This window comes from Pseudomonadales bacterium, assembly GCA_041395665.1.
Taxonomy (GTDB): domain Bacteria; phylum Pseudomonadota; class Gammaproteobacteria; order Pseudomonadales; family UBA7239; genus UBA7239.
Genome location: JAWLAB010000001.1, coordinates 1 through 113,147, shown reverse-complemented (window position 1 = coordinate 113,147; position 113,147 = coordinate 1). Strand labels below are relative to the sequence as shown.

Annotated in this window: 119 protein-coding genes, 8 tRNA genes, 3 rRNA genes and 4 pseudogenes (1 of these 134 running past the window's edge); 98 read left to right on the top strand and 36 right to left on the bottom strand. The window is 48.8% G+C overall.

Features of this window, described 5'->3' with window-relative positions; genetic code table 11:
• From dnaG to R3E63_00660, 3 genes are all read left to right on the top strand, one after another.
• Window positions 1-180, top strand: partial view of a DNA primase gene (gene dnaG / locus R3E63_00670; protein ID MEZ5538476.1) — the 3' end only. The gene continues 1,668 nt to the left of window position 1, outside the view; 180 of the gene's 1,848 nt are visible here — the last part of the coding sequence; its start codon lies beyond the left edge, outside the window; its stop codon occupies window positions 178-180.
• A 94-nt stretch (window positions 181-274) separates the two neighbouring features.
• On the top strand, window positions 275-2,158 hold the full coding sequence (gene rpoD, locus R3E63_00665; protein ID MEZ5538475.1) for an RNA polymerase sigma factor RpoD: 1,884 nt from the start codon (window positions 275-277) through the stop codon (window positions 2,156-2,158).
• Window positions 2,159-2,172: 14 nt separating this feature from the next.
• A tRNA-Ile gene (locus tag R3E63_00660) sits at window positions 2,173-2,249 on the top strand.
• A 53-nt stretch (window positions 2,250-2,302) separates the two neighbouring features.
• On the opposite strand, the gene R3E63_00655 is transcribed toward R3E63_00660, so the two are convergent.
• A complete protein-coding gene (locus tag R3E63_00655; GenBank protein MEZ5538474.1) occupies window positions 2,303-3,574 on the bottom strand; it encodes an aminotransferase class I/II-fold pyridoxal phosphate-dependent enzyme in 1,272 nt (423 codons plus the stop codon).
• 66 nt (window positions 3,575-3,640) lie between these two features.
• Window positions 3,641-4,066 (bottom strand): protoporphyrinogen oxidase HemJ, encoded by a 426-nt coding sequence (gene hemJ, locus R3E63_00650; GenBank protein ID MEZ5538473.1) that lies wholly within the window; start codon window positions 4,064-4,066, stop codon window positions 3,641-3,643.
• A 69-nt stretch (window positions 4,067-4,135) separates the two neighbouring features.
• Here hemJ and argC point away from each other — a divergent pair, with 69 nt between their 5' ends.
• From argC to R3E63_00635, 3 genes and pseudogenes are all read left to right on the top strand, one after another.
• On the top strand, window positions 4,136-5,176 hold the full coding sequence (argC, locus tag R3E63_00645; GenBank protein ID MEZ5538472.1) for an N-acetyl-gamma-glutamyl-phosphate reductase: 1,041 nt from the start codon (window positions 4,136-4,138) through the stop codon (window positions 5,174-5,176).
• 38 nt (window positions 5,177-5,214) lie between these two features.
• Window positions 5,215-5,565 (top strand): iron-sulfur cluster insertion protein ErpA, encoded by a 351-nt coding sequence (gene erpA, locus R3E63_00640; GenBank protein ID MEZ5538471.1) that lies wholly within the window; start codon window positions 5,215-5,217, stop codon window positions 5,563-5,565.
• 105 nt (window positions 5,566-5,670) lie between these two features.
• Window positions 5,671-7,495: pseudogene (locus tag R3E63_00635) on the top strand (sodium:proton antiporter).
• Here the strand turns inward: R3E63_00635 and R3E63_00630 are convergent.
• Entirely contained in the window at window positions 7,492-8,613 is a 1,122-nt protein-coding gene (locus R3E63_00630) for an anhydro-N-acetylmuramic acid kinase (GenBank protein MEZ5538470.1), read from the bottom strand. The pseudogene R3E63_00635 and the gene R3E63_00630 sit on opposite strands and share 4 nt — an antisense overlap.
• Window positions 8,610-10,001, bottom strand: a complete 1,392-nt coding sequence (locus R3E63_00625) for a peptidoglycan DD-metalloendopeptidase family protein (GenBank protein MEZ5538469.1) — start codon at window positions 9,999-10,001, stop codon at window positions 8,610-8,612. The genes R3E63_00630 and R3E63_00625 overlap by 4 nt, the downstream gene beginning before the upstream one ends.
• Before the next feature lie 174 nt (window positions 10,002-10,175).
• Here R3E63_00625 and tyrS point away from each other — a divergent pair, with 174 nt between their 5' ends.
• From tyrS to rpoC, 21 genes are all read left to right on the top strand, one after another.
• Window positions 10,176-11,468, top strand: coding sequence for a tyrosine--tRNA ligase (gene tyrS / locus R3E63_00620; protein ID MEZ5538468.1), 1,293 nt, complete (start codon window positions 10,176-10,178; stop codon window positions 11,466-11,468).
• Between the two features lie 256 nt (window positions 11,469-11,724).
• Window positions 11,725-13,227, top strand: a 16S ribosomal RNA gene (locus R3E63_00615).
• A gap of 115 nt (window positions 13,228-13,342) precedes the next feature.
• Window positions 13,343-13,419: transfer RNA gene (locus tag R3E63_00610), tRNA-Ile, on the top strand.
• Between the two features lie 310 nt (window positions 13,420-13,729).
• A 23S ribosomal RNA gene (locus tag R3E63_00605) occupies window positions 13,730-16,564 on the top strand.
• 132 nt (window positions 16,565-16,696) lie between these two features.
• Window positions 16,697-16,812: ribosomal RNA gene (gene rrf, locus R3E63_00600) — 5S ribosomal RNA — on the top strand.
• The 16S, 23S and 5S rRNA genes sit together here with 1 tRNA gene alongside, the layout of an rRNA operon.
• Before the next feature lie 63 nt (window positions 16,813-16,875).
• Window positions 16,876-17,856 carry a biotin--[acetyl-CoA-carboxylase] ligase gene (locus R3E63_00595; GenBank protein MEZ5538467.1) on the top strand — a complete coding sequence of 327 codons (981 nt, stop codon included), beginning with the start codon at window positions 16,876-16,878 and terminating at the stop codon, window positions 17,854-17,856.
• A 69-nt stretch (window positions 17,857-17,925) separates the two neighbouring features.
• On the top strand, window positions 17,926-18,663 hold the full coding sequence (locus R3E63_00590) for an SPOR domain-containing protein (GenBank protein ID MEZ5538466.1): 738 nt from the start codon (window positions 17,926-17,928) through the stop codon (window positions 18,661-18,663).
• 45 nt (window positions 18,664-18,708) lie between these two features.
• Window positions 18,709-18,784: transfer RNA gene (locus R3E63_00585), tRNA-Thr, on the top strand.
• Window positions 18,785-18,854: 70 nt separating this feature from the next.
• Window positions 18,855-18,938 (top strand) — tRNA-Tyr (locus tag R3E63_00580).
• 39 nt (window positions 18,939-18,977) lie between these two features.
• Window positions 18,978-19,051, top strand: a tRNA-Gly gene (locus R3E63_00575).
• 29 nt (window positions 19,052-19,080) lie between these two features.
• Window positions 19,081-19,156 (top strand) — tRNA-Thr (locus tag R3E63_00570).
• A gap of 61 nt (window positions 19,157-19,217) precedes the next feature.
• The gene (gene tuf / locus R3E63_00565) at window positions 19,218-20,411 is read left to right on the top strand and encodes an elongation factor Tu (protein MEZ5538465.1); all 1,194 of its coding nucleotides are present in this window, start codon (window positions 19,218-19,220) and stop codon (window positions 20,409-20,411) included.
• A gap of 70 nt (window positions 20,412-20,481) precedes the next feature.
• Window positions 20,482-20,557, top strand: a tRNA-Trp gene (locus R3E63_00560).
• 37 nt (window positions 20,558-20,594) lie between these two features.
• Entirely contained in the window at window positions 20,595-20,981 is a 387-nt protein-coding gene (gene secE / locus R3E63_00555; protein ID MEZ5538464.1) for a preprotein translocase subunit SecE, read from the top strand.
• A gap of 17 nt (window positions 20,982-20,998) precedes the next feature.
• Entirely contained in the window at window positions 20,999-21,532 is a 534-nt protein-coding gene (gene nusG / locus R3E63_00550) for a transcription termination/antitermination protein NusG (GenBank protein MEZ5538463.1), read from the top strand.
• A gap of 129 nt (window positions 21,533-21,661) precedes the next feature.
• The gene (rplK, locus tag R3E63_00545) at window positions 21,662-22,093 is read left to right on the top strand and encodes a 50S ribosomal protein L11 (GenBank protein MEZ5538462.1); all 432 of its coding nucleotides are present in this window, start codon (window positions 21,662-21,664) and stop codon (window positions 22,091-22,093) included.
• A gap of 1 nt (window position 22,094) precedes the next feature.
• Window positions 22,095-22,790, top strand: a complete 696-nt coding sequence (rplA, locus tag R3E63_00540) for a 50S ribosomal protein L1 (protein MEZ5538461.1) — start codon at window positions 22,095-22,097, stop codon at window positions 22,788-22,790.
• Between the two features lie 271 nt (window positions 22,791-23,061).
• Window positions 23,062-23,556, top strand: coding sequence for a 50S ribosomal protein L10 (gene rplJ / locus R3E63_00535; GenBank protein MEZ5538460.1), 495 nt, complete (start codon window positions 23,062-23,064; stop codon window positions 23,554-23,556).
• A 61-nt stretch (window positions 23,557-23,617) separates the two neighbouring features.
• Window positions 23,618-23,986: a 50S ribosomal protein L7/L12 gene (gene rplL / locus R3E63_00530; protein ID MEZ5538459.1), complete on the top strand. Its 369-nt coding sequence runs from the start codon at window positions 23,618-23,620 to the stop codon at window positions 23,984-23,986.
• 179 nt (window positions 23,987-24,165) lie between these two features.
• Window positions 24,166-28,242 carry a DNA-directed RNA polymerase subunit beta gene (rpoB, locus tag R3E63_00525; protein ID MEZ5538458.1) on the top strand — a complete coding sequence of 1,359 codons (4,077 nt, stop codon included), beginning with the start codon at window positions 24,166-24,168 and terminating at the stop codon, window positions 28,240-28,242.
• A gap of 17 nt (window positions 28,243-28,259) precedes the next feature.
• Entirely contained in the window at window positions 28,260-32,480 is a 4,221-nt protein-coding gene (gene rpoC / locus R3E63_00520; GenBank protein ID MEZ5538457.1) for a DNA-directed RNA polymerase subunit beta', read from the top strand.
• 104 nt (window positions 32,481-32,584) lie between these two features.
• On the opposite strand, the gene lptB is transcribed toward rpoC, so the two are convergent.
• The 5 genes from lptB to R3E63_00495 are packed head-to-tail and all read right to left on the bottom strand — an operon-like array spanning window position 32,585 to window position 36,000.
• Complete coding sequence (gene lptB, locus R3E63_00515; protein ID MEZ5538456.1) at window positions 32,585-33,319, bottom strand: LPS export ABC transporter ATP-binding protein; 735 nt, start codon at window positions 33,317-33,319, stop codon at window positions 32,585-32,587.
• A 7-nt stretch (window positions 33,320-33,326) separates the two neighbouring features.
• Window positions 33,327-33,860 carry a lipopolysaccharide transport periplasmic protein LptA gene (gene lptA / locus R3E63_00510; protein MEZ5538455.1) on the bottom strand — a complete coding sequence of 178 codons (534 nt, stop codon included), beginning with the start codon at window positions 33,858-33,860 and terminating at the stop codon, window positions 33,327-33,329.
• Window positions 33,844-34,467 carry an LPS export ABC transporter periplasmic protein LptC gene (gene lptC / locus R3E63_00505; GenBank protein MEZ5538454.1) on the bottom strand — a complete coding sequence of 208 codons (624 nt, stop codon included), beginning with the start codon at window positions 34,465-34,467 and terminating at the stop codon, window positions 33,844-33,846. The genes lptA and lptC overlap by 17 nt, the downstream gene beginning before the upstream one ends.
• Before the next feature lie 4 nt (window positions 34,468-34,471).
• Window positions 34,472-34,999, bottom strand: coding sequence for an HAD-IIIA family hydrolase (locus R3E63_00500; protein MEZ5538453.1), 528 nt, complete (start codon window positions 34,997-34,999; stop codon window positions 34,472-34,474).
• Window positions 35,000-35,013: 14 nt separating this feature from the next.
• Window positions 35,014-36,000, bottom strand: coding sequence for a KpsF/GutQ family sugar-phosphate isomerase (locus tag R3E63_00495; GenBank protein ID MEZ5538452.1), 987 nt, complete (start codon window positions 35,998-36,000; stop codon window positions 35,014-35,016).
• Window positions 36,001-36,093: 93 nt separating this feature from the next.
• Here R3E63_00495 and R3E63_00490 point away from each other — a divergent pair, with 93 nt between their 5' ends.
• Genes R3E63_00490 through hisC form a run of 5 tightly spaced genes read left to right on the top strand, consistent with a single transcriptional unit; the run spans window position 36,094 to window position 40,673 of the window.
• Entirely contained in the window at window positions 36,094-36,339 is a 246-nt protein-coding gene (locus R3E63_00490) for a BolA family protein (protein MEZ5538451.1), read from the top strand.
• Between the two features lie 43 nt (window positions 36,340-36,382).
• Window positions 36,383-37,645 carry a UDP-N-acetylglucosamine 1-carboxyvinyltransferase gene (gene murA, locus R3E63_00485; GenBank protein MEZ5538450.1) on the top strand — a complete coding sequence of 421 codons (1,263 nt, stop codon included), beginning with the start codon at window positions 36,383-36,385 and terminating at the stop codon, window positions 37,643-37,645.
• 3 nt (window positions 37,646-37,648) lie between these two features.
• Window positions 37,649-38,308, top strand: coding sequence for an ATP phosphoribosyltransferase (gene hisG / locus R3E63_00480; protein ID MEZ5538449.1), 660 nt, complete (start codon window positions 37,649-37,651; stop codon window positions 38,306-38,308).
• Window positions 38,309-38,349: 41 nt separating this feature from the next.
• Window positions 38,350-39,603 carry a histidinol dehydrogenase gene (gene hisD / locus R3E63_00475; GenBank protein MEZ5538448.1) on the top strand — a complete coding sequence of 418 codons (1,254 nt, stop codon included), beginning with the start codon at window positions 38,350-38,352 and terminating at the stop codon, window positions 39,601-39,603.
• 11 nt (window positions 39,604-39,614) lie between these two features.
• Window positions 39,615-40,673 carry a histidinol-phosphate transaminase gene (gene hisC, locus R3E63_00470; GenBank protein MEZ5538447.1) on the top strand — a complete coding sequence of 353 codons (1,059 nt, stop codon included), beginning with the start codon at window positions 39,615-39,617 and terminating at the stop codon, window positions 40,671-40,673.
• Between the two features lie 61 nt (window positions 40,674-40,734).
• Here hisC and R3E63_00465 read toward each other — a convergent pair whose 3' ends face one another.
• The 3 genes from R3E63_00465 to R3E63_00455 form a co-directional block, all read right to left on the bottom strand.
• On the bottom strand, window positions 40,735-41,859 hold the full coding sequence (locus R3E63_00465; protein MEZ5538446.1) for an acyl-CoA dehydrogenase: 1,125 nt from the start codon (window positions 41,857-41,859) through the stop codon (window positions 40,735-40,737).
• Between the two features lie 19 nt (window positions 41,860-41,878).
• Window positions 41,879-43,075: an acyl-CoA dehydrogenase family protein gene (locus R3E63_00460; GenBank protein MEZ5538445.1), complete on the bottom strand. Its 1,197-nt coding sequence runs from the start codon at window positions 43,073-43,075 to the stop codon at window positions 41,879-41,881.
• A gap of 158 nt (window positions 43,076-43,233) precedes the next feature.
• Window positions 43,234-44,766: a wax ester/triacylglycerol synthase family O-acyltransferase gene (locus R3E63_00455; GenBank protein ID MEZ5538444.1), complete on the bottom strand. Its 1,533-nt coding sequence runs from the start codon at window positions 44,764-44,766 to the stop codon at window positions 43,234-43,236.
• Between the two features lie 146 nt (window positions 44,767-44,912).
• Here R3E63_00455 and R3E63_00450 point away from each other — a divergent pair, with 146 nt between their 5' ends.
• Window positions 44,913-45,848, top strand: coding sequence for a GDSL-type esterase/lipase family protein (locus tag R3E63_00450; GenBank protein MEZ5538443.1), 936 nt, complete (start codon window positions 44,913-44,915; stop codon window positions 45,846-45,848).
• On the opposite strand, the gene R3E63_00445 is transcribed toward R3E63_00450, so the two are convergent.
• The 3 genes from R3E63_00445 to R3E63_00435 are packed head-to-tail and all read right to left on the bottom strand — an operon-like array spanning window position 45,845 to window position 48,184.
• Complete coding sequence (locus R3E63_00445) at window positions 45,845-46,270, bottom strand: hypothetical protein (GenBank protein MEZ5538442.1); 426 nt, start codon at window positions 46,268-46,270, stop codon at window positions 45,845-45,847. The two genes, R3E63_00450 and R3E63_00445, sit on opposite strands and share 4 nt — an antisense overlap.
• On the bottom strand, window positions 46,267-46,698 hold the full coding sequence (locus tag R3E63_00440) for a DNA polymerase III subunit chi (protein MEZ5538441.1): 432 nt from the start codon (window positions 46,696-46,698) through the stop codon (window positions 46,267-46,269). Before R3E63_00440 ends, R3E63_00445 begins: the two co-directional genes overlap by 4 nt.
• A gap of 10 nt (window positions 46,699-46,708) precedes the next feature.
• The gene (locus R3E63_00435; GenBank protein MEZ5538440.1) at window positions 46,709-48,184 is read right to left on the bottom strand and encodes a leucyl aminopeptidase; all 1,476 of its coding nucleotides are present in this window, start codon (window positions 48,182-48,184) and stop codon (window positions 46,709-46,711) included.
• Between the two features lie 76 nt (window positions 48,185-48,260).
• Between R3E63_00435 and lptF the strand changes: the two genes are divergently transcribed.
• Window positions 48,261-49,451 carry an LPS export ABC transporter permease LptF gene (gene lptF, locus R3E63_00430; protein MEZ5538439.1) on the top strand — a complete coding sequence of 397 codons (1,191 nt, stop codon included), beginning with the start codon at window positions 48,261-48,263 and terminating at the stop codon, window positions 49,449-49,451.
• Window positions 49,448-50,527, top strand: coding sequence for an LPS export ABC transporter permease LptG (gene lptG / locus R3E63_00425; GenBank protein ID MEZ5538438.1), 1,080 nt, complete (start codon window positions 49,448-49,450; stop codon window positions 50,525-50,527). The genes lptF and lptG overlap by 4 nt, the downstream gene beginning before the upstream one ends.
• Before the next feature lie 17 nt (window positions 50,528-50,544).
• Here the strand turns inward: lptG and R3E63_00420 are convergent, their stop codons facing one another.
• Window positions 50,545-50,988 carry an RDD family protein gene (locus tag R3E63_00420; GenBank protein ID MEZ5538437.1) on the bottom strand — a complete coding sequence of 148 codons (444 nt, stop codon included), beginning with the start codon at window positions 50,986-50,988 and terminating at the stop codon, window positions 50,545-50,547.
• 82 nt (window positions 50,989-51,070) lie between these two features.
• On the opposite strand from R3E63_00420, the gene uvrA reads away from it, so the two are divergent.
• From uvrA to R3E63_00395, 5 genes are read left to right on the top strand one after another with little or no spacing between them, the layout of a single operon-like run.
• Complete coding sequence (gene uvrA / locus R3E63_00415; GenBank protein ID MEZ5538436.1) at window positions 51,071-53,908, top strand: excinuclease ABC subunit UvrA; 2,838 nt, start codon at window positions 51,071-51,073, stop codon at window positions 53,906-53,908.
• 28 nt (window positions 53,909-53,936) lie between these two features.
• On the top strand, window positions 53,937-54,530 hold the full coding sequence (gene hisB, locus R3E63_00410) for an imidazoleglycerol-phosphate dehydratase HisB (protein MEZ5538435.1): 594 nt from the start codon (window positions 53,937-53,939) through the stop codon (window positions 54,528-54,530).
• A 2-nt stretch (window positions 54,531-54,532) separates the two neighbouring features.
• Window positions 54,533-55,183, top strand: coding sequence for an imidazole glycerol phosphate synthase subunit HisH (hisH, locus tag R3E63_00405; GenBank protein MEZ5538434.1), 651 nt, complete (start codon window positions 54,533-54,535; stop codon window positions 55,181-55,183).
• Window positions 55,183-55,911, top strand: coding sequence for a 1-(5-phosphoribosyl)-5-[(5-phosphoribosylamino)methylideneamino]imidazole-4-carboxamide isomerase (gene hisA / locus R3E63_00400; GenBank protein ID MEZ5538433.1), 729 nt, complete (start codon window positions 55,183-55,185; stop codon window positions 55,909-55,911). Before hisH ends, hisA begins: the two co-directional genes overlap by 1 nt.
• A gap of 39 nt (window positions 55,912-55,950) precedes the next feature.
• Complete coding sequence (locus R3E63_00395) at window positions 55,951-57,369, top strand: malonyl-CoA decarboxylase (protein ID MEZ5538432.1); 1,419 nt, start codon at window positions 55,951-55,953, stop codon at window positions 57,367-57,369.
• 15 nt (window positions 57,370-57,384) lie between these two features.
• Here R3E63_00395 and R3E63_00390 read toward each other — a convergent pair whose 3' ends face one another.
• Window positions 57,385-58,176, bottom strand: coding sequence for an inositol monophosphatase family protein (locus tag R3E63_00390; GenBank protein MEZ5538431.1), 792 nt, complete (start codon window positions 58,174-58,176; stop codon window positions 57,385-57,387).
• Between the two features lie 137 nt (window positions 58,177-58,313).
• On the opposite strand from R3E63_00390, the gene folD reads away from it, so the two are divergent.
• The 31 genes and pseudogenes from folD to R3E63_00235 all read left to right on the top strand — a co-directional run bounded on the left by folD (window position 58,314) and on the right by R3E63_00235 (window position 74,977).
• Window positions 58,314-59,183 (top strand): bifunctional methylenetetrahydrofolate dehydrogenase/methenyltetrahydrofolate cyclohydrolase FolD, encoded by an 870-nt coding sequence (gene folD, locus R3E63_00385; GenBank protein ID MEZ5538430.1) that lies wholly within the window; start codon window positions 58,314-58,316, stop codon window positions 59,181-59,183.
• Window positions 59,180-59,839, top strand: coding sequence for an acyltransferase (locus R3E63_00380; protein ID MEZ5538429.1), 660 nt, complete (start codon window positions 59,180-59,182; stop codon window positions 59,837-59,839). Before folD ends, R3E63_00380 begins: the two co-directional genes overlap by 4 nt.
• Before the next feature lie 146 nt (window positions 59,840-59,985).
• Window positions 59,986-60,297 carry a 30S ribosomal protein S10 gene (gene rpsJ, locus R3E63_00375; GenBank protein MEZ5538428.1) on the top strand — a complete coding sequence of 104 codons (312 nt, stop codon included), beginning with the start codon at window positions 59,986-59,988 and terminating at the stop codon, window positions 60,295-60,297.
• A 157-nt stretch (window positions 60,298-60,454) separates the two neighbouring features.
• On the top strand, window positions 60,455-61,090 hold the full coding sequence (gene rplC, locus R3E63_00370; protein ID MEZ5538427.1) for a 50S ribosomal protein L3: 636 nt from the start codon (window positions 60,455-60,457) through the stop codon (window positions 61,088-61,090).
• A 24-nt stretch (window positions 61,091-61,114) separates the two neighbouring features.
• Window positions 61,115-61,720, top strand: coding sequence for a 50S ribosomal protein L4 (gene rplD, locus R3E63_00365; protein MEZ5538426.1), 606 nt, complete (start codon window positions 61,115-61,117; stop codon window positions 61,718-61,720).
• The gene (gene rplW, locus R3E63_00360; GenBank protein ID MEZ5538425.1) at window positions 61,717-62,010 is read left to right on the top strand and encodes a 50S ribosomal protein L23; all 294 of its coding nucleotides are present in this window, start codon (window positions 61,717-61,719) and stop codon (window positions 62,008-62,010) included. Before rplD ends, rplW begins: the two co-directional genes overlap by 4 nt.
• Window positions 62,011-62,029: 19 nt before the next feature.
• The gene (rplB, locus tag R3E63_00355) at window positions 62,030-62,857 is read left to right on the top strand and encodes a 50S ribosomal protein L2 (GenBank protein MEZ5538424.1); all 828 of its coding nucleotides are present in this window, start codon (window positions 62,030-62,032) and stop codon (window positions 62,855-62,857) included.
• A gap of 19 nt (window positions 62,858-62,876) precedes the next feature.
• On the top strand, window positions 62,877-63,161 hold the full coding sequence (gene rpsS, locus R3E63_00350; protein MEZ5538423.1) for a 30S ribosomal protein S19: 285 nt from the start codon (window positions 62,877-62,879) through the stop codon (window positions 63,159-63,161).
• Window positions 63,162-63,166: 5 nt separating this feature from the next.
• Window positions 63,167-63,500, top strand: a pseudogene (gene rplV, locus R3E63_00345) (50S ribosomal protein L22).
• Window positions 63,501-63,522: 22 nt separating this feature from the next.
• A complete protein-coding gene (rpsC, locus tag R3E63_00340; GenBank protein MEZ5538422.1) occupies window positions 63,523-64,206 on the top strand; it encodes a 30S ribosomal protein S3 in 684 nt (227 codons plus the stop codon).
• An 8-nt stretch (window positions 64,207-64,214) separates the two neighbouring features.
• A complete protein-coding gene (gene rplP, locus R3E63_00335) occupies window positions 64,215-64,628 on the top strand; it encodes a 50S ribosomal protein L16 (protein ID MEZ5538421.1) in 414 nt (137 codons plus the stop codon).
• Window positions 64,628-64,819 (top strand): 50S ribosomal protein L29, encoded by a 192-nt coding sequence (gene rpmC, locus R3E63_00330; GenBank protein ID MEZ5538420.1) that lies wholly within the window; start codon window positions 64,628-64,630, stop codon window positions 64,817-64,819. Before rplP ends, rpmC begins: the two co-directional genes overlap by 1 nt.
• Before the next feature lies 1 nt (window position 64,820).
• On the top strand, window positions 64,821-65,087 hold the full coding sequence (gene rpsQ, locus R3E63_00325; protein ID MEZ5538419.1) for a 30S ribosomal protein S17: 267 nt from the start codon (window positions 64,821-64,823) through the stop codon (window positions 65,085-65,087).
• Between the two features lie 38 nt (window positions 65,088-65,125).
• Window positions 65,126-65,494, top strand: a complete 369-nt coding sequence (gene rplN / locus R3E63_00320; protein MEZ5538418.1) for a 50S ribosomal protein L14 — start codon at window positions 65,126-65,128, stop codon at window positions 65,492-65,494.
• Window positions 65,495-65,518: 24 nt separating this feature from the next.
• Window positions 65,519-65,833, top strand: a complete 315-nt coding sequence (gene rplX, locus R3E63_00315) for a 50S ribosomal protein L24 (GenBank protein ID MEZ5538417.1) — start codon at window positions 65,519-65,521, stop codon at window positions 65,831-65,833.
• Window positions 65,834-65,851: 18 nt separating this feature from the next.
• On the top strand, window positions 65,852-66,391 hold the full coding sequence (gene rplE / locus R3E63_00310; GenBank protein MEZ5538416.1) for a 50S ribosomal protein L5: 540 nt from the start codon (window positions 65,852-65,854) through the stop codon (window positions 66,389-66,391).
• Between the two features lie 26 nt (window positions 66,392-66,417).
• A complete protein-coding gene (gene rpsN / locus R3E63_00305; GenBank protein ID MEZ5538415.1) occupies window positions 66,418-66,726 on the top strand; it encodes a 30S ribosomal protein S14 in 309 nt (102 codons plus the stop codon).
• A gap of 17 nt (window positions 66,727-66,743) precedes the next feature.
• Window positions 66,744-67,137: pseudogene (gene rpsH, locus R3E63_00300) on the top strand (30S ribosomal protein S8).
• Between the two features lie 10 nt (window positions 67,138-67,147).
• A complete protein-coding gene (rplF, locus tag R3E63_00295; protein ID MEZ5538414.1) occupies window positions 67,148-67,681 on the top strand; it encodes a 50S ribosomal protein L6 in 534 nt (177 codons plus the stop codon).
• A 10-nt stretch (window positions 67,682-67,691) separates the two neighbouring features.
• Window positions 67,692-68,042: a 50S ribosomal protein L18 gene (gene rplR / locus R3E63_00290; protein ID MEZ5538413.1), complete on the top strand. Its 351-nt coding sequence runs from the start codon at window positions 67,692-67,694 to the stop codon at window positions 68,040-68,042.
• An 11-nt stretch (window positions 68,043-68,053) separates the two neighbouring features.
• Entirely contained in the window at window positions 68,054-68,569 is a 516-nt protein-coding gene (rpsE, locus tag R3E63_00285; GenBank protein MEZ5538412.1) for a 30S ribosomal protein S5, read from the top strand.
• 42 nt (window positions 68,570-68,611) lie between these two features.
• Window positions 68,612-68,791, top strand: coding sequence for a 50S ribosomal protein L30 (gene rpmD / locus R3E63_00280; GenBank protein ID MEZ5538411.1), 180 nt, complete (start codon window positions 68,612-68,614; stop codon window positions 68,789-68,791).
• 1 nt (window position 68,792) lies between these two features.
• Entirely contained in the window at window positions 68,793-69,227 is a 435-nt protein-coding gene (rplO, locus tag R3E63_00275; protein ID MEZ5538410.1) for a 50S ribosomal protein L15, read from the top strand.
• A gap of 6 nt (window positions 69,228-69,233) precedes the next feature.
• A complete protein-coding gene (gene secY, locus R3E63_00270; GenBank protein ID MEZ5538409.1) occupies window positions 69,234-70,550 on the top strand; it encodes a preprotein translocase subunit SecY in 1,317 nt (438 codons plus the stop codon).
• 41 nt (window positions 70,551-70,591) lie between these two features.
• Complete coding sequence (rpmJ, locus tag R3E63_00265) at window positions 70,592-70,708, top strand: 50S ribosomal protein L36 (GenBank protein MEZ5538408.1); 117 nt, start codon at window positions 70,592-70,594, stop codon at window positions 70,706-70,708.
• A 107-nt stretch (window positions 70,709-70,815) separates the two neighbouring features.
• Window positions 70,816-71,172, top strand: a complete 357-nt coding sequence (gene rpsM, locus R3E63_00260; GenBank protein MEZ5538407.1) for a 30S ribosomal protein S13 — start codon at window positions 70,816-70,818, stop codon at window positions 71,170-71,172.
• A 43-nt stretch (window positions 71,173-71,215) separates the two neighbouring features.
• Entirely contained in the window at window positions 71,216-71,611 is a 396-nt protein-coding gene (gene rpsK, locus R3E63_00255; GenBank protein MEZ5538406.1) for a 30S ribosomal protein S11, read from the top strand.
• Window positions 71,612-71,647: 36 nt separating this feature from the next.
• Entirely contained in the window at window positions 71,648-72,268 is a 621-nt protein-coding gene (gene rpsD / locus R3E63_00250) for a 30S ribosomal protein S4 (protein ID MEZ5538405.1), read from the top strand.
• Between the two features lie 16 nt (window positions 72,269-72,284).
• Window positions 72,285-73,292, top strand: coding sequence for a DNA-directed RNA polymerase subunit alpha (gene rpoA / locus R3E63_00245; GenBank protein ID MEZ5538404.1), 1,008 nt, complete (start codon window positions 72,285-72,287; stop codon window positions 73,290-73,292).
• A 39-nt stretch (window positions 73,293-73,331) separates the two neighbouring features.
• Entirely contained in the window at window positions 73,332-73,739 is a 408-nt protein-coding gene (gene rplQ, locus R3E63_00240) for a 50S ribosomal protein L17 (GenBank protein ID MEZ5538403.1), read from the top strand.
• Window positions 73,740-73,801: 62 nt separating this feature from the next.
• Window positions 73,802-74,977: an alanine--glyoxylate aminotransferase family protein gene (locus tag R3E63_00235; GenBank protein MEZ5538402.1), complete on the top strand. Its 1,176-nt coding sequence runs from the start codon at window positions 73,802-73,804 to the stop codon at window positions 74,975-74,977.
• Between the two features lie 69 nt (window positions 74,978-75,046).
• Here the strand turns inward: R3E63_00235 and R3E63_00230 are convergent, their stop codons facing one another.
• The 3 genes from R3E63_00230 to R3E63_00220 all read right to left on the bottom strand — a co-directional run bounded on the left by R3E63_00230 (window position 75,047) and on the right by R3E63_00220 (window position 78,812).
• Window positions 75,047-75,499 carry a YhcB family protein gene (locus R3E63_00230; GenBank protein ID MEZ5538401.1) on the bottom strand — a complete coding sequence of 151 codons (453 nt, stop codon included), beginning with the start codon at window positions 75,497-75,499 and terminating at the stop codon, window positions 75,047-75,049.
• Between the two features lie 107 nt (window positions 75,500-75,606).
• On the bottom strand, window positions 75,607-78,120 hold the full coding sequence (locus R3E63_00225; GenBank protein ID MEZ5538400.1) for an FtsX-like permease family protein: 2,514 nt from the start codon (window positions 78,118-78,120) through the stop codon (window positions 75,607-75,609).
• The gene (locus R3E63_00220) at window positions 78,117-78,812 is read right to left on the bottom strand and encodes an ABC transporter ATP-binding protein (GenBank protein MEZ5538399.1); all 696 of its coding nucleotides are present in this window, start codon (window positions 78,810-78,812) and stop codon (window positions 78,117-78,119) included. The genes R3E63_00225 and R3E63_00220 overlap by 4 nt, the downstream gene beginning before the upstream one ends.
• Window positions 78,813-78,952: 140 nt before the next feature.
• Here R3E63_00220 and R3E63_00215 point away from each other — a divergent pair, with 140 nt between their 5' ends.
• The 14 genes from R3E63_00215 (at window position 78,953) to R3E63_00150 (ending at window position 93,589) form a co-directional block, all read left to right on the top strand.
• A complete protein-coding gene (locus R3E63_00215) occupies window positions 78,953-79,516 on the top strand; it encodes an arylesterase (protein ID MEZ5538398.1) in 564 nt (187 codons plus the stop codon).
• On the top strand, window positions 79,513-80,793 hold the full coding sequence (gene bioA / locus R3E63_00210; protein ID MEZ5538397.1) for an adenosylmethionine--8-amino-7-oxononanoate transaminase: 1,281 nt from the start codon (window positions 79,513-79,515) through the stop codon (window positions 80,791-80,793). The genes R3E63_00215 and bioA overlap by 4 nt, the downstream gene beginning before the upstream one ends.
• Window positions 80,786-81,160 (top strand): SirB2 family protein, encoded by a 375-nt coding sequence (locus R3E63_00205; GenBank protein ID MEZ5538396.1) that lies wholly within the window; start codon window positions 80,786-80,788, stop codon window positions 81,158-81,160. Before bioA ends, R3E63_00205 begins: the two co-directional genes overlap by 8 nt.
• A gap of 10 nt (window positions 81,161-81,170) precedes the next feature.
• Window positions 81,171-81,488, top strand: a complete 318-nt coding sequence (locus R3E63_00200) for a BolA/IbaG family iron-sulfur metabolism protein (protein ID MEZ5538395.1) — start codon at window positions 81,171-81,173, stop codon at window positions 81,486-81,488.
• Between the two features lie 5 nt (window positions 81,489-81,493).
• A complete protein-coding gene (locus R3E63_00195; protein MEZ5538394.1) occupies window positions 81,494-83,266 on the top strand; it encodes a hypothetical protein in 1,773 nt (590 codons plus the stop codon).
• Between the two features lie 123 nt (window positions 83,267-83,389).
• A complete protein-coding gene (locus R3E63_00190; GenBank protein MEZ5538393.1) occupies window positions 83,390-84,070 on the top strand; it encodes a hypothetical protein in 681 nt (226 codons plus the stop codon).
• 66 nt (window positions 84,071-84,136) lie between these two features.
• A complete protein-coding gene (locus R3E63_00185; protein MEZ5538392.1) occupies window positions 84,137-84,730 on the top strand; it encodes a nitroreductase in 594 nt (197 codons plus the stop codon).
• A 74-nt stretch (window positions 84,731-84,804) separates the two neighbouring features.
• A complete protein-coding gene (gene murJ / locus R3E63_00180) occupies window positions 84,805-86,355 on the top strand; it encodes a murein biosynthesis integral membrane protein MurJ (GenBank protein ID MEZ5538391.1) in 1,551 nt (516 codons plus the stop codon).
• An 18-nt stretch (window positions 86,356-86,373) separates the two neighbouring features.
• Window positions 86,374-87,507 carry a hypothetical protein gene (locus tag R3E63_00175; protein MEZ5538390.1) on the top strand — a complete coding sequence of 378 codons (1,134 nt, stop codon included), beginning with the start codon at window positions 86,374-86,376 and terminating at the stop codon, window positions 87,505-87,507.
• Entirely contained in the window at window positions 87,468-88,103 is a 636-nt protein-coding gene (locus R3E63_00170; GenBank protein ID MEZ5538389.1) for a hypothetical protein, read from the top strand. Before R3E63_00175 ends, R3E63_00170 begins: the two co-directional genes overlap by 40 nt.
• A gap of 68 nt (window positions 88,104-88,171) precedes the next feature.
• Window positions 88,172-90,880: a preprotein translocase subunit SecA gene (gene secA / locus R3E63_00165; protein MEZ5538388.1), complete on the top strand. Its 2,709-nt coding sequence runs from the start codon at window positions 88,172-88,174 to the stop codon at window positions 90,878-90,880.
• A gap of 21 nt (window positions 90,881-90,901) precedes the next feature.
• Window positions 90,902-92,116, top strand: a complete 1,215-nt coding sequence (gene argJ / locus R3E63_00160) for a bifunctional glutamate N-acetyltransferase/amino-acid acetyltransferase ArgJ (GenBank protein MEZ5538387.1) — start codon at window positions 90,902-90,904, stop codon at window positions 92,114-92,116.
• A gap of 18 nt (window positions 92,117-92,134) precedes the next feature.
• On the top strand, window positions 92,135-93,076 hold the full coding sequence (locus tag R3E63_00155; GenBank protein MEZ5538386.1) for a Nudix family hydrolase: 942 nt from the start codon (window positions 92,135-92,137) through the stop codon (window positions 93,074-93,076).
• A 3-nt stretch (window positions 93,077-93,079) separates the two neighbouring features.
• Window positions 93,080-93,589: a nuclear transport factor 2 family protein gene (locus R3E63_00150; protein MEZ5538385.1), complete on the top strand. Its 510-nt coding sequence runs from the start codon at window positions 93,080-93,082 to the stop codon at window positions 93,587-93,589.
• A 25-nt stretch (window positions 93,590-93,614) separates the two neighbouring features.
• Here the strand turns inward: R3E63_00150 and argF are convergent, their stop codons facing one another.
• Both argF and R3E63_00140 read right to left on the bottom strand, forming a co-directional pair.
• Window positions 93,615-94,529 (bottom strand): ornithine carbamoyltransferase, encoded by a 915-nt coding sequence (argF, locus tag R3E63_00145; GenBank protein ID MEZ5538384.1) that lies wholly within the window; start codon window positions 94,527-94,529, stop codon window positions 93,615-93,617.
• Window positions 94,530-94,541: 12 nt separating this feature from the next.
• Entirely contained in the window at window positions 94,542-95,711 is a 1,170-nt protein-coding gene (locus tag R3E63_00140) for an aspartate aminotransferase family protein (protein MEZ5538383.1), read from the bottom strand.
• A 208-nt stretch (window positions 95,712-95,919) separates the two neighbouring features.
• Between R3E63_00140 and R3E63_00135 the strand changes: the two genes are divergently transcribed.
• Together R3E63_00135 and R3E63_00130 are read left to right on the top strand one after the other, a co-directional pair.
• Window positions 95,920-97,119, top strand: coding sequence for an MFS transporter (locus tag R3E63_00135; protein ID MEZ5538382.1), 1,200 nt, complete (start codon window positions 95,920-95,922; stop codon window positions 97,117-97,119).
• A 30-nt stretch (window positions 97,120-97,149) separates the two neighbouring features.
• Window positions 97,150-97,722, top strand: coding sequence for a cytochrome b (locus R3E63_00130; protein MEZ5538381.1), 573 nt, complete (start codon window positions 97,150-97,152; stop codon window positions 97,720-97,722).
• Window positions 97,723-97,728: 6 nt separating this feature from the next.
• Here the strand turns inward: R3E63_00130 and R3E63_00125 are convergent, their stop codons facing one another.
• Together R3E63_00125 and R3E63_00120 are read right to left on the bottom strand one after the other, a co-directional pair.
• A complete protein-coding gene (locus R3E63_00125; GenBank protein ID MEZ5538380.1) occupies window positions 97,729-98,172 on the bottom strand; it encodes a hypothetical protein in 444 nt (147 codons plus the stop codon).
• Between the two features lie 14 nt (window positions 98,173-98,186).
• On the bottom strand, window positions 98,187-99,377 hold the full coding sequence (locus R3E63_00120; GenBank protein MEZ5538379.1) for an NnrS family protein: 1,191 nt from the start codon (window positions 99,375-99,377) through the stop codon (window positions 98,187-98,189).
• Window positions 99,378-99,494: 117 nt separating this feature from the next.
• Between R3E63_00120 and R3E63_00115 the strand changes: the two genes are divergently transcribed.
• On the top strand, window positions 99,495-100,133 hold the full coding sequence (locus tag R3E63_00115) for a glutathione S-transferase family protein (protein MEZ5538378.1): 639 nt from the start codon (window positions 99,495-99,497) through the stop codon (window positions 100,131-100,133).
• Here R3E63_00115 and R3E63_00110 read toward each other — a convergent pair whose 3' ends face one another.
• The 3 genes from R3E63_00110 to R3E63_00100 form a co-directional block, all read right to left on the bottom strand.
• Complete coding sequence (locus tag R3E63_00110) at window positions 100,134-100,865, bottom strand: RNA polymerase sigma factor (GenBank protein MEZ5538377.1); 732 nt, start codon at window positions 100,863-100,865, stop codon at window positions 100,134-100,136.
• A 72-nt stretch (window positions 100,866-100,937) separates the two neighbouring features.
• Window positions 100,938-101,300 carry a DUF2231 domain-containing protein gene (locus R3E63_00105; GenBank protein ID MEZ5538376.1) on the bottom strand — a complete coding sequence of 121 codons (363 nt, stop codon included), beginning with the start codon at window positions 101,298-101,300 and terminating at the stop codon, window positions 100,938-100,940.
• Between the two features lie 2 nt (window positions 101,301-101,302).
• Window positions 101,303-101,641, bottom strand: coding sequence for a hypothetical protein (locus tag R3E63_00100; protein MEZ5538375.1), 339 nt, complete (start codon window positions 101,639-101,641; stop codon window positions 101,303-101,305).
• A gap of 195 nt (window positions 101,642-101,836) precedes the next feature.
• On the opposite strand from R3E63_00100, the gene R3E63_00095 reads away from it, so the two are divergent.
• Both R3E63_00095 and R3E63_00090 read left to right on the top strand, forming a co-directional pair.
• Window positions 101,837-102,106, top strand: a complete 270-nt coding sequence (locus R3E63_00095; protein MEZ5538374.1) for a metal-sensing transcriptional repressor — start codon at window positions 101,837-101,839, stop codon at window positions 102,104-102,106.
• An 8-nt stretch (window positions 102,107-102,114) separates the two neighbouring features.
• Window positions 102,115-102,936, top strand: coding sequence for a nickel/cobalt efflux transporter (locus tag R3E63_00090; GenBank protein MEZ5538373.1), 822 nt, complete (start codon window positions 102,115-102,117; stop codon window positions 102,934-102,936).
• A gap of 51 nt (window positions 102,937-102,987) precedes the next feature.
• On the opposite strand, the gene R3E63_00085 is transcribed toward R3E63_00090, so the two are convergent.
• The 9 genes from R3E63_00085 to rpsP all read right to left on the bottom strand — a co-directional run bounded on the left by R3E63_00085 (window position 102,988) and on the right by rpsP (window position 108,210).
• A tRNA-Phe gene (locus R3E63_00085) sits at window positions 102,988-103,063 on the bottom strand.
• A gap of 55 nt (window positions 103,064-103,118) precedes the next feature.
• Window positions 103,119-103,391, bottom strand: coding sequence for an oxidative damage protection protein (locus R3E63_00080; protein ID MEZ5538372.1), 273 nt, complete (start codon window positions 103,389-103,391; stop codon window positions 103,119-103,121).
• 31 nt (window positions 103,392-103,422) lie between these two features.
• On the bottom strand, window positions 103,423-104,475 hold the full coding sequence (gene mutY, locus R3E63_00075; protein ID MEZ5538371.1) for an A/G-specific adenine glycosylase: 1,053 nt from the start codon (window positions 104,473-104,475) through the stop codon (window positions 103,423-103,425).
• Window positions 104,476-104,502: 27 nt separating this feature from the next.
• A complete protein-coding gene (locus tag R3E63_00070) occupies window positions 104,503-105,249 on the bottom strand; it encodes a DsbC family protein (protein MEZ5538370.1) in 747 nt (248 codons plus the stop codon).
• A gap of 71 nt (window positions 105,250-105,320) precedes the next feature.
• Window positions 105,321-106,220, bottom strand: coding sequence for a site-specific tyrosine recombinase XerD (xerD, locus tag R3E63_00065; protein ID MEZ5538369.1), 900 nt, complete (start codon window positions 106,218-106,220; stop codon window positions 105,321-105,323).
• Between the two features lie 64 nt (window positions 106,221-106,284).
• Entirely contained in the window at window positions 106,285-106,638 is a 354-nt protein-coding gene (rplS, locus tag R3E63_00060; GenBank protein ID MEZ5538368.1) for a 50S ribosomal protein L19, read from the bottom strand.
• Between the two features lie 25 nt (window positions 106,639-106,663).
• Window positions 106,664-107,395: a tRNA (guanosine(37)-N1)-methyltransferase TrmD gene (gene trmD, locus R3E63_00055; protein MEZ5538367.1), complete on the bottom strand. Its 732-nt coding sequence runs from the start codon at window positions 107,393-107,395 to the stop codon at window positions 106,664-106,666.
• Between the two features lie 15 nt (window positions 107,396-107,410).
• A complete protein-coding gene (rimM, locus tag R3E63_00050) occupies window positions 107,411-107,956 on the bottom strand; it encodes a ribosome maturation factor RimM (protein ID MEZ5538366.1) in 546 nt (181 codons plus the stop codon).
• 11 nt (window positions 107,957-107,967) lie between these two features.
• Entirely contained in the window at window positions 107,968-108,210 is a 243-nt protein-coding gene (rpsP, locus tag R3E63_00045; protein ID MEZ5538365.1) for a 30S ribosomal protein S16, read from the bottom strand.
• Between the two features lie 191 nt (window positions 108,211-108,401).
• Here rpsP and R3E63_00040 point away from each other — a divergent pair, with 191 nt between their 5' ends.
• The 8 genes and pseudogenes from R3E63_00040 to rpsG form a co-directional block, all read left to right on the top strand.
• Complete coding sequence (locus tag R3E63_00040; GenBank protein ID MEZ5538364.1) at window positions 108,402-109,358, top strand: SPFH domain-containing protein; 957 nt, start codon at window positions 108,402-108,404, stop codon at window positions 109,356-109,358.
• 2 nt (window positions 109,359-109,360) lie between these two features.
• A complete protein-coding gene (locus R3E63_00035) occupies window positions 109,361-109,816 on the top strand; it encodes an NfeD family protein (GenBank protein MEZ5538363.1) in 456 nt (151 codons plus the stop codon).
• Between the two features lie 17 nt (window positions 109,817-109,833).
• Window positions 109,834-110,709: a lysophospholipid acyltransferase family protein gene (locus tag R3E63_00030; GenBank protein MEZ5538362.1), complete on the top strand. Its 876-nt coding sequence runs from the start codon at window positions 109,834-109,836 to the stop codon at window positions 110,707-110,709.
• Between the two features lie 32 nt (window positions 110,710-110,741).
• Window positions 110,742-111,053, top strand: coding sequence for a signal recognition particle receptor subunit alpha (locus tag R3E63_00025; GenBank protein ID MEZ5538361.1), 312 nt, complete (start codon window positions 110,742-110,744; stop codon window positions 111,051-111,053).
• Window positions 111,053-111,328: pseudogene (locus R3E63_00020) on the top strand (hypothetical protein). Before R3E63_00025 ends, R3E63_00020 begins: the two are co-directional and overlap by 1 nt.
• Window positions 111,216-112,148: a hypothetical protein gene (locus R3E63_00015; protein MEZ5538360.1), complete on the top strand. Its 933-nt coding sequence runs from the start codon at window positions 111,216-111,218 to the stop codon at window positions 112,146-112,148. The pseudogene R3E63_00020 and the gene R3E63_00015 overlap by 113 nt, the downstream one beginning before the upstream one ends.
• A gap of 141 nt (window positions 112,149-112,289) precedes the next feature.
• Complete coding sequence (rpsL, locus tag R3E63_00010; protein MEZ5538359.1) at window positions 112,290-112,661, top strand: 30S ribosomal protein S12; 372 nt, start codon at window positions 112,290-112,292, stop codon at window positions 112,659-112,661.
• A gap of 79 nt (window positions 112,662-112,740) precedes the next feature.
• Window positions 112,741-113,147: 30S ribosomal protein S7 (gene rpsG, locus R3E63_00005; GenBank protein ID MEZ5538358.1), on the top strand; the 407-nt coding region annotated here is incomplete at its 3' end.

The following is a 113,147-nucleotide window of genomic DNA, read 5'->3' as shown; positions in this document are numbered from 1 at the left end:
CTGGTGGATAACGAATTGCTGGCGGCAGAGCAACTGCAGGCTGCGTTAGAGCGCTTGCTGCTACGCATTGAGCAAGAGAATCCATTGCTGCATTTGATCGAGCAATCGCGCGTGCGCGAGCTGACGGAACTGGAAAAGCACGATTTACAGCGCTTACTGCGGGAAAAGCACAGCCGTTGAATACGGGAATCGTCTTGCAATCTAGAGATATGCCCCCACCATCCGGTATAATCCGCGCCCTTTAACGCCTTGAAAACACAGATTGGATCGCCTCATGTCCGAGATCGTCAAACAGCAACAGTCCCGCCTGAAAGACCTGATTGCCCGTGGTAAAGAGCAGGGCTACCTGACTTATGCCGAAGTCAATGACCACTTGCCAGAAGATCTTGCGGATGAGGAGCAGGTCGAAAATATAGTTCAAATGATCAACGATATGGGCATTCGTGTTTTTGAAAATGTGCCCGATGCAGAAGCGTTGTTGATGGCAGACGGTGAAGCAGCAATCGATGAAGCCGCTGCCGCAGAGGCCGCTGCTGCATTAGCTGCCGTAGAAAGTGAAGTGGGTCGCACCACCGATCCTGTGCGTATGTACATGCGCGAAATGGGCACGGTGGATTTGCTGACGCGTGAAGGTGAAATTGTTATCGCCAAACGCATTGAGGAAGGTATTCGCGAAATGATGGCGGCACTGTCTTATGTGCCGGGTTCTGTCGAAGCGATCTTGCAAGAATACGCGATGGTCGCAACAGAAGAGCGAAAACTCAGCGACATCATTACTGGCTATTTGGATCCGATGGAAACAATGCCTGTTGCGCCGGGCGCAGCGGTGAATAACGATCAAGAATTACCTGAGCCGGGCGCAAAAAAAGCAAAAGCCAATGGCAAAGATGAAGAAGATGATGATGATGATAGTGGTGATGATGAAGCTGAAGTTGATACAGGTCCTGACCCAGAAGAAGCAAAAATTCGTTTTGGTAAATTGAAAAAGCAGTTTGATAAAGCACAAAAGGCTTTGAGTAAACACGGTCGCGATAGCAAGCAAGCTGGCAAAGAAATGGAAGCGCTGGCAGAAGTGTTTAAATTTCTTAAACTGACGCCGCGTCAGTTTGATCCTATTTTGAAAAACTCTCGTGATGTGTTGGCGCAAATTCGTGCAGAAGAGCGCGCAATTATGACGCTGTGTGTTCGTCGCGGCGGCATGGATCGTAAACATTTTATTGAAGCGTTTCCTGGCAACGAAACCAATGAGAAATGGCTCACTGCGCAAATGCGCCTCAAGAAAAATCAAAGCAATGCTGATCGTTTAGAAAATATCAAACCAGATGTACAACGCAGCCAGAGAAAACTGCTGCAAATCGAAACGCGCATGGATATGCCGTTGGCAACATTGAAAGAAATCAATCGCCGCCTGTCGCTCGGTGAAGCGCGTATGCGTCGTGCCAAACGCGAAATGGTGGAAGCTAACTTGCGTTTGGTAATTTCTATCGCCAAAAAATACACCAACCGTGGTTTGCAATTCTTGGATTTGATTCAAGAGGGCAATATCGGTCTGATGAAAGCGGTGGATAAGTTTGAGTACCGTCGCGGTTATAAATTTTCCACTTACGCAACATGGTGGATTCGTCAGGCGATTACGCGTTCGATTGCTGATCAGGCGCGCACCATTCGCATCCCCGTACACATGATTGAAACCATCAACAAACTGAACCGCATTTCGCGTCAAATGGTGCAAGAAATGGGTCGCGAACCCACGCCGGAAGAACTGGGCGAACGCATGGAAATGCCAGAAGACAAAGTGCGTAAAGTGTTAAAAATTGCCAAAGAACCGATCTCCATGGAAACCCCTGTGGGTGACGATGAAGATTCACATTTGGGTGATTTTATTGAAGACACGACGATTCAATCGCCGATTGAAGCAGCAACAACGGAAGGTTTGAGCGAAGCAACGCGTGAAGTGTTGTCCTCACTCACCGCGCGCGAAGCGAAAGTGTTGCGTATGCGTTTTGGTATCGACATGAATACCGATCACACGCTGGAAGAAGTGGGCAAACAATTTGATGTCACGCGTGAGCGCATTCGTCAAATCGAAGCGAAAGCTTTGCGTAAATTGCGTCACCCCACACGCTCCGATTATCTGCGCGGTTTTCTCGACGAATAATTCGCACACTCTTTGGGCCTATAGCTCAGTTGGTCAGAGCAGTCGACTCATAATCGATTGGTCGTAGGTTCAAGTCCTACTGGGCCCACCAAAAATAAAAAATCCAGCATTGCTGGATTTTTTATTTTTTGCTATGAAAAAAGATCAGCTTGCTAATGCTTGCTCCACCGAAGCCAGCTTCACGCAAGTGGTGAAAATCGCCATGCACAAATCTACTTCGTCCAATTTAGGGAAGCTGGGTGCAAGGCGGATGTTGCGGTTTTCTGGATCTTTGCCGTAAGGGAAAGTGGCACCTGCAGGTGTGAGTTTTACACCTGCTTCGGCAGCGAGTTTTACTACGGTGGTCGCAAGTCCAGCACGAGTATTGAACGACACAAAATAGCCGCCGACAGGTGCTGTCCATTCGCCGAGATCACTGCCAGCAAACGCGGTTTGCAAATGTTGCAGTACGCAATCAAAGCGCGGCTTCAAAATCGCGGCGTGTTTTTTCATGTGTTGTTGCACAGCGGGTGCGTCCGCTAAAAACGCAAGATGGCGCGCTTGATTGACTTTGTCGGGGCCGATGGTGGCGATGCCGAGCTGTTTGCAGAACACCGCCAAGTTTTCTTTGGATGCGCCCATAAACGCCACGCCAGCGCCGGCATGGGTGATTTTTGAGGTGGAAGTAAATTGCAACACACTGTGTTCGGTGCCGTGTGCGCGGCAGCGTTCCATGATGTTGGCGAGTGCGGGTGCATTGTCAGCTAAATCGTGCACCACATAGGCGTTATCCCAGAACACGCGGAAATTAGCGGCGGCAATTTTGCCGAGCGCGGCGATGCGATCGACCGTTTCCGCGCTGTAAACACAGCCGGTCGGGTTGCTGTATTTTGGTACGCACCACATACCTTTGATGGAGGCATCGGCTTTGATCAAAGCTTCCACTTGATCCATGTCGGGGCCATTGTCGGTCAAGCGCACGGAGATCATTTCGATGCCGAGCTGCTCGCAAATCGCAAAGTGACGGTCGTAGCCGGGCGATGGGCAGAGAAACTTCACGCTGGCTTCGTTGCGCCATGCGCTTTTGCCATCAGGGCCCAGCATCCACGCGTACTGCATGGCTTGGTACATCATGGTGAGGCTGCTGTTGCCGCCCGCGATTACTTCGGCAGGATCGAGGCCGAGCAGCGCTGCGCCCAATTTGCGCGCCGAAGGTAAGCCTTCTAAGCCGCCGTAATTGCGCAGGTCGGTGTTGTCGAGTGTGTAGTTGCTGTGCAGGTTGCCGTCCAGTGCATCAGACAGCGCCAATTGTTCGGCAGAGGGTTTGCCGCGCGTCAAATCCAGTGACAGCTTGCGTTGCTGATAATCGGCATACTGCGCACGCAGTTCCTTGTGCCAGTTTTCCAATTGTTCACGGGAAGCTTGTTGGATTTGCACGGAATCACCCTCGAGAAAAAGCGCGCAATTATAGGCATAAGCGCGCGTTAACCGAAGAGTTTCAAATCAAAAAGGTTTTAAGACGGCGAGCAAAATGATGGCAATGAGAGCGATGACCGGCAACTCGTTGAACACGCGAAAAAACACATGGCTGCGGGTATTGGTATCCGCAGCAAATTGGCGCAAAAAATGCCCACAAGCCCAGTGGTACGCAATCAACAACAGCACCAAAGCCAGCTTTACTTTGATCCAACCCATGCTGAGCAGCGCGGGGTTCAGATGCAGCATCCATAGCCCCAAAATAACCGTGGCAATTGCTGCCGGCGTCATGATGCCGCGATACAGTTTGCGCTCCATGATTTTGAAGCGCTCGCGGCTGATCGCGTCATCGCTCATCGCGTGATAGACAAATAAGCGCGGCAGATAAAACAGCGCAGCAAACCAGCAGATCACAGCAATCAGATGGAAGGCTTTTAGCCATAAAAACAGCATGATATTTCTGCATCCTGAAGTGGGAATCGTTAAAATGATAACGGATTCAAAAGCAGTGCAGGTGTCATCGTGATTAAAGTCGGCATAGTGGGCGGCACGGGTTATACCGGTGCGGAGTTGTTGCGTTTGTTGGCGCAGCACCCGCAGACGGTCGTGCAGGTAATTACTTCGCGTGGCGAAGCGGGTATGCCGGTGTCGCAGTTGTTTCCCAATTTGCGCGGTCGTTTTGATCTGGCGTTTTCTGCGCCGGACATTAAGCAGCTCGCTGCCTGCGATGTGGTGTTTTTTGCCACCCCGCACGGCGTAGCGCAGGCCATGATGGCTGAACTGATGCAGACCGGCACGCGCGTGATCGACCTCTCAGCGGATTTTCGGATTCGCGATATTGCAGTGTGGGAAAAATGGTACGGTCAAAAGCACGCTTGTCCTGAGCTGGTGCAAGAGGCGGTGTACGGTTTGGCGGAAGTGAATCGCGAGGCGATACGCAACGCGCGTTTAGTGGCTTGTGCGGGCTGCTATCCCACCGTGATCCAACTGGGTTTGCTGCCGCTGTTGGAAGCCAAACTCGTGAAGCCGGATAGCTTGATCGCCAATGCAGTGTCGGGTGTGTCGGGCGCAGGACGGCAAGCCAAGGTGGATATGTTGTTCTCGGAGCTAAGCGGTAGTTTCAAAGCTTACGCCAGCGCGGGGCATAGGCATCTGCCAGAAATTGAGCAGGGTATCCACGCGCTGCAATCGGCGGGTGAACAGCCTTTCGAGCTGACTTTCGTACCGCATTTGGTACCGATGGTGCGCGGCATGCACGCGACGATTTACGCGGATTTGCTCGACGATTCGGTCGATCTGCAACAGCTTTATGAGCAGCGTTATGCAGACGAGTATTTTGTCGATGTGCTGCCCGCCGGTTCGCATCCAGAAACGCGCACGGTGAAAGGCGCGAACACTTGCCGCATTGCGGTTACCAAGCCGCAAGGGCGTAAACGCGCTGTGATCATGGCGGTGATCGACAATTTGACCAAGGGCGCGTCCGGTCAGGGCGTGCAAATCATGAATATCATGCACGGTCTGCCGGAGCAGACGGGCTTGGAAAATCTGGCGTTGATTCCCTAAGGGTTGACCCCATAAACAGGGTATTGAGGAGCTAAACCATGAGTGCCGAAGCATTAGCTGCAGAAGAAATCAGTGTCACTGCTAGCGCCGCCAATAAAGTGCGCCGTTTGGTGGATGAAGAAGCCAATCCCGATTTGAAGTTGCGCGTGTTCGTGACGGGCGGTGGCTGTTCCGGCTTTCAGTACGGTTTCACTTTCGATGAGATCGCTGCCGAGGATGATGCTTTTATCGAGAAAGATGGCATCACCGTGTTGGTTGATCCGCTAAGTTATCAGTATTTGGCCGGCGCAGAAGTGGATTACGAGGAGGGTTTGCAGGGATCGAAGTTTGTGATTCGCAATCCAAACGCACAAACCACCTGTGGCTGCGGCTCGTCCTTTTCCATTTAGCAGGCGCTTTGCACCCACCAGCGGTCATTTTCTTACGGTGGGGTAGCTTGCCCTGACAGGGAGGCTATGCCAAGGTTTCCTTCTCCCTCACAATTTGGAATACCCATGCCCTTGTCCTTGGCATCGCAATTGATGTTGATTGCTGTGATCGGCTTTCTCTGCCAATGGCTGTCATGGCGTATCAAGATTCCCGCTATTTTGCCGTTACTGCTGTGTGGCATTGCTCTAGGCCCCGTTTTTCATGTGATCGATCCCAAAGTGGTTTTTGGTGACATGCTCTTGCCTGGTGTTTCCATTGCCGTTGCCATTGTGCTGTTCGAAGGCTCGATGACATTGAAGTTGAGCGAGTTGCGCGGGCTTGCCGGTCCGGTGAGGCGACTGGTAACCATTGGAGCCCTTGTGACTTGGTCAACCATGACGGCGGTCACTTACTGGTTAACGGACCTGTCACTGGAGCTGGCGCTATTGTTCGGAGCGTTGGTTACGGTGACAGGCCCCACCGTCATTGTGCCGCTGTTGCGTAGTGTCAGGCCGATCGCCAGTGTGGCTCGCATATTGCGTTGGGAGGGTATCGTTATTGATCCCTTGGGTGCGCTATTTGCGGTACTGGCTTATGAACTGGTGGTTGCCACGGGTTCAGATACGGTGTTGTCGCATGTGGCGTGGCTATTTGCCTATACCAGTGGTTTTGGTGCTCTGCTCGGTTTCGTTATGGCCCACTTTATGGGTCAAGTGCTAAAGCGTCACTGGCTACCTGAGTATTTGCGCAGTTTCATGGTGCTGTCGGTTGTGGTAGGGCAGTTTGTGTTGGCCAATAATCTGATCGAAGAATCTGGGCTGATGGCGGTTACTGTCTGCGGTATCACGCTAACCAATCTTAAGCAGGTAGACACCAGCGATATTCTGCATTTCAAGGAAAACCTCACCATTTTATTGATTTCAGCGCTTTTTTTGATATTGGCTTCCCAGTTGCAGTTGGAGCAGCTCAGCCAGTTGGGCGCTACGGCCTTGCTGATTCTGCTAGCGGCACAGTTTGTTGCTCGCCCCTTGTGTGTACTTGCCAGCACTTGGAAGAGCAATTTGAATTGGCGAGAAAGCATTACTGTCTTGGGTCGCGCCGCGCGGCATCGTGGCCGCTTCTGTGTCAGCGCTCTTTGCTGACCGCCTTGCCAGCCATCATGTGGCGGGTGGTGACCAGATGGTACCGCTGACATTCATGATCATCATCGGCACGGTTGCGCTGCAAAGTCTCACGGCCCGTCCGATGGCGCGTCTATTGAAGGTGGCGGAGCCTGATCCCAATGAGCTGTTGATCATTGGCGCTAACCCCATTGCACGAGCATTGGGAGAAATACTGCTCAAGAATGGCTTTTCTCCTACGCTGGTGGACTCCGATTGGGACAACATCAAAGCGGCGCGCATGGTCGGACTGAACACTTTTTACGGTCATCCGGTTTCTAAGTATGCCGACCAAGAGCTGGATCTGGTGGGCATTGGCCGCATGCTCGGCCTGAGTCGCCATCGCGAATTAAACACCGTGGCCGCCATGCGTTATCGTATGGAATTTGGCGAGCAGAACATCTACACCTTGGCCGATCCCGAAGGTACCAAGGAAAAGCATACTGCCGCCTCTCGCCACAAAGGGCAATTTCTGTTTGCTGATGACATGACTTTCGCTCGCCTGTCCGCCCTTGTAGCGCAAGGCGCTGAGTTTCGCACGACTAAGCTAACCGAAGAATTTAGTTTTGATGCGTACCTACATACACCAGAGCGTTGTGTTTGGCCCTTGTTTGCCATGGATACCAATAATCGCCTGCACATTTTTAGCAGCCACAGTCAGCTTTTGCCTCAAGCAGGCTGGTCGATTATCGGCTTAGTCAAAGAAGCATCGATCAAAGAAGCACAAACCAATACGGGGCAAGCTGCCTAGCTGGCCAAGTACACACCGCCCAAGATACATGGGCGACTGGCACCGGTAACGGAGGGCGCATTGCCTGCTTTGCGCTCCAATCTTTGCTTCGCCAACCAGGCAAAGGCCATCGCCTCGAGCCAGTCGGCCGAGATACCGAAGTCGCTCGTGCTGCCAATAATCGATTGTGGCAACAGCGAGGCGATGCGCTCGCGCAGATAAGTGTTGTGGCTGCCGCCGCCGCAGAGCAGCACGCGATCAATCGGGGCAGGAAGCTGAGCGATGGCATCGCCAATACTGCGAGCAGTGAATTCCAGCAGCGTGCGCTGAACATCTTCTGCTTTGATTTCACCGATCTCCGTTAGCTGCGCTTCCAGCCAAGCGAGATGGAACATTTCGCGCCCCGTGCTTTTGGGTGCGGGCAAAGAAAAATAGGGGTGGCTGAGCAATTGCTGGAGCAGCGCCTCGAGGCATTGGCCGGATCGCGCCCAGCTGCCCTCGGCATCGTGTGCAAGACTTTTGTGTTTTTGTATCCAGCTATCCATCAACACATTGCCTGGGCCGGTATCAAATCCACTGACAGAAAAGTTTTGTGCAAGCAGCGTAATATTCGCCATACCGCCGATATTTACAATCACGCGATTTTCATTTTCGCTGCGCAAAACAGCATCGTGAAAAGCCGGAACCAGTGGCGCACCTTGGCCGCCTGCCGCAATATCCATGCGCCGAAAATCAGCAACGGTTGTGATGCCTGTACGAAAGGCAATGGTGTTGGGATCGCCAATTTGTAAACTAAAAGGTGATGAGTGATAAGGATGATGGCGCACGGTCTGACCGTGGCTGCCAATGGCGCGCACTTGCTCAGTTTTTATGTTGGTTTTTTTTAAAACAGTGAGTGCCGCTTCGGCAAATAATTCACCGAGCTCCACATCCAATGCGCCCATGCGATTGATTTCATCATCGCTAGGTTGGCACAGTTGGGCGATACGAAAACGCAGAGAATCTGGGATTGCCAAATTCTCTGCGTGTATCAAGCGTGGTGATTTTTCGTTGGTCAAATCGACCAAAGCAACATCAATGGCATCCAAACTGGTGCCAGACATCAAACCGATATAGATATCAGTTGATGTCGAAATCACTGACGAATAGTGCCAGTGTTATTTGCGGCAAGATTTTGTGTAGGCTGAGTTGCTGTAGTAGCCAGCTGTTTCATTTGCGTCATCAATGAGGTGATCTTTTTCTCAAAATCAGCTTTTTCAGATTTTGACAAAGGCTCAGCCATCGCAACGTTCATGTTGGCGAGAGGGTTAACTGCCGCACCATTCACATGGAACTCATAATGCAAGTGAGGGCCAGTCGCTAAACCTGTTTTGCCAACGGCGCCAATTACTTGTCCTTGAGAAACGCGCTGACCATTTTTTACGCCAATTTTGCTCATGTGGCCGTACAGCGTGGTGTAAACGCCACCGTGCTGAATCATGACGACATTGCCAAAACCATTGCGTACACCGGCGAAAACAACCTTACCATCACCTGCTGCTTTAATGGGTGTGCCGGTCGGTGCGGAGTAATCGATACCTTTGTGCGCGCGAATTTTATGCAGAATGGGGTGATAGCGACCTGAACTGAAATAAGAGGATACGCGAACAAAATCGACAGGTGTACGCAAAAACTGTTTACGCATGATGTTGCCATCTGGCGTGTAGTAACTGGTCGAGCCATTTTTGTTGGTGTATTGAATGGCGCGATAAGTTTTACCTTGATTGGTAAATTCGGCGGCAATAATGTTGCCGTGACCGATAGACTTTCCATCCAAGTACAAATCTTCATACATCACAGAAAAGCTGTCGCCTGTTTGGATTTCTTGTAGGAAATCGATGTCGTAGGCAAAAATATCAGCCAGCTTTAATGTCATCTTGTCATTCAGGCCAGCTTTTTGTCCGGCCATAAAGAGTGAACTATCGATAACGCCGTGTGCGTAGCTGTAGCGTACTTCGGGTACCAAAGTAACGCGCTCGCTTTGATAAGAATCGCCTACGCGTTTAATTGTCAAGCTTTCCAGTTTGCTTTGGTGCAAACGCAACTCTTGCGCTTTGCCATCCTTCATTAATACATCGAGTTGATCATCTAAATTTAACGACGCCAATTTTTTTGCGTCTTTGCTGCTATTGGTGATGCTGTGAATTTCATTCACAGACAAACCGGCTTTTTGTAACAAGCTGGAGAGCGTATCCCCTTTGCGCACGGTTAAATGCAGCCACGGATCCGTTTCAATAATGGGAGCAACACTAATTTCTTCCATTGGCGCAACGGCTGCCGCTGTAGGAATTTCAGGCGTTACTTTTGTTGGTGCAACAATGTCAGGCAACAGGCCTTCTTCTTGTGCACGATAAGCAACAACGCTGTCGGGAAGAATGACGAGCGTTGTAGCAATGAGGAGAGAAATACTGCACGCGGCAATTAAATGATGGCGCGGAAAATGACGCGTCCAAACACTGCCAGTATTGTGATTTTCTTTAAATAACATAGTTTTTGTATGGGTATTTTTGGGTAAAAGAGGCCGATTTTAGGCGCGCCTGAGCTGTTATGGCAACCCATAATTGTGGTCGGGTATTCAAAGGCTGATTCTTCGCCTTGGTATTTATTGAGCATTTCGGTAGTGTGTGCACCCTTGCTAAATAGGCGATAGAGGATGGGTGTTGTGGCGGTAAAAGACCTGATTTCGGATCTGCAGGAGAGAGGCTTGGTCAACCAGATAGCCGGCGAGGATGCGCTGGTCGAGCATTTGATGGCAGGTGCTCGTACGGTCTACTGCGGCTTTGACCCCACGGCGGATAGCTTACATATCGGCAGCCTCGTGCCTTTATTGGCGCTGCGTCGCTTTCAGTTGGCTGGGCACAAGCCGGTGGCGCTCGTGGGTGGAGCGACCGGTATGATAGGTGACCCTAGCTTCAAATCTGAGGAGCGCAAGCTCAACACGCCCGACATCGTGGCGGGCTGGGCGGACAAGATCCGTAAACAGGTGTCGCGCTTTGTCGATTTTGAGGGCGATTGCGCGGCACAGGTGGTCAATAACTACGATTGGACTGCCAATTTAAGTGTGCTGGATTTTCTGCGTGACACGGGTAAGCACTTTTCCGTCAATGCCATGATCAATAAAGAGTCTGTGCGTCAGCGCATCGAGCGAGAGGGCGAAGGTATTTCTTTTACCGAATTCAGCTATATGTTGTTGCAGTCCATGGATTTTGCCGAGCTGTATAAAAGGATGGAGTGCACCGTACAAATCGGCGGCTCGGATCAGTGGGGCAATATCACGGGCGGTATTGATTTAACGCGTCGCCTACATCGTCAGCAAGTCTATGGATTAACGCTGCCGTTAGTCACGAAGGCTGACGGTACCAAGTTCGGCAAAACAGAAAGTGGCACGGTGTGGCTGGATGCATCCAGAACATCGCCTTATGCCTTCTACCAATTCTGGATGAATACGGCTGACGCGGATGTGTATCGGTTCCTGCGTTATTTTACTTTTTTGGATACAGCAGCTATTGAAGAAATTGAACGCATTGACGCTGAGGCGCAGGGACGGCGTTCTGCGCAAGGTATTTTGGCGCGCGAAGTGACCACTTTGGTTCACGGTGAAGAGGGTATGCAGGCGGCGGAGCGCATCAGCCATGCTTTATTTTCAGGCGATGTTAGTCAGTTGGCGGAAAGTGATTTTGCCCAGTTGGCGCAAGATGGTTTGCCGTCGTTAGTAGTTTCTGGTGGCGAACGCTTGCTGGTGGATTTGTTGGTGGAAACTGGTTTGGCGGTTACACCACGCGGCGAAGTGACCTTAGGGCAAGCGCGTAAATTTGTGCAGGAGGGTGCGGTGTCGGTGAATGGCGCGAAGTGTGATGACTTATTGGCTCAATTGAGCGCTCAAACCGCTATTTTTGGCAAATACCACTTGCTGCGTCGCGGCAAAAAACAATTTTATTTATTGGTGTGGCAATAATTTCAATTTATTTTCAGATTCTAGTTGCAACGGTTTTTTAGTTGCCTATAATGCGCGTCCGCACTGAGCAGTGCCTCAGGCGGGTTGGTTACCAAGATATCAGACAATGCGTGTGGGTACTTGTAGATAGCAGTAGAATCAACACATTACCCTGACACCATTCATTTGTGAAAGTTGTGTATTGAGCCGAGTTTTGGGTGTTTGGCGGGTTACTGCTAACATCCGCTCTTGCCCATTGGGCAGAGTTAAAAAGATTGAACTGAAGAGTTTGATATGGCTCCAGATTGGAACGCTGGCGGCAGCCTAACACATGCAATCCGGAGGATGAAAGGGGCTTGCTCCTGGATTCAGCGGCGGACGGTGAGTAATGCGCAGGAATCTACCTCGTAGTGGGGGATAACGTCTCGAAAGGGGCGCTAATGCCGCATACGTTCTGAGGAAAGAAAGCAGGGGACCTTCGGGCCTGCGCTATGAGATGAGCTTGCGTCCGATTAGCTAGTTGGTGGGGTAAAGGCCTACCAAGGCGACGATCGGTAACTGGTCTGAGAGGATGATCAGTCACACTGGAACAGAGACACGGTCCAGACTCCTACGGAGGCAGCAGGGGGAATATTGGACAATGGGGGCACCCTGATCCAGCCATGCCGCGTGTGTGAAGAAGGCCCTCGGGTTGTAAAGCACTTTAAGCGGGGAGGAAGGCCTGATGGCTAATATCCATCGGGATTGACGTTCCACCAGAATAAACTTTCGGCAAACTTCGTGCCAGCAGCCGCGGTAATACGGGTGCAAGCGTTAATCGGAATTACTGGGCGTAGGCGCGTAGGTGGTTAAGTCACGATCGAAAGCCCCGGGCTTAACCTGGGAACTGCAGGTCGAACTGTGCTAGAGTATGGTAGAGGGGTGTGGAATTTCCTGTGTAGCGGTGAAATGCCATATAGGAAGGAACATCAGTGGCGAAGGCGACACCCTGGACCGATACTGACACTGAGGCGCGAAAGCGTGGGTAGCGAACAGGATTAGATATTCCCTGGTAGTCCACCCGTAAACGATGTCTGCTAGCCGTTGGGGGGCTTGTCCCTTCAGTGGCGGAGTTAACGCGTATAAGCAGACCGCCTGGGGAGTACGGCCGCAAGGTTAAAACTCAAATGAATTGACGGGGGCCCGCACAAGCGGTGGAGTATGGGTTTAATTCGACGCAACGCGAAAAACCTTACCGGTCTTGAACATCCTAGGAACCCTTTAGAGATAGAGGGTGCCGCAAGGGCCAGAGACAGGTGCTGCATGGCTGTCGTCAGCTCGTGTCGTGAGATGTTGGGTTAAGTCCCGCAACGGAGCGCAAACCCTTCCTTAGTTGCCAGCATTCAGTTGGGCACTCTAGGAGACTGCCGGTGACAAACCGGAGGAAGGTGGGGACGACGTCAAGTCATCATGGCCTCATTACGACCGGGCTACACACGTACTACAATGGGACGCACAGAGGTTGCAATACCGCGAGGTGGAGCTAATCCCACAAAACGTTTCAGTCCGGATCGAGTCTGCAACTCGACTCCGTGAAGTCGGAATCGCTAGTAATCGCGAATCAGCATGTCGCGGTGAATACGTTCCCGGCCTTGTCACACCGCCCGTCACACCATGGGAGTTTACTGCACCAGAAGCCGTAGCTTAACCGCAAGGGGGGCGCCGTCCACGGTGTGGTCGATGACTGGGGTGAAGTTAACAAGGTAGCCGTAGGGGAACCTGCGGCTGGATTCCCCTCCTTAAACGAAAGCTGCACGATCAAGTGCCCATACACACTTGTCTGATAACAAGAAACACACTTGAACATGCCTGGGTGAAGAGTCGGCAGAATATGCCGCTTGGTTGCGGGCATTTTTAGGCCTGGGCTCAGTTTGGTTAGAGCGCACCCCTGATAAGGGTGAGGTCGGCAGTTCGAGTCTGCCCTGGCCTACCACTCTTTGTGAGGGAAACGGGGCTATAGCTCAGCTGGAGAGCGCTTTGCACGCGGAGGTCGCGGTTCGATCCTTAGCTCCACCATTTGTTGGCTGTGTTGTCTGAGAGAAATCAGAACGGAGTGATGGTTGTCATCACTGTTTTCTGGTTTTTATGCAGATGTTCTTTAAAAAGATAGAAACTGTAGTAATAAGTATATGCTGAATCAAGCAGCCATGTTGTTGGTGTCGCCTAGACGCAATGACAGCAATCCGGCGAAATAAACAGAAATGCGACAGTCGATGCATTTTTTGTCCAGTCGTTTGTCTTATGGTCAAGCGACTAAGCGCATACAGATGCCTTGGCAATGAGGAGAGGCGAAGAAAGACGTTGGAGCCTGCGATAGCTTCGGGGGCAACCGACCTTTGATCCGGAGATCTCTGACAGATGGGAAACCCACCTGTCATAAGCGGTATCCTTGACTGAATCCAGTCAAGGAGGCGAACCAGGGGAACTGAAACATCTTAAGTACCCTGAGGAAAAAGAAATCAAATCAGAGATTCCCTAGTAGCGGCGAGCGAACGGGGACCAGCCCTTAACACAGTGAGTTCCTGTGGAATGCTCTGGAAAGTGCAGCCGTAGGAGTGATAGCCTTGTACACGAAAGGGCTCATTGTGTGAAATCGAGTAGGACGGGACACGTGTTATCTTGTTCTGAATACGGGGGGACCATCCTCCAAGGCTAAAAATACCCTCATTGACCGATAGTGAACCAGTACCGTGAGGGAAAGGCGAAAAGAACACGTGGTGAACGGAGTGAAATAGATCCTGAAACCGTATACGTACAAGCAGTAGGAGCCCCTACGGGGGTGACTGCGTACCTTTGTATAATGGGTCAGCGACTTACTGTCAGTGGCAAGCTTAACCGTATAGGGGAGGCGTAGCGAAAGCGAGTCTTAATAGGGCGATTTTAGTCGTGGGGTAGACCCGAAACCGAGGGATCTAGCCATGGGCGGGTGAAGGTTAGGTAACACTGACTGGAGGCCCAACGGGATCTGTTGAAAAAGTTCGGATGACCTGTGGCTGGGTGAAAGCTAATCAAGCTCGAGATAGCTGGTTCTCCTCGAAAGCTATTTAGGTAGCGCTCGGACGAATACCACTGGGGGTAGAGCACTGTTAAGGCTAGGGGGTCATCGCGACTTACCAACCCTTTGCAAACTCCTGAATACAAGTACTATCCGGGAGGCACGGCGGGTGTAACGTCCGTCGTGAAAAAGGGAAACAAACCCAGCTAAGGTCCCCAATCATGGCTAAGTGGGAAACGATGTGGGAAGGCATAGACAGCTAGGAGGTTTGGCTTAGAAGCAGCCATCCTTTAAAGAAAGCGTAATAGCTCACTAGTCGAGTCGGCCTGCGCGGAAGATCCAACGGGGCTCCAACGGAACCGAAGCTGCGGATGCATCTTATGATGCGTGGTAGAGGAGCGCTTTCTGTACGCCTGTGAAGCTCGATTGAGAAGTCCGGGTGGAGGTATCAGAAGTGCGAATGCTGACAAGTAACGACAAGGAGGAAAAACTCCCCCCGCCGGAACCTCAAGGGTTCCTGTCCAACGCTAATCGGGACAGGGTTAGTCGGCCCCCTAGGCGAGGGCGAAAGCCGTAGTCGATGGAAACAGGTTAATATTCCTGTACTTTTTGGTATTGCGATGAGGGGACGGAGAAGGCTAGGCCAGCGCGGCGTTGGTTGTCCGCGTTTAAGGTGGTAGGCTGAGATCTGGCCAAATCCGGGATCTTAAGGCCGAGAACTGATGACGAGTGTCCATTGTGACGCAGTGGTTGATGCCATGCTTCCAGGAAAAGCCTCTAAGCTTCAGGTATCAAGGAACCGTACTCCAAACCGACACAGGTGGTCAGGTAGAGAATACCAAGGCGCTTGAGAGAACTCGGGTGAAGGAACTAGGCAAAATGGTACCGTAACTTCGGGAGAAGGTGCTCCTGTCGGTGAAGGACTTGCTCCGTAAGCTATGGGGAGTCGAAGAGACCAGGCCGCTGCAACTGTTTATCAAAAACACAGCACTCTGCAAACACGAAAGTGGACGTATAGGGTGTGACGCCTGCCCGGTGCCGGAAGGTTAATTGATGGGGTTAGCGCAAGCGAAGCTCTTGATCGAAGCCCCGGTAAACGGCGGCCGTAACTATAACGGTCCTAAGGTAGCGAAATTCCTTGTCGGGTAAGTTCCGACCTGCACGAATGGCGTAATGATGGCGGCGCTGTCTCCACCCGAGACTCAGTGAAATTGAAATCGCTGTGAAGATGCAGTGTACCCGCGGCAAGACGGAAAGACCCCGTGAACCTTTACTACTGCAGCACTGGACTCTGACACTATCTGTGTAGGATAGGTGGGAGACTTTGAAGCGTGCTCGCTAGGTCGTGGAGTCGTCCTTGAAATACCACCCTGGTGGTGTTGGGGTTCTAACTCTGACCCCGTTATCCGGGTCGAGGACAGTGTGTGGGTAGTTTGACTGGGGCGGTCTCCTCCCAAAGAGTAACGGAGGAGCACGAAGGTACCCTCAGCATGGTCGGAAATCATGCAATGAGTGCAATGGCAGAAGGTGAACTGCGAGACCCACAAGTCGAGCAGGTACGAAAGTAGGTCATAGTGATCCGGTGGTTCTGTATGGAAGGGCCATCGCTCAACGGATAAAAGGTACTCCGGGGATAACAGGCTGATTCCGCCCAAGAGTTCACATCGACGGCGGAGTTTGGCACCTCGATGTCGGCTCATCACATCCTGGGGCTGAAGCCGGTCCCAAGGGTATGGCTGTTCGCCATTTAAAGTGGTACGCGAGCTGGGTTCAGAACGTCGTGAGACAGTTCGGTCCCTATCTGCCGTGGGCGTTGGAGATTTGAGAAGAGTTGCTCCTAGTACGAGAGGACCGGAGTGAACGCACCTCTGGTGTTCGGGTTGTCACGCCAGTGGCATTGCCCGGTAGCTATGTTCGGACGGGATAACCGCTGAAAGCATCTAAGCGGGAAGCCTCCTTCAAGATGAGATCTCCTGAGTCAATCCCCCGAGGCCGTTGAAGACTACGACGTTGATAGGTTGGGTGTGTAAGCGCTGCGAGGCGTTGAGCTAACCAATACTAATTGCCCGTGAGGCTTGACCATATAATAGAAATGACTGGAAAAACGCGGATTGCCTTGCTTGATCCAGCAACGACTACTACAGTATCTATCGCTTTATTCGGGTCCCTAGCGGCTCTCCTTAAGGAGATAAGCCCGCGATACCCAAACGAATTGCCTGATGACAATAGAGAGCTGGAACCACCTGAACCCATGCCGAACTCAGAAGTGAAACAGCTCATCGCCAATGGTAGTGTGGGGTCTCCCCATGTGAGAGTAGGTCATCGTCAGGCATCTAACACAAACCCTTGGCCATAAACCAAGGGTTTTTTTTAGCCTGAAAATTTGTATTCGCTATGCCCCATAAAATTATTGCACTGCTTAAAGACGGGAATACGCATTCTGGCGTTGAGTTGGGGCGTGCCTTGAAGATCACGCGATCTGCTGTGAGCAAGCAGATCGCAAAATTGAAAGAAATGGGCTTTGAGGTCGAATGTGTCAAAGGAGTTGGATATCGTATTGCGATGCCTTTCGATCAGCTGGATGCTTCTGCGATTAAAAGTTTTTTTGCCAAAACTGCGTTGGATTTCATTCCTGAGCTTGATGTGCTTTGGTCAATTCCATCAACGAATGATTATGTGGCATCGAAAATAAAAAATGGTGAAGTAACGAGTTCTGGTTTTGTGTGTGTTGCGGAGCATCAGAGCGCAGGGAGAGGTAGGCGAGGAAAATTGTGGGCTAGTCCTTTGGGTGGTGGGTTATATTTATCGTTGGCTTGGCGTTTTGAGCAGGGTGCAGAGTCGTTGGAGGGCTTTAGTCTTTCTGTTGCAATGGCTATCATAAAAAAACTTGAGCAACAGTTTTTAATCAAGAATCTTAAAATTAAATGGCCCAACGATATCTTCTTGGATGAAAAAAAAGTCGGCGGGATATTGATTGATGTGATGGGCGAGGCTGGCGGCCCTTGTTGGGTTGTTGTTGGTGTGGGTTTAAATATTTATGGTGATGCGTTGACGGCATTAAGTATCGATCAGCCGTGGACGACGCTCTCTGCAGGTGCTAAAAAAAACATTTCAAGAAATCAGTTGGCGTCGTCTATCGTTGTTGCTCTTACGGAAAATTCGCATGCATATGCTAGCAAGGGTTTTGAAATATCAGAAAAAGAATGGAATAAATATGATGTGTTCTATAACAAAAAAGTGATTGTGAAAATGGGCGAAGCTGAGTTTTTTTCAGGCGTTTCTAAAGGCATCTCAAGCGCAGGCGGGTTGATAGTTGAGTCTGATGGCGTACGCAGGGTTATGAAATCTGGAGAAGTAAGCCTGCGTGGCATCTGATACGAGCCGTGACGCTTTGTAGGTCTATTATTGGTTTCGGAATTAATTGGATAAATCAGGAGATATTTTGTGCGTTGGACGATGATTGGATTGTTTTTGCTAAATATTGTTTTTGCAGTATGGGGCTGGCTTGGGTATAGCTATACCAAGAATGTCGAGTCTTTAGACGCAGTCGTTTCAGATGTAGATAGTATGCCTGGTGCTCGATTGGTTTTGTTAAAGGAGCAGCAGGCAGGAGCGCCAGCTACGAGTCTTACCATTCCGTCTCCCCCAAATGAACAGCCTCCCTTGCCTGCTTTGGCAGAAACAGCAGCGACACAGATATGCACGCTCTTGGGGCCGGTGCTGCAGAGCGAGGATGCCAAGGCACTCATAGGGCGGTTGGCGGCATTGCAGATAAACGCCAAGTATGTGGCGTTACAGGTGGCAGGGAGTCCTGATTATTGGGTATACCTAAACCCTGAGCCGACAAAAGACTTGGCCGTCGCTAAATTGCGAGAACTGCAAGGAAAGAAAATTGATAGCTTCTTGGTTTCGCAGGGTGATTTGACTAATGGTATTTCGCTGGGAATCTTTGATAGTAGAGAGAACGCAGAAAAACACCAGCAGGCTATTGTCCAATTAGGGTATGACGCTAAGTTGAGGGAGAATTCTCGCAATTACCTTGAGCAGTGGGTGGCTATTTACCCGGATCAGGTAAGCGGTTTTAGCCCTGAGCTGTATAACCAGCTTCATTCTGAAAATTCTAAGCTGGATTTACGCAAGGATGAGTGCGGCAAGGTTGCTTCCGTCATAGACATTCACTAGAATGCCGCGCTCTGTAATTCAGTGCCGATTTTAATTGCAGAAAATGCTGGCGTAGCTCAGTCGGTAGAGCAGCTGACTTGTAATCAGCCGGTCGGGGGTTCGACTCCTCTCGCCAGCTCCAAATTCGTTAAATAAGTAAGGTATTCGTTGACAAGTAACGAGGGCGTCAGGAAAATGGCCGACCCTTTTTCGGAGAGGTTCCCGAGCGGCCAAAGGGATCAGACTGTAAATCTGACGCGAAAGCTTCGCTGGTTCGAATCCAGCCCTCTCCACCAGTATAGATGCCCAATAATGGGTTGGGTGTTTTTAGTTTGGCGGGCATAGTTCAGTGGTAGAACCTCAGCCTTCCAAGCTGATGATGCGGGTTCGATTCCCGCTGCCCGCTCCAAGATTGGTTTAAGTGAGCTTAGGGTTGCGGCTCATATAGCTCAGTTGGTAGAGCACTTCCTTGGTAAGGAAGAGGTCACCGGTTCAAATCCGGTTATGAGCTCCATTTCTGCATAGCTCAATTGGGTTTGTGTTAAGGCAATAGATATTTAAGTGAGGAAATAGCAATGGCAAAGGCAGCATTTGAGCGTAAAAAACCCCACGTAAACGTAGGCACAATTGGCCACGTTGACCACGGTAAAACTACTTTGACAGCGGCGCTGACCATCGTGTGCGCAGAAGTGTGGGGCGGCGAGAAAAAAGGCTATGACCAAATTGACGCAGCGCCAGAAGAAAAAGCGCGCGGTATCACCATTAACACTTCTCACGTTGAGTATGAGTCTGCTGAGCGTCACTACGCGCACGTAGACTGCCCAGGGCACGCTGACTATGTTAAAAACATGATCACGGGTGCTGCCCAGATGGACGGCGCGATTCTGGTGTGTTCAGCCGCTGACGGCCCAATGCCACAAACGCGTGAGCACATCCTGTTGTCTCGTCAGGTTGGCGTCCCTTACATTGTAGTGTTCCTGAACAAAGCCGACATGGTTGACGACGCAGAGTTGTTGGAGCTGGTTGAGATGGAAGTGCGTGAACTGTTGAGCCAGTACAACTTCCCAGGTGACGACACCCCAATCATCATCGGCTCTGCGCTGATGGCGGTTGAAGGCAAAGATGACAACGGTCACGGCACTACTGCGGTGAAAAAACTGGTTGAAACTTTGGATAGCTACATCCCGATGCCAGAGCGCGCTATCGACAAGCCGTTCCTGATGCCTATCGAAGACGTATTCTCTATCGCGGGTCGCGGTACTGTAGTTACCGGTCGTGTAGAGCGTGGCATTGTTAAGACTGGCGATGAAGTGGAAATCGTCGGTATCCGAGCTACCACCAAAACTACCGTTACCGGCGTTGAGATGTTCCGTAAATTGCTCGACGAAGGTCGTGCGGGTGAAAACATCGGTGCGCTGTTGCGTGGCACCAAGCGTGAAGATGTAGAGCGTGGCCAAGTGTTGTCTAAGCCAGGCAGCATCAAGCCGCACACCAAGTTCGAATCAGAAATCTATGTGTTGTCCAAAGACGAAGGTGGTCGTCACACGCCATTCTTCAAAGGTTATCGTCCACAGTTCTACTTCCGTACTACGGATGTGACGGGCGAGATTCAGTTGGCAGAAGGCGTAGAAATGGTTATGCCTGGCGACAACGTACAAATGACGGTGACTTTGATCGCACCTATTGCGATGGAAGACGGTTTGCGCTTCGCGATTCGTGAAGGCGGCCGTACTGTAGGCGCCGGTGTTGTTGCAAAAATTATTGAGTGATTTATAGCGTTTTGCGATGAAAGTAGAGTGTTTAACGGCACTCTGCTTTTTGTCGTTTTAGGTGGTTTATAGGCCAGTAGTTCAATTGGTAGAGCACCGGTCTCCAAAACCGGGTGTTGGGGGTTCGAGTCCCTCCTGGCCTGCCAAAGTTGTTGGTTTGTTTGATTGAAGCAAAGGCGTGAAATGAGCAGCAAGACAGAAGAGCGCGGCACAAAAGACCAAACCAGTCAGCTTGATACTTTTAAGTGGATGGTCGTTGGTTTGATCGTTGTTGGCGGTGTATACGGCTTTTACTACTTCTCCGACAATTATCCAGTGGTATATCGCTCCTTGGCACTGGTTCCTGTAGCGGCCATCGCAATTTATGTGGCCATCCTTACTGCACAAGGTCGAGCATTTTTTTCCTTGTTGCGCGAATCGGTTGTTGAGACGCGCCGCATCGTATGGCCTACGCGCCAAGAAGCGGTACAAACCACTCTAGTGGTTATGGGTTTTGTTGTGTTGATGGCATTAGTTCTTTGGGGATTGGATGCTGCGTTTGCAAAACTAATCTCGGCTGTTATTGGCTAATTGGGGGAGAATGGATTATGGCCAAGCGCTGGTACGTTGTTCATGCCTACTCAGGATTTGAAAAGAAAGTTGCTGCAGCTTTGAAAGAGCGCGTTGAACGTGCGGGCATGCAAGAAATGTTTGGCGAAATTCTTGTGCCGACGGAAGAAGTGGTTGAAATGCGTGCGGGTCAGAAACGCAAAAGCGAGCGCAAGTTTTTTCCTGGCTATGTGTTGGTTCACATGGAGCTGAATGATGACTCATGGCACTTGGTAAAAGAAACGCCAAGAGTGATGGGTTTTATCGGCGGCAAAGCAGATAACCCTGCGCCGATTACGGATGCTGAAGCTGAATTGATTTTGCGCCGTGTTGAAGTGGGCAGTGAGAAACCTCGCCCTAAAACTATTTTTGAGCCGGGTGAAATGGTGCGTGTGGTCGATGGGCCATTCAATGATTTCAATGGTGTTGTTGAAGAAGTGAACTACGATAAAAACCGTTTGCGTGTGGCTGTGTTGATTTTTGGTCGTTCAACACCGGTTGAATTGGATTTTGGTCAAGTCGAAAAGGCTTGATATTAAGAATATGCGGCTAATACCGCATTAAGGTGCAGATACAATGTAAGTTGCATCTGCGGGGAGCCGAAGAAGGAAGATCACTCGTTGATTTTCTGGAGGCGCTAACACCCATTTGAGGGTTTATTTATGGCAAAGAAAGTACAGGCCTATATCAAACTGCAAGTTAAAGCAGGTCAGGCCAATCCAAGTCCACCAGTTGGCCCTGCCTTGGGTCAGCACGGCGTTAATATCATGGAATTCTGTAAGGCGTTTAACGCAGCCACTCAAGGCCTTGAGCCTGGTTTGCCTACGCCTGTGGTGATTACGGTTTATTCGGATCGTAGCTTCACCTTTATCACCAAAACTCCACCAGCAGCGGTTTTGTTGATGAAGGCAGCAGGCATTAAAGGCGGTAGCGGCGTGCCCAATAAAAATAAAGTGGGCAAATTAACGCGCGCACAAGTAGAAGAAATTGCAAAACAAAAAATGCCAGACTTGACGGCGGCCAACATGGACGCAGCAGTGCGCACCATTGCAGGCAGTGCGCGCAGTGCTGGTATTGAAGTGGAGGGTGTGTGAGATGGCTAAGATAAGTAAACGCGCCCAAGCAATTAGCGCCAAAGTTCAATCAGGAAAACAATACGCGATCGCTGATGCGGTGGCTTTGCTGAAAGAAATTTCAACCGTAAAATTTAGCGAAACTGTTGATGTGTCCGTTAACCTCGGCATTGATGCGCGCAAATCAGATCAATCTGTGCGTGGCGCGACAACATTGCCGCACGGTTCAGGTAAATCGGTTCGTGTCGCTGTATTTACACAGGGCGCAGCAGCAGATGCAGCAAAAGCAGCCGGTGCTGAATTGGTTGGCATGGAAGATTTGGCCGAGCAAATCAAAGGCGGCTTGATGGATTTTGATGTTGTCATCGCCTCGCCTGATGCTATGCGTGTGGTTGGTGCTTTGGGTCAAGTGCTTGGTCCTCGCGGTCTGATGCCAAACCCTAAAACTGGCACAGTAACGCCGGATGTTGTGACGGCTGTGAAAAATGCTAAAGCAGGTCAGGTGCGTTTCCGCGCTGACAAAAATGGCATCATCCATGGCGGTATTGGCAAAATCAATTTTGATGTAACGGCGATCAAAGAAAATTTGGAAGCGGTTATCAATGATTTGAAAAAAGCCAAGCCCAGCACGGCGAAAGGCATCTATCTGAAAAAAATTACGCTTTCGACCACGATGGGTCCTGGTTTGGTTATTGATCAGGCTTCTTTAAATATTTGAAGTTATTTTGGTTTGGGGTTCGGGCGAAATATTGGTAAATATTTCGTCTGAATTGTCAAAAATCGCAGGTGTTGGTTGGAGTTTTCTCTGCTGACTTAAAAGCGCAAACAGCATCTCGCTGTGATGCAAGGCCCGCGTAGACGGTTAGCCCAGTTCAGGTTTTTTGCGTAAGCAGTCTGGATTCGAGCGCCGAAAGGTTCGTGTTTTATTTTGTGGTTAAAGCACGGTAAATCAATGATCAGTTTTACTGATCCAGTCCAGGAGAAATGCTGTGGCATTAGCACTCGAAGACAAAAAAGCGATTGTCGCTGAAGTCCAGAATGCAGCTAAAAGCGCGCTGTCTGCTGTTGTTGCCGATTCTAGAGGCGTAACGGTCGATAAGATGGATGCGCTTCGTAAGCAGGCTCGCGAAAGTGGTGTATGGTTGAGAGTGGTTCGTAACACTCTAGCTAAACGCGCTATTCAAGGCACAGATTACGAATGTTTAGCTGATAGTTTGGTAGGCCCAAGTATTATCGCGTTCTCAAACGAACATCCAGGCGCCGGTGCGCGTATTCTGAAAGATTTCGCTAAAGATAACGATAAGTTTGAACTCAAAGCGGCTTGTTTTGAGGGGGCTTTGGTAGATATTGGCATGTTGGCGACATTGCCGACTTACGAAGAAGCAATTTCTAAGTTGATGAGCGTTCTGAAAGAAGCTTCAGCTGGCAAGTTGGTTCGTACAATAGCTGCCGTTCGCGATCAAAAAGAGCAACAAGCGGCGTAATTTTTCGCTGGTTGTTCTGAAAATTTTATTGAGCAAAATTCAAAGTTAAGAGGAAATGAAAATGGCACTGTCAAAAGAAGACATCATCAATGCAATTTCTGAAATGTCTGTAAAAGATGTAGTTGAATTGATTTCTGCAATGGAAGAAAAGTTCGGTGTAACGGCTGCTGTTGCTGCTGTTGCTGCTGCTGGCCCTGCCGCTGCCGCTGCTGAAGAGCAAACTGAGTTCAACATCATCCTGACTAGCGCAGGCGAGAAGAAAGTTAACGTTATCAAGGTAGTGCGTGAACTGACTGGCTTGGGCTTGAAAGAAGCGAAAGACTTGGTTGATGGCGCACCTTCAACCGTGAAAGAAGGTGCTTCTAAAGCCGAAGCTGAAGACGCTAAGAAGAAGTTAGAGGAAGCTGGCGCAGCTGTTGAACTCAAGTAATAACACGCTATAGGTGTTGTTCTTGCGCAACAAGATGTTATGCAGTGAGAGCAAGGGGCTGGCGGAGTAAATATCCGTCGGCCTTTTTGTGCTTCTGAAGTTTTAAGCAAGGAATGTATCGTGACGATCAAATGATTGGCCGCGATTAGTAAAACACACGATTATATTGGGGAATACAGATGGCTTACTCATACACAGAGAAGAAGCGTATTCGGAAGGATTTCGGCAAGCTGCCACAGGTGATGGATATCCCATCATTGCTGGCGATTCAGTTGGAGTCTTACCAGAGTTTCACGCAAGAGCACGCCGCAGTGAAGGCTCGTGCGGATGTTGGCTTGCAGGCCGCATTCAATTCGGTATTCCCTATTACCAGTTACAACGGTGCGGCTGCGCTGGAGTATGTTGATTACACACTCGGCAAGCCGCTGTTTGATGTCAGTGAATCCAAACTGCGTGGCGTAACTTATGCAGCACCACTGCGCGTGAAGGTGCGTTTGGTAATTTACGATCGCGAATCAAGCAACAAGGCGATCAAAGATATTAAAGAGCAAGAAGTGTACATGGGTGAAATTCCACTCATGACGGAATACGGCACATTTATCGTTAACGGCACAGAGCGCGTTGTTGTGTCTCAGTTGCACCGTTCGCCAGGTGTGTTTTTTGATCACGACAAGGGTAAAACACACAGCTCGGGCAAGTTGCTGTACAACGCAAGAATTATTCCCTATCGCGGTTCTTGGTTGGATTTTGAATTCGACCCTAAAGATTTGGTGTTTGTGCGCATCGATCGCCGCCGTAAATTGGCTGCGACAATTCTGCTGCGCGCCATTGGTTACAGCACAGAAGAAATGCTGGCCATGTTTTTTGAGAATGATCACTTCAATGTGCTGGAAGACGGCGGCTATCAGCTGAACTTGGTGCCTTCCCGTTTGCGCGGTGATATTGCTGCATTTGATATTGTCGACAACAAAGGCAATGTCATCGTTGAAGAAGGTCGTCGTATTACAGCAAGACATATCAAGCAATTGGAAAAAGCCAATGTTGATAAGTTGCAGGTGCCTGATACTTATTTGCACGGCCACTCATTGGCAAAAGATCTTGTGAACCCTAAGACCGGCGAAGTGTTGTTTGAGTGCAACACCGTTATCGCTGCAGATGTTTTGAAAAAAATCAAAGATGCCGGTATCTCAGAATTTGAAACCATCTATACCAATGATTTGGATTGTGGTGCATTTATTTCTGAAACACTGCGTGTCGATCCGAGTCGCACACAGCTAGAAGCCTTGGTAGAAATTTACCGCATGATGCGCCCTGGTGAGCCGCCGACCAAAGACGCAGCGGAGAATCTTTTCCAGAACTTGTTTTTCTCGCAAGAGCGCTATGAGTTATCGACTGTCGGTCGTATGAAGTTCAACCGCCGTTTGGGTCGTGAAGAAATCAAAGGCGAAGGTACTTTATCGCGTGAAGACATCGTTGATGTGCTGCGTTGCTTAATTGATATTCGTAACGGTAAAGGCATTGTTGATGATATCGATCACTTAGGAAATCGCCGCGTTCGTTCTGTCGGTGAAATGGCAGAAAACCAATTCCGTATCGGTTTGGTGCGTGTAGAGCGCGCGGTAAAAGAGCGTTTGTCTGTTGCAGAAAGCGAAGGCTTGATGCCGCAAGATTTAATTAATGCCAAACCAGTTGCTGCTGCTGTGAAAGAGTTTTTTGGTTCTTCGCAGTTGTCGCAGTTTATGGATCAAAACAACCCACTGTCTGAGATCACGCACAAGCGCCGTGTATCAGCGTTGGGTCCAGGTGGTTTGACGCGTGAGCGCGCTGGCTTTGAAGTGCGCGATGTGCATCCAACGCATTACGGTCGTGTATGCCCAATTGAAACGCCGGAAGGCCCAAACATTGGTTTGATTAACTCGCTGGCGACTTATGCGCGTACTAACGATTACGGTTTTATTGAAACGCCTTACCGTAAAGTGATTGATGGCAAAGTGACAGATGAAATTGAATATCTGTCAGCGATCAACGAAGCAGAGTGCGTCATCGCGCAGGCTTCTGCAAAAATTGAAAAAGGAAAGTTGGTTGAGGATTTGGTCGCTGTGCGTCACCTCAATGAATTTACCGTCAAGCCGCCGCAAGATGTGCAGTACATGGATGTGTCGCCGCGTCAGGTGGTATCCGTTGCTGCATCGCTGATCCCATTCTTGGAGCACGATGACGCAAACCGTGCCTTGATGGGTTCCAACATGCAGCGCCAAGCGGTACCAACACTGCGTGCACAAAAGCCGCTGGTTGGAACCGGTATGGAGCGTGTCGTTGCTACAGATTCTGGCGTGTGTGTTATTGCGCGTCGCGGCGGTGTGATTGATAGCATTGATGCGGGCCGCATTGTGGTGCGTGTCAATGAAGATGAAGTAGCAAAAGGCGATGCGGGCGTTGATATTTACAACCTCATCAAATACACGCGTTCTAACCAAAACACTTGCATCAACCAGCGTCCGATTGTGCGCCCTGGTGATGTGATTGCAATTGGTGATGTGTTGGCGGATGGCGTATCGGTTGACCTCGGTGATTTGGCGCTGGGTCAAAATATGCGCATCGCTTTTATGCCGTGGAATGGCTACAACTTCGAAGACTCCATTCTGCTGTCTGAGCGTGTGGTGAAAGAAGATCGCTTTACTTCTATCCATATCCAAGAAATGACTTGTATTGCGCGAGACACCAAGCTCGGTGCAGAAGAAATCACTGCTGATATTCCGAATGTTGGCGAAGGTGCGCTGGGCAAGCTGGATGAATCCGGTATTGTTTATGTCGGCGCTGAAGTGAAAGCTGGTGATATTTTGGTTGGCAAAGTAACGCCCAAAGGTGAAACGCAATTAACGCCAGAAGAAAAATTGCTGCGCGCCATTTTTGGTGAAAAAGCGTCGGATGTAAAAGACACTTCTCTGCGTGTTCCTTCAAGCACTAAAGGCACGGTTATTGATGTGCAAGTGTTCACGCGCGATGGTCTGAAAAAAGATCAGCGTGCACTGGATATTGAGAAGAGCCAGTTGGATCAATATCGCAAAGACCTCAACGAAGAATTTCGCATCATGGAAGATGCAGTGCTTGAGCGTCTGCATGCGGCATTGTTGTCTGGCAAAGTCAGCGGCGGTGCGGGTCTGAAAAAAGGCACTGTGCTGACACAAGAATTGCTAGCGAGTTTAGAGCGTTCGGATTGGTTCAAACTGCGCATGGATGATAGTGCGCTGAATGATCAAATTGAAAAAGCAGAGCAGGGTCTTGCAGAGCGCAAAAAACTGCACGAAGAAATGTTTGAAGACAAACGCAAAAAAATCCAAGGTGGCGACAACCTCGCGCCTGGCGTTCTGAAGGTTGTCAAAGTGTATTTGGCAGTAAAACGCCGTGTACAACCGGGCGACAAAATGGCGGGTCGTCACGGTAACAAAGGTGTCGTATCGGTCATCATGCCGGTTGAAGATATGCCTTACGATCAAAACGGTGAGCCCGTGGATGTGGTATTGAATCCATTGGGTGTTCCATCGCGGATGAATGTCGGCCAAATCTTGGAAACGCATTTGGGTCTGGCGGCAAAAGGTCTCGGCGAAAAAATTGACGCTATGTTGAAAGAGCAGCGCAAAACAGCTGAAGTGCGCAAATTCCTCGACAGTATTTATTCGTCTGGCGCAGGTCGCTCTGAAAGTATTTCGTCATTGACCGATGCGGAAGTGCTGACGCTGGCGGGGAATCTGCGTGAAGGTGTGCCGATGGCGACGCCGGTGTTCAATGGTGCGCATGAATCAGAAATTAAGGCGTTATTGAGTTTGGCTGATATGCCTGAGTCTGGGCAGATGACTTTGTACGATGGCCGTACCGGTGATGCGTTTGAGCGTCCAGTGACCGTGGGTTACATGTACATGCTCAAGCTCAACCACTTGGTCGATGACAAAATGCATGCGCGTTCTACCGGTTCTTACTCGCTGGTTACACAGCAGCCGTTGGGTGGTAAAGCGCAATTCGGTGGTCAGCGTTTTGGTGAGATGGAAGTGTGGGCGCTGGAAGCTTATGGTGCCGCTTACACCTTGCAAGAAATGTTGACTGTTAAATCGGATGATGTCGCAGGTCGTACCAAAATGTATAAAAACATTGTGGATGGCGATTACCGCATGGAGCCAGGCATGCCGGAATCATTCAATGTATTGGTGAAAGAAATTCGCTCACTCGGTATTGATATCGAGCTTGAGTCAGACCACTGAGAGCGGAGGATTAGATCATGAAAGATTTGATGAGTTTGTTGAAGTCCTCGCAAGAGCACGCTGTTGAATTTGACAGCATTCGTATTGGCCTTGCTTCGCCAGAAATGATCCGTTCGTGGTCATTTGGTGAAGTCAAAAAACCAGAGACGATTAACTACCGCACATTCAAGCCAGAAAGAGATGGTTTGTTTTGCGCAAAAATCTTTGGACCAATCAAAGATTACGAGTGTCTCTGCGGTAAATACAAGCGCTTAAAACATCGCGGTGTTATTTGCGAAAAATGTGGCGTTGAAGTGGCATTGGCTAAAGTGCGTCGTGAGCGCATGGGGCATATTGAATTGGCGTCACCCGTTGCGCACATTTGGTTTTTGAAATCGCTGCCTAGCCGTATCGGTATGTTGTTGGATATGACGCTGCGTGATATCGAGCGCGTGTTGTATTTTGAATCATTTGTTGTCATCGATCCAGGCATGACCACACTTGAAAAAGGTCAGTTGCTCGGTGATGAAGAGTATTACCAATGCATGGAAGAATTTGGCGATGATTTCGAAGCCAAAATGGGCGCAGAAGCCATCCAAGCATTGCTGCAAGATATCGACATTGATGGTGAAGTGATTCGTTTGCGTGAAGAAATTCAGGTAACGACAGCAGAAACCAAGCTGAAGAAACAGTCCAAGCGTTTGAAGTTGTTGGAAGGTTTTCAAGCGTCTAAAAATAAACCTGAGTGGATGGTGCTGGAAGCGCTGCCTGTATTGCCACCTGATTTGCGTCCTTTAGTGCCGTTGGATGGTGGTCGTTTTGCAACTTCTGATCTCAACGATTTGTATCGTCGTGTTATCAACCGTAACAACCGCTTGAAGCGACTGCTGGACCTCAACGCGCCCGACATCATCGTGCGTAATGAAAAACGCATGTTGCAAGAATCAGTGGATGCGCTGCTGGATAACGGTCGTCGCGGTCGTGCGATTACCGGCAGCAACAAACGCCCACTGAAATCTTTGGCTGACATGATCAAAGGCAAGCAAGGTCGTTTCCGTCAAAACTTGCTCGGTAAACGCGTTGATTATTCTGGTCGTTCAGTAATCGTTGTGGGTCCTACACTGAAATTGCACCAGTGTGGTCTGCCGAAAAAAATGGCACTCGAATTGTTCAAGCCATTTATTTTTGGCAAGTTGGAGTTGCGCGGTTTGGCAACCACCATCAAAGCAGCGAAAAAAATGGTCGAGCGCGAAACTGCAGAAGTGTGGGATATTCTCGCTGAAGTGATTCGTGAACACCCCGTGTTGTTGAATCGTGCACCAACCTTGCACCGTTTGGGTATCCAAGCGTTTGAGCCTGTGTTGATTGAAGGTAAAGCGATTCAATTGCATCCATTAGTGTGTTCAGCATTCAACGCTGACTTCGACGGTGACCAAATGGCGGTGCATGTGCCGTTGACTTTGGAAGCACAGTTAGAAGCGCGTGCGTTGATGATGTCCACCAATAATATTTTGTCGCCTGCAAACGGTGAGCCGATCATCGTGCCTTCGCAAGATGTGGTCTTGGGTTTGTATTGGATGACGCGTGAGCGCATCAATGCCAAAGGCGAAGGTCGTGCGTTTGCGGATATCAAAGAAGTGAGTCGCGCTTACTACGGCAAGCAATTAGATTTGCAGGCCAAAATTAAAGTGCGCATTCACGAAGTGTTGTTTGATGAAGACACTGGTGCGCGCACAGAAAGCACTAAGTTGTATGACACGACTGCGGGTCGCGCATTGTTGTGGGATATCGTACCGGAAGGCTTGTCTTTCGATTTGATCAATCGCCCAATGGTGAAAAAAGCTATTTCGCGTGTCATTAACCAGTGCTATCGCAATGTAGGTTTGAAAGCGACGGTTATTTTTGCTGATAAATTGATGTACACCGGTTATGACTTCTCAACGAAGTCGGGTGCATCGATTGGCGTTAATGATTTTGCTATTCCAAAAGAAAAAGCGGCCATCATTGAAAAAGCGGATGCGGAAGTGACTGAAATCGAACAGCAGTTTGCTTCGGGTTTGGTAACGCACGGCGAGAAGTACAACAAGGTGATTGATATTTGGTCGCGCGCCAATGATCAAGTTGCCAAATGCATGATGGAAAACTTATCGAAAGAAGCGGCGACCACCAGCAAAGGCGAACAGGTGCAACAGGATTCGTTCAATTCTGTTTACATCATGGCGGATTCTGGTGCGCGGGGTTCTGCGGCACAGATTCGTCAGTTGGCTGGTATGCGTGGTTTGATGGCGCGTCCTGATGGCTCGATCATTGAGACACCTATCACGGCAAACTTCCGCGAAGGTTTGAATGTATTGCAGTACTTTATTTCTACGCACGGTGCGCGCAAAGGTTTGGCGGATACGGCGTTGAAAACGGCAAACTCTGGTTACTTGACGCGCCGTTTGGTCGATGTGGCACAAGACTTGGTGGTAACAGAAGTTGATTGTGGCACCGACGAAGGTTTGACCATGACGCCTGTTATCGAGGGTGGTGATATTATCGAATCGTTGGGCGATCGTATTTTGGGTCGCGTTGTTGCCGTTGATGTATTAGTGCCGGGCAAAAAAGAAACCGCCATTGCTGCCGGTACGATGATCGATGAAAAATTGGTGATCGAAATTGAGCGCATGGGTATTGACGAAGTGTTAGTGCGCTCGCCAATTACTTGTAAAACGCGTTTCGGCATTTGCTCCACTTGCTACGGTCGCGATCTTGCGCGCGGTCACTTGGTGAATGTGGGTGAAGCGGCTGGTGTTATGGCGGCGCAGTCTATCGGTGAGCCTGGTACGCAGTTGACGATGCGTACCTTCCACATCGGTGGTGCGGCATCGCGTGCTTCTGCGGCTGACAGTGTACAAGTGAAAAAAGGCGGTGTTGTTCGCCTGCTCAATATCAAAACGGTAGAGCGCGCGACCGGTGAGTTGGTTGCAGTATCGCGTTCTGGTCAGTTGGCGATTGCTGATGAAAACGGTCGTGAGCGTGAGCGTTATAAATTACCTTACGGCGCCGTGATTTCTGTAAAAGAGGGTGCCACGGTTGAAGCGGGAGCTATCGTCGCGAAGTGGGAGCCGCATACACACCCCATCATTTCTGAAGTGGCGGGTAAAGTGCGCTTCTCGGATATGGAAGATAACCTCAGCATCCGTCGTCAGACCGATGAATTGACCGGTTTGTCTAACATTCAGGTTATTGACCCGAATGAGCGCCCTGCGGCAGGTAAAGATTTAAAACCGGCTGTCACGCTGTTAGACGCAAAAGGCAAGGAAGTGTGCCTGCCGAACTCTACAATGCCGGCGCACTACATGTTGCCTTCCAACGCAATTGTCGTACTGACAGACGGTGGTATGGCGGGCGTGGGTGAAATCGTTGCGCGTATTCCACAAGAAGGTTTGAAAACACGCGATATCACAGGTGGTTTGCCACGCGTTGCTGACTTGTTTGAAGCGCGTAAACCGAAAGAACCAGCGATTTTGGCTGAAGTATCGGGTATCGTCAGCTTTGGCAAAGAAACCAAGGGTAAGCGTCGTTTGGTGATTACGCCTACTGACGGCAAACCTTTATCAGATGGCAGCAGCAGTTGGGAATTGTTAATTCCTAAGCAGCGCCAGTTGTCTGTATTCGAAGGTGAAAGCGTAGAGCGTGGCGAAGTTGTTGCTGAAGGCCCACCAAACCCGCACGATATTCTTCGCTTGAAGGGTATTGAAGATTTGGCGCGTTATGTCGTGAACGAGGTGCAAGAAGTTTATCGCCTACAAGGTGTAAAAATTAACGATAAGCACATCGAAGTTATTGTTCGTCAAATGTTGCGCAAAGTAGAAATCCAAGAAATGGGTGACTCCTCTTATGTGAAAGGCGAGCAGGCAGAGTTCAGTCACATTCAAGAAATCAACGAGCAGTTGGATGCTGCCGGTAAAATCTCAGCACAATACGAGCGTGTATTGTTGGGTATTACCAAAGCATCGTTGGCGACTGACTCGTTCGTTTCCGCGGCTTCGTTCCAAGAGACGACGCGTGTGTTAACTGAGGCGGCGGTTACTGGTAAGTACGATCCGCTGCGCGGCCTCAAAGAGAACGTTGTTGTTGGTCGTTTGATCCCTGCAGGTACGGGGCTTGCTTACCATAGCGAGCGCCGCAGAAAACGCTTGCAGGAAGAAACCGGCGTGTCGGTTGAAGAAATTGAAGCAGCACTGACAGAAGCCTTACAAACAAGCGTAACTTGATTGGTTTGTAAGAGACAATAAAAAAGCCCGCAGCGATGCGGGCTTTTTTATTGATATTGATTAGTGAATTAAAAAACTACGGCAGTGCAGTATCAATATTATTCTTAAAGTGAAAAATCCTGCCCCAAATAAACATCGCGCACTTTTGCGTTGTTGAGCACTTCATGAGATGTGCCTTCGGCAATGATGTGTCCTTCTCCGACGATATAGGCGCGCTGACAAATAGAGAGTGTCTCGCGAACATTGTGATCGGTAATCAATACGCCAATATTTTTAGATTGCAGGTGGTGGACGATTTGTTTGATGTCAGCCACGGAAATAGGATCAACACCAGCAAATGGCTCGTCGAGCAAAATGAAACGCGGTTCGCTGGCTAATGCGCGTGCGATTTCAACACGGCGTCTTTCGCCGCCGGACAGGCTCATACCCAAGGAATCTGCAATGTGCGTAATGTGCAGCTCTTGCATCAACTCGTCAGCAATATTCGCGCGCTGTGCAGACGATAGTTCTTTGCGTGTTTCGAGGATGGCGAGAATATTATTGCGCGCGCTCAGTTTGCGAAACACAGATGCTTCTTGCGGTAGATAGCCCAAACCGCGCTGCGCTCTGCTGTGCATGGGCAGATGTGTAATATTTTCATCGTCGAGAAAAATTTCACCTTTATCCGCAGGAATCAAGCCGACCATCATGTAAAAGCAAGTGGTTTTACCGGCGCCGTTAGGCCCGAGTAAGCCGACAATTTCACCGCTAGAAACCTGCAGTGAAACATCGTTAACAACATTGCGTTTTTTATAGGTTTTGCCGAGATGTTGGGCGCGAAGCGTGCTGGCTGTGGTCACGGTGCAATTACTCAGATGATTTATTGGCTTTTTCGCTAGTGGATGGCGGGATGATTACCGTAATGCGCCGACTGTTGTCATTGCCACCAGATTTCGAAGCCTGCGCTTTGACGCGTTCAGTTTTTGTGTCGTATTCGATGCGATCACCTTTGATGCTGCCGCTCTCCTGTTTCAAGCTGGCATTGTCTTGTAGGGTGATTAGATTTTTGGCGACATTGAAATAAATATTCAGTGCTTGGGCATCAACAACATCTTTGGGGCCAGTGAGTTGTTGATGATAAGTAGCAGGGCTACCCGTGGCGTGGATGTTGGTCAGTTTATTGTTGTTATCGCTATTCAACACAACTTTGCCTGCTGTGATATGAATACTGCCCTGCTTAACATCAACATTGCCGGTGTAAGTAGTCACACCAGTTTTTGCATCACGCTCGGCACTGTCGGCCTGAATTTCTATCGGTTGACTACGATCATTTGGCAGCGCAAATACGCTGTTGGCGGTGAGTGCAAATCCGACGGCGATAAGTTTAGCGAGAGGCTTCATGAATCTCCTTGACGCGTGAAGGTAGTTTTAGTTGATCTCGTCCCATATCAGCCCACATGCCGACAGCTTGAGTGACGCTATTGCGCACTTGTATGGTAACAGCTTTATCTGTGTGAGCGAGTTTGGCCTCGGTATTGATATGTAAGTAGTCGCTGGTGATGCGCGTGGGGCCTTTGGGCGTTGCGTCGCTAAATAGGGTGGCATTACCGTATAAATCAATAATGTTACTGGTTTGATAAACCGTTGCGTTATCAGCGGTCACTTCCCATGGTGTGGGTGGTTTTTTATCGCTGCCGCGTTGCGTGAAATATAAATGTGGCGATTCAATTAGGCTGCGTTTGTCGGCATCAAAAGACGAGATTTTTTTGCCGAGTAGCGTGCGTATTTTTTTTCCATTTTCATCAAAAGCATCCAGCTGCGCATTTTCAATAACCGTATCAGCTTGTGAGCTAGTGTTTGTATTGGTGGTAGTGAGTGGCGATGAGATTTTTTTTTCATCGGTAATGCTGAGTCCAATGAGCGCCAAAAGAATCACAATAGCTGTTGCGATTATCTGCCGCACTCGGCTCGAAAAAAATGAAGGAAGATTTTGCAAGATATGAGGCATAGGGTCAGCCTTGGGAGTAGCGAGTAAACACAGCGTCTAATAATGCCTGTGCCTGCAGGATAAATTCTGCAGCTTCGCGCACTGCGCCATGACCACCCGCATTCGTTGTTACAAGATTGGCATGTTGCCGCACGATGTTGACAGCGTTGGCCGGCGCGATGCCGAGCCCTGCTTGGCGAATGGCGGCGAGGTCAGGCAGGTCATCACCCATATAAGCGACGGCAGTGCAGTCGATACCCAGCGTTTTAATGGTTTCATGCATGGCAGAGGCTTTGTCCTCACGCCCTTGCACTACAAGCTCAATGCCTAATTCGCGCGCACGGCATTCGACCATCGGGCTGATGCGCCCTGTGATGATGCCTACCTGTATGCCTGCTTGCTGCAACAGTTTGATGCCGAGGCCGTCGTGGATATGAAAGCTCTTCAGCTCTCGCCCTTCGCTGTCGTAAGTGATACGGCCGTCTGAGAGCACGCCGTCTACATCGAGCAACAACAGTCGGATGGTGCGCGCTAGTTCTTGAGGAGTAGCCATTACATCGATTCCGTTTACGCCACGCCGGCTTTCAGCATGTCGTGCAAATGCACAATGCCTTCCACGCGTTGGCTCGTGTCGGTAACCACGAGGGCGGTAATGTGTCTGCGCTCCATGATGGCCAAGGCTTCAGCGGCGAGCAAGTGCTTGCCGACGGTTTGGCTATTACGCGTCATCACTTGGCTGATAGCCGTGCTGTGTAGGTCGGTCATATTGTGTTGCAGCGTGCGGCGCAAATCACCGTCGGTAAAAACGCCCAAGAGTTGCTGTTGGTCATCGCAGATGGTGGTCAAGCCCAAGCCTTTAGCATTCATGGTGAGCAGGGCATCAATCAGCGGCGTATTGGGTGTCACAACCGGTATGCGATCACCGCTGTGCATGATGTCTTCAACCTTGAGCAGCAGCTTGCGACCCAGTGCGCCGCCAGGGTGTGAGAAGGCAAAATCCTCGGCAGTAAAGCCGCGCGCTTCTAGTAGGGCTATAGCCAGCGCATCGCCCATGACCAGCGCCACGGTGGTGCTGGCAGTCGGGGCTAAATCCAGCGGGCAGGCTTCGGATTCCACACTGACATCCAAATGCACATCTGCGGCTTGCGCCATTGTCGATTGCACATTGCCTGTCATGCTGATTAGCGGCACTTCCATGCGCTTGATCAACGGCAACAAAGTCACCACTTCTGCGGTCGAACCGGAGTTGGAAAGAGCAATCACAACATCATTGCGTGTGATCATGCCCATATCGCCGTGGCTGGCTTCTCCTGGGTGTACAAAAAAAGCAGGGCTGCCTGTGCTAGCTAGCGTAGCAGCAACCTTACGGCCGATATGTCCTGACTTGCCCATGCCAGTGACGATGATGCGTCCAGCGCAGTTCAGTAGCAGCTCACAAGCGCGCACAAAATCAGCGTTGATGGCTTTTTGCAAACGATCAACTGCCGCGCATTCCACACGCACGGTGCGTAAGCCTGAGGCAAGAAAATCTTGTGTGTTGTGCGTTGCGTTCATCGTATGTTGGAAAGGCTGTTTCGTGCCGCGTTGCGTGCGCAAATGGTATAGTGCCGGCACTCAAAAGTCATGGTGAAAAGAGAGCTTTATTGCATGAATAGCCCGATCGACCAGTGGATAGAACAAGTGTTAAAAGATGCCTTATCTGCGGAGCAGGTACTGGTCGGTGGCGATGGACGCCATTTCGAGATTACTGTCGTTAGCGCGCAATTTGAAGGGCTGCGTCCTGTTAAAAAACAGCAAATGGTTTACGCCGCATTGAATGAAAAAATTGCCGACGGGACGATCCATGCCGTCATGATGCAGACGCTGACGCCTGCTGAGTGGCAGGCTCGTTGATCTTCCAAACCCTATCAATCTAATTTTTTGGTTACAGTTTTTAATGGATAAATTAATTATTACCGGCGGCAAACCGTTGTCTGGCGAGATTTATATTTCTGGCTCAAAAAACTCGGCGCTTCCCATTTTAGCGGCGACACTCCTGTGTGAGGAGCCAGTCGTACTTGGCAATCTGCCGCATCTGCACGACATCACCACCATGATTGAGCTGCTCGGTTGTATGGGTGTGAATGTGGTGGTGGATGAAAAAATGCGTGTCGAAGTGGATGCGAGCCAAGTGCAAGCATTTACCGCACCGTATGAGTTGGTCAAAACCATGCGTGCTTCGATTTTGGTATTGGGGCCGATGTTGGGTCGCTTTGGTCGTGCGCAAGTTTCTTTCCCTGGTGGTTGCGCGATTGGTTCACGACCTGTTGATTTGCATTTGCGCGGTATGGAAGCCTTAGGTGCAACTATCGAAGTGGAAGGTGGTTACATCAACGCTTTTTGTGAAGGTCGTTTAAAAGGTACAAAGATTTTTCTGGAAACGGTTACGGTTGGCGGCACAGAAAATATTTTGATGGCCGCTGTGTTGGCGGAAGGTCAAACCGAGATTCACAACGCTGCGTTGGAGCCGGAGATTGTTGACTTGGCCAATTGCTTGAATGCAATGGGTGCAGATATTACTGGTCACGGTACCGACACCATCATCGTGAATGGTGTCGAAAAATTGCACGGCTGTTCTTACGATGTGATGGCAGATCGCATTGAGACGGGCACTTATTTGGCGGCGGCGGCGGCAACAGGTGGTCGCGTAAAATTAAAAAATACGCAAGCCGATTCGCTGGAAGCAGTATTAGCTAAATTGCGTGAAGCGGGCGCAGAGATTGAAGTGGGTGATAACTACATCACTTTAGATATGAAGGGTAAGCGCCCGAAAGCAGTCAGTGTGCGCACAGCGCCGTACCCTGCATTCCCCACCGATATGCAAGCGCAGATCACGGCGATGAATGCGGTGGCAGAAGGTGTTGGCACCATCACTGAAACCATTTTTGAAAATCGATTGATTCAAGCGCATGAAATGAATCGTATGGGTGCAAAAATTGCCATCAATGGCAATCACGCTGTGGTGACGGGTGTACCTCGATTAAAAGGCGCGCCGGTGATGGCAACCGATCTGCGTGCATCTGCCAGTTTGGTGATTGCCGGTTTAGTGGCTGACGGGCAAACCGTGATTGACCGTATTTATCATATTGATCGCGGTTACGAATGTATTGAAGAAAAAATGATGCAGCTCGGCGCCAATATTCGCCGAGTGCCGGATTAAGTTATGAAGAAAAAAATTACCATCGCGCTGACTAAAGGTCGTTTGTTGCAAGAAACTTTACCGTTGCTTGCGCAAATCGGCATACAGCCTTTGGAAGATTTAACAACCTCGCGCAAATTGATTTTTGATACCACGCACAGCGATGTGCAGTTGGTGGTGTTGCGTGGCTCTGATGTGCCTACTTATGTGCAGTTTGGTATCGCAGATCTGGGTGTTTCCGGCAAAGATGTAATTTTGGAACATGGTGGCGAAGGATTTTACGAGCCGCTGGATTTGAATATTGCGCGCTGTCGTTTGATGACGGCAGGCATGGCAGGCGTTGCTCTAAAAGAAGGCCGTATTCGTGTCGCGACAAAATTTGTCAATGTTGCGCGGCGCTATTACGCCGAGCAGGGCAGGCAAGTCGATGTGATTAAGTTGTACGGCGCGATGGAGCTTGCGCCTTTGATGGGTTTGGCTGATGAAATTGTCGATATTGTTGATACCGGCAATACGCTGCGCGCGAACGGTTTGGAAGCGAGAGAAGTCATTGCGCCCATTACTTCGCGCTTGATCGTCAATAAAGCGACAATGAAAACGCAGCACACGCAAATTCAACCCTTGGTGGATGCCTTGGCGGCTGTTGTTGCGGCGAATGTGGTTGCTGCGAAAGGTGCAGCGTGAATATCCAAAGGAAAAGCTACGCAGGTCTCACTGACTTTGAATTGTTTTGGCAAGCGTTATCCGGTCAAGAATTAGAGCTGGATAAAAATGTGCGTCAGGTCGTGTTGGAAATTATTGCCACAGTTGTGCGCGATCGAGATGCTGCACTGTTGCAGTACACCAATCAGTTTGACGCACGCGATGTGCAGTCAATACAAGAACTGAGCGTCAGTGCAGAGCGCTTGCAGCAGGCGCTGAAAAATATTGATACGGAAAAACGCGCTGCTTTAGAAATTGCGGCGCAACGCATTCGTGATTTCCATCAACGCCAGTTGGTGGAATCGTGGAGCTACACCGAAGCGGATGGCACGGTGTTGGGCCAGCGCGTTACGCCGCTGGATCGCGTAGGTTTGTATGTGCCGGGCGGCAAGGCTTCTTATCCATCATCCGTGTTAATGAATGCGATTCCGGCAAAAGTGGCTGGCGTTGCGGAAGTGGTGATGGTGGTGCCTGCGCCGCGCGGCGAATTGAATGACATGGTGCTCGCGGCGGCGGCAATTGCCGGCGTGGACAAAGTGTTTACGATTGGTGGTGCACAAGCGGTTGCGGCTTTAGCTTACGGCACAGAAACCGTGCCGCGAGTGGATAAAATTGTTGGCCCTGGCAACATTTATGTTGCGACAGCGAAGCGCGAAGTGTTTGGCAAAGTTGGCATCGACATGATTGCCGGCCCCTCAGAAATTCTTGTGGTTTGTGATGGTGAAACCAATCCGGATTGGATTGCGATGGATTTATTTTCGCAAGCTGAACACGATGAAGACGCGCAAGCGATTCTGATTTCACCAGACAAGAATTTTCTGGATGCGGTGCAAGCTAGTTGTGAACGCTTGCTATCAACACTGGAGCGCAAAGACATCGTGCGCGCGGCGATGGAAAAACGCAGTGTCTTTATTCAAGTGAACGATTTAGATGAAGCTGCAGAACTGTGTAATTTTATTGCACCTGAACATTTGGAACTGTCTGTCGCTGAGCCGGAAAAATTGGCAGAAGAAATTCGCCACGCGGGTGCGATATTTTTAGGTCGCCATACGCCAGAAGCTCTGGGCGATTACTGCGCAGGCCCTAACCATGTGCTGCCAACTTCCGGTACAGCGCGCTTTTCATCGCCGCTGGGTGTGTATGATTTTCAAAAACGCACCTCGATGATCAATGTCTCTGCGCAAGGCGCAAACACTTTAGGTCGTGTCGCTTCTGTGTTGGCGCGCGGTGAAGGATTAACTGCGCACGCGCAGTCCGCTGAATATCGCTTGAAATAAATGAGGTTGCGATGAGCCGTTATTGGAGTCGTCTGGTTCACGAATTGGTGCCTTATGTGCCAGGAGAGCAACCTAAAATTGCCAATTTGGTGAAGTTAAATACCAACGAAAATCCTTATGGTCCTTCGCCAAAAGCACTGGCGGCGATGCAGCAGGCGATCAGTGACGATTTGCGTTTGTATCCCGATCCCGATTCCACGGTATTAAAGCAAGCTATTGCCAATTACTACGATGTTGGTGTCGAGAATGTGTTTGTCGGCAACGGCTCTGATGAAGTGCTGGCGCATATTTTTCACGGTTTGTTACAGCACGATGTGCCGATTTTATTTCCAGATATCACCTACAGTTTTTATCCCGTGTATTGCGGACTGTATAACATTGCCTATCGTCAGATTCCTTTGACGGCTGAGTTTGCCATTGATGTAGAGAATTATGTGCAGCCCAACGGCGGCATTATTTTCCCTAATCCCAATGCGCCGACAGGTGTGTTGTTGTCATTGGAAAAAATTGAATCGCTGCTGCAGCGCAACACCGATTCTGTGGTGGTGGTTGATGAGGCGTATATTGATTTTGGTGGCGAAAGTGCGATCTCGCTGACCAAAAAATATCCTCAGTTGTTAGTGACGCAAACGCTATCGAAGTCGCGCTCACTGGCTGGTTTGCGCGTAGGTTTGGCGGTCGGTCATGCCGATTTAATTGCTGGTTTAGAGCGCATCAAAAACAGTTTTAATTCTTACCCCTTGGGGCGCGCTGCCATTGTTGGTGCAGCAGCGGCTTTTGAGGATCGCGACTATTTTGAAAAAACCACACAACAAGTTATTGAAAGTCGTGATTTTGTCACAGCAGAATTGACTGCTTTGGGTTTTGAGGTGCTGCCTTCAGCTGCTAATTTTATTTTCGCGCGCCACCTGCAATGGAGTGGTGAAAAATTAGCGCAAACATTGCGTGAGAAAGCAGTATTGGTGCGTCATTTCAAAGGTGAGCGCACCGGCGATTACTTGCGTATTACTGTGGGGACGGAAGAGCAGAATCGAGTGTTGTTGGACAACTTGGAAAAAATTCTTGGCTGATAAGGTTTTCCTCATGACGCAGTCGTAAGAGTTGCGCCATGAGGAGTGAAGAACAAACGAATCAAAAACCTTCCAGCGTGGCATAGCGGTCGTAATGAAAGCGCGCACTACCCAGTAATTCTGCTGAAACACGAGCGCGTTTCAGGAACAGGCCGACATCCAATTCATCCGTCACGCCAATGCCGCCGTGCATTTGTGTGGCTTCGTTGCTGATCAGCTCGTAGGTGTCGCTGGTTTTTGCTTTGGCCGCGCTGACGAGTTGTGCGGCGTTATCTGCATTTTTTTCTAAAGCGTCTAACGCCAACATCAAAATGGATTTACACATTTCGATTTCAGTATACATATGCGCAGCGCGATGTTGCAGCGCTTGGAAAGTGCCGATTAGCACACCAAACTGTTTGCGTTCTTTCAGGTATTGCACGGTGCGCTCAAAAATTTCTTGCATGCCGCCAAACATTTCAGCAGTGAGACAGATGCGTCCATAGTCGAGTGCGCGTTCCAATGCCGGCAGGCCTTTATCGATTTCACCCAATAGGTGCGATTCTGGAATGCAGACATTGTCGAGCGCTAGCTTTGCGTAGCGTTGCGAATCGACCAGCGTGACCGCTTCGCGGCGTAAGCCTGTCGCTGCAACATCCACCAAAAACAAACTGATGTTTTGTGAGTTGCTGACGTGAGCAGAGACAACAAACAAATTGGCCGCGATGCCGCTGATGATGCGTGTCTTGTTGCCGTTGAGAATAAAAGTATTGCCTTCACGCGTTGCTGTGGTATTCACATGAGTAGGGTTGTGGTGATGCCCTTCATCGCAAGCGAGTGCAATGAATTTCTCACCGCTGATAAGTTGAGGCAACAGTGTTTGTTTTTGTTCTTCACTGCCGGCATGCAGAATGGTTGCGCCAGACAGGATGGAAGCTAGTAAAGGTGAAGCGACCAGTGTGCGCCCCAGTTCTTCCATGCAACCGGCTAAACCAGTACAGCCAAATTCAAAACCGCCGTAAGCTTCTGGGAAAAGTGCGCCAGACAAGCCCAGTTCAATCATGGATTGCCAAACGGTGTTGTCAAAACCTACGCCATCTTTTTGTTCGCGTAGTGCGCGGAATGAAGCGATGGGCGATTGATCGTTAGCAAAGCTGCGCACGCTGTCGCGCAATGCGCGTTGTTCTTCGTTAAATGCAAATGCCATGAATAATAGTCTCCTGATCTCAGCTCAAAACACCGGGTAAGTTCAGCGCGCGTTTGGCAATAATGTTGAGCTGAATCTCTGTTGTGCCGCCAGCGATGGTGTGGGTTTTTGCACCCATCCATTCCAGCGTGGTATTGAGTTCTTTTTCGCTGAAGTGAGTGGCGTCGCGCCAGCCAAGGCCTTGCTCGCCCATGATTTTCAGAAGCAATTCAAATTTGCGTTTTTCTTCTTCGGTACCGCAGTATTTAAAAATCAGAGCGGTGTTCATGTTGCCTGCGCCGAGTGTGAACTCGTCAATCATGCGTTGTTGCGTTACATCGAAAGCACGTTTTTGTACTTCGTGCCGTGCAATGGCATCGCGTAAAACGGCATCAGCAATTTTTCCATCTACGGTTTTTTCTAAATATTCCAGCGCAGCTTCGCGCGGTTCGATACCGGTGCCAGTTTCGCCGCCGAGATCGGACATCATATTGCGTTCAAATTCGAGCACGCGTTTAGCAACAGTCCAGCCTTTGTTGATTTCGCCAAGTGCATTTTTCTTTGGTACGCGCACATTATCGAAGAAGGTTTGGCAGAAATGGCGATCACCCGTAATCAATTCAATTGGCTTAGCTTCCACGCCAGCAGAGGCCATATCAAACAATAGGAAAGTGATGCCATCGCGTTTTGGTGCGTCGGGATTGGTGCGCACCAAGCAGTAGATCCAATCTGCTTCATCGGCATAAGAAGTCCAAATTTTGGAGCCGTTGATGATGAAATCATCGCCATCTTCAACTGCGCGCGTTTGTAAACCTGCCAAATCAGAGCCTGCACCTGGCTCGGAGTAACCTTGGCACCAACGAATTTCGCCGCGAGCAATTTTGGGTAAGTGCTCGCGCTTTTGTTCTTCGGTACCGAATTCAAGAATGGCAGGACCTGCCATCCAAATACCTAAATTCACTTGCGGAGCGCGACAGCCCAATTTGCGCATTTCCGATTTGAAAATACGCGTCTGCTCGGCGTCAAAACCTGCACCGCCGTATTCGGTTGGCCAATCGGGTACGCAATAGCCTTTTTCTACACAGCGATCAAACCAGAGTTTGGCATCGGGGGTAGGGAAGTGAATATTACGAGCTCCCCACACTTGCTCTTCTTGTTTAGCAGGCGTGCGCAAGGATGCGGGGCAGTTGGCATCCAGCCATGTCCTGATTTCCTGACGAAAGGCTTTGTAATCCACGAGCAGGCTACCTCTGACAATGTATGAAAGTGAGAAAAAGATGTGGCTTTATGTCCCAAAATCTTAGAAAAACACACCTACAAAAAACGACCAGCATTTTAACGATGCATGGTCGCTTCTGCGAAGTGGTAATTACTTAGCGTGTATTCAATCGTGACTTAAGTGGATGCAGCGTGCTCGTCGCTGATGGGCTGCGTTGCTGCGGAAGCTGCATCATTTTTTTTGCGCGCCGCAGCCACTTCTGCTTTGGTTTTATGCTTGATCAATTTGCCTTTTTTCAAAGCAGAGGCTTTGAGTTCAGCCAATGATTTCTCCAAGCATTCACGGTAAAAACTGGGGTCTGGCAAAATTTCGCGATCAGCGAGAATACTCACCGTCACGGTGCCGCAGTAGCTCATTACTAGATGAAATAGTCCAACGCCTGGCGTCAACAAGCCTACTCCGTGGTATTGCACTAGCTTGGCGCCACAGCTGTACAGCGGAAATGGAGGCCCTGGCACATTGGAAACAACAGAGCAGAAATTGATCGGCAAATTGCCGGTCAATTTATTGTCGATGTAGAGGTGTACCAAACTTTTGGTCAAGCGCGGTGAAAACACACCGGCTAATTTGAGCGCATCGACCAATGGCGTCTGTTCGCCAAACTCTTTGGCTTCACAGGTACTCTTGTGGATGGCGTGCAAACGCTCGACCGGGTCTTCAATATCGGTGTGGATATTGGAAAAGATGGAGCCAATTTGATTGTGGTCGTCGTTATCACCACGGCGACTGCGCATATCCACCGGCATGGTGATACACAGTGGCTCTTGCGGCAGTTCGTTGTGGTGTTGCAAGTAATGACGAATACCGCCTGCGACGACGGCAAGCGCAACATCGTTCACTTTCACGCCCGTCGCATTTTTGATGGCTTTGATATCTTCTAAATCAAAGAGTGCAGCTTCAAAGACGCGGTAAGGGCCGACAGGATTATTGAAGCGCGTTTTGGGTGCGCGAATTTCTGGCATCGGCACTTCGCCTCGGCGGACATCCACGATGTTTTTGCCGATAGCAAAGCTGGTTTTGTACAGGCCTTTCATCAGATCAACACTGTTGCGCACGGTGTTGAAAGTGCCGCGTGTCAGCATGTTAAAAGCACTAGGAGGAATCTCTGCCAAATAATTGGGTGCATCTTCTTCCTCAACGCCAGAAGGGGATGGCTCTAAATCATGCAGTGCTGCCATGAATGAAGATCCGCCCGCACCATCCACCAAGGAGTGGTGCATCTTGGTGTAAACCGCAAAACAATCTTTGGGCAGATGGGGGATGTTGTCCAAACCCTCGATGATGTAGGCCTCCCACAGCGGGCGCGACATATCGATAGGGCGCGCGTGCAAGCGAGCAATCTGAATGCACAACTGGCGCCAGTCGCCGGGTTTGGGCAGTGCGATGTGGCGCAGATGAAACTCCATGTCGAAGTTGTCGTCTTTGATCCAATATGGGCGGTCGTAGCCGCCGGGGACCTGTACCATGCGTGTGCGGAATAGCGGTAATTTTTTTAGCTTGCGTTCGAAACTGGCAATCACTTCTTTAAAGCGCACAGTGCCACCAGGTGCGGTGGATTGGTCGTAGATGCCGAGGCCGCCAATGTGCTGCGGTGTGCTGGGATGTTCGAGGTTGATAAAGGCGGAATCGAGTACGCTTAACTGCTTCATGGTTGTGCCTGTGTCTGTCCGTGATTTAGAACCGTTAATTATCAGATAAATGTCGTAGATTGGCTAGGGGCGGCCATCGCACGACGCTCTGTGTTTGTTATATAGCGTTGTTATAAGTACGAGCCTGTTATTTAAGGAGTAATGGTGTGCGTTGTCGATGGCGATGTTTGTTGTATATCCCCGTCTGTTTGGTGGTGCTGCTCTTGGCGTGTGAGTTGTTGCTGCAACTGGGCGCGCTGGTGGTGCATGGGCAATCGCGTTTGGTGCCTGCGCAATGGTTAACCGGCAATACGCGCGTACTGGCGCTGGGAGATTCCAATACTTACGGTTTGTATTTGAAGGAAGAAGAGTCGTGGCCTGCGCAATTACAGCAGTTATGGAATAACGAGCACACATCATCGCCGATTGAAGTGTTGAATCTTGGCTATCCCGCTACCAATTCATTTCGTGTGCTGGATAATTTGCCCACGTTGCTCGATAAATTATCGCCCGATGCAGTGATCATCATGGTGGGATTTAATGATTTTTGGACGCCATTAGAAACACTGCACCCTGCTAATTGGCAACAAAAAATAGAAAGTTGGACAAAAACACACAGCCGCGTGTATCGACTGTATGCCATCGCATCGCGCAGTAAAATTAGACAGCAAGATATGGTTTTTGGTTCGCCCCGCGATATCTCGAAATTGGATTTAAGTAAACGAGAAACACATCTAGTAAAAATAAAAGATGGCGATGAGTTTTACCTAGGTTCATTGGCAGGAGAGCCAGCGCAAAATAGGCAGGCTTTGCCAAATAATCTGCAGGCGATGATCGCTATCACGAGGCAATATCACGCACAGGTTTATTTTATGACCTATCCATCGAATTGGGGCTTTTACCCTGGTGCCAATAAATGGATAAAAACAGTGGCGCAGCAAAAAAATATTTCTTTAATCGATATTACGCCGCTGTTTATCGCGCGTTGCCCCGATGGAGCGGTTTCGTGCGGTGATTTGCTGTTTCATGATGGTCACGCGACAGCGAAAGGCAATGCGTTAGTGGCAAAAACAGTAGCAGAGCAATTGCGCATCAATCGCTAGCGTTTGCCGCCGCGCAGTTTTTCTTGCAGTAGCGCTTCTTGTACTAGCTCGCGTAGGATGGCTTCAAGGCGTGGCATTGCGCTGCGTACGACATCGTCAACTAAATTTTCTCGGCTGCGTTTAGACGATAGTAAAACAGAGGAAGGCAAGCTTTCGTTTGATATGCGCGCAGGAATTTTTCTTGCTTGGGTGGCGTGTGTTTCACGATGACGATGCTCGCGGCCCAATGTGGGAATGCTATCGTCAGGTATTAGCACGGGAATACGAGCAGGCGTACCGTTTGATTTTGGCTCAACTGATGTGTCAGTTGGTGCATTATCACTCAATAGATGGCGTATCGACTCTAACTCACTTAAAAGATCTTCGCGTTTCTTCTCCCCTGAATCGCGTTCTTGGGCTAATGGTGGGTTGTCAGCATTCATGTGCTTTTCTTCATGTCATTAATTTTAATTTCATAGCCGCGCTCTTGATAGAAGCGATAGCGCTGTCGGCTGATAGCAAGTTGTTGTTCATCCTGACTGACAATTTCGGCAACACGAGAAAACTGGCTAAAAAACTTAGGGATGTTGTCACTGAGATTGATGAGTAAATCGTGATGTGGCGTATTGTTATCACTCCAGCCAATATGAATGGGTATTTGTTGGCTGGCAGGTGATGTGGCATGCGGTAAAAAACTGTCTATTTTAAAATTCCAAAGAGCTGCATCCATTGAACGCCCTGCTTCACTGTCATTTGTCTGTATCAGTAAACGATTGTTCAGTTGCCGCGCTTTTTCTGCTAAACGGCAAGTAAAAAGCTGACGCGCGGTTTCGTCATTCCCTGCCAGTAAATAAAAATCTACGCGCGTCATGGTTGCCTCTTTATTTTTTACTGGCATCAATTAAGTAGCGCACCAGCAATGGTACAGGGCGCCCCGTCGCACCTTTGTGACTGCCTGCACTATTCCATGCGGTGCCGGCGATGTCCAAATGCGCCCACGGATAATTTTCTGTAAAGCGCGCGAGGAAACAAGCTGCTGTGACAGAGCCTGCGTTGCGACCACCGACATTAGCAATATCAGCATACGGGCTTTTCAGTTGTTGTTGATACTCATCCCACAACGGCATTTGCCATGCTTTGTCTTCTACCTGCATGCCGGCATCGAACAATTTCTCGCCGAGTGTTTCGTCGTTGCTGTACAAACCGCTGGCGTGATTGCCGAGTGCGATCACACACGCGCCGGTGAGCGTGGCGATGTCAATCACAGCAGCTGGTTTGAAGCGCTCGACATAAGTGAGCGCATCGCACAACACCAAGCGACCTTCGGCATCGGTGTTGATCACTTCAATGGTTTTGCCGCTCATGCTGGTAACGATGTCGCCTGGTTTTGTCGCGCCGCCGCTGGGCATATTTTCGGCGCAAGCCATCACGCCAATCACATTGATGGGCAACTGTAGCGTGCTGATGGTGTGCATCACGCCAAGCACACTCGCTGCGCCGCACATATCAAATTTCATTTCCTCCATGCCAGCACCAGGTTTTAAGCTGATGCCACCAGTATCGAAGGTAATGCCTTTGCCGACTAATACGATGGGTGCTGCATTTTTCTTGCCGCCAGCGTAATCCATCACCACTAATTTTGCGGGCTGATCGCTGCCAGCAGACACCGAGAGCAGAGAGCCCATTTTCAGCGTGTGCATTTGTTTCTCGTCCAGCACTTTGGTAGATAAGTTTTTATGTTGCTTCGCCATGTGTTGTGCTTGCTCAGCCAGATAAGAAGGAGTGCAAACATTACCGGGCAGGTTGCCAAGCTCTCGTGTCAGCGCCATGCCGGCGGCGATAGCGGAACCTGTTACGAGGGCTTGTGTGATGGCTTTGTCTGCTTTGTCGCTATGCCAAATCAATTTTTTCAGGGCGTTCTTTTTTTTGTCTTTCTTGAGTGTGTCGAAGTGATAAGTGCTATTCAGTAGCTTTTGGGCAGCGCGTTCAGCGCACCAAGCGATATCGTGACCTTCGACGGCAATTTCATCCAAGAGAAGCACGGCATCGTGCGCTTTCATTTTTGCGAGCTGCTCGGCGATATGGCCTAGCAGCGTCAGATATTGCGTGCGCGTCAGCGGTTTGTCGTCTCCAGCGCCGAGCAGCAGCAGGCGGTCCGCGGTAATGGATTCGACATGAGGGAGTAGCAGCACATCACCGACGTTGCCTTCAATATCACCACGCTTTTTTAGTTGGTTGATTAGTGAGGCCAGCACACCTGTTGTGTGGTGGGATATATGTTTGCCGCTGAAAACAGGCAACACCAAGCAATCGGTTTTGCAGGTGAGTGGTTTGATGGCTTGGGCGCTGATGGTCAGCATGATGTGAGGTTCTCCGATGGGTCATTGATTCTTGGCTGGTATAAAGCCGTGCTGGTATAGTCTACCTTTCGCGGTGACACCTTCAACCTTTGGTGGTTCACCAGTCGTTTATCTTCCTGATTGGATTCTTAATGTGATGCAGCCCCGCTTCATTTTGGCGAGATATTTTGCGCGAGAGATTTTGCAAACAACGTTCGCGGTTACATTGATTCTGTTGTTGATTTTTCTTTCTAGTCGATTTGCCAAGTATCTAGCGGATGCAGCAAATGGAAGATTGTCAGCGGAGATTATTGTATATCTATTGCTGTATCGCGCGCCCAGTATTTTGCAGCGCATTCTCCCTCTCAGTTTATTTCTTGGGATTTTGTTGGTGTTTGGGCGAATGTATGTTGAGAATGAAATCACTGCATTACACGCAGCCGGTATTAGCATTGCGCGATTATTGTTGATGAGTAGTTTCGCTGTAGTTCCAATAGCTATTACTACCGGTGCCTTGGCGCTTTATATAAGTCCAGAAGGATTTCAGCAAGCAGAGAAATTATTGAATGGAGAAAAAAAACGCAGCGATTTAGATTTAATTGAGCCTGGAAAATTTCTAGATCTGCGCACTTGGCGTGGTGTTTTGTACACGGGTGATATTAGCGACGACCGTAAAACAATGAAGGATGTTTTTGCTGTGGAGCAGCATAGAGATGGCGCGTGGACAGTTTTTCGCTCTGCACATGGATCGCAATATTACGATGAAGCACAAGATGCTCGTTACACAACTTTGAATGATGGTGTGCGTTATCGTCTCAAACCGGGTGAGTTAGCCGGTGAGCGCCTTCGCTTCTCGGTATTAAAGCAACATATGAAGCCATCAACTGCTGAATATGATGTTCGTAGAGTAAAAGAAGATGCGCTGTCACTAACATTTTTACTAAGAGAAATTGATCGCCCTTTGATCGATGTGCCTGAGTGGCGCCTATCACTAATCGCGACACTGCAATGGCGATTCTCATTAATTGTTTTGGTTTTGCTAGTCGCAGCTCTAGCTGTTGCAATGAGTAAGACAACGCCAAGGCAGGGGCGTTATATCAAGCTATTGCCAGCCATTCTGCTCTATTTTGCTTATATGACGACGCTGGATATTTTGCGTAGAAAAATAAGCGAGGGTGATATCAGTATTATGCCAGGCATGTTGACGGCACATATATTGTTTTTTGCTATAGCTATGTTGCTGCTATTCAGTGACAGGTTGCTGCAGCGGAGAAAAACCGCATGAAACAGTTAAACCGCTATGTGGCGAAACATATTGTGGCAGCCACTTTATTGGTAATTGCCATGTTGGTTGGCTTGTTTTCTGTGTCATTGTTTGCAGAAGAAATGTCAGATGCCCCCGATCATTACAGTCTAATAAATATCTTCATTTATGTGATTTTTAGCGTACCTGGCATGGTGGCTACAAATGCAACTTTTGCGCTGCTGATTGGCAGCCTGCTGGGTTTGGGGGTATTGGCAAGCCAGAGCGAGTTGACCGTTATGCGAGCCAGCGGTGTGTCAGTGCTTAATATTGTTTTAATGGTTATTAAACCAGCGCTAGTATTGATTGTACTGATAGGTTTAGTGCGTGAGTTTGTTGTGCCAGCAGCAGATCGCTACGCCAACCACTTTCGAGCCGAAAAAATAGAGGAAGACCCTCTTTATAACTTGATTCGTAGTACGCATGGCCTTTGGTTGAGACAAGAAAATCAATTTGTTCATTTTAATTATGTCAATGCTCAGGGCGATGTGTTCGGGTTTGCACGCTTCGCCTTTAGTGATGATGGTGAAATGAAATTTGCACAGTACGCTCCGCGCGCCGTGCACAAGGGAGATGGTACAGAGCCTGGTTGGCAGCTTGAAAATGCAAGAACAACTACGTTTGATAACAATGAAACCAAAATTGATGTACAAGAAAATTTTTGGAAGAGTGAATTGAATCCTAACTTGGTAGCGGTTGTTGCACTTGATCCAGAAGAGATGAGTATGCGGGAGCTGCACTACTATATTAATTATCTCGGTGATCAGAATCAGGATGCGCGTACTTTTGAGCTGACTTTTTGGGGGAAAGTGCTGCAACCGTTGGCAATGATTGGTTTGGTGTTGGTAGCGATTTCCACTATTTTTGGGTCGCTGCGCGCAACAACAATGGGTTATCGGTTGTTCTTTGGCATTATGCTCGGTATGGCATTTCGTTTTAGTCAAAGTATTTTGGGGCCGGCTAGTATGGTGTACGGTTTTTCTCCGTGGATGGCAATCGCTCTTCCTATCGTTGTTTGCTGGGGTTTGGGGTTCTTTTTCTTAGCTCGCGTCAAGTGAAAGAAAATAGCATCAAGCTATTTTCTTTTTTCGTGCACAGCTACTCGCGTTCCAGACAACATATCGTGCCAAGTGTTGTGTTGTGGCAATAAACACCATAAAAAGCCTAAGCCGCCACAGGCAAGAGACAACACACCAGCCAGCCAGCGTTTGATGCAGTGCGTAAAAGTCAGCGGTGATCCATCAACGGTTTCTAATTGGAGGCGCCAAGCTTGCATTCCCAGAGTTTGTCGGTTGTAGCGCCAGAAAACACAATAAAACACGCAGACAACCAGAATCATCCCTACAAAAACCAATGGATTGCCGCCAGCGGTGGATGAGGTTTCCACATAAGTTTTGCCAAAAATCCAGCTCTCAACACCAACAGCAATACCGCCGAATAACATCAGTAAGCCAAAAATTAAGAAGCTGTCGTAAATCAATGCGGTCAGGCGACGCCACAGCGGTGCGTTGGGCAACATAGATATTCCACAGAACAGTGTGCGGTGATCAGTATAAGCGACAGGCGGTATAATCGCCGATCGTCTGCTGGATGGCTGTTTGATGAAAAGTATCCAAATTCGCGGTGCGCGCACCCATAATCTGAAAAACATTAATCTCGATATTCCGCGCGATAAATTGGTGATATTTACCGGTTTGTCGGGCTCTGGAAAATCGTCGTTGGCGTTTGACACGCTGTACGCCGAAGGGCAGCGCCGTTATGTGGAGTCACTCTCCACTTATGCGCGCCAATTTTTGTCGATGATGGATAAGCCTGATGTCGATCACATCGAAGGTTTGTCGCCCGCCATTTCTATTGAACAAAAATCCACTTCGCATAACCCGCGTTCCACCGTGGGCACTATCACTGAAATTTACGATTACTTGCGTTTATTGTTTGCGCGCGCGGGTGAGCCGCGCTGTCCTGAACACGGTAAACCGTTATCAGCACAAACCGTGAGTCAAATGGTCGATGCGGTGTTGGCAATGCCAGAAAATACCAAGCTGATGCTGTTAGCGCCGGTGATTCGCGATCGCAAAGGTGAACACGCGCATGTCATTGAGAAATTAAAAAGCCAAGGTTTTGTGCGTGCGCGCATTGATGGCGTGGTGTGTGATTTGGATGACGCACCGAAATTGGCAAAAAATATCAAGCACACCATTGAAGTGGTGGTTGATCGTTTCAGTGTGCGTGCGGATATTCAACTGCGTCTGGCGGAATCGTTTGAGACGGCGCTTAAATTGTCAGAAGGTATCGCGCAAATTGCACACATGGACAATGCAAAACAGCCAGAGCAAGTTTTTTCAGCAAAGTTTGCCTGCCCCGTGTGCGATTACAGCATCAACGAGCTGGAGCCGCGCATGTTTTCATTCAACAGTCCTGCCGGCGCTTGCCCCGGTTGTGATGGCTTGGGTGTAAAACAGTTTTTTGATCCGAGCCGCATTGTACAATTTCCAGAAGCTTCTATCAGCGAAGGCGCGATACGCGGTTGGGATAGACGCAATTTTTACTATTTTCAAATGCTGACTTCGCTGGCCGATCACTACGGTTTTGATGTTGATACGCCGTGGGAGAAATTGAAAAAATCACAGCGGCAAATTTTGCTGTACGGTTCTGGCGAAGATGACATTGTGTTCACCTACGCCAACGATCGTGGCGATGTGTATCAGCGGCAGCATCCGTTTGAGGGCATCGTCAACAACATGGATCGTCGCTATCACGAAACAGAATCCAATAGCGTGCGTGAAGATTTGGCGAAATACATCAGCAACCAATCTTGTCCAGATTGTGGCGGTACGCGTTTGCGCAAAGAGTCGCGCCATGTGTATGTGGATAATCGCACGCTGGCAGAATTAACAGAATTACCCGTAGGCGATGGCTTTAGTTATTTTTCACAGCTGGAGCTGAAAGGTCGCCAAGGGAAAATTGCCGAGAAAATCTTGAAAGAAATCCAAGAGCGTTTGCGCTTTTTGGTCGATGTCGGTCTCAATTATTTAACACTCAATCGCAGTGCAGAAACTTTATCAGGCGGCGAGGCGCAGCGCATTCGTCTAGCTTCGCAAATCGGCGCGGGTTTGGTCGGCGTGATGTATATCTTGGACGAGCCTTCCATTGGCTTACATCAACGCGACAACGAAAGATTGCTTTCAACACTGATTCGTTTGCGCGATTTGGGCAACACCGTGATTGTGGTGGAGCACGATGAAGACGCGATAAAAGCGGCAGATTTTATCGTCGATATCGGTCCAGGTGCTGGCGTGCACGGCGGAGAAATTGTTGCTAGCGGATTGTTGCCAGACATCCTCAATAATAAAAAATCGCTGACAGGCGATTATCTCTCTGGCAGAAAAAAGATTGCGGTGCCTAAAAAACGCCTGCTGTTAAATCCAGAAAAAATATTGGTACTGGAAGGCGCAACTGGCAACAATTTGCACGATGTGAATTTAGAAATTCCTTTGGGTTTGTTCACTTGCGTGACGGGCGTTTCAGGTTCTGGAAAATCTACGCTCATCAATCACACACTATTTCCTATTTTGGCGGAGCAACTCAACGGTGCAACCACACTAAAACCTGCAGCCTACGAAGCGATTCGTGGCTTGGAACATATTGATAAATGCATTGATATTGACCAAAGCCCCATCGGTCGCACGCCGCGTTCCAATCCAGCCACTTACACCGGCATGTTCACAGCGATTCGCGATTTGTTTGCAGGCACGCAAGAAGCGCGTTCGCGCGGTTATCAGCCAGGGCGTTTTAGTTTCAATGTCAAAGGTGGTCGCTGTGAAGCTTGCGAAGGCGATGGTGTGACCAAAGTGGAAATGCATTTCTTACCGGATGTGTATGTCGCTTGCGATGTCTGCCAAGGCAAACGCTACAACCGTGAAACATTAGAAGTGTTGTACAAAGGCAAAAATATTCACGATGTATTGGATATGACGGTTGAAGTGGCGTTTGAATTTTTCAAAGCGGTTCCAGTCATCGCCAATAAATTGCAAACGCTATTGGATGTCGGGCTGTCTTATATTCGCCTTGGCCAGAATGCGACCACGCTATCGGGTGGTGAAGCACAGCGCGTGAAGTTAGCGAAGGAATTGTCAAAGCGCAGCACGGGCAAAACGATTTATATTTTGGACGAGCCGACGACAGGTTTGCATTTCCATGACATCGCTCAGCTGCTTGCAGTGTTGATGCGTTTGCGTGATCAGGGCAACACCGTGGTGGTGATCGAGCACAATTTGGATGTCATTAAAACGGCGGATTGGATTGTCGATTTAGGGCCGGAGGGTGGTTCGGGCGGCGGACGCATCATCGCCTCGGGTACGCCGGAAGATGTGGCGCGTGACAAGCACTCGCACACGGGGCGCTTTTTGCAGCCGTTGTTGGCGGTATCCTCGCTATAATGCCCCTTTATTTTGTTGCGAGACTGCTATGAGCGAACGCAAAGCCAGTGTTCAGCGCGATACGCTGGAAACTCAAATACAAGTTGCTGTGAATTTAGACGGCACGGGCAAAATCTGCTTTGAAACGCCCGTGCCTTTTTTGGAACACATGCTCGACCAAATCGCGCGGCACGGCTTGATTGATTTGGAAGTGCGCGCCAAGGGTGATGTGCATATCGACGATCATCACACGGTAGAAGATATCGGCATCACCTTGGGCCAGGCTTTTGCAAAGGCATTGGGCGATAAAAAAGGCATTTGCCGCTATGGCCACGCCTATGTGCCTTTGGATGAAGCACTGTCACGCGTGGTGATCGATTTCTCCGGTCGCCCCGGCTTGGAAATGCATGTGGAATTTACGCGCGGGCGCGTGGGTAATTTCGATGTCGATTTGTTTTATGAATTCTTTCAGGGCTTCGTCAATCACGCGGGCGTGACGCTGCACATCGATAATTTGCGCGGCGTGAATACGCATCATCAAATTGAAACCATTTTCAAAGCGTTTGGTCGCGCGCTGCGTATGGCGCTGACTGCCGATCCGCGCATGGCTGGGCAAATGCCGTCCACTAAAGGCACGCTGTAATCGTGGCATCATCAGTTGCCGTCATTGATTACGGCATGGGTAATCTGCATTCCGTTGCGAAAGCTTTAGAAAATGTTGCGCCGCATGCGCGCGTGCAGGTTACAAATAATGCCGATCTTATTCGCGCAGCCGATCGTGTTGTTTTTCCTGGCGTGGGCGCAATGCGTGATTGCATGGCGGGTATTCGTGCGCTAGGTGTTGATGCTTTAGTGCGCGAAGCCATCACACAAAAACCAGTGTTGGCGATTTGCGTCGGCATGCAGGCATTGATGACGCACAGCGAAGAAAATGGCGGTGTCGATTGTTTAAATTTGTTGCAAGGCTCCGTACGTTTTTTTGGTGATGCGCTGCAAGCAGCGGATGGTCAGCGCTTGAAAGTGCCGCACATGGGTTGGAATGAAGTGACGCAAACGCGTCCACATGCGATGTGGCAGAACATCCCCCAGAACAGCCGTTTTTATTTTGTGCACAGTTATTTCGTGACGGCGAGTGACCGCACTTTAGTGGCGGCAAGTGGCAATTATGGCGTGACCTTTGATGCCGCGTTGATGCAAGACAATCTTTTTGCAGTGCAATTTCATCCAGAAAAAAGCCACACCGCTGGGTTGCAGTTGTTAAAAAATTTTATGAATTGGGATGGGCTTTGCCAGTGATGTTGATTATTCCCGCCATCGATTTGAAAGATGGCCAGTGTGTTCGTTTGAAGCAAGGTCGTATGGAAGATTCGACAGTCTTTGGTTCGGACCCGGTATCGATGGCGCAGCGTTGGGTAGATGCTGGTGCGCGGCGTTTGCATTTGGTCGATTTGAATGGTGCGTTTGCTGGCGAGCCGGTGAATGGCGAAGCGGTAAAAGCCATCGCTAAAAAATATCCCAATTTGCCGATACAAATTGGCGGTGGTATTCGCAACGCAGAAATTATCGAAGCGTATCTGTCTGCTGGCGTGAGCTATGTCATCATCGGTACAAAAGCCGTCAAAGAGCCGCAGTTTGTCACGGAAATGTGTCGTCAATTTCGCGGAAAAATTATTGTTGGTATTGATGCGCAAGACGGCATGGTCGCGACCGACGGTTGGGCAGAAATCAGCAGCGTGAAAGCGGTGGATTTGGCGCGCCAATTTGCCGGCGATGGTGTTTCTTCGATTGTTTATACCGATATTGCGCGTGATGGCATGATGCAAGGCGTGAATGTTGAAGCGACTGCGCAGTTGGCGGAAGCTTGCGGCATTCCTGTGATTGCTTCCGGCGGTGTAACAAATATGGACGATATCCGCGCATTAAAAGCTGTGGCGTCGCGCGGCATCTTGGGTGCGATAACGGGGCGTGCGATTTATGAGGGTACGCTGGATCTCGCAGAAGCGCAGCAGTCTTGCGCGGTGTAATCATCATTGGGTGGTGCTTTTCTATTTGAGCGGAGCGTCATGTCACAACACTCTTTGTTAAATCGAACGCTGCGCCGTTTGCAGCGCATCTGGTCCGATCTCAACACTTCTTTGCGCGGTGATGATCAATATCAGTGCGATCCCGCACTCAGCGAAAAAGATGTAGAGCATTTTCGTCTGTTGATTAACGAGTGTTTATCGGCGCGCGGCGGCGAGTGGGCGCAGCGCGCGAAAGCAGCGCAGATTGGTCACGCGTATATGTCTCTGAATCGTCAGGGGCGCTTGCGTTTTTTGCGCTTGCTCGCCACAGGTTTTGATGCGGACGAGCATGCCATTCAACAAGCAATTGAAGCCTATCAGCAAACGCAAAATGCCACGGAAAAATCAAAGCTGCGTCATAAGTTAAGCAAAGCCTTAACTGCGCCGCGTGTGCATTTATTGACGCTGTTTAACGCCATGCCTAGCGGCATTAAGTTTCTGGTCGATATGCGCGGTGAATTGTTGGACACGGAAGTCAGCCAAGATGCCGAGTTGAAAGAAGTCGAAAAAGATTTAAAGCATTTGCTCTCTAGTTGGTTTGATATTGGTTTTTTACAGTTGCAGCAATTGACTTGGGATTCTCCCGCTGCGCTATTGGAAAAATTGATTGAGTACGAAGCGGTACATGAGATCACCGGTTGGACTGATTTGAAAAACCGCATGGCGATAGATAGGCGGTTGTTTGCTTTTATTCATCCCAATATGGATGACGAGCCGTTAATTTTTGTGCAAGTGGCACTGTGTAATGGCTTGGCGAATAACATCCAGTCGCTCCTAGATACCAATACACGCACTTATGATGTTGGCGGCGCGAACACAGCCATTTTTTATTCCATCTCCAACACTCAAAAAGGTTTGGCTGGCATCAGCTTCGGCAATTTTTTGATTAAGCGCGTGGTAGGAAATCTCAAAAAAGAGTTTCCGCAGTTGCAACAATTTGCCACGCTGTCGCCTGTGCCTGGTTTTATGAAATGGCTGTCTGAGCAAATGGAGCAAGGCGAAGATTCGCTGCTGCATACGCAAGAAAAACAGGCGCTAAAAGTTTTGGCAGATTCATTGAGTGTGGATGCGAAATTGAAAGATATATTGTCACTGCTGGCTTGGCACCAAAACCAAGCGGTGTGTGATGTGCTGCAACCAATTCTTTTGCGTCTGTGTGCGGAATATCTGTCCGTGTTGCAAACAGGAAAGCAGCGTGCGCGCGATGGTGTGGCGCATTTTCATTTGGGTAACGGCGCAACGCTGCAACAAATCAATTGGATGGCGGATATTTCACCCAAAGGTATTCGTCAATCTTGCGGCATGATGGTGAATTATTTGTACGATCCTGACACTATTGATCGCAACAGCGATAACTATATGCAAACGGGAATGTTAGCGGTGTCGGACGAAGTGATCGCGTTGCTTAATAATCGTTAACGAAAATGCTGCAAACTATGCGAGGTGCTGATTCACTACTTGCAAAACTTGTTTGAAGCATTTGGGATTGCCGCAAACAATATTGCCAGTTTCTAAATATTGATTGCCACCGTTGAAGTCGCCAATCAATCCGCCTGCTTCTTGAATCAACAAAATGCCGGCAGCGATATCCCACGGTTTTAAGCCCATTTCCCAAAACGCATCGAAACGACCAGCAGCAACATAGGCGAGATCCAACGCAGCAGAACCGGCGCGACGAATGCCGGCTGTTTGTGGCGCCAATTCTTCCAGTGCTTTGACATAACCAGCAATTTTTTCATTTTGATGGCTGCGAAAAGGAATGCCTGTGCCCAACAACGCACCATCCAAATTGGTGCGCGCAGTGACGCGAATTCTGCGTCCGTTAAGTTGCGCGCCGCGACCGCGACTGGCAGTAAATTCTTCACGCGTGACGGGGTTGTAAACTACGGCGTGTTCAATTTTTCCTTGGTGCTGACAGGCGATCGACACAGCGTAGTGCGGAATGCCGCGCACAAAATTGGTAGTGCCATCCAGTGGATCAATGATCCAAATGTAGTCGGCATCAGGGTTGCTGCTGCCACTTTCTTCCGCTAAAAAACCGTGATCGGGATAGGCTTTTTGCAGCGTGCGAATGATGATGTCTTCTGCGGCGCGATCGACCTCGGTGACATAGTCGCTGCTGCCTTTTTCCGTAACAGTAATCAAATCCAAACGATCAGATGCGCGGACGATGTGTTCGCCAGCCTGACGCGCAGCGCGCAGGGCAATGTTCAGCATGGGCTGCATAGTGAGACCGTGTGGCAGTGAAATGAGGGGCGGCATTGTAACAGCCGCGCACACAGGGATAAACGAATCACTTTGGCACAGTGGGTAAATCGGGCACAATGTCGCCCTTGTTTTGAGTGGTGCGTGACGGATTTTTTATGGCAGTAAGTGCAAATGCGGCGGTGGTATTGGATGGTGCGAAGGTGGCGCAGGAAACAGAAGCGCAAATTCGTGAGCGAGTAGAAAAACTCAAAGCGCTGTCGGGCATCACACCTATTTTGGCAACAATTTTGGTGGGTGATGATCCATCTTCGGCCACTTATGTGCGTATGAAAGGCAATGCCTGCCGTCGCGTTGGCATGGATTCGTTAGCTATCGAAATGCCGCAATCGACCACCACCGAGCAACTGTTGGCAAAAATTGACGAGTTGAACAGCAATCCCGCTGTGCACGGTATTTTGTTGCAGCATCCGGTGCCATCGCAAATTGATGAGCGCGCCTGTTTTGATGCTATTGCCTTGGGCAAAGATGTGGACGGCGTGACTTGCCTTGGTTTTGGTCGTATGGCGATGGGTGAGCCGGCTTACGGGTCGGCAACACCAGCGGGCATCATGCGTTTGTTGGCTGCCTATGACATTCCTTTAGCTGGAAAACACGCCGTTGTTTTGGGGCGCAGCCCTATCTTGGGCAAGCCCATGGCGGCCATGTTGCTCAATGCAGATTGCACCGTGACTATCTGCCACTCGCGCACCAAAGATCTACAAAAATGGGTGAGTGAGGCGGATATCGTGGTAGCAGCCGTAGGGCGACCAGAGTTTGTTCCGGGTGAGTGGATTAAAGAGGGTGCTGTGGTGGTCGATGCGGGCTATCACGAGGGCAGCCTCGGCGATATCGCGATAACTACAGCCATTGCCAGAGCTAGCGCGTACACGCCCGTGCCCGGCGGCGTGGGGCCTATGACCATCAACACCTTGATTTTGCAGACTTTACAGGCCGGCGAAGCCAAGCTGGGTGCGCAAGTGTCGTGAGGTTTTCGCTGCTACAGCGCTGCCAGTTACGTATCCGTGATTGGGTTTACGGCAACCGCATCCGCGTAAAAAAAGGTAATACGCTGGAGATTGCCTTTGCGGAGCGTATGCGTATGCAGAAGGTCGATATCCTCATCAAAGGTAAAGGCAATAGCTTTACTGTCGGTCGTGGCTCTATGATCGCCAAGTGCAAAATTCGTGTGGATGGCAGCAGCCAAAAGCTAGAAATTGGTGAAGATTGCCTCTATCACTCCGGCAGGATTTACCTGCGCTACAACAGTAATCAACGCATCAGTATTGGCGACAAGACTACGATTGAAGACGCCTATTTACTGACAGATGAAGACGCCAGCATCACGATTGGCCGTGATTGCATGTTCTCCAAGTTCGTCCATTTACGCGCTGGCGATGGACATTCGGTATTGGATGTTGCTACAGGTGAGCGTATCAATCGTGCCAAAGATATTGTTATTGGCGATCATGTTTGGATAGGGCGCGCCGCTTGTATTCTTAAAGGAGTGGTTATCCCAAGTCGCTCCATCGTTGGTGCACACGCAGTCGTCACTCGCAAATTTGAGCAGCAAGGTGCCGCCATTGCGGGTAATCCGGCCGTTGTAGTGCGCTCAGGCTTGGATTGGGATAGGCGAATGCTGTGAATGCATAAAATAAATGCACTTCCTTGTTGACTTGCCTTTTTCTCGCCTATAGAATTGCGCCTCTTTTTCGCCCAGCCCAGTATTTTTTTACAAATGCGGGCGGCAAAACCAGAAGTAACTAATTGATTTATTGAGGTTTTCTGTTCATGCAGAACCAGAGAATTCGTATTCGCTTGAAGGCTTTTGATCATCGTCTGATCGATACTTCAACACAAGAAATTGTAGAAACAGCTAAAAGAACGGGTGCTCAAGTGAGAGGTCCAATTCCTTTGCCGACGCGCAAAGAGCGTTTCACTGTGTTGATCTCTCCGCATGCAAATAAAGATGCGCGTGACCAGTACGAGATTCGCACGCACAAGCGCATGTTAGACATCGTCGAGCCAACCGATAAAACGGTTGATGCTTTGATGAAGTTGGATCTGGCTGCTGGTGTGGAAGTGCAGATCAGCTTGGGTTGATCAAAAGTTTTAAAGATTTAAGTAGTAAAGCAATAAAAGAAGTCGCACGAGATTTAGAAATAAAGTTGGATTCTCGATTGAAGTGCAGCTCCTTGGTGTAACGCCTAAGTAAGGCGGCCATAGCGGGTAAAAGCCCCGTACACGAGAGGTGATAAAAATGGTCAGTGGTTTAGTCGGTCGCAAATGCGGCATGACGCGTATCTTTACAGAAGAAGGTGTTTCGATTCCGGTAACCGTAATCGAAGTTGAGCCTAATCGTGTTACTCAGGTTAAGTCTATCGAAAGCGATGGTTATGCTGCTGTGCAGGTAACTGTTGGTGTTCGTCGTCAGTCACGCGTCACTAAAGCGGCGGCTGGTCATTTTGCTAAAGCGGGTGTTGGTGCGGGTCGCGGGCTGTGGGAGCTGGCGACTGATGGTGTGGATCAACCTGCTGTCGGCTCAGAATTAACAGTTGCTGCTTTCGTCGATGGTCAGATGGTTGATGTCACTGGTCGTTCGCGCGGTAAAGGTTTTCAAGGTGTTATCAAACGCTGGAACTTCAGTGCGCAAGATGCCACGCACGGCAACTCATTGTCGCATCGCGCTCCTGGTTCTATCGGTCAAAACCAATCTCCGGGTCGTGTATTCAAAGGTAAGAAAATGGCTGGTCACATGGGTGACGAGCAGGTCACTGTGCAAAATTTGCAAGTGGTTCGTGTGGATGCTGAGCGCAATCTGCTGTTGGTTCGCGGTGCGGTGCCTGGTGCGCCGGGTGGCGACCTGCTGATTCGTCCTGCGGTTAAGGCTTCCTAAGAGGGGAATGTTGTGGAATTAAATATAGCAACACTCGAAGGTGGTAGTGCTGGCAATGTTCAGGTATCTGAAACTGCCTTCGGACGCGCATACAACGAAGATCTTATTCACCAAGCGGTTACTGCGTACCTGTCTGGTGGTCGTCAAGGTTCTCGCGCGCAGAAAAATCGTTCAGAAGTGAGTGGCGGCGGCAAAAAGCCGTGGAAACAAAAAGGTTCTGGTCGTGCGCGTGCGGGTAGTACTCGTAGCCCAATTTGGCGCACGGGTGGCGTAACTTTTGCTGCGCGTCCACAAGATCACAGTCAGAAATTAAATCGCAAAATGTATCGCGCTGCATTGCAGAGCATTTTGTCTGAATTGGCGCGTCAAGATCGATTGGTGGTGGTTGAGAAAATTGATCTCGAACAGCCAAAAACAAAACTGCTTCAGCAAAAATTAAATGCGCTGAAATTGGATAGCGTTCTGATTGTTTCTGATGAAGTGAGTGAGAATCTTTATCTGTCTGCGCGCAACCTGCCGAATGTTGATGTGCGCGATGTGAATGCGGCAGATCCAGTAAGCTTGGTTCGGTTTGACAAGGTATTGATTACTGTTCCAGCCGTTAAAAAGTTTGACGAGGTGTTGGCATGAACCAAGAGCGCATTTACAAGGTTCTTGTTGGGCCGCAGGTTTCTGAAAAGTCAACCATGGTTTCTGGTGATAGCAATCAAGTCGTGTTTAAGGTCGCGCTGGATGCTAATAAGTTAGAAATCAAACACGCTATTGAGAAGTTGTTTAATGTGAAAGTTGCTGCAGTGCGTGTGTTGCGCATGAAGGGCAAAGTAAAGCGCAATCGTTTTGGTGATGTGCGTCGCAGTGATTGGAAAAAAGCCTATATCCGCCTTGAGCAAGGCCATGATATTGACTTTGCAAGCATGTAAGGCTGGGGAGTAATTTTTTATGGCAATAGTAAAAAGAAAACCCACCTCGCCTGGACGCCGCTTTGTTGTTAGCGTTGTTAATCCAGATTTGCACAAAGGCGCGCCGCATGCTGCCTTGGTGGAAAAGAAAAGCAAAAACGGTGGTCGTAATAATAATGGTCGCATTACTGTGCGTCATCAAGGTGGCGGTCACAAGCAGCACTATCGTATTGTTGATTTTAAGCGTAACAAAGATGGAATTATCGGTACGGTTGAGCGCTTGGAATATGATCCTAATAGAAGTGCCAATATTGCATTGGTTTGCTATGCGGACGGCGAAAGGCGCTACATTATTGCGCCAAAAGGTTTGAGTGCTGGCGATAAAATTCAGTCGGGTTCTGCGTCGCCTATCTCTGTAGGTAATGCTTTGCCTTTGCGTAATATTCCTATCGGTTCCAATGTGCATTGCATTGAAATGAAACCGGGTAAAGGCGCGCAAGTTGCGCGTTCTGCTGGAGCTTCTGCGCAGTTGGTTGCGCGTGAAGGTGCGTATGCAACGCTGCGTTTGCGCAGCGGTGAAATGAGAAAAATTCTTGCCGATTGCAAAGCTACTTTGGGTGAAGTTTCAAACAGTGAGCACAACCTGCGTTCATTGGGTAAAGCTGGTGCAAGCCGGTGGCGTGGAGTTCGCCCGACAGTTCGTGGTGTGGTTATGAACCCGGTTGATCACCCGCACGGTGGTGGTGAGGGTAGAACTTCTGGTGGTCGTCATCCAGTTTCTCCGTGGGGCACGCCAACTAAAGGTTACAAAACCCGTAAGAACAAGCGTACGAATGATCTTATTGTTCGTCATCGCAACAAGAAGTAAGAATTGAGAGGATAGATTTGTGCCGCGTTCATTGAAAAAAGGCCCGTTCATCGATCTGCATCTTGTGAAAAAGGTGGAGACGGCGCTAGAAAAAAATGACAAACGCCCAATCAAAACATGGTCGCGTCGTTCGATGATCATGCCAGAAATGGTGGGTTTGACTATCGCAGTACACAACGGCCGTGCGCATGTTCCCGTCTATGTGACGGAAGAAATGGTTGGTCATAAACTCGGCGAGTTTTCTGTTACGCGCACTTATAAAGGGCACGCAGCAGATAAAAAAGCGAAGCCTGGTAAGAGGTAATGGTAATGGAAGAGATTTCAGCAACATTGCGCGGTGCTCGTAGCTCAGCGCAAAAGTGCATTAGTGGTTGACCAAATTAGAGGTCAGCATGTTGAGAAAGCGTTAGATATTTTGTCGTTCAGCAACAAAAAAGCTGCCGTATTAGTTAAAAAAGTGCTTGAGTCAGCAATTGCAAATGCTGAACACAATCAAGGGCTTGATGTTGATGAATTGCATGTTTCAACAGTATTTGTTGATGAAGGTATGGTGATGAAGCGTATTAAGCCTCGCGCCAAAGGGCGAGCGGACAGAATTTTAAAACGCACTTGCCACATTACTGTAAAAGTTGCCGCCAAATAAGGCGAGAAATTAGGAGACCGCAATGGGTCAAAAAGTACATCCAACCGGCATTCGTCTGGGTATCATCAAAAAGCATACTTCTGTTTGGTATGCGAACAGTGCTACTTATGCCGATAAATTGCTGGCGGATATTAAAGCGCGTACTTTTATCCAAAAGAAATTAGCTAGCGCTTCAGTTAGCCGTGTTGATATTGAGCGTCCATCTCAGTCTGCGCGCGTCACTATTCACTCTGCGCGCCCCGGTATTGTTATTGGCAAAAAGGGCGAAGATGTTGAAAAATTGCGTGGCGAAGTGGCGCAAATTTTGGGTGTGCCCGTTCATATCAATATTGAAGAGATTCGTAAACCAGATATTGATGCGGTTTTGGTTGCACAAGGTGTTGCACAGCAATTAGAGCGTCGGGTTATGTTTCGCCGTGCTATGAAGCGCGCCGTACAGAATGCAATGCGTCAAGGCGCATTGGGTATCAAAATTATGGTTTCTGGACGCTTGGGCGGCACAGATATTGCTCGCACAGAGTGGTATCGCGAAGGTCGAGTGCCTTTGCATACTTTGCGTGCAGACATTGATTACGCAACAGCAGAAGCTTTGACTACCTACGGCATCATTGGTGTAAAAGTCTGGATTTTCAAAGGCGAAATTCTTGATGCTGCGGAACAAGCCGAAGCAGTAACCGGTAGAAAGAAGTCATCTAATCAGGGGTAAGACGCGCCATGTTACAACCTAAGCGCACAAAATTTCGCAAGCAGTTTAAAGGGCGAAACAGGGGCCTTGCCCAACGCGGAAGCAAAGTTAGCTTTGGCGAATTCGGGCTCAAAGCTACAATGCGTGGCCGCATTACAGCAAGACAAATCGAGGCTGCGCGTCGTGCGCTGACTCGTAAGTTAAAGCGTGGTGGCAGAGTATTTATTCGCATTTTTCCAGATAAGCCAATTACACAAAAGCCTCTTGAAGTGCGTCAAGGTAAAGGTAAAGGCAGTGTTGAATACTGGGTGGCACAGATTCAGCCTGGTAGAGTTTTGTATGAAGTAGAAGGGGTTTCAGAAGAGTTGGCGCGCGAGGCGTTGACACTGGCTGCAGCAAAACTCCCTCTGACAACCACATTTGTTAAACGGCAGATCATGTAATGAAAGTAGCAGATCTTCGCAATAAAACAGTTGCTGAATTGCAAGTTGAGTTGGATAAACAGCTCCAAGATCAATTCAAACAAAGAATGCAGTTGAATACTGGGCAGTTGTCCCAAACGCATTTGCTTAAGGCGTCAAGACGCCGTATCGCGCAAATCAAGACGCTGTTGAATGAAAAGGCTGGTAAATAACATGGCAAACAATGAGCAGATTGCTCGTACCAAAACAGGTCGAGTTGTTAGCAACAAAATGGACAAGACGATCACTGTGTTGATCGAGCGTCGTGTTAAGCATGAGCTTTATGGTAAGTATTTAGTTAAATCTTCAAAGCTGAAGGCACATGATGAAAATAATGAGTGTGCAATTGGCGATATCGTTACAGTAAAAGAAGTTCGTCCACTATCTAAGTTTAAAACTTGGGCATTGGTTAAAATCGAGGAAAAAGCAGCAGTTATTTAATTGCTTGCTTTATTGAAATCGTTTTCGGAGTGTAGTGAATGATACAAACTCAAACATTTTTAGATGTGGCAGACAACAGTGGTGCCCGTCGAGTTATGTGTATCAAAGTGTTGGGCGGTTCACACCGTCGCTATGCTGGGGTAGGCGATATCATTAAAGTCAGCGTTAAAGATGCTATCCCTCGCGGAAAAGTCAAGAAAGGTCAAGTGATGACTGCAGTGGTTGTGCGCACTAAGAAGGGCGTGCGTCGTGCTGATGGTTCTTTGATCAAATTTGATGATAACGCTGCCGTGTTGTTGAACAACCAGCAAGCGCCAATCGGGACGCGTATTTTTGGACCTGTGACGCGTGAGCTGCGCGGCGAAAAATTCATGAAAATTATTTCTCTGGCGCCAGAAGTGCTTTGAGCTGGGCTGGAGCGAGGTTTGGGTATGAGCAAGATTAAAAAAGATGATCAAGTAGTCGTCACCACAGGCAAAGATAAAGGCAAACGCGGTTCAGTACAGCGCGTATTGGACAACGGTCGCGTTGTCATTGCCGGCGTCAATGTGATGAAAAAGCATACTAAGGCAAATCCTCAGCTTGGTGTACAGGGTGGCATTGTTGAGAAAGAAGCATCTATTGATGTTTCAAATGTCGCAATTTACAACCCTAAAACCAACAAAAAAGATCGTGTTGGTTTTAAAGATGTCGATGGTAAGAAAGTGCGGGTCTACAAATCCAGTGGCGAAGTGATTGGCGCTTAATCGAAAGGTGAAATGGTAATGGCTAGACTGCAACAAGTTTACAAAAGCGAAATAGTGCCCAAGTTAAAAACTGAACTGGGCGTGAAAAGCGTAATGGAAGTGCCAAAGATTACTAAAATCACCGTCAACATGGGTGTGGGTGAGGCGCTTGCCGATAAGAAAATTCTTGAAAATGCTGTACGCGACCTCGAGCAAATTACAGGGCAAAAGGCAGTTATCACAAAGGCCAGAAAGTCAATTGCGGCTTTCAAGGTTCGTGAAGGATGGCCTATTGGTTGTAAAGTGACGCTGCGAAATGATCGCATGTATGAATTTCTTGATCGTTTAATCACGGTTGCGATTCCTCGTATTCGTGACTTCCGTGGTATTAGTCCTAAGCAATTTGACGGTCGTGGCAATTTCTCTATGGGTGTCTCTGAGCAGATTATTTTCCCAGAGATTGATTACGATAAAATTGACGCATTGCGTGGTTTGGATATTGCTATTACCACGACAGCAAAAACAGACGATGAAGGTAGAGCTTTATTGAAGGCCTTCAATTTTCCTTTCAAAGCCTGATTTAATTTACGAGGACGGCTCTTAAAATGGCAAAACTTTCGATGATTGAGCGTGAAAAGAAACGCGCAAAAACTGTTGCAAAATATGCAGAGAAGCGCGCAAATCTTAAAGCGGTTATTGCTGATCCAAAGGCTTCAGACGAAGACCGCTGGAATGCCCAGATTCAATTGCAAAAATTGCCGCGTAACGCAAATCCCGTCCGTATGCAAACACGCTGTAGATTGACTGGTCGCCCACACGCTGTTTATCGCAAGTTTGGTCTTTCGCGTATTAAGCTCAGAGAGCACGCAATGAAAGGCGATAATGTGCCTGGTCTTATTAAGGCCAGCTGGTAAATTTTGGAGTTATCACTATGAGTATGCAAGATCCTTTGGCGGACATGATTGCAAGAATACATAACGCACAACTAAGCGCAGCTTGCTAAAACATCTATGCCGTCGTCAAAAATAAAGGTTGCCGTTGCCGAGGTTCTGAAATCCGGAAGGCTACATTGAGGATTACAGTGTCAGCGGTGGTTCTAAGCCAGAGCTGACTGTTGATCTTAAATTTTCACAAAGCAAAATGGGACGTGGTGGCGTCAAGCGTGTAAGTCGTCTGGTTTGCGTAACTACAGTGGTAAGGATAGCTTGCCAACGGTAGCCAATAATCTTGGTATTGCGATTGTTTCGACAAGTAAAGGTGTTATGACAGATCGGGCAGCTCGCAAAGCAAATATTGGCGGCGAAATTTTGTGCACAGTGTTCTAGGAAAATAGCGATGTCCAGAGTTGCAAAAAATCCTGTTGTTATACCAGCTGGCGTAACAGTTTCTGTTGCGGGTAACGCGGTCAATGTGAAAGGCAGCAAGGGTGAACTTTCGGTGCCTCTTCATGCTGCTGTAGAGCTTTCCCAAGATGCTGGGCAAGTAACTTTTAGTGGTAAAGGCGGTGCTAGAGAGGCGTGGATGCAGGCTGGTACTACACGCGCGTTAGTTGCCAATATGGTAAAAGGCGTAAGCGCTGGTTTTGAGCGTAAGCTTGAGCTGGTTGGCGTGGGCTATCGTGCTAAAGCTAATGGCAATATCCTTAATTTGACGCTGGGTTATTCGCATCCAATTGACTATCAATTGCCTGTGGGTGTAACAGCAGAAACGCCAACGCAAACTGAAATTCTTTTAAAAAGTATCGATAAGCAATTACTGGGCCAGGTTGCTGCAGAGATTCGTTCTTATCGCGAGCCAGAGCCTTATAAAGGTAAAGGCGTGCGTTATTCAGATGAAGTTGTCCGCCGTAAAGAAGCGAAGAAAAAGTAAGGTATAAACAATGAATGCAAAAAAAGCTGGACGACTGCGTAGAGCAAAGTCAACACGAATGAAAATTCGTGAGCAGGGCGCGTATCGCTTAAGCGTGCATCGCACTCCAAGACATATCTATGCTCAAGTTACTTCTCCAGATGGCGCTCAAGTGCTTGCTCAGGCATCGACACTTGAATCGAGCTTGTCTTCTGGCGCAACTGGTAATGCTAAGGCAGCGGAGAGTGTAGGCGCTTTAGTGGCTGAAAGAGCAAAGGCTGCAGGTGTTACGAAGGTGGCTTTTGATCGTAGCGGCTTCAAATATCATGGGCGTGTTAAGGCGTTGGCTGATGCCGCGCGTTCCGCTGGTCTCGAGTTCTAATAGGTGTAAAGATGGCGCTTCAAGAGCAGAAAGAAAAAGACAAGAACTCAGACGGCCTTTTAGAGAAGCTCGTTCAAGTTAATCGCGTTGCTAAGGTTGTAAAAGGTGGTCGTACTTTTTCATTTACAGCACTGACTGTGGTTGGTGATGGAAATGGTAAAGTCGGCTTTGGTCGCGGCAAAGCGCGCGAAGTGCCTGTTGCTATTCAAAAGGCAATGGAAGCAGCTAGACGTAACATGATTACTGTTGATCTCAATGGCAATACTATTTTTTACCCAGTAAAAGCGCGTCACGGCGCAGCCAATATTTATATGCAACCGGCGTCAGAAGGTACGGGTGTTATTGCTGGTGGAGCTATGCGTTCTGTCTTGGAGTTGGCTGGCGTACAAAACGTATTGGCTAAATGCTATGGGTCAACTAACCCTGTGAATGTTGTTCGCGCGACTATTCGTGGTTTGAAAGAAATGCGTTCTCCTGAAGAAATTGCAGCGAAGCGTGGAAAAACAGTTGAAGAAATTCGTGGCTAATTGAAGTCGATTATTGATTGATTAGTAATCAAGGTTTTTGATATGGCAAACACAATTAAACTAACCCAAATTCGCAGCACGGCTGGTCGATTGAAAAATCATCAAAACTGCATTAAGGGTTTGGGGTTGCGTCGCATTGGGCATACTGTTGAAGTGCAAGACACGCCGTCAGTGCGCGGTATGATTAACAAAGTTAGCTACATGCTGAAGGTGGAAGACTGATATGCATCTTAATAGCTTAAGTCCAGCTCCTGGACACAAAACGCCTAAGTTGCGCGTTGGTCGCGGCATTGGATCTGGCTTGGGGAAAACTTGTGGTCGTGGTCATAAAGGCCAAAAAGCGCGTAAAAGCGGCAATGTTCGCCCCGGTTTTGAAGGTGGCCAAATGCCTTTGCAGAAACGCTTGCCAAAGTATGGCTTTGTTTCTCGCATCAGCTTAACGACTGCGCAAGTGCGTTTGTCAGAATTAAATAAAATAGATGGCGATGTTGTATCGCTTGAAACATTAAAAGCTGCCAATGTGCTGAATGAAAATATCAAGCGCGCAAAGATATTTCTTTCCGGTGAAGTGAAAAAATCCTTTACTGTTAAAGGCTTGGCTGTAACCCAAGGTGCAAAACAGGCTATTGAAGCTGCTGGCGGAAAGGTCGAGGAATAATTTACTGTGGCCAATTCACCAGCAATGATGGCAAATCAAAAAGGTTTGGGTGAGCTGTGGACTCGACTCAAATTTCTTTTGTTGGCGATTATTGTTTACAGAGTTGGCAGTCATATACCTGTACCTGGAATCAACCCTACCCAGCTGGAAAGTATTTTTAGCCAGACACAGAACACGATATTTGGCATGGCCAATATGTTTTCTGGTGGCGCTTTAGAGCGTATGAGCGTATTGGCGCTCGGCGTGATGCCCTACATCTCAGCGTCTATTATTATCCAGTTGCTTTCCTCGGTGATGCCACAGTTAGAGCAGCTGAAGAAAGAAGGACAGCAAGGTCAGAGAAAAATTAGCCAGTACACGCGTTACGGAACGGTTGCACTTGCGACTCTGCAGGCGTTTGGGATGGTAAGTAGTTTGGCTGGGCAGAATGCGCTCTACTCGGTAAACATGAGTGTCTATTTGCTCGCTACTGTTTCGTTGATTACCGGCGCTATGTTCATGATGTGGTTGGGTGAGCAAATTACAGAGCGTGGAATTGGAAACGGTGTTTCGATGCTTATTTTTGCGGGTATTGTTGCAGGTTTGCCTGCGGCTGTTGCTCAATCTTTAGAGCAGGCGCGCCAAGGTGATTTGAATGTTGTGTTACTTCTTGGGCTTGCTGTAGGCGTACCTGCATTAATTTACGGCATTGTTTATATAGAAAGAGGTCAGCGTAAAATTGCAGTTAACTATGCGCGCAGACAAGTCGGCCGTAAGGTTTATCAGGGACAAAGCACTCATCTCCCATTGAAGGTGAATATGGGTGGAGTTATTCCAGCAATTTTTGCCAGCAGTTTGCTGTTATTTCCGGCGACAATTGCACAAATGTTTGGTCAGCGACCTGGCTTTGAATGGTTGCAAGATGTCGCGTTATGGATTGGTCCGGGTCAGCCATTAAATATTTTATTTTTTACCGTTTTGATTGTGTTTTTCTGCTTTTTTTATACAGCGTTAATGTTTAACCCGCGTGAAGTTGCTGAGAATTTGAAAAAAGGTGGCGCCTACGTTCCTGGTATTAGACCGGGGGAATACACGGCAAAGTATATCGATAATGTATTAACACGCTTAACTGTTGTTGGTGCTGTTTATATGACGGTGGTATGTCTGATTCCACAAGGTTTGGTGATGGCATTTAATGTGCCGTTTTACTTGGGTGGTACCTCATTATTGATTGTTGTGGTTGTAGTAATGGATTTTATGGCACAAGTGCAGTCACACTTGATGTCAGCGCAGTACGATACATTGCTTAAAAAAGCAAATTTGAAAAATTATGGTAATAGTTGAATCCATAAGTGCATTAACCTAGAGGTTGGAGAGATAAAGTCGTGAAAGTTAGAGCTTCTGTAAAAAAGGTTTGTCGTGGTTGCAAACTGGTTCGCCGCAAAGGCGTAGTTCGTGTTATCTGTAATGTGGAGCCGCGCCACAAACAGCGCCAAGGTTGATTTAACTTTTGGTCGAGAGTACCCTAGCGCCCCCTTGAACAAGCGTATCGGTGCTGTAGGGGCAAAGTTTTCTCTAATTATTTGATTTTGTTTGGAGTTTTAAAATAATGGCGCGTATTGCCGGTGTCAATGTACCTGATAACAAACACACAGTTATTGCACTGACCTATATCTATGGTATTGGTCGTACTCGTGCGAAAGATATTTGTGCTGCTTCTGGCGTAGCAGAATCTGCAAAGATGGGTTCTTTGACGGAAGCTCAGGTTGAGTCTTTGCGAGCGGAAGTGGCTAAGCAGACCGTTGAAGGTGATCTTCGCCGTGAAGTGAGTATGAGCATCAAGCGTTTGATGGATTTAGGGTGCTATAGAGGCCTGCGCCATCGTAAAGGCCTGCCTGTTCGCGGGCAGCGCACTAAGACGAACGCGCGTACCCGTAAAGGACCACGCAAAGCAATTAAGAAATAATTCTATTTAAAGCGTAAGCAACAGTTAGTTAGGCGAGAGAGATATGGCAAAGCCATCGGCAGCAGCAAAAACGCGTAAAAAAGTCAAAAAAACCGTAGTGGATGGTGTTGCGCATATTTACGCATCATTCAATAACACTATCGTGACAATTACAGATCGTCAGGGTAATGCTCTGAGCTGGGCAACTTCGGGTGGCTCGGGTTTTCGTGGGTCGCGTAAAAGTACACCTTTTGCTGCGCAGGTTGCAGCTGAGCGTGCGGGTATTGCTGCACAAGAATATGGCTTGAAAAACTTAGATGTCGAAGTTAAAGGGCCGGGCCCTGGTAGAGAGTCTGCGGTGCGTGCATTGAATAACTGTGGCTACAAAATTGGATCTATCGTGGATGTGACGCCGATTCCTCATAACGGATGCCGTCCTCCTAAAAGACGCCGTGTTTAACCTTTGGATAGTAAAAGAATTTAAGAGGCTGTTTTAATGGCAAGATATATTGGACCTAAGTGCAAGTTGTCGCGTAGAGAGGGCACTGACCTGATGCTGAAAAGTGGCGTAAAGCCGCTGGATGCTAAGTGCAAAGTTGAGACAGCTCCTGGTCAACACGGCGTGCGTCGTGGCCGTTTGTCCGATTATGGCGTACAGCTGCGAGAGAAACAAAAAGTGCGCCGCATTTATGGTGTTCTTGAAAAACAATTTCGTGGTTACTACGCAGAGGCTGCCCGTCGCAAAGGCAATGCCGGTGAGAACTTACTGCGTTTATTAGAATGCAGACTGGATAATGTCGTGTACCGTATGGGGTTTGGTGCTACTCGTGCTGAAGCTCGTCAGCTAGTTTCGCACAAAGCGATCGCTGTAAATGGCAGCACTGTCAATGTGCCATCTTTCCAAGTTCAGCCTGGCAGCACTGTTTCCGTGCGTGAAAAAAGCAAAAATCAATTGCGTATACAGTCCTCTATGAATATCGCCGCTCAGCGAGGCCAGTCCGAATGGATAGAGCTGAATGCTGAAAAAATGGAAGGCCAGTTCAAGCGCATTCCGGATCGTAGCGATCTTTCATCAGAAATTAATGAAAGTTTAATCATCGAACTTTACTCGAAATAATTGCTGGGAATTTTTCATGCAAAGCTCTGCTACTGAATTGTTGACGCCAAAACATATTGATGTTCAACAAGTATCTTCAACTCGCGCAAAAGTGGTGCTTGAGCCTTTAGAGCGCGGTTTTGGTCATACATTGGGTAATGCACTTCGTCGCATTCTATTGTCCTCTATGCCAGGCTGTGCAATTGTTGAAGTCGAAATTGATGGCGTGCTCCATGAATTCAGCACGATTGCTGGCGTACAAGAAGATGTCATTGAGGTTTTATTGAACCTGAAAGGCGTGGCTGTTGTCATGCATGGTAATAAAGACCGTGCAGTTATTACGCTGAATAAAAAAGGCGCTGGCGCAGTAACGGCCGCTGATATTCAGACGGATGCTGATGTTGAGATTAAAAATCCTGACCATGTACTGTGCCATATTAACAATGCTTCATCCGCTGTTAGTATGCGCCTGATTGTTGCCCGCGGTATCGGTTACCAACCTGCAGATGTTCATGCAGCAAATGAAGATGATAATAAGACTATCGGTCGTTTGCAGTTAGATGCGTCGTTCAGTCCTATTGTTCGTATCTCGTATACAGTCGAAAGCGCTCGTGTTGAGCAGCGTACAGACTTGGATAAGCTGATTATCGACATGGAGACCAACGGAACAATCAATCCTGAGGAAGCCATTCGCCGCGCTGCAACGATTCTGCAGCAACAGTTAGCCGTTTTTGTTGATTTAGAAAGTGAAAGGCAGACGAGACCAGCGAAGCAGCAAGAGTCTGTTGATCCGTTATTGTTACGCCCTGTTGAAGATTTAGAGTTGACAGTTCGCTCAGCAAATTGTTTGAAGGCAGAAAATATTTATCGTATTGGTGACTTGATTCAGCGTACTGAAGTTGAGTTACTGAAAACGCCTAATTTAGGTAAAAAATCGCTTACTGAAATAAAAGACATTCTTGCATCGCGCGGTTTGTCTCTAGGAATGCGACTTGAGAACTGGCCACCAGCTAGTTCCCATAACGAAAACAAGGCAACAGCCTAATTTTGATTTAGTAATACCGCGCACCAGAAGGTAATTATCATGCGTCACAGACTTAGCGGCAGACAACTTAACCGCACGAGCTCACATCGTTCAGCCATGTTTCGCAATATGGCGGCTTCATTATTGGAACACGAAATCATCAAAACCACTTTGCCAAAAGCTAAAGAGCTGCGCCGCGTTGCTGAGCCTTTGATCACTTTGGGCAAGCAAGACAGTGTTGCTAATCGTCGCTTGGCATTCAGCCGTTTGCGTAGCAAAGAAGTTGTTGGAAAATTATTTTCAGAAATCGGTCCACGCTACAACGCTCGCCCAGGCGGCTATCTGCGTATTGTGAAATGCGGTTTCCGTACCGGTGACAAAGCCCCAATGGCTTATGTTGAGCTGGTAAATCGTCCTGAGAAAGTTAAAGCGAGCGAAATCGTTAATACAGAAGACGCTGCGGAATAAATTCGCAGCATTTTTTCGCTCCAAACTCCTGTCTTTTTGATGTCGCCTAGGAGGTGCTTGCCATGAAATCTTTCCATCCACCGGTAAGAACACTCTTGGGGCCAGGCCCTTCAGATGTAGACCCTCGCGTACTAGAGGCGATGGCTAGGCCAACCATCGGTCACCTTGATCCCTCATTCATTCATTTAATGGATGAAATTAAGCATTTGATGCAGTACGCCATGCAGACAAAAAATAGTCTGACGCTGCCGATTTCTGCGCCAGGTTCTGCTGGCATGGAAGCAACTTTCGTTAATCTCGTTCAGCCTGGCGATAAAGTCATCATTTGCCAAAATGGTGTGTTCGGCGGGCGCATGAAAGAAAATGTTGAGCGTTGTGGCGCAACGGCGGTCATGGTGATGGATCCATGGGGTCGCGCGGTTGACCCGCAAAAATTAGAAGATGCACTGAAGGCGAATCCTGATGCAAAAGTTGTAGCTTTTGTTCACGCCGAAACTTCAACGGGCGTTATGTCAGATGCGAAAACGCTGTGCGAAATTGCCAGAAAATACAATTGCCTGACGATTGTTGATGCCGTCACCTCCTTAGGTGGTAGCGAATTGCGCGTTGATGATTGGGGTATTGATGCAGTTTATTCTGGATCACAAAAATGCTTGTCTTGCACGCCTGGTTTGTCGCCTGTTAGTTTCAGCGATCGTGCTGTTGAAGCATTCAGCAAACGCAGCTCCAAAGTGCAGAGTTGGTTTTTAGATATGAATTTGGTGATGGGTTATTGGGGATCCGGTAAACGCGCTTATCACCACACCGCACCGATTAATGCCTTGTACGCACTGCACGAGTCTTTGGTAATTCTGAAAGAAGAAGGCTTGGAAAATGCGTGGGCGCGTCACACGCTGCATCACAATGCATTGGTAGCAGGCGCAGAAGCAATGGGCTTGCAATTAATCGTGCCAGTGGGCGAGCGTCTGCCGCAATTGAATGTAATTACTGTGCCTGAAGGTATTGATGAAGCAGTTGTTCGTAAAGCTTTGCTAGAAACTTATAGCTTAGAGATCGGCGCGGGTCTTGGTGATTTGGCCGGTAAAGTATGGCGTGTCGGTTTGATGGGTTTTGGTTGTTCACAGAAAAATGTGCTGCTGTTTTTGGGTGCTTTGGATGCAGTTTTATCTTCCATGAACGCGCCGATTAACTCAGGTAAAGCGGTGGCTGCAGCAATGACAGCTTACGCAGCGGCATAAAATGGTTTAGCAAAACGGAAAGTAAAAAGGCACCTTTAGGGTGCCTTTTTTATTGCTGAAAATAATTATTTATGAACCGCTATAAGCGTTAGGCGGTGAGTTTTTTTCAGCTTGCTCATCACGCAAACCGTAAGCTTCGCTCAGCGTGTTGCTGCTTTGCGGTGAATAATCCAATGGTGGGTTGATAACAACGCCTTGCCCTAAAATGGGAGCAGAAGGGTTGTCTTTCTGCAGCATAGGTTGAATATCAATATTGCCGAGTTGTTGCGCGCTAGAGGCTAAATAGTCATGCAGATCACGGTAGTTACGCGTAAGGTTGCTGACGAGTGACGCTGTATGAGAAAAGTGCTCGGCAATCTGCGCATTTTGTTTTTGTGATTTTTGTTCGGCTTCTTGTAGTTGTGCTTCCATTTGTTGCTGGCTGCGAGGCTTCAGTAAGCGTGTTGCCATAACGCCAATCGCAATACCAATCAATCCACTGCATAGAGCAATCAGTGTTGTATCCGTTAGGTTGATATCCATTGTGCTACTCCAAAAATTAATCAATTTAAAATAAACAGAATGTGTTGTGAGGATAATGGAATCGTACGCTGTGAGCAAAATAATGATTAGGCGGCGTTACCTGATAATTACTGTTGCCCCGTTTCACGCAGAACCAACATGGGTGGTGTTGCCAGCACGCGATAACAAAAAGCTGTGCCGGTGGAGGCAATGAATACTGTGGATAGCACCGGTACGGCAAGCCATAACCACGGATGCGCAACGGCTACCATTTTGAACAAGAACACTTGCAGTGCCCATGTGGTTAGTTCTGCGCCGATGACTGCTAACAAGCCAGCGATGCCGCCAATAGCGGCAAACTCAACAAATAGGCTTCCCAATATCAAGCTGCGTTTTGCACCCAGCGTGCGTAGCAGTGCGCTCTCGTGAAGTTTTTGATCGATGCTGGCACGCAAGCAGGCGAACAGCACCAGCAGCCCTGCTGTCAAAATCAGTAGCAGGATAATTTCGACGGCGAAACCAACGCGTTGAATGATGGTTTGTATGCGCGCGAGTAGATCGTCAACAGGGTATGCCGTGACGGTGGGGTATTGGCGCAATAAATGGCTGAGTGCCGTCTCTTGTACTTCGCTGCGGTAGAGGCTGGTCATCCAAGTGGCACTGAATTGCGGTGATGAATCCAGCACGCCCGGTGGAAAGAGAAAATAAAAATTGGGTGTCATTCTGTCCCAATCCACGGAGCGAATACTGGCAACTTCGGCAGTGAGCGTGTTGCCTGCGATGGTAAAAGCCAGTTTGTCGCCCAGTTGCAGGTGTAATTTTTTAGCGAGCCCTTGCTCAACAGAAACGGGTGCGGTGGTTGTGTTTGCAGTGGGCCAGTGACCTTGTGTGATGGCGTTGCCCATGGGCAATTCGCGGCTCCAACTCAAGTTGAGATCGCGGTAGACGGCACTGATACTCTCGTCAAATAAATCGGTGGCGCGTTGACCGTTGATGGTGCTCAATCGCCCGCGCACCATGGGGTAAAACGCGGCAGGCGTAAGTTGAATGCCGTGAAGCGCGGTTTGCAGTGGTGCGACATCTTCTGGCGCTATATTGATCAGAAAAACATTGGGCGCTTTGTCGGGAATTTGCATACGCCATTCACTGAGCAATGAACTGCGAATCAGCACCATGACAGCGAGCAGCATAAAACCAGTGCCGAAGATGGCAATTTGCAGCAGAGACAGCCACTGCTGGCGCAAGACATTCGCGATACCTAAGCGCCAGTAGCTACCTGCGCGCTGGCTGAGTTGGCGACCAGCGCGCAGCAGCAACCAGCCGATCAATCCCGTGAAAACAATCAGCGCCAATGTGCCAGCAATCAATAAAGTGGCCAGTATAAAACTGCGGCTATACAGCAATAGCAGCGCTGCAACGCCGGGAATGGCGGGCCATAAAACTGAAAAGTTACGCGAGTTATTAGGGTTGCTACGCAGCGCGCGCCATGGCGGTGTGCTGGCTAAGTGCGCAAAGGACGGTACGGTAAAAGCTAGCAAACAAATCAAACTGGTGACTGCACCCATCGCAAACGGTTGCCAGCCAGTGGATGGAAGGTTGGTAGGAATCCAGTTGCCCATTACGCTGAAAAAGGCTTTCTCCAACAGCAGAGCAGGCAAAAAACCACAGAGCGTTGCCAGTAGCCACAGCGCAGTCAATTGCCAGAATTGCAGCCAGAGAATTTGCCGGCGTGTGGCACCGAGTGTTTTGAGTACGGCGATGGCGTCGGCATGACGATGGCTGTAGCGCTGTGCAGCAAAAGCGGCAGCGAGCGCAGCCAACAATACGCCGAGGCTGCCTGCCAAGCGCAAAAATAGTGCGGCTTTGTCGAGTGCCGTAGCGATGCCCGGCTGGTTGTCATGCAGGGTGATGATGCGCGCGCCTAGCGGTAATTGAGGCTTGAGCCAAGCGAAATAGCTGTCCAGTACGGTGGTGTCACCCGTGAATAAGTAGCGGTATTCGGCGCGACTGCCTGGGATGATGAGCCCAGTAGAGGGTAAGTCAGCAGCATTGATCATCACGCGCATGCCCATGCCGTAAAAGCTATTGCCCGAATCGCCCTCACGGGTCAGCACTTGGTCGATGACGAATGAGCGGTTACCGATATCAAGTGTTGCACCTAACGGTAAATTCAATTGATTCAAGATGTTAGCGTCTACCCATGCCGTGCCTGTTGAAGGGCCGTGTTGTACGGCGAGCGTTTGGTGGCGAGCGTCCCGTACTTCTAGCGTGCCGCGTAATGGGTAGTTGGTGGAGACCGCTTTGAGCGACGCTAAAACTGAGCGATCACTATTATTGGATGTAGTGCTGGCTACAGTGGGGTAAACCATGGTGGGAAATAAGATGGTCTCAGCGGTTTGCAGCCCAAGTTGTCGTGCGCGTTCCAAATGTGCGGTAGGCAGCGCGTCTCCCAATTGCACCACGCGATCAGCGCCCAAGTAAACGCTGGCTTCGCCCACCAATGCCTTCTGCAAACGATTGGCAAATAAGTCAATGCCAGTCACTATCGCCACGCCCAATACCAACGCCATAAATAGCAGAGCGAGCTCACCGCTGCGCCATTCACGCAGTAGGCTGCGCCAAGCAAGAGCACCATATTTCATGACGAGCTGACCGCTGATAATTGGCCACCTTCCATTCGCCATTGATGATTGCAGCGTGCTGCGAGGCGTTCATCGTGAGTGACGAGGATGAGGGTCGTGCCGCTGTGTTGATTGAGGGAAAACAAAAGATCGGCAATCTGCTGGGCGGTTTTGCTGTCGAGGTTACCCGTGGGCTCGTCGGCAAACAGGATGGCAGGCTGCCCAGCAAAAGCGCGGGCGATGGCAACACGCTGCTGCTCGCCACCAGACAGTGTGCGCGGGTAGTGATGCAGGCGCTGCTCCAGCCCAACACGCGTCAAAAAATCGCGCGCCTGCTGCTCGCATGGTATGCCACTGGCTCGTAATTCCAGTGGCAGCATCACATTCTCTAAAGCCGTCAACGAGGAAAGCAGCTGGAAATTTTGAAAGACGAAGCCGACTTTTTCTGCGCGCAGTAGCGCCTTGTCTTCCTCGCTGAGGACGAGCAGAGAGCATCCTTCGATTTGGATGTCGCCGCTAGTTGGTGTGTCCAGCCCAGCTAGCAGGCCGAGCAAGGTGGATTTACCAGAGCCCGATGTGCCGACAATAGCCACACTATCGCCAGCGTGAACAGCAAAATTAATGTCCTGCAGCAGTACCAATTCTTCCGTTGCTGTACTGACAGTTTTGCCGAGATGAATCGCTTGCAGGATAGAAGTGTGAGTGGTTGTCATCGCAAAATCGTGTCGTAGGTTGCTTGAGAGCGGTAGGGTACTATAGGCGCCCCTGTTCGAGTGCTCATTAGGTAATTATCGTGTTAAGAAAAAAAATAGGATGCTGTCGTTTCATCTTTTGTGTGCTTGTTTTTGTGTCGATGACGACAGCGGCGCGTGCGGCAACGGTGCTGGTGTGGGGTGATAGCCTCAGTGCTGCCTATGGCATGAAAATAGAGGAAGGTTGGGTTTCTTTGTTGCAACAAACTTTACCGGAGCATCGTTTTGTTAATCAGTCGATTACCGGTGAAATCAGTGCTAATGGTTTGAAGCGTTTACCGGCTGCTCTGAAGGAACATAAGCCGGATGTATTAATTATCGAATTGGGTGCTAATGATGGTTTGCGTGGTATGTCTCTCACTGCGCTGCGCAATAATTTGCAGTCGATGATTGACTTGGGTAAACAAGCTGGTTGCCGTATTTTGTTGTTGGGTACGAAATTGCCAATGAATTACGGTGCGCGTTATGGGAAGTTATTTGCAGAAACTTTCCCTCAGCTGGCGAAAAAAAATCAGATAGCCGTTGTGCCATTTTTTTTACAAGACATTGCCGGTGATATTGCTCATTTTCAAGCAGACTATATACACCCGAATGCACAAGCGCAGACAGAAATTATGGAAACAGTGCGTCCAGTGCTGCTGCCGTTATTGAGTGAGAAAGAGTGATTGATGCAGATTATTTACTGTCGTTAGATCGGCAATATATCTGGCATCCCTATGCAGGCATTGATGATGGCTTGCCGCTATTTGCAGTGCAATCAGCGCGGGGTTGTGTATTGCAATTGTGTGATGGTCGCACGCTGATTGATGGCATGTCGTCGTGGTGGAGCGCCATTCATGGCTATAACCATCCAGTATTAAATGCGGCGGCGGTTAAACAATTGCAGCAGATGTCGCATGTGATGTTTGGCGGTTTGACACACGCACCTGCAGTGCAGTTGGCAAAAACGTTGGTGGAGATAACCCCAGCGCCACTACAACGCGTATTTTTTTCAGATTCAGGTTCCGTTGCTGTTGAAGTGGCAATGAAAATGGCGCTGCAGTATTGGCAGGGGCAGCGCGCGAAATTTGTCAGCCTGTCAGGTGGTTACCATGGCGATACTTTTGCTGCAATGAGCGTGTGCGATCCGGTAACCGGCATGCATCATTTATTTTCCGATGTGTTGCCAGAGCAGTTTTTTGTGCCGCGCCCGCAAGCGCGTTTTGGCGAGCCCTGCGCTGCGGAAGATATAGCGCCTTTGGCGTTGCAGTTGCAAGAAAATCATCAGCAAATTGCTGCAGTGATACTGGAGCCTATCGTACAAGGCGCGGGTGGTATGTGGTTTTATTCCGCAGAGTATTTACAACAAGTGCGCAGTTTGTGTGATGAATACGGTGTGTTGTTGATTGCCGATGAAATTGCCACAGGATTTGGTCGTACAGGAAAATTATTTGCTTTTGAGCATGCCAACATCTCGCCCGATATTCTTTGTGTGGGAAAAGCTTTAACTGGCGGTTATCTCACGCTAGCTGCGACGCTGACTACCGATGCCGTGGCGAAAAAAATCTGTGCGGGTGAAGGTGGTGCCTTGATGCACGGCCCCACTTTTATGGCAAATCCTTTGGCATGCAGTATCGCTAACGCGAGTATTGATTTGTTGCTCTCACAAGCCTGGCAAAACAATATTTCTCGTATCGAGAAGCAACTGTGCGAAGGTTTAGCTGCGCTGCAAAGCGCGCGCGGTGTTGCCGATGTGCGCGTGCTGGGTGCGATAGCTGTGGTGGAGTTGGATCACCCTGTTGATATGAGGAAAATCCAGCCGATGTTTGTCGAACACGGTATTTGGATAAGACCTTTTGGCAAGCTGGTGTACGCCATGCCGCCGTACATTATCGAAGACGAGCAATTAAAAGCATTAACCCAAACTATGAAAGTCGTGATTGAGGAGTATTTGTGTGAGTGAGTTGTATCCAATGATTAAGCAGTGGCATATGTTTTTTGCAGCTGTGTCGTTACTGTCTTTTTTAGTGCGCAGTGGTTTGAAGTTTGCCGGCTCATCGCTGCTGAACAAAAAGCCGGTAAAAATTCTTCCGCATATCAATGACAGCTTGTTGTTGTTATGTGGTGTCGCTTTAGCAGTGATCGCAGGCTATAACCCATTGGTGCAACATTGGTTGCTGGCAAAGTTAGTATTGTTGGTAATGTATATCGGTTGTGGCTTGTATGTGATGAAGTGGAGTAGAGGCAATGCACAGCGCGCAGGCGGCGTGTTGATGGCGTTGCTATGTTTTATGGGGATGGGTTTTCTCGCTGTTGCCAAACCGTTTTGAGAGGCAAGTTATGCAAAAACAATCAGTCATCGAAAAAGTGGTGCGTGAATTTTTTTCCCCTACATATATAGAGTTGGCTAATGAAAGTCATATGCATAGCGTTCCACCGGGTAGCGAATCGCATTTCAAATTGGTGTTGGTGTCGGAACAATTTTCAGGCTTGCGTTTAGTGGCGAGGCATCAAAAAGTCTACGCGGCCTTGGGTGACATCATGCAGCAGATTCACGCACTCGCATTGCATACCTATACCCCTGAAGAATGGCAGGCTCAGGGCGCTGCGCCATCTTCACCACAGTGTATGGGTGGTAGTAAGCACGATAAGCATTAAGCCTGATGAAATATCTTTCATTTCTTGCAATGACTTTGCTGTGGATAGCTATTCTTTACGGTGGCTTTCTTATTTATGGCGCGGCAGGCCATGATGATCCGCATATCAATTTCTGGTTTTCTCACACACTGTTGGAGCAAGGGCAGCTCGTTAATTACAACGGTGATCGTGTCGAACAAACAACCAGCTTGCTGATTGTTCTGCTAACAGCATTGTTTTCAAAAATATTGCAATTGGATTTGGTGACCGCTGGTTATCTCGTTGATATTTTTTCGTCCTTTGCCTGTTGTGTAGTAGTAACAAAGTTAGCACAGCGTTATTGCAGAGGATTGATGCTTTGGCCTGCTTTGTTGGCATTGAGCTCCACCAGTTTATTGCTGTGGAGTTTTGGTGGTATGGGAGCGGTATTGGCAGCTGTGGTGTTGTTAGTGGCGGCTGTTGTTTGGGCAAGTTTTGCGAATGCAGCTCAATTGTATACGCACCATTATGTGTCGTTAGTGGCGATAACGATTCTTTTAGTCATCGTACGCCCAGAAATGCCCGTCATTATTGTTGTGGCAAGTGCTAGCTTGTGCGTGTGGTTTTTGCGTGTGCGTGAGCAGTGTTTGCGCTTCTTGCAGATTTTTAGTTTTTCTTTAGTCGTGTCGGCTGTATTGTTCTGTTGGCAGAAGTTGTATTTTGATTCGTGGCTGCCGTTGCCTGTTTTAGCAAAACAAACAGGTGCTTTTGCAACAAAACTTCAATCAGGCTTTATTTACACGCTGATTTATTCAGTCGTTAATCCTGTTGTTGCTTTAAGTTTGCTGCTAGCTCCGATTCTTCTGTGTTTTTCATGGTCGCGAATAATTTGTACAGAGGAAATTGTTCGTGCGCAGTACACTCAAATGCTGGTATTGCTTGCATTGATCGGCGTTTATGCCGGCTTTGTATTAACTGCAGGTGGTGATTGGATGCATGCGGGGCGGTTTGTTGTACCGATGATTCCAATGGCTGCTATGTTGTTGGTGATGATGGTATCTCGTGTCGTTCGAAGGGCTTGGTTAGCGCATGGGTTGTTGCTATGTGTTTTTTTTGCGAGTGCATCTTTTACGAAAGATATTGTTGCCAAGCAAGCTCACGGTATTCCTGCATGGGTTCAATATCGACTAGATGATTCACATAAAAACTACGGTCTATTTGAACGGTACAACCAAGAGCACTTGCGCGATTTGGCTGTGATTGATCGCTTGAAAGAAATTTTGCCAGTGCTAAATCAAAAATTGAATCGACCTGTCAATCTGCTCTCAGGTCAAGCGGGTATGGTTTTTTTTCGTTTAGGCGAGCAGTTGTATGGGAAAGTGCATTTCTATGATCTGCGCGGTTTAGTGGAAGGCGCTTTCACTCGCTGTTCATATTTAGAAAGGGTTGCGCGCAACCCGATGGGAATTGGATGGTCCTATGCTGAGTTTTTATCGATGTTGCTTGAGATAAAACAACATTGTGGTGTTGATCCGCCGGATGTGATTTACGATATCAATAACCCAAAAGAAAGTATGGAACCAATATTTGCTCGTTATGGCTATGTGTTGGTGCATCGTGAAGAAGGATTTATTTTACGCAATACAATAAAAACGGTGCCAGTGAATATGCTGTTTGCACCCAATGTTATTTTTGTACGGAAAGAGTTACTTCCTCTGCTCGATAGCCCAGAGTTGCGCGTTATCAAATACAGAGATATGCCCTTAGTGAGTAGAGCAGAAGGGCGGTGGTTCACTCGTCTTTTGCAAGGCGAGGAGTAATAAGCACAGAAAAGTCTCTGCCTTCTGGCGGCTTTTACCCAGCGCGGTGCGGTTTTTGCGTGTGGTTTTCTCGAGGCATTCTGCAATGATGCCTACCCATTTCTTGCTTACCATTATTTTCTCATGCGTATTGCCGTGCCTCTGCTGTGTTTTTTTTTGCTTGTGATCGGCGGCGGCGTGCTGTGGATGCAGCAGCATGGAAAGGACAATGGCGTGCCTAATGCTGCAGAAAGAGCGAAGTCTCTGGAAAATGCGCTGCAAGGCGTTGAGTGGTACACCAACGAATCGGTCAATAAAGCGTTGCGCGCAGAAGTGGAAGGTGATTTAGCCAATGCGCGCTTATTCGGTGATAAGGCCATTGAATCTGACCTCAAAGCGCAGGGGTTGCGCAAGGATACAGCTGCCGCATGGCAAGCTGCAGGGCGGCCTGAGCGCGCCCGTGCGGCGTGGCGCCGAGCAGCAGAAATGGCTACAGCAAGAGCGCGTATGTTGAGCGATCGCATTCCGCTGCTGCAGAAACAGTGGGAGACAGCAAAATCCTCTGGTGATGCCGCATCACAAGAGGCTGGGATTTTGTATGTGCTGTCGTTGATCTACACCGCAGAGCAGTGGGAACTCGTTTTGCAATTTGCGACGGAAGCGAGCGATACGGATCAAATCAAAGCAGGCACAGAGGCATTGCGCACGGTGTTGGATGCCATAAAACGCACCGAGCTATTGGATGCGTTGAGCCACGAACCGCGTCTTGCCGGTAGCACTGAAAAATACCACCGCTGGCAGCAGCAAGTCGCGGCCGCACGCTAGTTTTTCGTTTCTCACCCTTGGCCAATCGGCTACAGTGCGCCATGTATTAGCGGCGGTGCGTTGTGCATGACAAAGCAAAAAGAAATTAAACCAATAACGGACGCTGTGATGGCATTGCACAGTCGCGTGTCTGTGAGTGAATTGACGGAACCAGCCCCTTCGGCCGAGCAGCGAGAGATTATTTTTCGTGCCGCATTGCGCGCGCCGGATCACGCACAGCTGCGGCCTTGGCGTTTTTTGTGGGTGGAAGGCGAAGCGCGTGAAAGCGTCGGTCATATCATTGCTGATGTTGAAGCGCAGTGTTATGGCGCACAGAGTGAAGTGCAGCGTCAGAAATCTATCAAGCGTTTGCTGCGCGCACCCTTAGTGTTGTTGATAGTGGCGCGTATCACGCCGCATCCCAAAGTGCCAGAAGTTGAACAAATCATGTCGACGGCTGCTGCTGTGCAAAATATGTTGCTGGCTGCGCACGCAATCGGTGTAGGTGCGATGTGGCGCAGCGGCATCGTGACTTATGAACCGCTGTTGGCTGAGAAATTGGGCTTGGCTGAAAACGAGCGTTTACTGGGATTTCTCTATCTCGGCACACCGTCTGGCACTATCAAAGCGACACCGCAGTTAACGGTAGAACAATTTTTTTCTGCATGGAAATCGGCGTGAGTAGCGAACAAAATCCTCAGGCTCCTGCGTTAGAAAAAACTGCGCCAGAAAAAACGGTAACCACGCGTCATTTATTGCGCTCCAGTTTCATGATTAGCTTCATGACGCAGATATCGCGTGTGTTGGGTATGGCGCGCGATATCGTGTTGGCCAATGCCATCGGCGCAGGACATACGCCAGGTGCTGACGCATTTTTTCTTGCGTTTCGAATCCCGCAATTTTTGCGGCGTTTATTTGCCGAAGGGGCATTTCAGCAGGCATTTGTACCTGTACTGGCAGAATATCGTGTGCGCGGTGATCAGCGAGCAATACGCGATTTTATCAATCATGTAGCAGGTGTGCTCGGTGGTACATCTTTAGCAGTCAGCGCTTTGGTAGTGTTGGCTTCACCGTGGTTCACCATCTTGTTTGCACCGGGTTTTTGGTTGAATGATCCGGAGCGATTTGGTTTAACCAGTGATTTATTGCGCATTACTTTTCCGTATTTGTTTTTAATCACCATGACGGGATTCGCAAGTTCTGTCCTCAATACTTACGATCGTTTTGCTGCTGCTGCAGCTACACCTATTTTGATGAATATCACTTTGATACTCGCAGCGACAGTTGCTGTACCGTGGTTTGATCAACCTGCGGTAGCAATGGCTTGGGGTGTTTTCATTTCAGGTATTGTGCAATTAATTTTTCAGTTGCCATCCATGCAGCGATTGCATCTCATGCCGATACCGCGCTGGAACTGGCATCACGAAGGCGTGCAGCGCGTGATGAAGCTCATGGTGCCGGCGCTGTTTGGTGTTTCGGTAAGTCAAATTAATTTGATGATGGATGCAATACTCGCCTCTTTTCTAAAAACAGGTAGTGTGGCGTGGCTTTATTACTCGGAGCGCGTGTCTGAATTGCCGCTAGGTATTTTTGGTGTGGCGATTGCCACGGTGATTCTGCCCAGCTTGTCGCGCAGCCATATTGCCAATTCACCGCGCGAATTTTCTGCGACTTTGGATTGGGCAATTCGCTTGAATGTATTGATCGGTCTGCCCGCCGCTTTGGCTTTGATGGTGTTGGCTACGCCCATTTTGAGTACGCTATTTCAACACGGTCAAACAACAGCGCATGACATCATGATGTCAGCTTGGGCGATGCGCGCTTATGCAGTGGGCTTGATTGGATTCATGATGATCAAGATATTGGCTCCAGCTTTTTATTCGCGCCAAGACATGAAAACACCGGTACGGATTGCCGTCATTTCAGTGGTTGCCGCACAGGTCATGAATATCAGTTTTATGGTTATTTTTGATAAAACACTAAATATGGGGCATCTCGGTTTAGCTTTAGCAACGGCTTTGGCGGCTTATATCAATTCAGGATTGTTATTTCGCGCACTGCATAAACAGGGTATTTATCGTTATGCGCGTGGGTGGGGAAAATTCTTGTGGCAGATATTGGTCGCTAATGGCTCGATGGTTTTTGTTCTTTGTCTATTGCTCAGTGTGTGGCCGGATTGGTCAGCCTATACATGGCAGTGGCGTGCAATTTATTTGGCGATGATGTGCGGCGCTGGTATTACGGTATATTTTTTAGTGCTGTTGCTAACAGGGATGCGCAAGCATCACTTGCGATTGCAGGTTTAGTGAATAGGGAATCGTAAGATGAACTGGCAACGCTTTACGCTCATCTTATGGTGGTTTTTACTGGCAGTTTTTCTTGCCATCACCGCTTACTACATTGTTTTTCACCATGTGTCACCGCTGTCGCGAGATCAGTGGCATATGTATGACGCACTGTTGACGCAAGGTGTTTGGAAAACCTCAGTAACTACCGTATCGGGCCACCGTCATATTCTGGCCTTTCTGCTCTATGACATCGATCTAAAGTTATTTGCCGGAAAGAATACTTTTTTGATTGTTGTTGATTGGTTATTGAACGCTGTGTTTATCGGTGTTTTGTTGCGGCAAATAGTAAAGTTTGTGCCCGATCGGTTGGATCAACAATATTTAGCAGGGTGGACGCTGCTATTGTTTTGTTGGCTGCTCAATATAGCTCTATTGGGCTGGGGCTTTAATGGCATCAATAATTATTTATCGATAGTTAATACGCTGATTTCTATTTTGTTGTTGCATCGCGCAGTGTTTTCCGCATCGCAGCCGTTGTTATGGATGGCTTTATCGATAGTAACTGGCGGTTTGGCAACGCTAAGTTTTGGTAACGGTATTTTGGTGTGGCCAATTGGTGTGCTGTGTTTGCTTCTCTGGCGAGCATCGCACAAGTTTGTGTTAATTTTTTCCATCTCAGCTTTGGTATTTTTCTTTTTGTATCTGTGGTTGCCAGGCGGTGATGCCGTTGGTAACGCTTTGCATCTCAATGGTTGGCATTCCTTATCTTTTCCTATCACCTTGATGGGCGCTCCTGTGTATCACATGTTGCGCGCATGGCATTGGATCCCTGTAGCGTGGCTACTGCCACTCGCTGCAGTATTTGGTGCAGCAGTGTGTTTGGCTGCCGTATTCGTTGTTCGTGCGAGCTGGCTACGGCATGAGAAAAATAATGGTTTGCAATCGGCTGCATTGACACTGATTTTGGTGGGGTTTGGAACAGTCGCGATGTTGATGTTGACGCGTGTGGACGGTGTGTTGGATCCCACGGTTGATCGCTTTCAAATTTGGGCGTTATTAGTATGGTTTGGTATCAGTGTGTTGCTGTACGGCGATGCATCAAAGGCTGCCAAAAAATTTGGCGAATCGCGTTGTTATTATTTCCACTACTCGCACTGCCGTCACAATTAGATTGGGGGGCGCGTTTGGCGGAGTATCGTGTACGCGTCGATAACGCCCTGCTCTCGTTTCAAGTGTATTTACCGGTGGCCACCGATGCTGAGCGTGCGTTGCATTGGAATTGGCAGGGCAAGTTGCCGCAGCTATTTCCGGTGTTAGAAAGCTTGCGGGCTACTCAGCGCAATATATTTGCCGATGGTGCAGCGGCATGGTTGGGAAAACCCTTGCCGGCAGTCCCACAGAGATTGCCGAACTGCCCGTGGGTTGCGTCACGGGAGGAGCCTATTCACTTAAGGGAGTTGTTGGATGTTTCTACGTTCCTGAGTGCCGAACGCTATGCCGTGCCGGTTTCTACGCCAGATAAGGTTGTGGGGTGGCGTTGGTACGGCAATGTAGCCGAGTCTGTGTGGAGCTATGGCTTGATTGCGGATGATGCAGGGATAGTGCGCGGCCTATTGCAGCCGGTTCACGCCAGTCTTTTGCCGCGTTCGAACGGAATGATGTACAGCGCAGGTAACGCCTATGGCGTAGCTCGTACAGCGCAAGCAACCTCTTTGATGATATTGAATCAACAAGCCGAACCGCTGTGTGTGACGAAGCTGCATTGATAGGCTTTTGTGGCGTATATAGCTGATTTGTGCGATATTTTGCGCCCCCTACGCAGTGTGGTTGCGACATGATTGGCAAAGTTATCAAAAAGGTTTTTGGCAGCAAAAATGAGCGCGAATTAAAAAAGCTTCGCAAGGTTGTTGCAAAGATCAATGCGCTTGAACCCACTATAGAAACACTGTCGGATAGTGAGCTGCAAAACAAAACACAAGAATTTCGTGATCGCCTACAAAAAGGCGAAACATTAGATCAAATATTGCCAGAAGCCTTTGCCTGTGTGCGTGAAGCTGCGCGCCGTGTTTTGGGTTTGCGTCATTTTGATGTGCAGTTGATTGGCGGCATGGTATTGCACTCTGGAAAAATTGCTGAGATGCGCACCGGTGAAGGTAAAACCTTGGTTGCGACGCTGCCTGTGTACCTCAATGCATTACCCAGCCAAGGCGTGCATGTAGTGACGGTGAATGATTATCTTGCCAACCGTGACGGCAGCTGGATGCGTCCTGTTTATGAAAAATTGGGCATGACAGTCGGTATTATTTTGTCGGGCCAAGGCCAAGAAGAAAAACGCGCCGCCTATGCTGCCGATATTACTTACGGCACGAATAACGAATACGGCTTTGATTATTTACGCGACAACATGGCGCTGAGTTTTGAGGATAAAGTTCAGCGCCCGCTAACTTTTGCTATTGTTGATGAAGTGGATTCCATTCTTATTGACGAAGCGCGTACGCCATTGATTATTTCTGGCGCAGCAGAAAACAGTTCGGAGTTGTACAAACGAATCAATGCACTGATGCCGCGTTTGCAGGCGCAAACGGAAACAACCACTGGGCACTATATTCTGGACGAAAAACAGCGCCAAGCAGAGTTGACGGAAGAAGGTCATCAGTTAATTGAGCAACTATTGGTGCGAGACGGTTTGCTTGATGCCAATGACAGCTTGTATGCCGTCACCAACTTGAGTTTGTTGCATCACATTCATGCGGCATTGCGCGCACACACATTATTTCATCGCGATGTGGAATACATCGTGCAAGACAATCAAGTTATTTTGATTGATGAACACACAGGGCGCACGATGCACGGTCGTCGCTTGTCGGAAGGTTTGCATCAGGCCCTGGAAGCAAAAGAAGGTGTCGCGATACAAAGCGAAAGCCAAACCATGGCGTCTACTACTTTCCAAAACTATTTTCGCATGTATAAAAAGCTGGGCGGTATGACAGGCACAGCAGACACAGAAGCACCAGAATTTATGCAAATTTATGGGCTTGATGTCGTAGTAATTCCAACCAATAAACCACTGCTGCGTAAAGATCTTAATGATTTGGTGTACATCAGCAAAGACGAAAAATACGAAGCAATTATTGAGGATGTGAAGCGCTTTACTGCGCTGGGTGCGCCGGTATTGGTTGGTACCGCATCGGTTGAAACTTCGGAAGAAATGTCGCGCCGTTTGGATGCAGCGGCTATTCCGCATCGCGTCCTCAATGCAAAGTATCACGAGCAGGAAGCAGAAATTATTGCGCAGGCGGGTCGCCCCTCTACAGTAACAATCGCGACCAATATGGCAGGTCGTGGCACCGATATTATGTTGGGCGGAAAATGGGAATCGGAAGTGGAGGCATTGGCTAACCCAACGCCGGAAAATATTGAAGCAGCAAAAGCGGAGTGGCAACAGCGTCACGAACAAGTATTGGCCGCTGGCGGCTTACATATTTTGGGTACCGAGCGTCATGAATCGCGCCGTATTGATAACCAGTTGCGCGGTCGTGCAGGTCGTCAGGGCGATCCTGGATTATCGCGGTTTTATCTTTCTTTGGAAGATGATTTGATGCGTATTTTTGCGTCAGATCGCGTGAAAAGTATTATGCAAGCGCTTGGTATGCAGCGCGGTGAAGCGATTGAGCACAAGATGGTGACGGGCTCAATCGAGAAGGCGCAGCGCAAAGTAGAAGGACGAAATTTCGATATTCGTAAACAGTTGTTGGAATACGACAATGTGGCGAGTGATCAGCGTAAAGTTATCTATCAGCAACGCAATGACATTTTAGAATCCGATGATATTTCTGACATCATTTCGATGATACGCAATGATGTGATTAATAGTGTTATCACACAGTTTATTCCACCACAAAGTTTTGCAGAGCAATGGGATTTGCCAGGCTTGGAGCAAACATTTGAAGCAGACTTCGGGCTGATTGTTCCAGCGGCTCAATGGTTAAAAGATGACATCAACCTAACCGAAGAAACAATACGCGAACGAGCACAGCAAGCGGCTACGGAGCTTTACAGTAAAAAATGTGAAGGTTCTGAGCAAATTATGCGGCAGGTGGAAAAGCAGGTCATGCTGCAAGTGCTGGATAACTTATGGAAAGATCATTTGGCGAGTATGGATTATTTACGCCAAGGTATTAATTTGCGCGCATATGCGCAGCGTGACCCCAAGCAAGAATTTAAGCGGGAATCCTTCGGATTATTTAATACGCTGTTAGACAGTATTAAAGCAGAAGTAGTACGAGTGTTATTCCATGTGCGCATCGCCTCGCGCGAAGAAATTGAGGCAATGGAAGAGCAGCGTCGTCGTGAACAGGAAAATCTTCAATTGAGACACGCGAATGCATCATCGCTACATGATGATGATCAAGAGGGTGCAGTGGATACAACGAAAAGCGCCGCTACGCCATTTGTTCGTGGCGGTGAAAAAGTTGGTCGCAATGACGCCTGCCCTTGTGGCTCTGGTAAAAAATACAAACAGTGCCACGGCCGTTTGGTCTAGTGGTTGTTAGAGGGTAAAAAAATGGCAGTGGGCAGCGGTGTAATTCCAGAAATTTTTCCTATTTCTGGTGTGCGAATTGGCGTTGCAGAAGCGGGTATTCGCAAAAAAAACCGTAAAGATCTCGTCATTTTTGAATTGGCTGAACGCAGCAGTGTGGCAGCCGTTTTTACCCAAAATGCTTTTTGTGCTGCGCCGGTGCATGTGGCAAAGAAACATTTATCAACTAGCGCGTGCCGTTATTGGTTAATCAACACTGGTTGTGCCAATGCAGGTACTGGTGAGCAGGGAATGCGAGATGCGCTGCGCAGTTGTGATGCATTGGCGCAGCAAACAGGTGTTACGGCTGAGTATGTTTTGCCATTTTCTACAGGCGTGATCGGCGAATTGTTGCCTATGGATCGCTTGGAAGCTGGGTTTGCGCCTGCACTAGACAATCTCTCAGCGGATCACTGGTTGCGCGCTGCCGAAGGCATCATGACCACTGATACACGCCCAAAAATTGCGTCGAAAAAAATTGCGCTAGACGGCAAAGCGGTATCAATTACCGGCATTAGCAAAGGCGCAGGCATGATCAAACCTAATATGGCAACGATGTTAGGTTTTGTCGCAACTGATGCGGAAGTTGCACAAAAAGATTTGCAAGATTTGCTGACACAAGTAGCCAATAAATCATTCAATCGCATCACCATAGATGGCGACACATCAACCAATGATGCCTGTATGTTGACTGCAACAGGTTGCTCTGGTGTTAGCTTGTCGCCCAGTGCGTCTGAGTGGGAGACTTTTGCCAATGCGATCGAAGAAGTCTTTGTTGCACTAGCGCAAGCCATCGTGCGCGATGGTGAAGGCGCGACGAAATTTGTTTCTGTGGTGATTAACGGTGGCGCAAGTAGCGAAGAGTGTTTGCGTGCGGCCTACGCTATTGCTGAATCGCCGCTAGTGAAAACGGCGTTATTTGCTGCTGATCCCAATTGGGGCAGAATTTTGGCTGCGATTGGTCGCAGCGGCATCGAAAACTTAGATACATCGCGCATTAATATTTTTCTCAACGAAATTCAAATCGTAGCCAATGGCGGTCGCGCAGCTTCTTATACAGAAGAACAGGGTGTGCAGGCGATGGCGCCGGAAGACATTGTAATTCGTGTTGAATTGCAGCGCGGCACAGTGAGTGAAACTGTGTGGACCTGCGATTTTTCACACGAGTATGTGACGATCAACGCCGAGTACCGTACTTAATCCTTTTAGTTGCGCGCCATGAAAGTTGTTCATGTTGCTGTTGCCGTGATTGAAAACAGTCATGGCGAGTTTTTGATTGCGCGGCGTCCTGATCATTTACATCTAGGTGGCTTCTGGGAATTTCCTGGTGGTAAAGTCGAAGCGGATGAAACAGTTTTTCAAGCCTTGCAGCGCGAGTTGCGTGAAGAAGTTGCATTGGATATCCACAGCGCAACACCTATGTTGAAAATTCCTTTTCATTATCCAGACAAACAAGTGTTACTAGATGTTTGGCGCGTGACTGATTTTTCAGGTATTGCGCATGGCTGTGAAGGGCAGGTTGTGCAGTGGGTTGCGCGTGATACTCTGCGCAATTACGCGTTCCCAGCAGCGAATCGCGCCATCGTAACTGCGTTGCAGTTATCGCAACGCTTGTTAATTACCGGTAATTTTTTGGATGCGGAAGATTGTTTGCAACGCACCAAAAATGCTTTGGAGCAGCAGGGTGTCCGTTTGGTGATGTTGCGCGCGCATCATTTATCACAACAAGATTTTTCTGCGTTAGCTGAACAGATGGCGGTGATGTGCCATGCTCATCATGCGAAATTGTTGCTGAACACTGCACCAGAATGTTTTTTATCTTCTGCTGATGGTTTGCATTTATCTTCCCAGCGCTTGATGCAATGTGGCGAGCGCCCTGTATTGTTGGCTGCAGATAAATCATTGGGCGCTTCGTGTCACAATACGGAAGAAATTCAGCGCGCTGTGGCTATCGGCGCAGATTACATAACACTTTCGCCGGTATTACCTACGCACAGTCATCCTGATCAATCTGCATTAGGCTGGCGGCGTTTTACAGAGTTAGTTTCTGCCTGCCCACTGCCGGTATTTGCTTTGGGTGGAGTGAGTGATGAGCATTTGCCGCAAGCCAATGCGGCGGGTGCGTGGGGAGTTGCGGGTATTTCAGCGTGGTGGGAGTGACAGATGTCTACACAACAGGCAGCGTTAGAACAGTTATTGGCGATAGAAGCCATCAAACAACTCAAGTATGCGTATCTGCGCCATTTGGATTTGAAAGAGTGGGATGTGGTTGCCGCATTATTTACGCCGGATGTCGTCAGCACTTATTCCGATGGTAAGCACAGTTATCAAGGACGCGATGCAGTAATGAGTTTTTTGTCGCAGTCGCTCAGTCACAAACGCATCGTCACCAAGCACCAAGCGCATCATCCTGAAATTACGTTGAATGCTGATTTAACCGAAGCGCGCGGCATTTGGTATTTGACGGATGCAGTGATCAATACCGTGAGTCGAGATGCTGCAAAGCATTTCTGTATCGCGGGCACTGCGTTTTACGAAGACGGTTATAGAAAAACAGCTGATGGTTGGAAAATTTCTGCAATTGGTTATCGTCGTGTTTATGAAGAAACGACTAAACGCGATAACAGCATCGTGTTGGAATACAAAAATCGGTTTCTTGGTGATTTTGACTGAGAAAAACTAATGAAAAAAACAGCAATTATTTTTTGCTGTTTTCGACCAGAAATACCATCAGCGCTTTTTGTACATGCAAGCGATTTTCTGCTTCGTCCCACACCACAGAGCGCGCGTCATCCAACATATCTTCACTCACTTCTTCGCCGCGATGTGCGGGTAAGCAGTGCATGAATAGCGCATTGGGTTTGGCTAAATCCATTAACTTAGGGTTGACTTGATAGCCGCGAAATCGCTGTGCGCGTTCGCGCTGTTCATCTTCTTGTCCCATGGATGCCCAAACATCGGTAGTGACAAGATCGGCGTCGCGCACGGCATCTTCAATGTCATGCCCTAACACAACATGCTGATCGTGTTGTTGTAACAAAATATTGTTGGGTTCAAAACCAGGTGGGCAAGCGATGCGTAACTGGAAACCAAATTGTGCGGCCGCTTGTATCCATGTCTGGCACATGTTGTTGCCATCGCCTATCCACGCCACAGTTTTTCCTGTGATGTCGCCACGATGTTCAATGAAAGTTTGAATATCGGCGAGCACTTGGCAGGGGTGGAAATTATCGGTCAATGCGTTGATTACTGGCACACGCGAATACTGCGCAAACTTTTCCACGATATCGTGTGCAAAAGTACGAATCATGATGATGTCGACCATGCGCGACAATACGCGTGCAGAATCTTCCACTGGCTCACCGCGACCGAGTTGCGTATCGCGTGGCGACAGAAACATGGCGTGACCGCCGAGCTGCGCCATGCCCGCTTCAAAAGAAACGCGCGTGCGTGTGGATGATTTTTCAAAAATCATTCCCAAAACTTTGTTGCGAAAAATTTGTGGATCGTTGCCGGCGGCGTGCTCCGCTTTCATTGCAATAGAGCGAGCTATCACTGCGCGCAATTCTTCTGGTGAAAAATCTAGCAGCGTTAAAAAATGGCGTGTCGTCATGCAGAAATACTCTTAGGCAGGATCGCGCAACAAATCGTGCAGCGTGTTAACCAAGAGCGCAGCTTCTTCGTCAGTCATCACTAGCGTAGGCAGTAAGCGAATCACTTTGCCTGCAGTGACATTGATGAGTATACCTTTCTCTGCGGCGCGTGCGACCAAATCGGGCGCGTCTTGTTTTAGTTCGATGCCCAACATCAAACCAAAACCGCGCACGGTGACGACTTGTGAGCAATTCGCCAGCGTAGTTTGTAAATCAGCCAGTAATTTTTTGCCAAAACTAGCGGCGCGTTCTACTAATTTTTCAGTAAGCAATGTATCGACAACCGCTTGCGCCGTGGCACAAGCCAATGCGCTGCCGCCGAAAGTCGAGCCGTGATTGCCAGGCTGAAATAACTCCGCCGCTTCGCCGCGTGCTAAACACGCGCCAATTGGAAAACCGTTGCCTAAACCTTTAGCGGTAGTTACTACATCGGGCAGGATGCCGTTGTGTTGATACGCAAAATATTTGCCAGTACGACCGTTGCCAGTTTGTACTTCGTCCAGCATCAACAGCCACTGGTGCGCATCGCACACGGCGCGCAGTTGATTCAAATAATCTGATGCAGGAATGTTTACGCCACCTTCGCCTTGCACAGGTTCCGCCAGCACAGCGACCACATTCGGGTTGTTCGCGGCAATGGTTTTTACCGCTTCCACATCGCCATAAGGTGCGCGCACAAAACCCTGCACCAGCGGTTCAAAGCCAGCTTGTACTTTGCGATTGCCGGTGGCGGTGAGTGTGGCGAGCGTCCGACCGTGGAAAGCGCTTTCCATCACCACGATCACTGGATTTTCTACACCTTTTTTGTGGCCGTAAAAGCGCGCAATTTTGATGGCACACTCGTTCGCTTCAGCGCCAGAGTTGCCAAAAAATACTTTGTCCATGCCGGCGAGCTCGCACAACTGTTTGCCCAGCTTCTGTTGCTGGGGGATGTTGTACAAATTGGAGGTGTGCACCAGTGTTGCTGCTTGTTGCGCCATCGCTGCAGCAACACCTGCGTGTGCGTGACCCAAACCGCAGACTGCGATACCGCTGATGGCATCGAGGTAGCGCTTGCCGTCATCGGCGATCAGCCAGCTACCTTCGCCGCGCACAAAAGTCAGCGCGCGAGTGCCATAAGTATTCATCAATGCATTGGACATGGTGCCACCATCAACTTCAAAACTGCGTAAAAAGCAGTGTGCTAAAACGAAAACAGGCAGCTCGCGCTGCCCGTGTACCAAACAGGGCGTAATCCTATAACGAAGGGGAAAGCCTGACAACTTGAGGCGCGTCTTTCGGCTTGTTCTGACGCGGTTAAACTCGTGAAAGCCTATAATTGCTGCGCCTTTCTTCTATTTTGTGATTTTTATGACGACCTCAGCGGCTGTTCAGCCGACAAAAAGCCGAGTGTCTTTTGGCATTCTGGGCGCCATCAGCGTGACACATTTCATCAATGACATGATGCAGTCCGTCCTGTTGGCGCTTTACCCCGTTTTACAGGGGAATTTCCAGCTGTCTTTCGCTCAGGTAGGTTTTATTACCGTTGCTTTTCAGTTCTCTGCGTCACTGCTGCAGCCAATTGTGGGGCGCTTTACGGACAAGAGGCCGCTGCCGTATTCGCTGCCGATGGGGATGGGTTTTACGCTGTGCGGTTTACTGCTGCTGTCTCAAGCTTGGAATTACCCTTGTGTTTTGGTGGCTGCTGTCTTGATTGGCATGGGCTCATCCGTATTCCATCCAGAATCCTCTCGCGTGGCGCGCATGGCGTCTGCTGGGCAACACGGTTTGGCACAGTCTATTTTCCAAGTGGGCGGTAATGTGGGGACAGCGATTGGTCCATTGCTAGCGGCCGCATTCATTGTGCCGATGGGGCAGCCCAGTGTGGCGTGGGTAGCATTAGCAGCTTTGGTGGGGATGTTGATTCTCTATCGCGTCAGTCGTTGGTATGCCGTGAATCTTTCTGGCGTGCGCGGCCGTACTAGCCTCGGTCATCGTGAAGTGAACCTTAGCAATCAACAAATTAAAAAAGCGTTGATTATTTTGTTGATATTGATGTTTTCAAAGTTTGTTTATATGTCGAGCTTGAACAGTTATTTCACTTTTTATTTGATGGATCATTTTGGTTTAAGTATTCAAAGTGCGCAGTATTGTTTGTTTATCTTTTTGTTGGGTGCTGCAATAGGAACCATCATTGGTGGGCCTATTGGTGATCGTATCGGCAGGCAGCGCATTATTTTCGGTTCGATTCTCGGTACGGCGCCGTTTACTTTAGCATTGCCTTTTGTGGGCTTAACTACAACGCTAGTTTTGGTGTTTATTATTGGACTGATTATTTCTTCTGCATTCCCAGCTATTGTAGTTTATGGGCAGGAATTGATGCCGGGGAAAACAGGCACTATTTCTGGTCTGTTTTTTGGTTTGGCGTTTGGTATTGCAGGTATCGCAGCGGCCGCACTCGGCGCATTGGCCGATCACTACAGCATTGAGACAGTGTACCGCTTTTGTGCGTTTCTGCCACTGCTCGGCGTGGTTGCTTTTTTATTGCCGGGCATGAAAAATAAAAGATAGGGTGCTGAGATTTGATACGGAGAAAATGAGATGGTCAAAAATAACAGTCATTTCAATGGTAATCGCTATCACACACTGTCCATGAGTTTGCATTGGTTAACGCTGTTGCTTGTGATTGCTGTCTACGCATGTATTGAGTTGCGGGAGATTTACCCCAAAGGTAGTGAGCCGCGTGAAGCACTAAAGATGTGGCACTTTATGTTGGGATTAACCGTTTTAGGTGTGACTGCAGTGCGGTTAATTTCACGCTTACTTTTAACGGCGCCACCAATTACTCCGGCTCCCCCTGTTTGGCAATTAAAGTTGGCTAAGTTAGTGCATCTTGCACTGTATGCTTTCTTATTGGTGATGCCGCTGTTGGGGTGGTTGGTGTTGAGCGCCGCGGAGAAACCAATTCCATTTTTTGGTTTTCATCTGCCGGCGTTGTTAGCACCTAATAAAGACTTGGCGCACACACTGAAAGAAATACACGAAACAATCGGTGTTTTAGGTTATTACTTGATTGGCCTGCATGCTGCTGCGGCCGTTTTTCATCATCACTTTATGCGCGATGATACTTTGCTGAGGATGTTGCCAGAGCGTTGTCGAAATCGCTTGCAGTGATAATTGTTACCAATGCAGCACAAACATTGCTTTGGCAAGAAACAAAATGCCAAACATATGCAACAGTACGCTGCGGTGTATCCAATGAGATATTTTTGATGTTAGGCGATTGCGTCGCATCAGAATCATAACGGTCAAAAAATGGCCTAATACACTGAATGCTAGAATAATTTTGAGTGCCAGCAGCGTACCAAAATTACTGCTGAGCGGCTGCGCTAACACGCCACGGTAATAATGCCCTGCCATGGTTAAGCCTGTAGCAAATAGCACCAAAATGACCCACGGCATGATGCGCTTGGCTCGATCACCAAAAGCTTTGCCAAATTGTTGTCGCGCATCGGGTGGCAGTTGACGCGCCGCGCGGCTGATAATCATCACTTCAAAAAAAACACCGCCAATAAAAAAGGCAGCGGCAGTGAGGTGAATCAGTTGTAACCACATATAAGTCATTGTGTTATCGCCTTTTAGCCAGGGTGACCGTCAACGCGTGTTTTGCACAGCATGGGACCATACACCCAAGCAAACTGCACAAATGCCAAGCTCCAAGCAAGGGCGGCGAGCCACATTGCGGTGGTATAAACAAAAGAGGGGCCTATAACGCGCAGTAATGTGGCGACATTCAACAACACAAAAGCAATAAAAAAACCTTTCGGTAGCTCGAGTGCGCGACCGGTATGGCCGAGAGACACGCGCGCCATCATCGCTAAAATCAAACCACCTATTGCGCCAACCGTGAGCGCGTGCAGCGCTTGCCCTTCTGGCACGCCAAAGCCAAACGCCCACAGCGCCAAGCCGAAGCAAGCGACAATCAGCCACGCGTAAGCCAAGTACAAAGACCACAACAGCGGCACGCGCAGTAAACCGGCATCAAACCAGCGCGCAATGCGGATGCTGTGCCCAATACCGAGCAATAAAAACAGCGCACCACTGGCAGCGTGCGCGCCCTGCATCAGCCAACCGATTGCGGTGGTTGCTGCAGCTAGTACCGTGCCAATCAGCAGCGACCAATCCAGCCATGCCCACGCAGAAACTTGCTCTGTTTTACCTAAGCCGCGAAAAGTGAAAAAAGGAATTACGCGCCCGCCGATCAGCGTAATCATCGCCGTCACTAACCACACCGCCGCCAAGCTGCCTTGGCGTTGCCATGCATCGTTACTTTGCACTACACCGCAGAGCGTGAGCGCATCAGCGACGGTGAGTAGCAGCAACACCACGGCGATAGGGTAATTGCGATTTTGCTTCACCGCCCACAGCATCCGTGCCATCGCGACGGCGACTGCGAGTAAAAACAGCACATTCAATAGCAATAGCGGGATGGCAGACGGCAGCCACCAGCTGAAACGCGCAAGCAGCCACAACACCACCAACACCGCGAGCGGCTTACCCGACAAACTCGGCTGCCCCGTCCAAGTTTGTACGGCAGTCAGCAAAAAGCCAGCAATCACACCGCCAGCAAAACCAAACACCATTTCATGACGATGCCACGCCAACCAGCCACCTGTTGGAGTAGGGAAAGCCCAGCCACCCAAAAATGCGCCTATCCACAGTGGAATAGCGATTAACGCGAGCAATGCGCTCAGCAAGAAAAACGGGCGAAAACCGAGACGAAAAAAGGGAGGAATCGCCATGGCTTTGCGTTTGTCGATCACCTGCATAAAACCTCCACACATTTGCGCTATGTAACAGGTGTATTCTAGGCTTCTACGAGAGAAAAAATCAGAAATTCATCTCAGCAAAATGACGCAGGTTTTACATTTTCTAGGAGAGATTTTATGTTGATTTACGATGCACACAGCCCAGCGCCGCGTTGCTTACGAATGTTTCTCTTGGAAAAGCAGTTACAAATTCCTGCAGTGACGATTGATGTGATGGTGGGCGAAAATCGTCAGGCAGACTATTTAGCGATCAATCCTGCAGGGCAAACACCTGCTTTGCGTTCTGATGATGGCAGTGTGTTAACAGAATCTGTAGCAATTGCTGAATATCTGGAAGAAAAGTTTCCAACACCGGTGTTGATTGGTGCAACGCCTGCACAGCGCGCAGAAACGCGACAATGGTGGCGGCGTGTTGAGCTCAACATTACAGAGTTTATACATAACGCGTATCACTACGCGGAAGGTTTACCGCGTTTTGAATCACGCATTCCTGTTGTGCCGGAATCTGCTGATGGTTTGAAGCGAGTCGCGCAAGATCGTTTGGCTTGGTTGGATAACATGATGGGCGATGCGCCTTATTTATGTGGTGAACGATTTAGCGTAGCCGATATTTGGTTGTATGTGTGGTTGGATTTTGGCGTTGGTGTTAATCAAGCTTTTGATCGAAAGCTAAAAAAAATCACGCCGTGGTTTGATCGAGTTGCCTCCCGCGCATCGGCTGAGCAGAGTAGAAAATTGCTTTCCTCTGGCGCGTGATTAGCCATCGGTTTGTTTTATAAACCCTTCATTGCGAGCGCGAGAGAGTGTGTGGGTAACAATACGGTCACAGCGATCACCAGCAAATGAAAAAGCATCTTCCATGGTTAGATCAATTTTTGTCGCTATTTTTTCGCGCAGCAGACTGCGCGCTCTAAAGAATCGCGTTTTGACGGTTGATTCTGGAATATCAAGCGCGTGAGCAACTTCTTCAACACTCATTTCTTCAAGCGCGCGCATCACAAATACCGTACGAAAACTGTCTGGCAGTGTGTCGATATAGGCCTCAATAATTTTTCGTAGCTCTGTTCTCATGGCTAAGTGCTCGGGTTGCCGTTCGGTATCAATGGCTAATTGATAGCTGTCATCCAAGGCTTTTGTGTCTAGCTGACTATCCTGTTTTGCATCAAGAGAAATGATTTGTGCTTTCGCACTCTTTCGTATGCGCCCCAGTGACTCATTGACAACAATGCGCGCTAACCATGTGGATAATTGCGCATGAAATTGAAAACTATCGAGTGAACGCCAAGCGTGAATATAGCTATTTTGTACAGCGTCTTCGGCATCGGCATCATTTTTTAAGATGCTGCGTGCAATACGAAATAAGCGTTGGTTATAGCGACGCATTAAATATTCAAATGCAACCTCACTGCCTTTTATTGCCAAAGAAACCAATACCTCGTCAGAAGTATCTTTTTTTATGGCAGTGATGGATTGATGAGCCGATGACATAACGCACTCCTTAGATGGGCAGCATCACTGTTGCCCAATGCCGTAACCATAAACCAATTTAACACCGAGCCATCATCCAATAGCTAACGCGGTAAACCCTGCTGTATCCAATAGCAGAGATAAAGTGTTCGGTGCTAACGGATGCAATTGATCAAGCCGTAAAAATAAACGCAAGCTAAACAGTGTTAACGCGATAAGCATGACGCTCATATGCCAATAAGTATCACGCAAAGCATCACCATCAGGTATGCGCGCTAATTCAACCAAGCCAGCAGTGGCTGCAACGAGTGACATTGCGCATCCTAATGCTAATAAACCGCTACACCACTGACACACCTGTTCTCCTATCCATAGGCTGGCAAAATCCGCACCAACAGCCAGTGACCAACACGCGATGGGAAAGTGGACGAGTGCAGGGTGCAGTGGATGGCGCATCACTACACCACAACACTGAGTAGTGTAAGAAAACCGGTAACAGCCAGCCCTGCGTGTACGATCACAATCGCTTTAGGAGGTAATTTTTTTCGCAAGTGGAAAGAAGCCAGAAAAAAACCGCCTAACGCAGCGACAAGAAATAACGCAAATGCCGCTAAAACGCGTTGAGGTGCAGCACCTTGTAACAGAACAGCAATCAATAAAATCAATCCCGTTGCGCCGAGTAGTGCATGAAGCAGTGACAGCGCCCAAGGTGCAAAACGATCGCGCAAAACATGCGCTGCTAAAATCAAACCGCCTACAGCGGCGACAGCAAAAACCAGCAAAGCATAAGTCAACATGACAATCTCCTTTTTCTAAAAACAATAAAACAAAACACGGCGATGTTGTTGAGGTTGCAATAAAACCAACAGCATCTACTCATTAGATGCCGCCTCGCTGTTTTGCGTTCCCAGTATTTTTTCGCGCTCCTTGTGGCCGGCATCGACAATGCTTTAATATCCTACCCTACAGGATAGGATAAGGAGGCAGAGCTGATGAGTGCACACACAGAGCATCCAGACATCATCAAGCGTTTGAAGCGGGCGGAAGGGCATCTTCGAAGCATCATCGTGATGCTGGAGCAAGATCGCCCCTGCTTGGATATCGCCCAACAAATGCAGGCCGTACAAAGTGCGATTGGCAACGCCAAACGCGTACTGGTACATGACCACATTGACCATTGCTTGGAGCAAGCCGTGCGGGAAGGCACGCAAAATGCCACAGAGACCGTGCGTGAGTTCAAAGCCATCACCAAGTATTTGTAGAGGTTGCTATGACAGAGTTTTCGACTTTATTACAGCAGGGTAATGCGTGGTTTTTCGTTCCTACAGCCATCGCGCTCGGTGCATTGCACGGTTTGGAGCCCGGGCATTCCAAAACCATGATGGCGGCTTTCATTATTGCTGTGCGCGGTACGCTGGCGCAGGCATTGTTGTTGGGTTTGTCGGCAACGATTTCGCACACAGCGGTGGTGTGGTTGGTGGCAATGGCTGGGCTGTATTTCGGTCAAAATTGGAACGCAGAAACCACGGAGCCTTATTTTCAAGTAGCTTCCGCTGTGGTGATTATGGTGTTGGCGGTGTGGATGATTTGGCGCACGCGCAAGTTTCAATCGACTAGCAAAGGCGATGCGGGGAGTTCTTGTCACGGCCATGCGCATAAGCACGCAGAAAAAGCGCCGGATGCCTTTGAGTCGATGGTGGCAAACTGCAAAGATCCCCATGAACTCATGCACGCCAACGATATTCGTCACCGCTTCGCCAATCGCCAAGTCACCACGGGTCAAATCATCCTGTTTGGCTTAACGGGAGGTTTGTTGCCTTGCCCCGCCTCCATTACGGTTCTGCTGCTGTGCCTGCACCTGAAAAAAATTGCACTCGGTGCGGTGTTGGTACTGTGTTTTAGCGTGGGCCTCGCGCTTACCTTAACGGCATCCGGCGTTTTAGCAGCTTTGAGTGTGAAACATGTTTCCAGTCGCTGGAACGGCTTTGGTAGCTTCGCACAGAAAGCGCCTTATTTTTCAGGAATTTTGATACTGATCGTCGGCGCGTACATGGGCTACAGCGGTCTGCATGGGTTGGGAATGCTGGGGTAAAAACATCTGCAGAAACAAAAACGCCCAGCGGGAGGCTGGGCGTTTGCAAGATGGTGGCCAGACACAGAATCGAACTGTGGACACAGGGATTTTCAATCCCTTGCTCTACCGACTGAGCTATCTGGCCGTGAAAGGACGCGTATTAAACTCGCTGAGTGCTAAGAGGTCAAGGCAAAAACGCATTAGGCGGAAGGCGGGGTATAGCCTTCGGCTTGATCGAAGGTATCGCCGCTGAAAAACAAATCGCGCTGCTCGGCTAAATAAGTACGCGCGGTCATGTCCATCATGTTCAATTTCTTTTCGTTGATGAGCATGGTTTGATGGGCAATCCACTCTTGCCACGCTTGTTTAGAGACAGACTCAAACAATGCCAAGCCTTTAGGGCCAGGGAAGGGCGGTTTATCCAAACCTTCCATTTCCTTTTGATATTTGCAGCAAAAAACAGTCCGAGACACAGCGATCACCCTTGTCAATTCGTGTGAGATTTTAACACGCCGCTAGTTGTGCGAGTAGGCGTGCAGTAGGAGCGGGTACGCCTAATGTTTCAACTTGGCTCGGGTGTAACCAGCGTAAATTTTCTTCAGTAACCGAAGATGACTTTGTGTTCACATTTAACAATATCGGCGTGATATCGAGATGAAAATGACTAAAGCTGTGTCGCCAGCTCGACCAGATTTTTGTTGTACTCGGTTCTTGCCCGCACAGTGTTTGACACATGCTTTCGGCATTTTTTAGTGATGCGCTTTCAGGTAAGCACCACAGCCAGCCCCACAAACCGGTTGGTGCGCGTTGCTGTAGCAATACCTCACCTTTTTTATTGCGAATCATCAGCATGTTGACGCTTTTGATAGGTAATGTTTTTTTTATTTTTTTTCCTGGATAGAGCGCAACTGCATCTTCTTTGTAGGCAATACATTGCTTTTGTAAGGGGCAATGTGCGCAGCGCGGTTTTGTGCGTGTACAAACGGTTGCGCCTAAATCCATCATTGCCTGCGTGTAATCGCCACAGCGATTTTTAGGTGTGTGTTCTTCGGCGTGCTGCCATAATTTTTTTGCGACAGCAGTTTCACTTGGCCAGCCATCAATTGCGTGAAAGCGTGCTAGTACGCGTTTGACATTGCCATCCAAAATAGCTGCGCGTTTTTGGTAGGCAATAGAAATAATGGCAGCGGCAGTTGATCGACCAATGCCAGGGAGTGAACTCAGTGTTTCAACATCATCAGGAAAAATACCGTGATAGTCGTTGTTGAGTATTTGTGCTGTGCGATGCAAATTGCGTGCGCGAGAGTAGTAGCCCAAGCCTGTCCACAAGGCTAAAACATCATCCTGTTTCGCGGCGGCAAGCGCGTGAATATCAGGAAATTTCGCGACAAATTTTTCGAAGTAGGGAATGACGGTATTGACTTGCGTCTGCTGCAACATGATTTCAGACAACCACACGCGATAAGCTGTGATGTCTTGTTGCCAAGGGAGATGTTTGCGACCAGATTTATTAAACCAAGCGAGCACAGCTTTCGAAAATTGAAAGGTGCTCGCCATCGTTGAATATAGATTTTTTACAGCTAATTAGTTTTTAGCGACACCCAGAGTTTCAGCGAGCTCTTCTGCTGGCATGTAGCCGGGCAGCAATTCACCGGATGGAGTAAAGAGCGCTGGCGTACCACTAATGCCTAAATCATTGCCCAGTTGGTATTGCGCAGCGATTGGATTGTTGGCACAAGTTTGTGTTGGGAGTGATGCGCCATTTTTCATTTGTGTCAGCGCTTCTTGGCGATTTTTGGCACACCAAACCGTGGCAAGTTTGTCGGCAGAAGGGGAAGGAACACCAGTGCGTGGATAGGCCAAGTAGCGTACTTCAATACCCATTGCGTTTAATTTTGGCACTTCTTTGTGCAGTTTTCTGCAAAAGCCACAATCAATATCGGTAAAAACGGTGAAATAAGATTTAGCTTTCCCTTGTGGAGAAAAAACAACCATATCTTCTTTTTTAATTGCAGCTAATTTCTGCACGCGCATAGGTTGCATGCGCTCATCGGCAACATTCACAAATTTTTTGTTTTCAACGCGATACATGGTGCCAGTGATAAGGTATTTACCGTCTGCCGACATATAAACCGTATCTTTGCCGCCTAAATCCACTTCAAATAATCCAGGAATGGAAGAAGTGCGCATCTCACCAATAGAAATTCCAGGGCGCGCTTTTTGCACAGCGGCGCGCAGTACATTGGCTTGCTCTGCTGGTACGGGAGCGCTGGCATGCGCCAACGAAACCAGTGCGGTAGAGGCGATGAGAGAGGCCAAAATTTTTTTCATGTTTCACCTAGAGATTGTTTGTAATGATGTTGGTTTGGGCAAAGGTGCGCGCCGTTAGTTCCGCAGGCATATCAACCACGCGGATGGTGTTTGGCGTGTAGTTCCTGCATACGCGCTCTTGCGATGTGAGTATAGATTTGTGTGGTGGACAAGTCACTGTGTCCGAGTAGCAGTTGTACCACGCGCAGATCGGCACCGTGGTTGAGTAAATGCGTGGCAAAGGCGTGGCGCAGCGTGTGAGGGGACAGTGCCGTGCGAATATCAGCCACTTTTGCGTAGTGTTTGATGCGATGCCAAAAAGTTTGCCGCGTCATTGCTTGTGCGCGGTTACTGGGGAACAGCACCTCGGACGGTTGATTGTCGAGCAGCACAGGTCTTGCCTCGCGCATATAGCGCTCCAGCCAATGCGTTGCTTCCTCACCAATTGGAATGAGTCGCTCTTTGTTGCCTTTACCGGTAACGCGAACGACACCTTGGCGCAAATTGAATGAACCGACTGTCAGCCCTGTTAGTTCAGAAATGCGCAAGCCGCAGGCGTACAACACTTCCAACATCGCTTTATCGCGCAGCCCGATGGGATCGGTAATGGTGGGGGCGTTGAGCAGCGCATCCACTTCACTTTCTGTAATGAATTTTGGCAGAGGGCGGCCGAGCTTAGGGCTTTGAATATCGAGCGTCGGATCTTTGTCGATCAATTTTTCACGCAATAAAAAACGATAAAAACCGCGCACGCAAGAAAGAAAACGCGCGACAGAACGCGCTGCTGTGCCCGTTGCCAGCAAGTGTGCGAGGTAGGACTGCAAATCCACTGTTGATACAGCAGTGAGCGCGGTATTTTTGGATTGCAGCCAAGAGGCAAACAGCGCGAGATCGCTGTGGTAGGCTGCCAGCGTGTGTTTGCTCAAACCTTTTTCCAGCCACACGCCATCCAAATAAGTTTGGATAATTGGCGGTGGGGGTGATGAGTTCATTGTCAGCAGAAAATAAAAAGGCGACCGAAGTCGCCTTTTATCATCATTTCAAAAAAACGAAAACTTAGTTCAGTCTTTCTTTGATGCGCGCTGCTTTACCGCTCAACTCACGCAAGTAGTAGAGCTTCGCTTGACGCACTGCACCACGGCGTTTCAGTTCTACGCTGGCGATCAATGGGCTGTGTGATTGGAAAGTTCTTTCCACGCCCACGCCGTGTGAAATTTTGCGCACGGTAAACGCAGAGTGTAGACCGCGGCTGCGTTTGGCAATCACAACACCTTCAAACGCCTGCAAACGCTCACGGTTGCCTTCTTTTACTTTGACATTGACGACAACGGTATCGCCTTGTGAGAAAGCAGTCAGTTCGCGCGTGGCTTGTTCCGCTTCGATTTGTGCAATGAGTGTGCTGTTGCTCATGTTTGTTCTCCAGTAAAACCGTCAATCAAAATGTAGTGATGGGTGTGTTGAGTAGTTCAAGTTCTTCTTTGCTTAGTGTTCGGTGTTGCAATAATTCTGGTCTTCTTTCTCGCGTGCGATGCAAAGCTTGTTGCAAACGCCAGCGGCGAATTTTTTCGTGATGCCCGCTCAATAAAATATTGGGTACGGACACGCCTTCAAACACTTCAGGGCGAGCGTATTGGGGAAAATCCAACAAACCCGAACTGAAAGAATCCTGCTTTGCCGATTCGGCATGCCCTAAAGCATTGGGCAGCATTCTTGTTATTGCGTCGATGAATACCATCGCTGGCAACTCACCGCCGGATAAAACATAGTCGCCTATCGACCATTCTTCATCCACTTCCAGCGCCAACAATCTTTCGTCAACGCCTTCGTATCGCCCGCAGAGCAGAATCAGTTCTGGTTGCGCTGCAAATGCTTCAACAGCGCTCTGATTCAACCGCTTGCCCTGCGGTGACAGGTAAACCACTTTCGCTTGAGGTAATGCAGTGCGCGCAGTACGCAGCGCAGCACACAAAGGTTCAAGCATCATCACCATACCGGGGCCGCCGCCGTAAGGCCTGCTATCCACCGTTTGGTGTACATCTGTTGTAAAACTGCGCGGATTCCAACATTGCAGTGACAGTAGCTGTTGCTCAAATGCTCTGCCGCTGATGCCGTACTCAGTGACTGCAGTGAACATGTCTGGAAACAGCGTCACTACACCCAGCTTCACGAGTAAATCCTCACTCTAAAAATCTGGATCCCAATCGACTAGCATTTGCTGGTTATCGAGATCGACTTGCAATACACACACTTCATTTACATAGGGCAGCAAGCGTTCTCGCTGATCTACGCTACCGGCACAAGGTGATACAACCATCACATCATTTGCGCCAGTTTCCATCATGTCGGAAATTTCTCCGAGCAAAATAGATTTTTTACTGTCAGCAGCGTTGCAAATAACGCGTAAACCAATCAGCTGCTGCCAGTAGTATTCACCTTCGGATAGCTTAGGTAATTCACCTTGTTCTACCGCAATCGCTCGTTGGCAAATCATCTCTGCCGCTGTGCGATCTTTAATATCTTTTAAGCGAGCAACAAATCCTTTGCCGTGCTGTTTGTATTCTTCAACAGTGACGAGGCGTGTATTTGTTGCGGCATCATGTTCCAGCGACCATTGATCAAACTGAAAAATATTTTCAGCAGGGTCGGTAAACGAATGAATTTTGACCCAGCCTTTTACACCGTAGGGTGATGTGACTTTCCCTACGATGGTTTTATTGTTTGCTGTCAATTTCTAAAAAATTAAGCAGATTTTTCTTTCAGTAAAGCAGTTACGCGCTCAGACAGTTGTGCGCCTTTGCTCACCCAGAAAGCAACGCGCTCGCGATCAACGCGCACGCGTTCTTCTTGACCTCTAGCAACGGGGTTGAAGAAACCCACATGCTCAATAAAGCTGCCGTCACGCGAATTGCGTGAGTCGGTTACTGTCAGATGATAAAAGGGGCGTTTTTTTGCGCCGCCGCGTGACAGACGAATCGTTACCATGTTGCTTGTTCCTGCTCTACATTGACTGTGGCTTTGAGTGATTGACGGATGCGCCAGCCGCCCAAGGGTGCCAAGGGGCGGGCATTGTATGTTAGATGGCTGTGCTATGGAATACCTTGAAGCAGTCTTCTGTCGGTCAATCGCAGATAGAAAGTGGTAGTATCTCGCCCCACTAAAACAAGGAGAAATATATGTCATTCGCCCAATTGGTACCGTGGCTGCTCGGTGGATTTGCGTTATATCTGGTCAAACAGGGCGTGCGGTTTGTGCCGCAAGGCTTTCAATGGACGGTGGAGCGCTTTGGCCGCTACACGCAGACACTCAATCCAGGGCTCAATTTCATTATTCCTTTTATAGACAGAATTGGCCAACAAGTGAGTGTGATGGAGCAGGTGTTAGATATTCCACCGCAAGAAGTTATCAGTGCGGATAACGCCATGGTGCGGATTGACGCCATCTGCTTTTATCAGGTTATCAATGCCGCGCAAGCTTCCTATGAAGTGGCAGATTTACAGAATGCCGTACGCAATTTAACCATGACCAATATCCGTACGGTATTGGGTGCTTTGGAGTTGGATGAGATGCTTTCCAAGCGTGATGAGATTAATGAGCGCTTACTCCGTATTGTGGATCAAGCGACCAACCCTTGGGGGCTCAAGGTGACGCGCATCGAGATTAAAGACATCACGCCGCCACGCGATTTGGTGGATGCCATGGCCAATCAAATGAAAGCAGAGCGTGAAAAACGAGCAGCAATCTTGGAGGCAGAAGGGCGCAAACAGGCGGAAATCCTTGAAGCCGATGGCTTAAAGCAGGCGCAGATTCTGAAAGCTGAAGGTGATCGTCAGGCTGCCTTTTTGCAGGCAGAAGCGCGTGAGCGTGAAGCCGAGGCGGAAGCGAAAGCTACACACATGGTGTCGCAGGCTATCGCCAAAGGCGACATTCAAGCCGTCAACTACTTTGTGGCGCAAAAATATGTTGAAGCCTTGGGCAAGATCGCTTCTGCCAACAATAGCAAAGTGGTGTTGATGCCTTTGGAGGCGTCACAGATTATTGGCGCTGTAGGCGGCATTGGTGAATTGGTGAAAGTGGCTGGCGAGCAGCAAGCTGCAAAAGTCGTTGCAGAAGCGCCGACGAGGATTGGATAACAGTGTTGAGCGACCTTTTAGATCACTGGCTCTGGTTTGCACTGGGGCTGGGATTGTTGATTGTGGAAATGGCTGGAGCTGGTGGATATCTGCTGTGGATAGGTATGGCGGCGGGTATCACTGGTGGTGTTGTTTTTTTGTTTCCGAGTTTAACGCTCAGTACGCAATTGTCGGTTTTTTCGGTAGTGAGTGTTTTGAATGCGTATGGTTGGTGGCAGTATCAGCGGCGCCACCCCAAAGCTAACGATGAGCCTTTACTGAACAAGCGTGCGGAGCAGTATGTTGGGCGCGTGTTGGTATTGGTTGAAGCAATAGAACATGGGCGAGGGCGCGCCAAAGTAGATGACGGCGTTTGGAGCGTTGCTGCTGATGAAGATATGCCGGTAGGTGCGCGAGTGAAGGTGCGCTCTTTGCAGTCCGATCATTTGCTATTTGTTGAAAAAGTTGCTGAATCCTAAGTTGTAATAGCTGCTGTATGTTGCCTGTATTGTTTGCAAGATGCCTTGCCTTTTTGCCCGCCTGTGTGCTGTATTTTTTTTCGGATATTTTAGCGGTTGTTTTAGAGCGCTTTGTTCGCTATCGGCATAAAGCTATCAAGAAAAATTTGGCAAAAGCTTTTCCTGAGAAAAGCAAGATAGAAAGAAAGCAAATTGAGCATCAGTTTTATCGTTATTTGGCCGATGTGATTGTTGAAATCATTATGTTGAGCCGAATGAAGCCAGAGGAGTTGTTGCGGCGCTTTGAGATTGTTGGGCTCGATGAAGTCAAGGCGGTGATGGATAAAAAGCAGTCAGTGATTTTACTGTCGGCGCATCAAGGCAATTGGGAGTGGATGTTGGCGGCAGTGGCAACTGCATCACCGTATGCCTTAGATGCACTTTATCGGCCATTACACAATCCTGCAGCGGATAAATTTTTTATGGCGATGAGAACGCGTTTTCGTTCGCACATGATTCCTGCTGATAAAGCGGCAAAAATCATTTTGAAATTGCGCCGAGAAACGCGTGCTTTTGGCATTTTGGGTGATCAAAATCCGCGTCGCCGCGATAACAAATACTGGACCACATTTATGGGTGTGGATACGCCGGTGGTAATTGGGCCTGAGCGCATCGCTAAAATGACCAATTACCCTTTGTATTATGTGGCGACAGAAAAAGTGTCGCGTGGGAAATATCGCTGTCACATCAAGCCATTAGCTCAGCCGCCGTATGAAGGGGATGGGCAAATATCGCAGTGTTACATGGATGCCGTTGAGGCGCATATTCGTCAGCAACCTGAGTGCTGGATGTGGTCACATCATCGCTGGCGTTACGAAAAGAAAGATTGCCCAGAGTTTTCTGTTGGTCAATAAGTTATTTTTGAATTTTGTACGAGAGATTTTTTATGTTTGAAAATTTAACCGATCGTTTGTCTGGCACGCTGCGCAACATCAGTGGCAAATCGCGTTTAACCGATGACAATATTCAAGACGCGCTGCGTGAAGTGCGCAAAGCATTGTTGGAAGCGGATGTTGCTTTAACCGTTGCCAAAGATTTTGTCGAGGCGGTAAGAAAACGCGCGATTGGGCAAGAGGTCAGTCGCAGCCTCAGCCCGGGGCAGCAGTTCGTCAAAATCGTACAAGATGAATTAATTGCGGTGATGGGTTCTGCCAATGAAGAGCTCAACCTCGCCGTAAAACCCCCGCTATTATTTTGATGGCAGGTTTGCAGGGTGCTGGTAAAACCACCAGCGTTGCCAAGCTGGCGAAGCACTAAAAGTCGACAGAAAAAAATGTCATGGTAGTGAGTGTCGATGTTTATCGACCTGCGGCAATCAAACAATTAGAAACACTGGCCAGTGAAGTGGGTGTGCGCTTCTTTGAGGGCGAAACACAAAAACCACTGGGAATTGCAAGAGGCAGCTGTGGAGGCGGCAAAACGACAATTGGCGGATGTGTTGATCGTCGATACCGCAGGTCGTTTGCATGTTGACGATGCTTTGATGGATGAAATCAAAGCATTGCACGCTGCGTTGAATCCCGTTGAAACGCTGTTCGTGATTGACGCAATGATTGGTCAGGATGCTGTAAATACAGCGAGTGCATTTAATGCTGCGCTGCCATTGACCGGCGTGGTGTTGACCAAAATGGATGGCGATGCGCGTGGCGGCGCGGCGCTTTCTGTTAGGCAAGTGACAGGTAAGCCTGTGAAGTTCATCGGTGTTGGTGAAAAAACCGATGCGTTAGAGCCTTTTTATCCTGATCGTATTGCTTCGCGCATCCTCGGTATGGGCGATGTGCTTTCCTTAATTGAGGAAGCGCAGCAAAAAATTGACCACAAAAAAGCAGAAAAACTGGCGCTCAAAGTACAAAAAGGTCAACGGTTTGATTTGGAAGATCTGCGTGATCAATTGCAACAAATGCAAAATATGGGTGGTATGGCGGGCTTGCTGGATAAGCTGCCCGGCATGGGTCAGATGGCGCAAATCGCGCAGCAAGATGAAACCACGAAGCAATTCAAGCGCATGGAGGCGGTGATTAATTCCATGACACCCGCTGAGCGTCGCAATCCTGATATGTTGAATGGTTCGCGCAAGCGCCGTATTACGCAGGGCTCTGGCACGGAGTTGCAGGATTTGAACCGTTTGCTCAAGCAGCACAAGCAGATGGCTAAAATGATGAAAAAGCTGAAAGGCGGCAAAGGCTTAGCCAATATGATGCGCGGTATTTCTGGGCAGATGCCTGCAGGATTGGGCGGTGGCGCAGGCGGCCCTTTGGGTGGTGGTTTGAAGCTGCCGGGCGGGTTCCGTTAACAGTAAAAGGATTGTTGACGCTGTTGGGGGGCTTCTATATCATGCCCGCCTCTTTTTAGCCTTCATCGGCTAGGTGTCTCGTTGCACCGTGCTATTTAGGTATCGTTTGTTTTTTAGATCGCATCGCGGAGTGTTTTTTCGATGGCAACAATTAATCAGTTGGTGCGCCAGCCAAGACAGCGTAAAGCTGCCAAGAGTGACGTCCCTGCTTTACAGCAGTGCCCACAGCGTCGCGGCGTCTGCACGCGTGTTTACACCACTACGCCTAAGAAGCCTAACTCGGCTCTGCGGAAAGTGTGCCGTGTCAGATTGACCAACGGCTACGAAGTGTCGTCTTACATCGGTGGTGAAGGCCACAACTTGCAAGAGCACAGCGTCGTATTGATTCGTGGCGGTCGTGTAAAAGACTTGCCAGGTGTGCGTTACCACACTGTTCGCGGTAGCTTGGATACTTCAGGCGTTAAAGACCGTAAGCAGCGTCGTTCGAAGTATGGTGCAAAGCGTCCTAAATAATCGCGACGCACCGTATTACAACAGTAAGGCTGGGCGCGTTTAATCGTCCCAGATACCCTGAAACCAGAGGAAGAAAATCATGCCAAGAAGAAGAGTGGCGGCCAAGCGTGAAGTGCTGCCAGATCCAAAGTTCGGAAATATCCTGCTCGCTAAATTCGTCAACCATGTCATGGAAAGCGGCAAAAAATCTGTCGCTGAAAGAATTGTTTATGGCGCTTTAGATATCGTCAGAGAAAAGCTCGGCAAAGAGCCGATTGAAGTATTCGAGCTGGCCATGGAGAACATTGCTCCTATGGTGGAAGTAAAAGCACGCCGCGTTGGTGGTGCTACTTATCAAGTCCCTGTTGAAGTTCGTCCTTCTCGTCGCAATGCTTTGGCTATGCGCTGGATGGTGGAGTATTCACGCAAACGCGGTGAGAAGTCTATGCGTCAGCGTTTAGCAGGTGAAATGATGGACGCTTCTCAAGGCAAAGGCGCGGCGGTGAA

Coding starts and splice junctions, on each gene's coding strand:
- rplW (MEZ5538425.1), top strand. CDS start 61,717: ATGAACCAAGAGCGCATTTACAAGGTTCTTGTTGGGCCGCAGGTTTCT.
- R3E63_00100 (MEZ5538375.1), bottom strand. CDS start 101,641: ATGTTGACTTATGCTTTGCTGGTTTTTGCTGTCGCCGCTGTAGGCGGT.
- secA (MEZ5538388.1), top strand. CDS start 88,172: ATGATTGGCAAAGTTATCAAAAAGGTTTTTGGCAGCAAAAATGAGCGC.
- rplC (MEZ5538427.1), top strand. CDS start 60,455: ATGGTCAGTGGTTTAGTCGGTCGCAAATGCGGCATGACGCGTATCTTT.
- R3E63_00185 (MEZ5538392.1), top strand. CDS start 84,137: ATGACAAAGCAAAAAGAAATTAAACCAATAACGGACGCTGTGATGGCA.
- R3E63_00200 (MEZ5538395.1), top strand. CDS start 81,171: ATGCAAAAACAATCAGTCATCGAAAAAGTGGTGCGTGAATTTTTTTCC.
- R3E63_00030 (MEZ5538362.1), top strand. CDS start 109,834: ATGTTGCCTGTATTGTTTGCAAGATGCCTTGCCTTTTTGCCCGCCTGT.
- rplA (MEZ5538461.1), top strand. CDS start 22,095: ATGGCTAAGATAAGTAAACGCGCCCAAGCAATTAGCGCCAAAGTTCAA.
- rplF (MEZ5538414.1), top strand. CDS start 67,148: ATGTCCAGAGTTGCAAAAAATCCTGTTGTTATACCAGCTGGCGTAACA.
- rplS (MEZ5538368.1), bottom strand. CDS start 106,638: ATGAGCAACAGCACACTCATTGCACAAATCGAAGCGGAACAAGCCACG.
- R3E63_00465 (MEZ5538446.1), bottom strand. CDS start 41,859: ATGGCATTTGCATTTAACGAAGAACAACGCGCATTGCGCGACAGCGTG.
- rplQ (MEZ5538403.1), top strand. CDS start 73,332: ATGCGTCACAGACTTAGCGGCAGACAACTTAACCGCACGAGCTCACAT.
- R3E63_00070 (MEZ5538370.1), bottom strand. CDS start 105,249: ATGAAAAAAATTTTGGCCTCTCTCATCGCCTCTACCGCACTGGTTTCG.
- murA (MEZ5538450.1), top strand. CDS start 36,383: ATGGATAAATTAATTATTACCGGCGGCAAACCGTTGTCTGGCGAGATT.
- R3E63_00120 (MEZ5538379.1), bottom strand. CDS start 99,377: ATGCAGGTGATCGACAAACGCAAAGCCATGGCGATTCCTCCCTTTTTT.
- nusG (MEZ5538463.1), top strand. CDS start 20,999: ATGGCCAAGCGCTGGTACGTTGTTCATGCCTACTCAGGATTTGAAAAG.
- rpoC (MEZ5538457.1), top strand. CDS start 28,260: ATGAAAGATTTGATGAGTTTGTTGAAGTCCTCGCAAGAGCACGCTGTT.
- R3E63_00440 (MEZ5538441.1), bottom strand. CDS start 46,698: ATGACGCGCGTAGATTTTTATTTACTGGCAGGGAATGACGAAACCGCG.
- rpmD (MEZ5538411.1), top strand. CDS start 68,612: ATGGCAAACACAATTAAACTAACCCAAATTCGCAGCACGGCTGGTCGA.
- rplX (MEZ5538417.1), top strand. CDS start 65,519: ATGAGCAAGATTAAAAAAGATGATCAAGTAGTCGTCACCACAGGCAAA.
- rplP (MEZ5538421.1), top strand. CDS start 64,215: ATGTTACAACCTAAGCGCACAAAATTTCGCAAGCAGTTTAAAGGGCGA.
- rplR (MEZ5538413.1), top strand. CDS start 67,692: ATGAATGCAAAAAAAGCTGGACGACTGCGTAGAGCAAAGTCAACACGA.
- hemJ (MEZ5538473.1), bottom strand. CDS start 4,066: ATGCTGTTTTTATGGCTAAAAGCCTTCCATCTGATTGCTGTGATCTGC.
- argF (MEZ5538384.1), bottom strand. CDS start 94,529: ATGACGACACGCCATTTTTTAACGCTGCTAGATTTTTCACCAGAAGAA.
- R3E63_00390 (MEZ5538431.1), bottom strand. CDS start 58,176: ATGCAGCCCATGCTGAACATTGCCCTGCGCGCTGCGCGTCAGGCTGGC.
- rpoA (MEZ5538404.1), top strand. CDS start 72,285: ATGCAAAGCTCTGCTACTGAATTGTTGACGCCAAAACATATTGATGTT.
- R3E63_00130 (MEZ5538381.1), top strand. CDS start 97,150: ATGGTCAAAAATAACAGTCATTTCAATGGTAATCGCTATCACACACTG.
- R3E63_00225 (MEZ5538400.1), bottom strand. CDS start 78,120: ATGAAATATGGTGCTCTTGCTTGGCGCAGCCTACTGCGTGAATGGCGC.
- rplE (MEZ5538416.1), top strand. CDS start 65,852: ATGGCTAGACTGCAACAAGTTTACAAAAGCGAAATAGTGCCCAAGTTA.
- R3E63_00025 (MEZ5538361.1), top strand. CDS start 110,742: ATGTTTGAAAATTTAACCGATCGTTTGTCTGGCACGCTGCGCAACATC.
- R3E63_00040 (MEZ5538364.1), top strand. CDS start 108,402: ATGTCATTCGCCCAATTGGTACCGTGGCTGCTCGGTGGATTTGCGTTA.
- rplO (MEZ5538410.1), top strand. CDS start 68,793: ATGCATCTTAATAGCTTAAGTCCAGCTCCTGGACACAAAACGCCTAAG.
- rpmC (MEZ5538420.1), top strand. CDS start 64,628: ATGAAAGTAGCAGATCTTCGCAATAAAACAGTTGCTGAATTGCAAGTT.
- rplL (MEZ5538459.1), top strand. CDS start 23,618: ATGGCACTGTCAAAAGAAGACATCATCAATGCAATTTCTGAAATGTCT.
- R3E63_00220 (MEZ5538399.1), bottom strand. CDS start 78,812: ATGACAACCACTCACACTTCTATCCTGCAAGCGATTCATCTCGGCAAA.
- rpsQ (MEZ5538419.1), top strand. CDS start 64,821: ATGGCAAACAATGAGCAGATTGCTCGTACCAAAACAGGTCGAGTTGTT.
- hisA (MEZ5538433.1), top strand. CDS start 55,183: ATGTTGATTATTCCCGCCATCGATTTGAAAGATGGCCAGTGTGTTCGT.
- R3E63_00105 (MEZ5538376.1), bottom strand. CDS start 101,300: ATGCGCCATCCACTGCACCCTGCACTCGTCCACTTTCCCATCGCGTGT.
- R3E63_00420 (MEZ5538437.1), bottom strand. CDS start 50,988: ATGTTGCCCAACGCACCGCTGTGGCGTCGCCTGACCGCATTGATTTAC.
- lptA (MEZ5538455.1), bottom strand. CDS start 33,860: ATGAAGCCTCTCGCTAAACTTATCGCCGTCGGATTTGCACTCACCGCC.
- R3E63_00500 (MEZ5538453.1), bottom strand. CDS start 34,999: ATGGCTACTCCTCAAGAACTAGCGCGCACCATCCGACTGTTGTTGCTC.
- R3E63_00230 (MEZ5538401.1), bottom strand. CDS start 75,499: ATGGATATCAACCTAACGGATACAACACTGATTGCTCTATGCAGTGGA.
- hisC (MEZ5538447.1), top strand. CDS start 39,615: ATGAGCCGTTATTGGAGTCGTCTGGTTCACGAATTGGTGCCTTATGTG.
- rpsN (MEZ5538415.1), top strand. CDS start 66,418: ATGGCAAAACTTTCGATGATTGAGCGTGAAAAGAAACGCGCAAAAACT.
- R3E63_00140 (MEZ5538383.1), bottom strand. CDS start 95,711: ATGTCCAATGCATTGATGAATACTTATGGCACTCGCGCGCTGACTTTT.
- R3E63_00190 (MEZ5538393.1), top strand. CDS start 83,390: ATGCGTATTGCCGTGCCTCTGCTGTGTTTTTTTTTGCTTGTGATCGGC.
- rplB (MEZ5538424.1), top strand. CDS start 62,030: ATGGCAATAGTAAAAAGAAAACCCACCTCGCCTGGACGCCGCTTTGTT.
- R3E63_00195 (MEZ5538394.1), top strand. CDS start 81,494: ATGAAATATCTTTCATTTCTTGCAATGACTTTGCTGTGGATAGCTATT.
- tuf (MEZ5538465.1), top strand. CDS start 19,218: ATGGCAAAGGCAGCATTTGAGCGTAAAAAACCCCACGTAAACGTAGGC.
- R3E63_00155 (MEZ5538386.1), top strand. CDS start 92,135: ATGAAAGTTGTTCATGTTGCTGTTGCCGTGATTGAAAACAGTCATGGC.
- rpsK (MEZ5538406.1), top strand. CDS start 71,216: ATGGCAAAGCCATCGGCAGCAGCAAAAACGCGTAAAAAAGTCAAAAAA.
- xerD (MEZ5538369.1), bottom strand. CDS start 106,220: ATGAACTCATCACCCCCACCGCCAATTATCCAAACTTATTTGGATGGC.
- R3E63_00115 (MEZ5538378.1), top strand. CDS start 99,495: ATGTTGATTTACGATGCACACAGCCCAGCGCCGCGTTGCTTACGAATG.
- erpA (MEZ5538471.1), top strand. CDS start 5,215: ATGAGTGCCGAAGCATTAGCTGCAGAAGAAATCAGTGTCACTGCTAGC.
- rpsJ (MEZ5538428.1), top strand. CDS start 59,986: ATGCAGAACCAGAGAATTCGTATTCGCTTGAAGGCTTTTGATCATCGT.
- hisB (MEZ5538435.1), top strand. CDS start 53,937: ATGAGCGAACGCAAAGCCAGTGTTCAGCGCGATACGCTGGAAACTCAA.
- R3E63_00395 (MEZ5538432.1), top strand. CDS start 55,951: ATGTCACAACACTCTTTGTTAAATCGAACGCTGCGCCGTTTGCAGCGC.
- argJ (MEZ5538387.1), top strand. CDS start 90,902: ATGGCAGTGGGCAGCGGTGTAATTCCAGAAATTTTTCCTATTTCTGGT.
- rpsL (MEZ5538359.1), top strand. CDS start 112,290: ATGGCAACAATTAATCAGTTGGTGCGCCAGCCAAGACAGCGTAAAGCT.
- rpsE (MEZ5538412.1), top strand. CDS start 68,054: ATGGCGCTTCAAGAGCAGAAAGAAAAAGACAAGAACTCAGACGGCCTT.
- rplK (MEZ5538462.1), top strand. CDS start 21,662: ATGGCAAAGAAAGTACAGGCCTATATCAAACTGCAAGTTAAAGCAGGT.
- rpoB (MEZ5538458.1), top strand. CDS start 24,166: ATGGCTTACTCATACACAGAGAAGAAGCGTATTCGGAAGGATTTCGGC.
- rpsC (MEZ5538422.1), top strand. CDS start 63,523: ATGGGTCAAAAAGTACATCCAACCGGCATTCGTCTGGGTATCATCAAA.
- rpsM (MEZ5538407.1), top strand. CDS start 70,816: ATGGCGCGTATTGCCGGTGTCAATGTACCTGATAACAAACACACAGTT.
- R3E63_00215 (MEZ5538398.1), top strand. CDS start 78,953: ATGACGACAGCGGCGCGTGCGGCAACGGTGCTGGTGTGGGGTGATAGC.
- R3E63_00175 (MEZ5538390.1), top strand. CDS start 86,374: ATGAACTGGCAACGCTTTACGCTCATCTTATGGTGGTTTTTACTGGCA.
- rpoD (MEZ5538475.1), top strand. CDS start 275: ATGTCCGAGATCGTCAAACAGCAACAGTCCCGCCTGAAAGACCTGATT.
- R3E63_00235 (MEZ5538402.1), top strand. CDS start 73,802: ATGAAATCTTTCCATCCACCGGTAAGAACACTCTTGGGGCCAGGCCCT.
- lptG (MEZ5538438.1), top strand. CDS start 49,448: ATGAAACAGTTAAACCGCTATGTGGCGAAACATATTGTGGCAGCCACT.
- R3E63_00150 (MEZ5538385.1), top strand. CDS start 93,080: ATGTCTACACAACAGGCAGCGTTAGAACAGTTATTGGCGATAGAAGCC.
- rpsD (MEZ5538405.1), top strand. CDS start 71,648: ATGGCAAGATATATTGGACCTAAGTGCAAGTTGTCGCGTAGAGAGGGC.
- secE (MEZ5538464.1), top strand. CDS start 20,595: ATGAGCAGCAAGACAGAAGAGCGCGGCACAAAAGACCAAACCAGTCAG.
- lptC (MEZ5538454.1), bottom strand. CDS start 34,467: ATGCCTCATATCTTGCAAAATCTTCCTTCATTTTTTTCGAGCCGAGTG.
- folD (MEZ5538430.1), top strand. CDS start 58,314: ATGGCAGTAAGTGCAAATGCGGCGGTGGTATTGGATGGTGCGAAGGTG.
- R3E63_00125 (MEZ5538380.1), bottom strand. CDS start 98,172: ATGACTTATATGTGGTTACAACTGATTCACCTCACTGCCGCTGCCTTT.
- R3E63_00495 (MEZ5538452.1), bottom strand. CDS start 36,000: ATGAACGCAACGCACAACACACAAGATTTTCTTGCCTCAGGCTTACGC.
- rplN (MEZ5538418.1), top strand. CDS start 65,126: ATGATACAAACTCAAACATTTTTAGATGTGGCAGACAACAGTGGTGCC.
- R3E63_00135 (MEZ5538382.1), top strand. CDS start 95,920: ATGACGACCTCAGCGGCTGTTCAGCCGACAAAAAGCCGAGTGTCTTTT.
- R3E63_00625 (MEZ5538469.1), bottom strand. CDS start 10,001: ATGTTATTTAAAGAAAATCACAATACTGGCAGTGTTTGGACGCGTCAT.
- R3E63_00445 (MEZ5538442.1), bottom strand. CDS start 46,270: ATGAATGCTGACAACCCACCATTAGCCCAAGAACGCGATTCAGGGGAG.
- R3E63_00110 (MEZ5538377.1), bottom strand. CDS start 100,865: ATGTCATCGGCTCATCAATCCATCACTGCCATAAAAAAAGATACTTCT.
- R3E63_00090 (MEZ5538373.1), top strand. CDS start 102,115: ATGACAGAGTTTTCGACTTTATTACAGCAGGGTAATGCGTGGTTTTTC.
- R3E63_00490 (MEZ5538451.1), top strand. CDS start 36,094: ATGAATAGCCCGATCGACCAGTGGATAGAACAAGTGTTAAAAGATGCC.
- mutY (MEZ5538371.1), bottom strand. CDS start 104,475: ATGGCGAGCACCTTTCAATTTTCGAAAGCTGTGCTCGCTTGGTTTAAT.
- rpsP (MEZ5538365.1), bottom strand. CDS start 108,210: ATGGTAACGATTCGTCTGTCACGCGGCGGCGCAAAAAAACGCCCCTTT.
- R3E63_00455 (MEZ5538444.1), bottom strand. CDS start 44,766: ATGAAGCAGTTAAGCGTACTCGATTCCGCCTTTATCAACCTCGAACAT.
- hisG (MEZ5538449.1), top strand. CDS start 37,649: ATGAAGAAAAAAATTACCATCGCGCTGACTAAAGGTCGTTTGTTGCAA.
- uvrA (MEZ5538436.1), top strand. CDS start 51,071: ATGAAAAGTATCCAAATTCGCGGTGCGCGCACCCATAATCTGAAAAAC.
- R3E63_00595 (MEZ5538467.1), top strand. CDS start 16,876: ATGCCCCATAAAATTATTGCACTGCTTAAAGACGGGAATACGCATTCT.
- R3E63_00095 (MEZ5538374.1), top strand. CDS start 101,837: ATGAGTGCACACACAGAGCATCCAGACATCATCAAGCGTTTGAAGCGG.